Origin of the sequence: Micromonospora lupini str. Lupac 08 (genome assembly GCF_000297395.2) — a bacterium.
Lineage (GTDB): Bacteria > Actinomycetota > Actinomycetes > Mycobacteriales > Micromonosporaceae > Micromonospora > Micromonospora lupini.
Genome location: NZ_HF570108.1, coordinates 2938791 through 3052116 on the forward strand (window position 1 = coordinate 2938791; position 113326 = coordinate 3052116).

The following is a 113326-nucleotide window of genomic DNA, read 5'->3' on the forward strand; positions in this document are numbered from 1 at the left end:
CGGTGTGACGGCGGCCGACTGCGCGTGGGTGAGGTAGCCGAACTGGCCATCCGCCACGTCGGCCAAACGAGCCAGTACATCGATTTCCACAGGTGGATGGTATCTGCGCCGGTCACGTTCAGTGGCCCGCTGCTCGGGCCCTCGGATCCAGTCTTCGGACAACTCTCTCGCGTTGCGCGGGGTCGCCCGATCGGCAGCGAACGGGCATGATCCTCTACGCGCCGAATCCCGCGGATCCTCTACCCGCCGCAACGGAATGGCGATACCTCACGCCCCATTGGCCCAGCGAAGTCTCGGCCGCGCCGCTCAGGAGAACACTGTGCACTGCACGACATGCGGAGCCGGACTCGACCACCCCGGCCAAGGCCACACGTGCCGGTCCTCGACGCCTCCGTCCGGGCCCAGGACGGCAGGTTGGGACGCCGCGACCTGGTGCATGATCGGGTTCGCCGTCCTCTACGTCCTGGCCGCGATCGCCGCGGCCGTCCTCGGCAGCATCCCGAGCGCGCGGCCCCTGCCCACGTCCGGCACTGCCCCAGCGATCGGCTTTGTCCTGGCCAACCTGATCCTGTTCGCCGCCATCATCGGCCTGGCCGTCAGCGGGCTGGTCTGGGGCCGAGGAACCCGCCGGCTCGCCGAGGCGCACGGCTCCCCGGGCCGGTCGTACAGCCGCCACTGGGGCATCCGCGTCTTCTCCACCTGCCTGGTCCTCAGCGTCGTCGTCGCCTGGATGTCCACCGACCGAACCGCCCCGGCCGTCCTGTTCGGTCAGGCGGCACTGCGCACCCTCGGAGCCGCTGCGCTGATCGGGGGCATGTTGCACAGCCGGGCGCGGGTCCTGCGGCTGATCGCCGACGTCGACCGACTCGTCGCCGGACACTCCTCGCCGGTCGCTGGGCAGAATCCGGCGTGGCCCCTGTCGCCCACTCCGACCAGCGAAGACTGGAACGCCGGCCAATGGGACCCGGACGTGTTGCGCGACATCGAAGCACGCCGTCACCGCGACAGAACCTGATCTCACGATGCGGCCCGTCTCCAGCGCGACGACGGTCGAGTATGCGGGCATCCGGATCCGTCGCACTTCGCGTGCCTGACGACGCGAATTGCCTGCGCTTTCGCTGGTGATTTCGGGGCCGCCCCGCGCGACCGTCTGCATTCCTGGCGTCGTGGTCCGCGCGGCGAGGGGCAGTGACCTGGAACTGTGGATGCGGCAGGTGGGGATCCGACGGTCGTCAGCCCCCACCTTCACTGCCGCGTTCGGACGGCTGGGCGATGCTGTCGGCGTCAGCGCCCGGTGGGGACGATGTTTGAGGATTTCCCGTTCTGCTCGTCGCGCTTCAGGCGCTTCGCAGTCTGCTTCTCCTTGATCGTCTTACCTTTTTTCTTGACGTTCGCCTTGCTCGTCGAGTCCTTGGACATGATCGAACCTCCTGGAGCAGGTTGGTGAACGTGCGGCGTGTTACTCGCCTGATCGCGTCATGCAGGTGACGGAAGACCCGCGCGGTGGGCGCGAAGTCCTCCACTGCACGCCGACCCTACGCTGTTTGCGCCCGTGTCGTCGGTGGGAAATGGCGGGGGAGTGGCACCGATACGAATCCCCTCCCGCAAGCCCGATCCTGCTTGCGGTGCTGTAGCGCACGAATGGATGAGGCCCGGGCCGCAGAAAACCTGGTCATGACTGCGGCGACTGCTGCGTGAGTATCAACTGTCCGAGTTCCTGGGTGCATCGGGTGAGCGCGACGTAGAGACCGTTCCAGCCGCGCGGTTCGGCGGCGATCCCCTGGGGGTCGATGAGGAGCGTCGCGTCCCACTCCAAACCCTTGGACTGGGTGGCGGTGAGCACCGGCACATCAGTCAGCACGGCGTGGAGTTCGGCGGTGCGGTCGGCGGGGGCGATGACGCCGACGGTGCCGCCGTGCCACCGTTGCTGCAGCTGTCGCACCGCTTCGGCGGCAGCGCCGGCCAGCTCGGCGGGTGCGACAGTGCGTTCCCAGGGAGCGATGCCTGCGGAGCGTACCGCCCGTGGCGGCGTGTTGTGGCTGCCAGCCTTCGTCAGGACCGGTCCCGTGAGGTCCATGACCTCACGTGGGGTCCGGTAGCAGATGGTGAGTTCCGCGGCGGTCCAGCGGTCTCCGAAAGCGGCCTGCACCGCCTGTGCCCAGCTGGTGTGCCGGTGTGCCGCCTCCGCCTGGTCGATGTCGCCGACGGCGGTGATGGAGCGACTGGGGCAGCGCCGGAGAACCATCTGCCACTGCATCTCGGACAGTTCCTGCGCCTCGTCGATGACAATGTGCCCGTACACCCAGCCACGCTGTCGGCGCGCGCGGTCGGCGACGAACTCGCCCTGTGGTGGCGGGGCGTCGACCTCGCCGAGCAGCTCGGCGAGGGCGTCGAGCAGAGGGATGTCGCTCGATGCCCATCCGGCGGGCTCGGCCGCGACGGCGGTGATCTCCTCGGGGGCCAGCTGCGGGGCGAACCGGGCCAGCAGGGCGCGGTCGGTCAGGAGAGCACCCAGCAGGGTTCCGGGGTCGAGGGTGGGCCAGCACGTCTCGATGAACCGGGCGATGGTGGCGTTCTCGGCGATACGACACCGCAACTGTTCGATCTCCTCCTCGGAGAGCAACCCGTCGACGTCGCTGCCGGTGGACCTCCGAGCGGCCTTTTGGTCGTACCCCATGCCCTTGTCGACGCGGGCGAGGATGTCCTCGAAGCCCTCCTCCATCTCGTCCATCAGCGCCTCGCGCTGCTCGGCGACGACGTCGGCGAGGAGGTGGTGCACCTGCTCGGCGAACGCCGCGCGGGCGCGGTGGTACGGGCGTCCCTGCACCGCCGACGCGAGCGCCTGCGCCACGGTCGTGGCGGGGATGACGTAGAACTCGCCCTCCCAACGCAGCTTCAGCGCGCGCGGCCGGGGGAGCAGCGACGCGACGTAGCTTTCGAGCGCGGGCTGCCAGAGGGCGCGGCCCTTGACCTCGGCGAGGAGCCGGCTCTCGTCGCGGCTGACGCGGACGTCGGCCAGCAGGGTGTCGCAGGTCGCCGAGACGACGGCCGTCTCACCGAGCGCGGGCAGCACCTGGGCGATGTACCGGAGGAACCGCGGCGACGGGCCCAGAACCAGGACCGCCTGCTCGGCCATCTTCCGGTACGTGAACAGCAGGTACGCCACGCGGTGCAGCGCGACCACGGTCTTGCCGGTGCCGGGGCCGCCCTGAACGATCAGCGGGCCGGTGGCCTCGGCCCGGATGATGTCGTCCTGTTCGCGTTGCAGCGTGGAGATCGCCGTCGCCATGTGGCCGGTGCGGCGCTGGTCGAGGGCGGCCAGGAGAGCGCCTTCGCCCACGAGTTCCGCAGTCGCGGTGCCGTCCAGCGGCTCGTCGTCCACGCCGACGACTGCCGATCCCGTGGTGCGGATGTGCCGGCGCCGTGCCTGACCCTGGGGGTCGACGGCCGTCGCGGTGTAGAACGGCCGAGCTGCGGGAGCGCGCCAGTCCACAAGCAGTGGCTCACCGTCCTCGCCGTCGTCGCGGAGACCGACACGGCCTACGTGTCGTACGGTGCCGTCAAGGCCGTCGAGGCGGCCGAAGACCAGCCCTTCCCCTGCGTGGCGGAGCTCGTCGTACTGCTGGCGGAGCATGCGTCGGCGTGCCTGCTCCAGCGCGTCCAGGGCCTCTGACGAAAGCTCGACCTGGAGGTGCTCGACCAGCCTGTCGCGCCGAGCCGTGGCCAGGTCGAGAAACGCCTGTTCCTCGGCGACCGCGGACCGGCGTGCGACGCCCTCCGCGGTAGAGGTCGCGGGCTCGCCTTCTGGTGTTACGTCGCTGTCGCTAGGAGTGCCATTGTGCGGAGCAGACTTCCGGCGCATTCGCAAGTTCCCCGTATTGGTATCCCTCGGCCCGGATGAGCCGCAGGTGCGGTCGGCGGCAAGCATAGAGACGGGTTCCCTCGTCGACCAGGAATTCCGCCGGCAGAGATCGGAATCTCAATGCCTTGCAGTTCCCGGGTCACTTGTGGCCCCACGCAATCTCGATTGCACATTGACGGCCCGGTCCCTATCTGATCTGCGGGTGCGTTCCGGCGTCATTGCGGCGCGATGGTGGCTGGCGCAACTCCTCTGTCGGCTGGCTCGTTGGGACCACGGGCGGACGGAGGCGGACGATGGCGGCGGGGCGGGGTGCCGAGCTGCTGCGTCCTCTGACCAGTTCGGGCCGGGCGACATTCCTGGAGCTGTTCTTCGACCTGGCGTTCGTGGTGGCCCTGACCCGGGTCTCGCAACGGTTCGCCGGGCTGGGTGATGACGCCGGCTGGGCGCTCGTCACCGGGTTCGGACGTACCCTGCTGCTCTTCCTGGCGCTCTGGCTGATCTGGTCGCACACCGCTTGGATCACGAGTCGCTACGAACCAGAGCAGCCCCTCATCCAGGCGGTCGTGGTCGGCACCATGTTCGCCGGCCTGATCATGGCGGTGACACTGCCACGCGCCATGGAGGAACGAGCGCTGCCGTTCACGGCCGCGTACCTCATGGTGATGCTGGTGCGGCCGCTTGTGGTCGCCGCCGCGCTGCGCGGCCACCCGCGACGGCTGGTGCCGTTCCGGCTTGCCGTGTGGGCGTCGGCGAGCGCGCCGCTGTGGCTGGCCGGCGCGCTGGGTCCGGACCGATTGCGCCTGCCGCTGTGGGCCGCCGCGCTCGCTCTCGACTACCTCGCCTGGACCCTGGGCTGGCCGCTGCCATGGCTCGGCGCGTCGAAGGTGGGCCGCTGGCGGATCGCGGGGACGCACCTCGCCGACCGCTACCAGCAGGTGTTTCTCATCGCGCTCGGTGAGTCGATTCTGGTCATCGGCGTGGTCTTCAGCGGTACGGACTATTCCGCCGAGCGGGCAGCCGCCTTCACTGTCGCGTTCACCACCAGCGCGCTGCTCTGGCGGATCTACTTTCACCGGGCCGGTCTGCTGCTGACCGACGCGTTGGATCGGGCGGCCATGCCGGGCCGGCTGGGCGCGGTGTCGGAACGGACGCATCTGTTGATCGTGCTCAGCGTGCTCGTCACTGCGGTCGGCTACGAGCTGGTGATCGATCATCCGTTCGGGCAGCCGCGGCCCGGTTGGCTCCTGTTCGTGGTGGGCGGTCCGATGCTCTTCCTCGTCGCCCGCCTGCGGCTGGAGCACGAGGTCTTCGGCCGGCTCTCCCGCTCCCGCATCATCGGACTGGTGGCTCTGCTGCTGTGCACGCCGGCGTTGGCCCGGTGGACGCCGATGGCCGGGTTGAGCGTCGTGGCCGGAGTGCTGACCCTGGTCGCGCTCCTCGACGCGCTACGGAGCCGGGGACGGCCGCCCGAGCTTCCGGCCTCGCCGATCGGGCGAGGGGCAACGGACGTAAGCGACTCCGAGGCGTGACCGCGCGGCGGTGGCGGGACGCCACCACGACCGCAGCAGGTACGGACCAGTCGCCGTGACTGCTAGCTGGCGGACTCTGCCGACTGGCGCTCGGCAGTGGTCAGAAGACCGTCGACGCCGCGGAGGAAGGTCTCGGACACCTTCGCGGGGTCGAAGAGGCATCCGGCGGCCATGGCGCCGTCGCGGAGCATGACGAAATGGCGCGCGGCGGGATCGGCCGTCTCCTGGTCGATCTGCGCCATCAGCGTGCTGAGCGTGTCGAGGAACCATTGCCGGTGGGCGATGATCTCCTGGCGTACGGGATGTTGCGTCGCGGGATACTCTGCCGCGGCGTTCAGGAAGGCGCATCCACGGAACCCGGGGGACTGGATGTTCTGCGCGATGGAGCCGGCAATGGCCAGCAGCGGGTCGACGGGCGACGAGTTGTCGGCGATGGCCGCGTCGAACGCGTCGCGTTCCATTTTATGGACTTCGCGCAGGTAGGCGAGGATGAGATCGTCCTTGCTGGGGAAGTGCCGGTAGAAGGTCGCGCGGGTCACCTTCGCCTCGGCGATGATCCGGTCGATGCCGACGGAATGGATGCCTTCCGAGTAGAAGATCCTGGTCGCCGTGGCGAGAAGCCGGGCTCGCGCCTCGGAGGGCCGAGTGTCGGGTTTGCCGCTCGTCATACCCCCCATCTTAGCGGACAGAACGTTCGGTCTGGCGGAAGCGCCGCAGCGACGGGGGTCGCGCCGGGGGCAGGTCAGGTGGGTAGAACGGTCGGTCTTGACGGAGGGGTCTGGGGCTGTCATGCTCGGTGGACAGAACGTTCGGTCTCCCACCCCTCCGTGGAAAGGGTCACCCGTGACCACCATTGCTGCTTCGCCCGGCATCTCCCGGACCGCGTCCGCACTGCGGCGGCTGTACTTCGTCCGCTTCGCCTTCGCCATCGTGTGGGCACTCGTGACGATCGCCACCGCCAAGGAGATCGGCCCGCTCGCGGTGACGCTGTTCGTGCTCTACCCGCTGTTCGACGTGGGCGCCGCCATCTACGACCTTCGTTCGTCGCGGGCCGCGGGCTCGCCGACCCTGCTGTACGTGAACATCGCGGTGAGCCTGATCACGGCCGTCGGAGTGGGTGTCGCGGCCACGTCCGGTGTTCCCGCTGTCCTCCGGGTCTGGGGCGCCTGGGCGATCGTCGCCGGTCTGGTCCAGTTGATCGTCGGTGTCACCCGTCGGAGGATGGGCGGCCAGTGGCCGATGATCATCAGCGGTGGCATCTCGGTTCTGGCTGGTGGATCCTTCATCGCCGGAGCCTCCGCGGACAACCCGTCGCTCACCAACGCGGCCGGCTACGCCATTCCGGGTGCCATCTTCTTCCTCATCGCGGCTGTCCGGCTCGGCCGTGCCGCAAAGGGCAACTGACATGACCACCATGGAGTACGACGTCATCGTGATCGGGGCCGGTCCGGTCGGGGAGAACGTCGCCGACCGGGTCGTGCGGGGTGGGCTGACCGCCGCCGTCGTCGAGCGGGAGCTGGTCGGTGGCGAGTGCTCGTACTGGGCCTGCATGCCGACCAAGGCGTTGCTGCGCAGCGCGTCCGCGTTGCGGGCGGCTCGCCAACTGCCCGGTGCGCGTGAGGCGGTGACAGGAAATCTGGACGCGGCTGCGGTGCTGGCCCGGCGGGACTCCTTCGCGTCGCACTGGGAGGACGACGGGCAGGTGTCCTGGCTGGAGTCGGCCGGCATCGCGTTGCACCGTGGTCAGGGGCGGATCAGTTCCGCCCGGGTCGTCGAGGTGACCGGCGCCGACGGCGTCACGACGAGGCTGACCGCGCGGCACGCGGTGGTCGTCGCGACCGGCAGCAGCGCCCTGCTGCCGGACATCCCGGGCCTGCGCGAGGCGGCGGCGTGGTCCAGCCGTGAGGCCGCTTCGGCCCGGTCGGTTCCCCGTCGGCTCGCGATCATCGGTGGCGGTGTGGTGGCGGCCGAGATGGCGACCGCGTTCGCCGCACTGGGATCGTCGGTGACGGTGCTGGCGCGCGACGGCGTGTTGCCGTCGGCGGAGCCGTTCGCCGGTGAACTGGTCACGGATTCGTTGCGCGAGGCCGGCGTCTCGGTCCGCCTCGGCGCGGAGGCCGTGGCCGTCCGGCGCGACGACAGCGGAACCGTCCGCATCGAGACCGCCGCCGGCGACGGGATCGAGGCCGACGAGGTGCTGGTCGCGGTTGGTCGTACACCGAACACCCAGGACATCGGCCTCGACCGGATCGGGCTGGCGCCCGGTGCCTGGCTGGCGGTCGACGACACCTTGCGCGTCGCCGGCGGGGGAGAGTGGCTGTACGCGGCGGGCGACGTGAACCGGCGGGTCCTGTTGACCCATCAGGGCAAGTATCAGGCGCGCGCGGTGGGCGACGTGATCGTGGCCCGGGCGACGGGTGCCACGGTCGAGGACGGCCGCTGGGGCCGGCACGTGGCGACGGCGGACGAGCGGGCGGTGCCGCAGGTGGTCTTCACCGATCCGGAGGTCGCGTCGGTGGGCCTGACGGCGGCTGCGGCCGAGGCGGCTGGGCTGCGCACCCGGGTCGTGGATTACGACCTGGGTGCCGTTGCCGGGTCCACGCTGCACGCGGATGGCTACCGGGGGCACGCCCGGATGGTCGTCGACGAGGACCGGAAGGTGATCGTCGGTCTTACCCTCGCCGGTCCGGACGTGGCCGAACTGATTCACGCCGCGACGATCGCCATCGTCGGTGAGGTCCCGCTGGACCGGTTGTGGCATGCGGTTCCGGCGTACCCGACCGTCAGTGAGGTGTGGTTGCGGCTGTTGGAGGCGTACGGCCGCTGAGGGTGGGGGCGAGTCGGGCGGCCAGAGCCGCATCGGCGAGCGCCAGCTCCGCGATCAGCGCCGCCGTGGCGGCGGCGAGGGCGCGGGTGAGTTCGGCTTCGTCGAGCGCGCGGACGAGGGTGGCGTCCAGCGGCGCGGTCACCTCCGGGGGAAGCAGGTGTACGCCCTTCGCGTAGCTGGTGGGATGGCCGAGGCGCAGGCAGGCCAGGGCGAGAACCTGGCCGCGTAGGGCGCTGATCCACTGCTCGGCCTGCCACCAGCGGTGTCGCTGGATGGATGTCCACGCGTGCAGGGCGTGGTGCCATCCCAGCCCGGCAAGAGTCCGCAGAGAGGGGATGGGCTCTTCCTTCGCCGCTGCGGGTTGCCCGAAGACGGTACGCCAGGTCGGGCCGTGCGGCCCGAACTCCGCAGCCGGAGTGAACCCGAGGTCCACTTCGAGCATGTCGGGTAGCAGGAACACCCGATACACCGTCGAGCCGGACGGCAGGTCCCAGTGGTGCACGGCGGCGAAGTCACGGTAGAGCAGGTCCGTCCAGCGGTGCATCGCCGAATCCAGCGGACCGTCGATACCGAACGCCAGGTCGATGTCCGACCATTGGTCGCCGCCGTCGACGGCCTGGGATCCGGTGATGGCGGCCCCGACGACTGCGGGGTCACCTGCGGCTGAGCTGAGCAACTGCTCGCGGATCGAGTCGCGCGTGCCGACGGAGAACACCGCGCCACCCTATCGCCGTGCCACGCCAGGCTCACCCGCCCGCCGCCCGCCGCCCGCCGCCCGCCGCCCGCCGCGCACCCGGCACTTCGCGTTCGAATGCGCGGGCCGGACGGGTGGCTTGCGGTCTGGCATTCTGTGCGGATGCGACGGGTCACCGTGCTGGGCAGTTCTGGTGCCTTTCCCGAGCCGGGCCGTGCCTGTAGCGGTTTCGCCGTGGACTGGGACGACTACCGCCTGGTGCTCGACCTGGGCTACGCCACGCTCCCACGGCTGCTCGGGCACTGGCCCGACGGCGCGGTCGACGCCGTCGTCATCACCCATGAGCACCCCGATCACTGCGTCGACCTGCACGGGCTGTTCCGGATGCGGTTCTACGGCGCGGCCGATCGGCCACGGCTGCCGCTGTACTGCCCGCCAGGCGTGCTCGACCGGCTCGGCGGCCTGGAACCGGACGTCGACCTGCACGCCGTCTTCGACCTGCATCCGCTGCCCGGCGCCTACCGGGTGGGGCCCTTCGACCTGGCCGGGCTGTCCCTCCCGCACTACGTGCCCAACGCGGGCGTTCGCGTGGAGGCCGACGGGATGGCCGTGGCCTACTCCGGGGACACCGGCCCGACCCCCGTGCTGGCCGACCTCGGCCGCGACGCCGATCTGTTCATCGTCGAGGCCACCGACCATGCCGGCGAGACCGACCGACCCACCCGCAACCTGATGACGTCCACCGAGGCCGGTCACTGGGCTCGCCGGGCGGGTGCCCGACGGCTGCTGCTCACCCACTTCTGGCCGGGCAACGACCGGGCGGCCGCAGTGGCCGCCGCGCAGTCGGAGTTCGACGGTCCGGTGCTGGCGGCCGAAGAGGGCCTCACCCTCGTACTCGGGCCACCAGATCGCTGACAGCCCCTCGATGCGGCGGTAGGTCAGGGCTGGTACTGGTTGCGGGTGCGGGGCAGCCACTGCGGATGACTGTCGCGCAGGTAGCGAACCAGTCCCTCGCGCAGGTCGCAGCGCAGGTCCCAGGCGCTGGCGCCGTCGGCCGCCGAGGCCTGCACCTGGACGACCACCGTCTGCGGGGTGGAGTCGACCATCTGGAGCACCCACTGGCCGCGATCCCACAGCGGTGAGGACTCGACCAGCCGGCGCGCCTCCCGGCGCAGGTCATCCAGGTCGGTGGTGTGGTCGACATGGATCTGGACCTTGCCGACGACTCGGGACTCGTTCCGGGTCCAGTTCTGAAACGGCCGCTCGGTGAAGTAGGTGGTCGGCAGGATGAGCATCCGCTCGTCCCAGAGTCGGATCACCACGTTGGTCAGCTTCACCTCCTCGACCCGGCCCCACTCGCCGTCCACCACCAGCACGTCACCGACGTGCAGACCGTCGGCGAAGGCGACCTGGACGCCGGCGAACGCGTTGCCGAGCGCCGTTCGGGCGGAAAGGCCGATCAAAGCGCCGACCACGCCCGCCGACGTGAGCACCGAGATGCCGAAGAGGCGTACCGGCCGGAAGGTGATCAGGATCAGGCCGATCGCGACGATCGTGACCACGGCGACGGTGAGCCGCCGCACGGGGCGGATCTGGGTGCGGGCCCGTCGGATGCGCCGGCTGGTGACCAGATCGCTCGGCAGCTTGCTGAACGACACCGTCTCGATGACGCTCAACGTTCTGATCAGCAGCCACGCGCTGGCGGCGATCAGCACCAGCAGGCTGGCGTGCCGCAGATGACGCTGCCAATCGGCCGGTCCGGGCGGCAGCGCGTAGTGCAGCGCGCCGAACAGCAGGACCGCGGCCGCCGGGCGGCGACACGCGTCCCGCAACGGTTCCAGCAGCCACCGGTAGCGGCCGCGGGCCACTCGGCGCATCAGCACGCCGGCGACCAGGTCCACGAGCACGGCCGCCGCCAGCGCAGCCAACACGATCAACGCGGTACGCATCAGTGGCCGTTCACCGTCACAGGGTGTCATCGGATCCGGTCCACAAAGGCGGATATCGGCAACGCCGGCCGCTCATTTACGCCAGCTGGCTGGGCCGGTCCGGGTGGTCTAAACCGGTCCTAAGGGTCAGAACGGTCTGCGAGGATGTGAACGCCACCAAGGCAAGGCCTACAACCGGCAGCTGATGAATCTCATCGCCTCAGGCAAGGCCGAGCCCTCGTTCCTGGTGTCCCACGAGCTCACGTTGGACGAGGCGCCAATGGGGTACCAGAACTTCGATGCCCGCAACGACGGTTGGACCAAGGTTCTGCTGCACCCCGACGCTCGCCGTTGGGGCGCTGTTCGGGTTCACGGCCTCTGCACGGCCAGCGTCGGTGACCGCGGACGACGAGCCCGGCTAGCGGTGAGGAGCACCGGTGACCCACAGCGAACAGCAACGCCCCGAGATCGTCGTCGGGCTGGTGGCGACCCCACCCGACCACCCGGCCCGGGTGGCCGCGCCGCTCACCGCCGAGCTGGCCGCCCGACTCGCCGACCGGGTGGACGCCGACGTGCGGTGGACTGTCCGGGAAGGCTGGGGCGAGGTGGCGCCACGCCGCGACGGCGGCGCTGAGGCGCTGCTCGACGATCTTGCCCAACGGCGTGCCGACGACCAGTGGGACATCGCGATCTGCCTGACCGACCTGCCGCTGCACGCCGCGCGGATGCCGCTTGTCGCGCAGACCTCGGCTCGGCGTCGAGTCGCGGTGGTGTCCCTGCCCGCGCTGGGACTGCAGCAGCTGCGAGCGGCCCGCGCGGCCGTCCCGGACCTGGTGAGCCGGGTGCTGACCGACGCTTCCGACGAGCGGGTGCAGTCGGCGGGCTGGGCGCCGGCCGAGATGGCACGCCGAATTCCCGCCGTCCACAAGGTGGTCGGCGAGGCCGACGGCGGGGAACTGAGCTACGTCGCCTCGGGGCTGATCGGCCGGGTGCGGCTGTTGACCGGCATGGTCCGCGCCAACCGCCCCGGGCGCGCCCTGCTGGGCCTGTCCAAGTTACTGGTCGGCGCGTTCGGCACGGCGGCGTTCGCGCTCACGACGGACACCATCTGGCAGATGGGTGACGCGCTCGGCGGACTCCGGCTCACCGTGATCATGCTGCTCGGGCTGATCGCGTTGGTGGCCTGGCTGATCGTCGCGCATGACCTGTGGGAGAAGCCAGACCGTGGGACGTCGGTCGAGCTGGCTCGGCTGTTCAACCTGGGTACGGTCCTCACTCTCACGCTGGCCACGGCGGTGTCCTACGTGGTGTTGTTCGTGGGAACGGCGCTCGTCGGGGCGCTGCTTATCGACACATCCGTGCTGGAACAGACCTTGCAGCGGCCGGTCGACTTCACCGACTACCTGACGCTCGCCTGGATCACCAGCTCGCTGGCCACCGTCGGCGGCGCGATCGGCTCCGGGCTGGAGAACGAGGAGACCGTCCGCGCCGCCGCCTACGGCTACCATCCGGAACCCGACGGCTGGCGGGACGAGAAGGACGGGCAGCCCCACAGCGGAAGCTGAGTGGGCATCGGTCCTGAGCCGAGACGGTCAGCTGGTGGGCTGGAAGACGGCGCGTACGCAGCCGTCGAGCTTCTTCTTGAACATCTCGTAGCCGCGCGGCGCCTCGTCCAGCGGCATGGTGTGCGTCGCGAGATGCTCCGTGACGAGTTCGCCGCGGGCCATCCGTTCCAGCAGCATGGGAATGTAGCGCTGTCCGTGCTGCTGTGCGCCGCGCAGCGTCAGCCCCTTGTTCATGATCGCTCCGAGCGGGAACTTGTCCACCAGGCCGGCGAACACGCCCAGCACGAACACGCTGCCGCCCTTGCGACAGTTGTAGATCGCCTCCCGGGCGGCGATCGGACGGTCGGACTCGATCCGCAACTGCTGCTTGACCTGGTCGTACAGGAATTGTGGCCCGCTGCTGTGCGACTCCATACCGACTGCCTCGATGCACACGTCCGGGCCGCGACCACCACTGCGCTCCAGCAACTCGCCGCTGACGTCCTGCTGCTCGTAGTTCAGCGTCTCGACGCCGAGATGCGTCCGGGCCATCTCGAGCCGATTGTCGAGTCGATCGATGACGATCACCCGGTCGGCACCGAGCAGCACGGCGGCGCGGGCCGCCATCTGCCCCACCCCACCGGCGCCCCACACCGCCACGACATCACCCGGTTTGACCCCGCCAAGGTCGGCGCCCATCCAGCCGGTCGGCGCGGCGTCGGAGGCGAACAGCGCACGCTCGTCGCTCACCTCGTCCGGGACGGTGAAGGCGCCCTGGTCGGCGTACGGCACGCGAATGTATTCGGCGTGGCTGCCGGCGAAGCCGCCGAGCGCGTGCGAATAGCCGTAGCAGCCGCCGGGCGCGGCACCCCAGACGTTCTCGGTGATCATCGGGTTCGTGTTGCCGTTGTCGCACAGCGAGAACTGTTGGTGCTGGCAGTACCAGCACTTGCCGCAGGAGACGAACGAGCAGACGACGACCCGGTCGCCCACCTTGTGCTTGCGTACCTGCGGACCGACCTCGACGACGTCGCCGAGGAACTCGTGCCCGAGGACATCGCCGCGTTCCATGAACGGGATGTACCCCCCGAGCAGGTGCAGGTCCGAACCACAGGTCACCGTCCGACGGACCCGGACAATGATGTCCTGCTCGTTGCGCATCTGCGGGTCCGGAACCTGGCGCACCGCGAGCTCGTTGGCTCCCTGCCAGACCAGCGCCTTCACAGTCGTCCCTCCCGCCGACCCTGTTGGGTGGCCATCCGCAGTGGCTTGTTCATCGGAGTCGGCTCGGTGGTGGGTGGATAGTCCGGGTGCAGGACCTCACTGGTCTCGATCAGCTGCTTCGACTCTCGTAGCGCGGCCCGGATCGCCTGCTCGGGATCTCGGCCGGTGACCCGTCGGGCCGCGGTGGCAACCGGGAGTCGGGCACCGTCGCGCAGCCGTACGGCGACCTCTGTCCCTCGGTCGCCGGCGGCGGGCCGGAGCTGGACCTCGACGGCGTCGCCAAGCCCGGCCAGCGGCTCGGGGAGGCGCCCGCCCGGGGCGACGTCACTGGCTGGTCGGTTCACCGTCGCCACGTGCCATCGCGGCTCGCGACGCCGTGCCGGACCCTGTTGCCAGTGATCCTTGCTCTGGCCAGCCCCGCCCAGCAGGCGCCGGGCGACCATCACGCCGCCAACCACGACCGCTCCGCCGATCAGCCACCTCATGTCCGCCCCTGTCGCTTGACCTGCTCCGGTGAGTGCCGCCGATGATTGGCGCCGTCAGGTACAAACCCTTTCATAAAGGGTGGCCCGCGCAGGCCTGATTCTGGCGCTCAGCTCGGCTCCCGGGGGCCCGCTCCTTCCGGCCGTGAGCCCAGCAGGTCAGGCTGTCGCCATCTGGCGCACGTGTTCCCCCTGGGCGAACTCCTCGACCGCCCGAGCGCAGAAGGCGGGAAGGTCGCTGGGGCTGCGGCTGGTGACCAGGCCGTTGTCGACCTGCAGCGGCTGCGAGGGTGTTCTGCCTGTCCCAGCGGGTAACGCAGGCGCCCTGACGGCATTCGAGCCTCCGGAAAGGTCGACATGACTCTCGCTACCGGCGCGATCGAGCTGCCCTCCGGACAGACCATGCCCGTGCTGGGCCAGGGAACCTGGTACCTCGGCGAGCGTCCCGAGAGGCGACGGGACGAGATGGCCGCCCTGCGCGCCGGGCTCGACCTGGGAATGACCGTGATCGATACCGCGGAGATGTACGGTGACGGGGCTTCCGAGGAACTCGTCGGCGAGACGATCGCCGGACGACGCGCCGACGTCTTTCTGGTCGACAAGGTGCTGCCGTCCAACGCCAGTCGACGGGGAACGGTGCAGGCCTGCCGTCGCAGCCTGCAACGACTCGGCGTCGACCACATCGATCTCTACCTGCTGCACTGGCGCGGCACGCATCCACTCGCGGAGACGATCGAGGCGTTCGCCGAACTCGTCGACGCCGGCGACATCGGGCAGTGGGGTGTGAGCAACTTCGATCTCTCGGACATGGCCGATCTCCTCGACGCGGGCGGAAGCGCCTGCGCGACGAATCAGATCCTGTACAACCTCACCCGCCGCGGACCCGAGTACGACCTGCTGCCGTGGCTCCGCGAGCACCGCATCCCGGTGATGGCGTACTCGCCGATCGAGCAGGGTCGACTCCTCGGCCACCCCCAGATCGCGGAGGTCGCCGCCCGGCACGAGGCCACGGCCGCCCAGGTCGCGCTGGCCTGGCTGCTGCGGCAGGAGATGGTCGCGGCGATCCCCCGATCGTCCAAGGCCGAACACACCCGGGAGAACGCCGAAGCGCGCGATGTGCAGCTGACCGAGGAGGACCTGGCGGCACTCGACACGGCGTTTCCGCCACCGACCGGCCCGCAACCACTCGAGATGCTGTAGCCCCGGCCCCCGCGACCAGGGCGGGCAGAGGCGCCCACGGGGGACGTACCGTGACCGGTGCGGCGGCGCGTCAGACGACGACGGGTAGCGGGAAGCAGGTAGCCGGGATGAGTGCTCGCACGGTGGGATTCGTCGGGCTCGGCATCATGGGCGTGCCCATGGCGACGAACCTCGTCAACGCGGGTGTCGACGTGGTCGTCTGGGCACGTACACCCGGGCCCGTCGCGGAACTCGTCGCCGCCGGAGCCCGCGCGGCCGACGACCTCCCGGGGCTGTTCGACGCGGCGGAGACAGTCATCCTGATGCTTCGCGACGAGGCGGCCGTCGACGCCGTGCTCGGGCGGGGGACCGACGAGTTCGTCCGGCGGGTACGCGCACACACCATCGTCGGGATGGGCACCTTCACGACCGCGTACTCCCGAGGGCTCGCCGTGGAGATCGGCGACTGCGGCGGACGGTACGTCGAGGCGCCGGTGTCGGGGTCGCGCGGACCCGCCACGCAGGGAACGCTCGTGGCCATGCTCGCCGGCGACGACGAAGCGATCGAGCAGGTCGAGCCGCTCATCGACGCGATGTGCGCGCAGCGGTTCCGCTGTGGCCCGGTGCCGGCGGCACTGTCGATGAAGCTCGCCGTCAACACGTTCCTGATCACCATGGTGACGGGTCTGGCCGAGACGTTCCACTTCGCGGCGCAGACCGGCGCGGACACGGAGGTGCTGCGGGCCGTGCTCGAATCCGGGCCGATGGCATCCGTCGTGTCCCGGGGCAAGGCGCTGAAGCTCACCGACGGTGACCTCGCTCCCCAGGCGGCGATCGCCGACGTCCTCAGGAACGCTCGCCTCATCGAGGACGCCGCGGTCGCCACGGGGACGGCGCACCCCCTCATTCGGGTGAGCCGGGAGCTGTATCAGGAGGCGGTCGAGGGCGGCCACGGCGCGATCGACATGATCGGCGTGATCACCGTCCTCGAGGCACGAACGAGATCGACGCGCGACAGCGCCCGGTTCACGCGCGGCGGGTTCGCCGAATAGGCTTCGGCCATGAGTGGCGTACGGAACCGTCCGCGGGACGCGGTGAATCCCCTTCGCCAGCTCACGATCGACCAGCTTCGGCAACGGACGAGCCTCAAGTGGCGGGAGTACCCCGCCGACGTGCTGCCGCTCTGGGTGGCCGAGATGGACGTGCCGCTTGCCGAGCCGGTGGCGAGGGCGATCACCGACGCCGTCGCGCGCGGCGACACCGGTTACACCGCCGGCACGGCGTACCCGCAGGCGCTGGCGGAGTTCGCCCGGCGGCGGTGGGGTTGGGACGGGCTGGCCGTGGAGCGCACCGCGCTGGTGCCGGACGTGATGCACGGCGTCGTCGAGGCGTTGGGGATGGTCACCGAGCCGGGGGACGCGGTCGTCGTCAACTGCCCGGTCTACCCGCCGTTCTACGAGTTCGTGGCGCACGCCGGCCGCCGGATCGTGGAGGCGCCACTCGGCGGGGACCTGCGGATCGATCTCGGCGCGCTTGCGGACGCGTTCCAGCAGGCCCGGGCCGGTGGGCGGCCGGCGGCGTACCTGCTGTGCAGTCCGCACAACCCGACAGGCGTCGTGCACACCGCGGACGAGTTGGCGGCGGTCGCCCACCTGGCGGCGCGACACGGAGTGCGGGTGGTCGCCGACGAGATCCACGCTCCGGTGGTGCTCGGGGGAGCGCGCTTCGTGCCGTACCTCTCGGTGCCGGGTGCCGAGAACGGCCTGTCGCTGATGTCCGCCTCCAAGGGGTGGAACCTGGCCGGCCTGCGCGGTGCGCTGCTGATCGCCGGCCCGGCTGCGGCGGCAGACGTCGCCCGCGTTCCGTTCGGAACCAGCGTCAGCACCAGCCACCTCGGCGTGATCGCCCACACCGCCGCCTTCCGCGACGGCGGCGAGTGGCTCGACGCCCTGTTGGCCGGCCTGGACGACAACCGGCGACTCCTCGCCGCGCTGCTCGCCGAGCATCTGCCGGCCATCCGCTACGACCCCGGTCAGGCCACCTATCTCGCCTGGCTGGACTGCCGCGCCCTGGGCCTCGGTGACGACCCCGCGGCCGTGTTCCTCGACCGTGGCCGGGTGGCGCTCAACTCCGGTACGACCTTCGGCACCGGCGGTGACGGTCACGTCCGGCTGAACCTCGCCACCGCGCCGGAGCTGATCACCGAGGCGGTCCGCCGAATGGCCCTCGCCGTCGCCTGAGAGGTCACGTCGGCCGCGGTGCTCGTGCTACCGGCGTCTGCGGGCGTCGGCCTCGGTGTCGAGCAGGTCGTTGAGCGTCAGCGCCGAGTTGATCAGCGATAGGTGGCTGAACGCCTGGGGGTAGTTGCCGATCTGCTCCCCGGTCGCGGCGATCTCCTCGGCGTAGAGGCCGAGGTGGTTGCTGAAGGTGAACATCTTCTCGAACGTGAGTCGGGCGTCGTCGAGGCGACCGGAGCGGGCCAGCGCCTCGACGTACCAGAAGGTGCACATGTTGAAGGTGCCCTCGTGGCCGGGGAGGCCGTCGGGGGAGTGGACCGGGTCGTACCGGTGGACCAGGCTGTCCGAGACCAGCTCGCGCTCGATCGCGTGCAGGGTGGACTGCCACAGTGGGTCACTCGGCGTGACGAAGCCGACCGACGGCATGGCGAGCAACGCCGCGTCCAGCACGGTCTCGCCGTACGCCTGCACGAAGGTGCCGCGACCCCGGTCGTAGCCGCGGGCCATGACCTGGTCGTAGATGCGGTTGCGTTGCGCCGTCCAGCCGGCGATGTCGCCGGGTCGGCCGGTCCGCATGGCGAGGCGGACGGCCCGGTCCAGCGCGACCCAGGACATCACCCGCCCGAAGGTGTAGTTGCGGGGGTGGTGACGGCTCTCCCAGATGCCGGCGTCGGCCTGATCCCAGTGGGTGCAGAGCCAGTCCACAAGCCGGACGGTGCTCTTCCACACCTGGTGCGAGACGCGGATGCCCTGCTCGTCGGCGAGATGCATGGCGTAGAGCGCCTCGCCGTGGATGTCGAGCTGAAGTTGGTCGGCCGCGCCGTTGCCGATCCGGACCGGCCGCGAGCCGCGGTAACCCTCCAGGTGATCGAGGACCTCCTCGTGCAGGTCGGAGGAGCCGTCCACCCGGTACATGATCTTCAGTGGATCCTGGAGGTCGCCGGCCTCGCGGATCCGCTCGTCCAACCAGTCCATGTACCGGCTGACCTCCTCGGTGAAGCCGAGGCCGAGCAACGCGTGCACCGAGAACGACGTGTCCCGCACCCAGGTGTAGCGGTAGTCCCAGTTGCGGGTCCCGCCGACCAGTTCGGGCAGCGCGGCGGTGGGCGCGGCGATCATCGCGCCGGTCGGGGCGTACGTCATGAGTTTCAACGTGATGGCGGAGCGCTCGACCATCTCCCGCCAGCGGCCGGTGTAGCGCGAGCGTTCCAGCCAGCGCCGCCAGTAGTCCCGGGTCCACTCGAACATGCCCTGGATCTCTTCCGCCGGGATGACCCGCGGCTCGGTGGCGCCCGTCTCCAGGACCACCCCGCCCGTGTCGCCCTCGTTCAGGGTGCCGTACGCGACGAGGTCGCCGCCCTCCAGGCGGACGTCGCCGTGCTCGGAGATCAACCGCCGCGTGGGGTCGACCGGGTTGAAGGTCAGCGATGCCGTACGGCCGCGAAAGATGTAGCCGTTGCGGTGGCGCTCCACCTGATGCTCTTCGCGGGCGTAGTCGAACCGTGGCCGGCACTCCACCCGGAAACGCATGCTGCCCCGGACCATGGTGACGATGCGGACGAGGCGGTGCGCGTCGGTGGCCCGCTCGCCGGTGACCGGCATGAAGTCCATCACCTCGGCCACGCCGTCGGCGCTGATGAACCGGGTGATCAGGATGGGCGTGCCGGGGAGGTAGAGCTGTTTGGTGACGTACCGCACGTCGTGCGGGGCGATGCGGAAGTAGCCGCCCTTGTCCTTGTCGAGCAGGGCCGCGAAGATGCTCGGCGAGTCGAAGCGCGGCGCGCAGAACCAGTCGACAGTGCCGTCACACGTCACCAGCGCGGCGGTCTGCAGGTCGCCGATGAGTCCGTGATCCTCGATCGCCGGATAGCTGTCCACGTCTCTCCCCGGTTCGACGGCGTCCTGCGCATCGAACCTAGGTGGAGAACTGTCGGCTCAGGCGAGATTCACGTTCAGCCACCCTGTCGCGTCACCACCGTGCCGCGACCGCCCAGCCCGTGGGGCTCCTCCCGCGCGGCGCGTCGCGTGCGCTCCGACCTGCGGATACAGAAAAATCAGCGAAGCCGTGCAGACGGCCGGGGAATGCTTCGGGCCATACCGACTGCAAGGAGCGCACCCGGATGCCCGCCACGCTGAGCACCACTCCTACGGCGTTCGTCACCGATCTGGTGAGCCGCTTCGCCCTGTCCGAGGAAGACTTCGATCGCGCGTACGCCGAACACGACGCCTACGCCGAGCTGCTCGACAACGTCACCCGGCTGGGTGTCGCGGCGTCCGCCGGGGACGCCGACGCCCAGTTCGCACAGCAGTACCTGCTGGCGAAGATCTACGGCCTGCACACCCAGTTGGGGGCGGAACCGACAGCCGAGGCGTCCACAGTCCTGCACGCGGTGACGCGGCAGTTGGAGCGGGACACCGCGCGGGACGAGGACGCCTGGATCGACGAGAGCATCTACGCCTCGATCCCGGACGACCCGGAGCGGTTCGTGCCGTGGCTCAAGAACATGACCCGGGAGCACCGGGTGTTCAAGCACCCCTATTACCACTCCTTCCTGCGCGAGCGGGCCACGCCGGAGGACTTCCGGAGCTTCGTGCTCCAGGAGTCCTCGGTGGACGCCCGGTTCGACGACCTGCTGGCCATGATGCAGGTCGGTTCGGACGGCGAGACCAAGATGGAGATCGCCAAGAACTTCTGGGACGAGATGGGCAACGGCGACCCGGCGATGGTGCACACCACGCTGTTCGGCCGGATCATCGCGCACTTCGGCATCACCGACGACGAGCTGAAGGAGAGCCTGTCGACGGAGGCGCTGCTCGGCGGGAACCTGCCGGTGCTGATCTGCCGGTACCGGAACCTGTTCGGCGAGGCCGTCGGCCACCTCGCCGTCGCGGAGTGGCTGGCGCCGGACCGGTTCTCCCAGGTGCTGCACGGCTGGGAGCGCCTCGGGCTGCCCGCCGACGGCATCACGTACCACCGGCTGCACATCGGCATCGACGCCCATCACGCGAGCGCGTGGTTCGCCCACGTCGTCAAGCCGATGGCCGCCGAGCCGCAGACCCGCCGGGCGATGGTGCGCGGCGCGCTGTGGAGGCTCAACTCCTCCTGCCGGTACCTGGACCGCATCCTCGCCCAGAACCCGGCCTAGCGCGTGCGTCGACGCCCCCGGCCGGACCGCCGCCCGGACTCCACCTCGGCTCGACCGAGGACGTCGACACCCGCCCTGACAGTGGACCGGCCGGCCGCCGACCGGGGGCGCATCGCCGCGGCGCTGCTCGCGGTGTGGCTGCTCTGGGGTTCGACCTTCCTCGGGATCCGAGTGGTCGTCCAGGAGGTGCCGCCCCTGTTCGCCGCCGGGGTCCGCTTCACCGCGGCGGGGGCGCTGCTGCTCGGCGGGCTGTGCTGGCACTGGCGCCGGCGCGGCCAGCCGGGACTGGCGGCACGGCTGCGCGGGCACACCGGGCGGCTGACCCTGCTCGGGCTCATGCACTTCCTCGGCGCGAACGGGCTGGTAAGCGTCGCCTCCGAGGATCTGCCGTCGGCGGCGGCCGGCACCTACTTCGCCACCGTACCCATCTGGGTGCTGGTGATGGGGGGCCGGCCGAGGGGGCGGGACCTGGGCGCGGCAACGGTGGGGCTGGCCGGCGTGGCGCTCCTGCTCGGTTTCCAGCCGGGCCCGCTGCTGCCCTCGCTGCTCGTGCTGGCCGCGGCGCTGACGTGGGCCGTCGCCGGGCGGATCGCCGCCGCTTCGGCCGGGCGCGGCGCCGCCGCCGGGACCGTGCCGGGCGCCGCCCTGTCCAGCGCGGTGCAGATGCTCGGCGGCGGTCTGGCCCTGCTTGTCGTCTCCGGGTTCGCCGGAGAGTGGGGCCGGCTGGACGTCGGCCACCTGCACCCCACCGTGTGGTTGGCGCAACTGCATCTCGTGCTGCTCGGATCGCTGGTGGGCTTCCTGGCGTACACGTGGCTCGTCACCCGGGTGGACCAGCGACTGGCCAGCACCTACTCGTACGTCAACCCGCTCGTGGCGGTGGCGCTGGGAGCGCTGGTCCTCGGTGAGGACCTGACCACGGCGACCCTGGTGGGCACCGCCTGCCTGGTGGCGGCGGTGGCCTGGACGGTGCGGTCCGCCGCCCGGCCGGTCCCCCCACACACCTCAGATGTCCCGACCGTGCCGGCCGTCCCGGCCAGCCGCTGACCGCACCCGCCGCACCTGCCACGGCCGCGCTCGGCCGTACCCGTGTCACCCGAGACCGTTCAGGAGTCAGCCGATGACCCGTCCCACCGCCGAGAGCGTCCGCGACCGTCTCGCCGACACCCTCGCCACCATCAAGAAGCGCGACGTCTCGGCCGAGCTGGCCGCCGACGACAACTTCATGCGCGCGCTCAACCTGGACTCCCTCGACGCCGTGGAGCTCACCGTCCGGCTCGGCAGCGAGTACGGCATCGAGTTCGGGGAGGAAGCCGAGGACCTCGACGCGCTGGAGAGCCTGGCGGCGTTGGTCGCCCTCGTCGAGAGGCGTGCGACCCGATGACCATGCTCGTCGAGTCCTCGACGCCGGAGGCCGGCGGCCCGGCGCCGGTGGGCTGGTCCCTCCTGGCGGCGCTCGCCGGGCACGCCGCCGCCGGGCCGGACCTGCCGGCGCTCACCGGACCGGACGGGACGCTGACCCGCGCCGAGCTGTGGCAGCGGGTGCTGCGGGTCGCCGCGGGGCTGCGCAGCCGCGGGGTGCGCCGCGGCGACCTGGTCGCCGTGCACGGCGAGAAGACCGCCGCCACGGTGACGGCGCTGCTGGGTGCGGTCGCCGCCGGTGCCGCCTACCTGCCGATCGACCCGTCGGCCCCGGCGGACCGGCGGCGCGCGCTGCTGCTTGACTGCGGAAGCCCACGTCTTCTCGCCGGCCGCGCGGCGGTCGCCCGGCTGGTCGACCAGGCGCTGCCCGTGCCGGTGGTGGCCGTGGAGGAGCTCGGCGCCGAGGCGGACGCCCACCTCGGCGGCCTGCCGGTGGCCACCGCGCCGGACGACCCGGTCTACGTGCTGTACACCTCCGGCAGCACCGGCCGACCGAAGGGCGTCCGGATCCCGCACGGCGCGCTGGAGGCGTTCTTCGCCGCGGTCGACCCGGTGCTCGGCATCACCGATCGGGCACGCTGCCTGAACACGACCGCCCTGCACTTCGACGGCTCGGTGGCGGATCTGCTGTTGCCGCTGCTGAAAGGGGCGCACGTGCGGCTCGGCCCGGCGTTCGTCCTGCCGGCCCGGGTGCTGGACCTCATCGAACGGGACCGGATCACCCACTTCACGGCGGTGGTCTCCACGTTGACGCTGCTGGCCCGGACGGCGCCCGGATTGGGCGGGCGTGACCTGACCGCGCTGCGCCGGATCCTCACCGGCGCGGAGGTGCTGAACCCGGCCACCGTCCAGGACTGGCTGCACGCCGCCCCGAATCTCGTGGTGGTCAACGGCTACGGTCCGACCGAGGCGACGTGCGGGGTGACCTTCCAGCCGATCGGCGAGCGCGAACCGGGCCGCACCGAGCCGTACCCCATCGGGCCGCCGCTGCCGGGGGTGACGATCCGTTTCCGGGACGCCGACGGCCGGATCACCACGGACGGCCCGGGTGAGATCGCCATCGCCGGTGCGCAGCTGATGAGCGGGTACCTGGACCGCCCGACGGAGGAGGCGGCGGTCTTCCTCGACCACGAGGGGACGCGCTTCTACCTCACCGGTGACATCGGGGAACGCGGCGCGGACGGGGCGCTGCGCTTCGCGGGCAGGCGCGACGACGAGGTGAAGATCAAGGGCTACCGGATCAACCTCAACGAGGTACGTCGCGCCGTGGAGGCGCACCCGGCCGTCGGCAGCGCGTTCGTGGTGGCCGTCCCCGATCCGCGCGACGGGCTGTCGCTGGCGTGCGCCGTGGTGCTGCGCCCCCACGCGACCGACGACCAGCCGGATCCCGGCCCGGACGCCGCCCTGCTGCCGTTGCCCGCAGACACGGTGGAGGCCCTGGTCAGGCACGTGGGCAACCTGCTGCCCCGCTACATGGTGCCGCGCGAGCTGCACCGACTGCCGTCCGTGCCGGTGCTGTCCACCGGCAAGCCGGACCGCGCCCGTATCGCCGCGCTGCTGCTCGGCGAGGCGCCGTGAGAACCGCGGCCCTCACCGTCGCGGCCCGCACCGGCTGGTTCACGCCCGCCGAGGACGAGCTGCGGGCCCGCCTCACCGAGCACCTCGAGGCCACCGTGGCACCGGCTGTCGACGCCTGGGAGCGGCGCGGCACGATCCCCCTGCGCGAGATCCTGACCGGCCTCGCCGCGCGAGGCTGGCTCGGCATGCGGTTCGGCGTCGACCAGGGCGGCGGTGGCGGCACCGCCTGGGAGCACGTGGTCCTCGCCGAATGCCTCGGCGCGCTGCTGTTCGACAGCGTGGGCATGGGAGTGACGGTCCACAACGACATGGTCGCGCCCATGCTGGCCGAGGCCGGCGGGCCGGAGGCCGTCGAGCGCTTCCTGCGCCCGGCCCTGGCGGGGCGCTGCCTGCTCGGGCACGCGGTCTCCGAGCCGGGCGCCGGCGCCGACGTGGCAGCCGTCGCCACCACGGCCACCCCCGAGCCGGGCGGGTACCGGCTGACCGGCGCCAAACGGTGGATCGTGGCCGGGCTCACCGCGGACGCGTTCGCGGTGCTGGCCCGGCTACCCGAGGCACGCGGGGCCTTCGGTCACGTCCTGCTGATGGTGCCGGCCGACGCCCCGGGCGTGCGCGTGGAGCCGGCGGACGCCACGCTCGGGCTGCGGACCGCAGGCGTCGCCGGTCAGCTTCGCCTCGACGGCGTGTTCGTGCCCGACGGGCACCGCCTCGGCGGGCACGGCCTCGGACTGGTCACCCAGCTGCGCCAGTTCGAACCGGAGCGCATCCTGTCCGCCTGTCGCGCGATCGCCATGGCGGACACCCTGCTGCTGCGCACCGCCGAACGGCTGCGGGAGCGGCGGACCTTCGGCGTACCGATCGCCGACCGTCAGCAGCCCGCCGCGCAGCTGGCCCGCCTGCGCGCCGAGGTGGAGGCGGTACGCCAGCTCGCGTACACCGGCATCGACAGGTGGGTGACCGGCGGTGCGGTGAACACCGTGTCCGCAGCGGTCAAGCTGCGCTCCAGCCGTCTCACCCGTGCGGTCGCCCGCACCTGCCTGCACCTGCACGGAGCCGAGGGGCAGCTCAGCACCCACCCGGTCAACCGTGCCTTCCGCGACACCCGGCTGTTGTCCATCTCCACCGGATCGGACGAGATGATGCTCACCGCCCTCGCCCGCCTGCGCGGGTGACCCCAGTGACCCCCGCGTCGGTGCTCGCCACGACCGTCGGGTCGCGTTGCCCGGAGGGCGCCGCCGACGTCGAGTTCGCGACGCGGGTCGACGCCTTCACCGACCGGCACCGCGACGGCCTGCTCGCTGCGGACGCCTGGGAGTCGGCAGGCCCGCCCGTACGGGAGCTGCTGCGCGCCGTCGGCGAGGCCGGCCTGCTGCGCGACGCGTGGGCCGACCGCGGCGGCGACCGCGCCACCGCCCTGTGGCGTGCCGCCGCGTTGCACCGCGCGTTCGCCCGGGTCGGTAACGGCGCGCCGGGCGCGGCGTTGCTCACCCACCTGGAGGTGGCGACACGCCTGCTCGGCGTCCTGCCGACGACACCGGCGGGGCTCGTGCCGGGCGCCCTCGCCGGCTCGTCGACGAGCGCGCTGGCCGCCACCGAGCCGGACGGCGGCAGCGACCTGACCGCCCTGCGGACCACTGTGGGCGCCGGGTCGGCCGGTGGGCTGACCGTGACCGGGACGAAGTGGTTCATCAGCAACGCCCCGTACGCCGACCACCTGCTCGTGCTGGCCGACGACCGCGACGGGCGGACCGGCCGGCGCGGACCGGCGCTCCTGCTGGTGCCCGCCGGGCCGGGCGTCGAGGTGACCACCCTGGACGGCCTGGGACACACCGGCCTGACCGGTGCGGTGGCGCTCGACGCGGCCCCGGTCGCGGCCGTGCTCGCCGTCGGCGGGCACGGGCTGCTGGTGCTGATGCGCCACTGGATCCACGAGCGCGTGATGCTCGCCGTCCGGATGGCCGAACTGGCCGCGTCGGTCCTGGACCACGCGGTCGCCGACGCCGGCCGGCGGACCACCTTCGGGGTCCCGCTGATCACCAACCAGCACGTCCGGTTCACGCTCGCCCGGCTCGACGCCGACGTCCAGGAGGTGCGGGCGATGGCCGGGCAGAGCCTCCGGCTGCTCGCCGCGGGCGCCTGCCCGGGCGGCTGGGCGGCCGCCGGCAAACACCGGGCCGCCGCCGTGCTGGCCGAGGTCGCCGACGAGGCGCTGCAACTCTCCGGTGGTGACGGCTACCGGCGCGGCCATCCGGCGGAACGGGCCCTGCGGGACGCGACCGGCCTGGCGCTCGCCGGCGGCACGACCGAACTCATGCTCCAGCAGATCGATCGAGGGTGACACGATGACACAGCACTCCGTCCACGAGTCCCAGCCCGCGCCCGGGTGGGACGCCGACCGCTACGACCGTCAGTTCGGCTACGTGTCCGCGCTGGCGGGCGGCGTCGTCGAGCTGCTCGCCCCGGTGCCCGGCGAGACCGTCCTCGACCTGGGGTGCGGCACCGGTGAGCTGGCCGCCACGATCGCGGCGCGCGGCGCGCGGGTGATCGCGGTCGACGGTGACCCCGCCATGGTCGCCTCGGCCAGCGCCCGGCTGGGATCGGACGTGCTGCTCGCGGACGGTCACGACTTCCGGATCGACGAGCAGGTCGACGCGGTGTTCTCCAACGCGGCGCTGCACTGGATGACCCGTCCGGCGGAGGTCGTCGCGGCGGTCCGTCGCGCGCTGCGCCCGGGTGGGCGTTTCGTCGCCGAGCTCGGCGGCGCGCACAACGTGGCCGGGATCCTCGCCGCCGTCCGCACCGCGCTGGCCGAGCTGGGCCTGACCGAGGGCGCGCGGATGCCCTGGTACTTCCCGAGCCCCGGGCAGTACGCCACCCTGCTGGAGGCGCACGGCTTCCAGGTGCTGCGGATGGACTACTTCGCCCGGCCCACCGAGCTGACCGACTGTCCGGGAGGCGTCGCCGACTGGGTCGCCATGTTCGGCGCGGCCCTGATCGGCCACGTGCCGCCGGACCGGCGCGACGCCGTCCTGGCGCGGATCAACGAGCTGGCCGCGCCGACGCTGCTGCGCGACGGCCGCTGGTACGCCGACTACCACCGGCTGCGCTTCGCCGCCGTGTGGGAGCCGGACGGCGCGTCGGACGCGGCGGTGGTGCGGTGACCGCGCCCGCGCGGGCCGGAGCCGACCGTGACTTCGGGACGCCCGCGTTCCAGCTCGACCCCTACCCGGTGTACGCGGCGCTGCGGGCGCAGGGCCACCTCGTCCACTCGACCGTGCACCGCACCTGGTTCGCCACGGACCACGCCGCGGCCGGCGCGGTGCTGCGGGACCGACGCTCCAGTGTGGAGAGTCCGTTCCGGGCGACCCGGGTGCTGTTCGGTCGCACCGTGACCGACGTGGAGGGGGAGGAGCACGTCCGGCTGCGGGCGTTGACGAACCGGAGCTTCTCCGCGTCGATGATCCCCGGGTACCTCGACGATCTCGTCCCGGCGGCGGTGCGCGGCGTGCTCGACGACCTGGACGCAGCGGCCGGTGACGGCCCGGCCGACTACGTGACGGGCTTCGCGAACGCCGTACCGATCCGGGTGATGTCGCGGATCATCGGCCTGCGACCGGCGGACGTGCCGCAGTTCCAGAGCTGCAGCGACGCCGTGATCGCCTTCATCGACTCGGCCGATCCGGTGCGCCGACGGGCCGCCGTCGCCGCGTGGGCACGCATGCGCGCCCTGCTGCACAGCCGGGTCGCCGAGCTGCGACCCGCACCGGACGACAGCGTCATCGGGCAACTGCTGTCCTCCGCCGCGGAGGGCGCCGACGTCGACGACGACGAGATCGTCCGCCAGGTCGGACTGCTCATCCCTGCCGCCATCGACACGAGCAACCGGCTGATCGCGAACGTGCTGCACACCCTGTGTGCGCGGCCGGAACTGATGGCGCAGGTCGCCGAGGACGGCAACCTCGTCGAGGCGGTGGTCGACGAGACCCTGCGGTACGAGGCGCCGATCCACAGCACCATCCGGATCTGGGGTGGCGGGGAGCTCCTCGGCCAGGACATTCCGAAGGGTTCGCTGCTGACCGTCCTGCTCGGCTCGGCGAACCGGGACCCCGCGGTGTTCCCCGACCCGGACACGTTCGACCCGGGCCGGCCGGGCAACCAGCGCCTGCTGTCCTTCGGCGCGGGACGCCACCAGTGCATGGGCCGCCGGATGGCGCTGGCAGAGGTGACCACCGCGCTGCGCCTGCTGCTCGAACGTCGGCCCGGCCTGCGCTTCGCCGACGCCACGCCGAGCCCCGTGCAGGGGCTCAGCTTCCGCTCACCCGCCACCCTCCGCCTCGCCTTCGGGAGACGCCCGTGACCACCACCGTCGACGGTCCCGCGACCGCCAGCCCGACGAGCGACGCCGTGACCCTGGCCTTCGTGCCCGAGCCCGAGCCCGTCGCCGTCCAGCACCCCACCCGCGACGTCCCCGGGGTGACCACCCACCAGTCGGAGGTCACCGGCCGGCACTGGACCGCCGTGGAGAGCGTGTACTACGACTGTCACGTCGTCAGCCTGACCCAGCTTCTGCCGCCCCGCCTGCTCGCGGCGTTCCTCCTGGTCGCCGGCGCCCCCACGCTGCGCGCCGAGTGGGGTGGCCTGTCCTGCCGGAACCTGCTCGACGGAGAGGCCGCCCGCGACGCCCTGTTGCTGGGGGAGTGGGGCGTCCAGAAGCACCACCTGCCCGTCGACGGCGACATCGAGGCGACGTTGCGCGCCGCCGTGCGGGACCACGGGCACTGCGTCGCCCGCGTCGACAGCTACTACCACGAGCACTTCGACGAGTACTACCTGCGCGAGCACCGCACCAACGGGCACAAGGTGACGGTCGTCGACTTCGACGAGAACTCGTACCTCGGCATCGACAACGTCGGCGTCCGTACCCTGGTGCTGCGCTTCGACCGGGCCCTGTTCGTCGAGGCGATCCGCTCCAACCTGTTCCACGTCTACGACAAGCACGACTCGCTCTACCGGCTGCACCTGGGCGAGCGGACCCAGACCGCACTGGCCGACGGGACGGTTCGTCGCCGTGAACGCGCCGCCGTCGACGCCCTGCTCACCGACCGGCGGACGCTGCCCCAGCAGCTGTCCCGGTACCGCGACGCGTTCGTGCTGGCGCTCACCGCGCCCGGCCAGCGCCGGCACGCGCAACTGACCAACACGTACCACTCGGCCTTGATGATCGAGCGGGCGTACCTGGCGGTGGCGGAGGCGTATCGGCGTACCGGCGAACCGTGGACGGGGCTGGCCGGTGACGGCGAGCCGTTCATCGAAGGGCTCGCCACCGCCACGAAGAGCTGGCGGGCGCTGAAGATGCTGTGCCGCACGGCGCTCAGCGGGGGGACCGTGGCGGACCGCATCCTGGTCGCCGCCTTCGACCGGATGTACGCCGCCGAGCTCGCCGTCCCGGCGACCGCGACACCATGACCGTCGCAGCGACCCGGCTGTTCCTGCTGCCCCCCGCGGGTGGCTCGGCCGGCGTCTTCCGGGGCTGGGAGGACCGGCTCGAGACGTTGCTGGGCGATGCCCTGTCGGTCGTCGCACCGGAGCTGCCGGGCCGCGGCGCGCGGATCGCCGAGCGGCCGCCGCCCGAGGTCGACGGATACGTGCGGGACCTGGACCAGCGCTACGCGCCCGCCCCCGGCGAACGGTGGGCCGTCGTCGGCCACAGCTTCGGCGCCCTGCTCGCCGCGTCCTGGGCGGCGCTCGCCCACCGGGCGGGGAGGGGTCCCGCCCTGGTGGTGGTCAGCGGCGCCGCCGCGCCGTGGCGGCACTCCACGGCAGCCCTCCTCGACGGCACCGACGACGAGATCTGGGACCGGGTGGGCGCCCTCGGCGGCCTGCCGGCGCAGATCCGGGCGACGCCACTGGGCCGGCGGCTGGTCGAGCGGGCCCTCGTCGGCGACGTGCGGGCCTCGGCCCGCTACCGGCCGGTCGGGCCGGCGCCGGTCGGCTGCCCCGTCCTGGCGGTTCGCGGGGCCGACGACCCGCTTGTCGACGACGAGCTGACGACCGCCTGGTCGGCCCTCACGACCGCCGCATTCACCTTCCGGGTCCTGCCCGGAGGCCACTTCTACCGCTCCGGCATGGAGGACCTGGTGCCGTTGCTCGCGGACGTCCTGTCCGCACCGACCCTGCCGGCTACTGCCGAACGAAGGTGACAGCTGTGACGATCGAGACCACCCACACCCGACCCGACCAACTCGCCGACCTCGCCGACTTCTACCGCTCGCGGTCCGGCGACGACGTCAGCCTCTTCGACATCTGGGAGACCGGGGGCGCGCGCGGCGACTCCGTCACCCCCTCCACCCACTCGCCGGCCTACCGGACCTGGATGCTGGAGCTGCTCAACGGCGAGCTGACGCGGGCCGGCAGCCGCCGGTTGGTCAGCCTGGGCAGCGGCAACGCGGCGGTGGAGAGTCACCTGGTCGCGGCCGGGGTCGAGGTGCTGGCGGTGGACGCGATGGCCGAGGCCGTCGCCATGTCGACGGCCAAGGGCGTCCGGTCGGTGGAAGCCGACGTGACGACGTGGACCCCCACGGACCCGTGGCCGGTGGCCTATCTCGACGGGCTGCTCGGCCACCTCTACGACGCCCGTACCGCGACCTTGCCGATCTTGGCGCACGTCCGGAGCTGGCTCGGCGTGGACGGCCGCGGCATCCTGGTGGCCTCCAACGACGCCACCCGCGACGGCAGCCGGGTCCAGGCGGCGCCGGGGGTGACCGGCTTCCACTGGCTCGCCGTCGACTACCTGCGGGAGCAGGCGCAGCTGGCCGGCTTCGACGACGTCAGCGTGAACAGCTACGTCTACCGACGCCCCCTCTCTGGCGACCGTGTCCGCTCGGTGATCGTCGCGCGGTTCGGCTACTGACCCCGGACCACCCGCCCCCGGCAGAAAGCGAACCCCACAGATGCCCGTGAGTCCCGCGTTCCAGGCACGTCTGGACGACGCCCTACCGCGCGCCGTCGAGCGTTTCGGCACTCCGTTCCACCTCTACGACGAGCAGGGCATCGACGACACCTGCGCGGCCTTCGACCGGGCGTTCCGGTCGGTGGGCTACACCGAGTACTTCGCGGTCAAGGCGCTGCCCAATCCGGCGATCCTGCGCATCCTGGCCCGGCACGGCTTCGGCTTCGACGTCAGCTCGGGTCCCGAGCTGACGCTGGCACTGCGGGCCGGTGCGCGGGGCCGGCAGATCTGCTTCAACTCGAACAACACCAGCCGGGCGGAGCTGACCGCGGCACTGCGCGCGGACGCACTGATCACCGTGGACGACGCCACGGTCCTGGAGAAGATCGCGGAACTGGGCGCCGTGCCGGACACCCTGGCGTTCCGGGTCAATCCGGGCGACGACGCCCACCGGGATTCCCGCCGGCACGCGGACACCTTCCTCGGCGACCCGGCCGACGCCAAGTTCGGCGTCCCCGCCGACCGGCTCACCGACGTCGTGGCGCGCGCCGTGACGCTCGGCGTCCGCACCGTGGGCCTGCACATGATGCTGGCCTCCAACTCGCTCACCGCCGCGCCGGTGCTGCTCACCCTCGAACTGCTGCTGGAGCAGGTGGTCGCCCTGCATCGCGGCACGGGTGTCGCGGTGCGGACGCTGAACCTGGGCGGCGGCATCGGTATCCCGTACCGGCCGGGCGAGCCGGCCGCCGACATCGACGGGCTCGGCCGGGCGCTCGCCGAGCGCCTCGACCGGTGGCAGCGGGAGTACGGGCTGCCCGCGCCGCGTCTGTGTTTCGAGAGCGGCCGTTTCATCACCGGACCGCACGGGGTGCTCGCCACCCGGGTGGTGAACCGGATGTCCAAGTGGCGCGAGTACGCCGGGGTGGACGCCAGCATGACGGCGCTGATGCGTCCGGCGCTCTACCGCGACGCGTACCACCACATCACGGCGCCCTTCGTGCCGGCGGTCGGGCCCACCGAGTCGGTGGACGTGACCGGGCCACTGTGCGAGAACAACGACCGGTTCGGCAGGGACCGCCCGTTGCCGGCGCTCCGGGAGGGTGACCTGTTGCTGATCCACGACACCGGAGCGCACGGCCATTCGATGGGCTTCACCTACAACGGTCGCCTGCGTCCGCAGGAGCTGCTGCTGCGCCGCGACGGCAGCATCGAGATGATCCGCCGGGCCGAGGACGAACACGACCACTTCGCCACCCTCGAGTTCCCGCCCGCCGTGGCGCCCGCCCCCACGCTGGTGGCCGTGTCCGGCGTTGCGTCGCCGTGCTGAGCGGCCCGCCGTCGCGCGAGGAGCTGCTCGACCTGGCGCGTGGGTCGGGGTCGGCGCTGCTCGACCTGTCGCTGGGAGTGCCCGCCGATCCGCCGCCGCCGACGGCCGGCGGGTCGTCCGGGCAGGAGCCGGCCGGCTATCCACCCAGTGCCGGGACCGAGGAGTTGCGGCTGGCGGCCGCCGGCTACCTGCGCCGCCGGTTCGGGGTCGCGCTCGCGCCGGACGCCGTCGCGGCCTGCGCCGGCGCGAAGGAGTTCATCTCCACCCTGCCGCTGTTCCTGCGCGACGCCGGACTCGTCCCGCCGGGGCGTGACACGGTGCTCATCCCACGGCTCTGTTACCCGGCGTACGAGAACGGCGCGCGTCTGGCCGGCTTCGCCACCTACCGGGTACCGGCCGACGACGACCACCGCATGCGGCCCGACCTGCTGCCCGCCTCGGTACGCGACCGTGCGCTGTGCCTGTGGGTGAACAGCCCGAGCAACCCCACCGGCGCGCTCGAACCGTTGGACACCCTGGTCGACTGGGGCCGGCGGTACGGCGTGCTCGTGGTCTCCGACGAGGCGTACACCGAGTCGACCTGGTGCGGGTCGCCGCGGACCGCGTTCGCGCACGGCGTCGACGGGGTCCTCGCGGTGCACAGCCTGTCGAAGCGGTCGAACAGCCCGGGGCTCCGTGTCGGCTTCTACGCCGGCGATCCCGCGGTGGTCGGACGGTTGGTGCCGTGCCGCCGCGCGGCCGGGCTGATGGCGGGCGCGGTCGCCCAGCGGTCGGCCGCGTACCTGCTCGGCGACGACGAGCACGCCCGGGTCCAGTACGAGCGAGGCGCCACCCGGGTGGCCGACCTGGTGCGACTGCTCACCGCCAACGGGGCGGCGGCACGGAGCCCCGACGGTGGCTTCTTCGTCTGGACCGCCGCGCCGGGCGGCGACGGCGACGCCTGGGCGAGGAGCCTGGCCGGTCGCGCCGGCATCGTGGTGATGCCCGGCGGCGCCTACGGACCGACGGGTCGGGGACATGTCCGCTTCGCCGCCGTCCGCGACATCGCCGAGATCACCTCCCGGGCGTGGGCCCTGGGACCGCTGGATTCCGACCGGAGAAGGGGTGCGCATGTCTGACGTCACCGTGGTGCCGAACGCCCCGACCGGGGCGCCCCTGCCGGCCGCGATCGACGAATTGTGGGACCGCCGGGACACGTTGACCACCGACGATCGGGCCGGCCACGCCGTCGTCACCGCCGCGGTGGACCAACTGGACAGCGGGGTGAGCCGGGTCGCCGCCGTCGACCCGGTCACCGACGAGGTGGTCGTGGACCAGCGGGCGAAACGCGCCATCCTGCTGGCGTTCCGGGTCCTCGGGCTGGAGCCGTCCGAGGCCGGGCCGTTCCGGTACCACGACCGGCTGCCACTCAAGCGCACCTTCGACGGGGTGCGGGTGGTACCCGGCGCGATCGCCCGGTGGGGCAGCCACCACGCGCCCGGGGTGGTGCTGATGCCGTCGTACACCAACATCGGCGCCTGGGTGGGCGCCGGCACCATGGTGGACACCTGGGCCACGGTGGGCTCGTGCGCGCAGATCGGCCGCAACGTCCACCTCGCCGGCGGGGTGGGCATCGGTGGGGTGTTGGAGCCGGCCTCCGCGGTGCCGGTCGTGGTGGAGGACGAGGCATTCGTCGGTTCCCGGTCGATCGTGGTGGAGGGTGCCCGGGTGCGGCGCGGCGCCAAGCTCGGCGCCGGCGTCATCCTGACGGCCAGCACCCGGGTCTTCGACGCGGAGACCGGGGCGGAGCTGCCGCGCGGGCAGGCACCGGCGTGGTCGGTGTGCGTCGGCGCGACCCGGTCCAGGTCGTTTCCCGGTGGTGAGTTCGGCATGCCGTGCCTGCTGGTGCTGCGCCGACTCGCCGAGGGACAGACCTTCGACAGGCTCGCCATCGACGAGCTCTTTCGAACCCACGGCGTCGCCACCTGAGCGGCGTCCCTATCGGACGCCGGCCAGCACCGCGCCGCCGGTCGCCACCGTTCCGCCGGCGAGCACCGCGCCGTGGGCCGCCTGCAGCAGGGGGCCCGGGTCGACGCCGAGCTCCTCGGTGAGGATCCGCCGCCCCGCCCGGTAGACGTCGAGCGAGTCGGCCTGGCGACCGGAGCGACACAGCGCGATCATCAGCTGGGCCCGTAGCCGCTCCCGTAGCGGATACCGGGCTACCAGGCCGGTCAGCTCGCAGACCAGCCGGCCATGCTCCCCGAGCAGGAGATCGGCCTCCGTGCGGCCCTCCAGGGCCTCGAGTTGCAGCTCCTCCAGCCGTGGCCGTTCGGCCGCCGCCAACTGGGGGGTGACGTCGGTGAGGGCGTCCCCGCGCCAGAGGCGCAGGGCGCCGCGCAGCTGCGACGCGGCCCGTTCGGGATGTCCCTGGGCCAGCGCCTGCCGGCCGGCGGTGGTGAGGCGCAGGAATTCGGCGTAGTCGATCCGCAGGTGCCGGCTGATCAGCCGGTAGCCCCGCCCGACCCGCAGCAGCGGCACCTCGCGGCCCAACTCCCGGCGCAGCCGGGAGGCGTAGGTGTGCAGTTGCCCGATGGCGGTGGTGGGCGGCCGGCTGCCCCACAGCAGCTCACTGAGCCGGTCGTCGCAGACCGCGCCGTCCCTGGCGAGCAGGAGGACGGCGAGCACCGTGCGGGGCTTGGTGCCCCCCAGGTCGCTCTCCCGCATGGTCGTGGTCCGGCCCCCGGACCGGTCCTCGACGCGCGCCCGCACTGGTCCTAGGATCTTGAGCTCCATCTGTGTTCCCCCCGATTTGCGTACCACCAACCGTCACGCGCTGGCATCCGTGACCGTTCTGCCGGCCACCGGGCGACATCGTTGTGAGCGGTGGCGTGATCACGGTAGGTCGGTGCTGGCAAGGGCTGTGGCCTCGCCCGTGAGACACACACGTCCGCTGTGGCGCGATTCGCCTCATACGTCGGGGCGGGCGATCGGAACGGCGGGAAGGACGGTTGTGAGCAGGGGAGCGATCGGGTATGCCTCCGTCAGCGGACGGCGCCGCCGCCACCGGGTGCCCTCTTCACGGACCCGTGACACGGCCCCTGGCCGGCCCACGGTGGTCTTCGGCGACGACCGGGCGCGGTGGGGCCTCGTCCGGCGCCAGATTGCCGGTTCCCACGCGGGGTTGGCACCGACGTCCGACATGCGGGAAGTGTTCGACATCCGACAGGAGTCCAGTAGGCGGGCGGCGACGCTGATCCGGCCCTCCCGGGACCGTGTCCGCCGGCCTGGCCGGGCTCAGTCGCGCAGCAGCGGCAGCAGTTGGTCGCCCTGGCGTCTGATCTCCGGAAGGTAGGGGGTGTCGGAGAGCACGAAGTGGGTGACGCCCAACGCCTGGTACCTCCGCAGCGACCTCGCCACGTCCTCGGCGGAGCCGACCAGCCACGTGGTGCCCGCTCCGCCGCCGCCGTACCTGCCGGGAGCGGTGTAGAGGTTGTCGTCGAGCACGTCACCGCGGGCGGCGAGGTCGAGCAGCCGCTGCTGACCGACGGCGGCCCGCCAGGTCCGGCCCCGGGCGGCGGGACCGTTGCCCGCCGCCATCCGCGCCACCTTGGCCTCGGCGTCGGCCCACGCCTGGTCGGTGGTGTCCCGCACCACAGTGGTGATCCGCAGCCCGAACTCCAGCGGGGCGTGCTCGCGTCCCAGCTTCTCACCGAGCAGACGGAGGCGTTCGATCCGCTCGGCCACGCCGTCGAGCGGCTCGCCCCAGAAGAGCTGGACGTCGGCCTCGGTGGCGGCCACCTCCTCGGCGGCGGGGGAGGCGCCGCCGAAGTAGAGCCGGGGGTGCCGACGATCACCGTGGACGACCGGTCGCAGTGCCACGGTGGAACCGGTGACGCCGAAGTGCTCGCCCCGGTAGGTGACGTTCTCCTCGGTCCAGAGCCTGCGGACGAGGTGCAGGAACTCCCGGGTGCGGGCGTAGCGGTGGGCCTGGTCGCCCTCGCCGTCGCCGTACGCGGCCAGGTTGTCCTTGCCGGAGACGATGTTGATCAGGACGCGGCCGTCGCTGAGGTGATCGAGCGTCGCGGCGGCGGAGGCGAAGTTGGCGGGCCGCCAGTAGCCGGGCCGGATCGCGATAAGCGGCTGGAACGTCGTCGTCCGGGCGGCAAGCGCGGTGGCGACCGTGAAGGTGTCGGGGCGTCCCCAGCCGGTGCCGAGGAGCGCGCCGCTCCACCCGTGTTCCTCAAGGGCGCGGGCGTGGCTGGTGAGGGTCGGCAAGCTGTTGTGGTGCTCGACGACGTCGTCGCCACGATGGCCGGGCTCGACCTGATTCGGGATGTACCAGAGGAACTGAGGGCTCATCGACGACGGCCTTCCTGAGAAGAGGGAACCGGGCGGGGCGGCGACGTGCCGCCCCGCCGGTGAGCAGGGTCAGTCGAACAACCGGGCCGCGTTGCGCACGGCGTGCGCGGCGACGTCCCGGCCGAGCCGGACGCCGGCCTCGTCGGCCGTACGGGTGTGGATGCCGGACCACACGCGGGCGTCGACGTTCTCCCGGGTGGGCCGGTGCCAGTCGGTGTAGGTGCGGGTGACGCCGGGCTGGGTGGGGCTGGTGATGGCGTACGCCTCCCGCGCCCGCGCCCCGGCCAGGGCGGTGAGCACCGCTTCGGCGGCACCGGCGTAGGTGTTGTGCCCGCTGGGATAGTCCGGGTGCGCGGGGGTGTCGTGCAGCGGCGTCCAGCCGGGGTCGCCGTCGGCCCGGATCGCGGTGACCGGCCGCCAGCGCAGGTAGGCGTACTTGGTGTCGGAGGTCGCGATCTGGGTGTCGACGAGTGCGACGTGGAAGACGGCCACGAGGCTCGCCCGCCCGGCGGCCGATCGGGTCCACTGGGCGAGAGCCGCACGCAGGATGCCGGTGTAGAGAGTCAGCGAGGAGCCGAGCCAGAACGTCGCCGTGTCGGTCTGCTGGGGGGTGCGTACCGTGCTGCCGGCCGCGCCGTACGCCCGGACCTCGGCGAGGTCGGCACGGTAGCGCGCCGATCCCAACGCCGGCGGCGGCCCGAGCCGGTACCGGTCCGCGCGGTCGAGCAGGAACGGCGTGGCGAACCGGTTTCCGGCCTGCTGGGCGGCAGTGAAGCTCGGTGGGGTGGGCTGCCAGATCCCCGGTGCGGCCGGGGGAGCGGGGTACGGCGTGTTGACGGAGGCGGGGTCGAGCCCGTCGCCGGACCGCTCGGCGACCAGCGAGAGGGCTTCCCGTTGGCCGGCGGCGCGGCCGCGGTCCTTGGCGCGGCCGTCGGGGATCCGGTCGAGCGTGGTGCGCAGCGCCGCGTCGAGCGAAGGCGTGGCGTCCGGGATCAGCGCGCTCAGCGCGGTGTGCACGGCGGACGCCAGCGCGGCGTCCTGGTAGGCCGGCGAGGCGGGCGCGGTCCGGACCGCGCGGGCCGCGGCGAGCCAGCTGATCGCCCACGCGCGGTTGCTGGTCACCTGCGGTCGGGTTCCGGTGGCGACGGCGGTCGCGGTGACGTCGTACCACTCGAGGGTGGTGTCGATCGTGATCGCGGCGGTGGCGGCGGTGGCCGGCGCGGCGAGGGAGATGCCGACGGTAAGCGCGGCGGCGGCGATTCCGGCCGCGCCGCGGCGCCAGCCGCGACGGGTGAGCAGGGCCATGGTGAGGGTTTTCCTTTCGGAGGTTGGGTGCGGGGTCGGCATGGTTTGTGCCGGTCCGCGGCTCACGGGGTCACCCGGGCGGGCGGCGTCGACGGTCCGCCGCGACGGCGGTACGCCGGGTCGGTGAGCGCGGGCGGCTGGTAGCCGGCGTCGGCGGGGTTGAGCGTGGTGCCGGGCGCGACGATGGCGTCGATGCGGTCCAGCACGTCCGCGGACAGCGTCACCTTCGTGGCGCCGAGCTGGGATTCCAGGTGTGCCAGGGTGCGGGGCCCGATGATCGCCGAGGTGACCGCCGGGTGCTCCAGGACGAACGCGATGGCCAGGTGGATCAGGGACAGCCCGGCCTCGTCGGCGAGGGCGGACAGCTTCTCGACGGCGACCAGCTTGGCCGCGTTGGCCGGCAGTCGCGGATCGAACCGGGCCGGGAGCCGGTCGGCGCGGCGGGAGATCGGGGCGTCGAGCCCCGCGTGGTAGCGACCGGACAGCCAGCCGCCGGCCAGTGGGCTCCACGGGATCACCGCCAGGCCGTGGCGCTGGGCCACGGGCAGGACCTCACGTTCCACGCCGCGGGCCAGGATGGAGTACGGGGGTTGTTCGCTCACCACCCGCTCCCGACCGCGCCGCTGCGCGATCCACTGGCCCTCCACGATTGCCGACGGCTCGAACGTGGAGGTGCCGATGTAGCGGATCTTGCCTTGGCGTACGAGGTCGGTGAGGGCGCCAAGTGTCTCGTCGAAGTCGGTGCCCGGCTCCGGGCGGTGCGCCTGGTACAGGTCGATCCAGTCGGTACGCAGCCGGCGCAGGCTGTTGTCCACCGCGCGGACGACCCAGCGGCGGGAGTTGCCCCGGTGCTGCGGGTTGTCGCCGACCTGGCCGTGGAACTTGGTGGCGAGGAAGACGTCGTCGCGCCGCCCGCCGGCGAGCGCCTCGCCCACGATCTCCTCCGACTCGCCGTCGGAGTAGACGTCTGCGGTGTCGATCGAGGTGATGCCCTCGTCGAGTGCCCGGTGGATGATCCGGATGCTGTCCTCGTGGTCCGGGTTGCCCCGTTGACCGAAGTTCATCGCGCCGAGCGTGAGCGCGCTGATCCGTACGCCGGTGTGCCCGAAGGGCCGGTGGTCCACCATCGATCGTCCTCTCCAGGGAATTCAGCGGGCGGTCGCGGCGAGCTGCCGCGCGTACTGGTTCGCCGGGCGGGGCAGGCCGTAGTGGTCCCGCAGGGTCGTGCCGGTGTACTCGGTCCGGAACAGTCCCCGGCGTTGCAGGATGGGCACGACGTGGTCGACGAAGGCCTCCAGCCCGGCCGGGAGCACCGGCGGCATGATGTTGAAGCCGTCCGCCGCGCCAGCTCGGTACCACTCCTCGATGGCGTCGGCGACCTGCTCGGGGGTGCCGGCGAAGGTGCGGTGTCCGCGTCCGCCGCCGAGTCGGCCGATCAACTGGCGTACGGTCAGCCGTTCCCGCCGGGCCAGGCTGACGATCAGCGTGTACCGGCTCTTCGCGCCCTCGATCTCGTCCTCGCTGGGCAGGTCGGCGGGGAGTTCTTTGTCCAGGTCGAGGTCCTCCGGCGCGACCCGCAGGGTGGTGGCGAGCTGCTGCCGGGCGTACTCGGGTTTGATCAGCCGGTCCAGCTCGTCCTCCAGGGCGCGGGCCTCGGCCTCGGTGGCGCCGATCGCCGGCACGATGCCCGGCAGGATCTTGATGGTCTGCGGATCGCGGCCCGCCTGGGCGGCGCGCTGCTTGAGGTCGCGGTAGAAGGTCTGCGCCTCGGCGAGGGTCTGCTGGGCGGTGAAGACCGCCTCGGCGTACCGGGCGGCCAACTCCTTGCCGTCCTCGGACGACCCGGCCTGCACCAGCAGCGGGTAGCCCTGCGGTGAGCGGGGGACGTTGAGCGCGCCGGCCACCCGGAAGTGCCGCCCCACGTGCTCCGGCGGATAGAGCAGGTCGTCGTCGCCCCACCGCCCGGCCTCCTTGTCGCCGAGCGGGGCGCGGTCGTCCCAGCTGTCCCAGAGCTTGCGGGACACCTCGATGAACTCGGCGGCCCGCTCGTACCGGTCGCGGTGGGCGGGCAGCCGGTCCAGGTTGAAGTTGCGGGCCGCCTGCTCGCCGGCCGTGGTGACGATGTTCCAGCCGGCCCGGCCGCCGCTGACGTGGTCCAGCGACGCGAACCGGCGGGCCAGGTTGAACGGCTCGTTGTACGTCGTCGAGGCGGTCGCGATCAGCCCGATGTGGCTGGTCGCGCCGGCCAGGGCGGTGAGCAGCACTGTCGGTTCGAGGGTGCCGCCCGGCCGCCGGCCGATGCTGTTCCACAGCACCGGGCTGTCGGCGAGGAAGAGCGAGTCGAGTTTGCCGCGCTCGGCGATGCGGGCCAGGCGCGTGAAGTGCGCGACGTCGGTCTGCGCGAACGGGTCGCTCTGCGGCAGCCGCCAGGCCGCCTCGTGGTGGCCGACACCCATCAGGAACGCGTTGAGGTGCAGCATGGTCATCCTTCCGTCGGGTCGACGCCGAGCGCCCGCAACAGGGACTCCCGGTAGGCGAGGAACTGCGGCTGTCGGTGCGAGCGCGGCGTCGGCAGGTCGATGGCGAGGTCGATCGCGATGCGGCCGGCGTCGAGCAGCAGCACCCGGTCGGCGAGCGTGACGGCCTCGTCCACGTCGTGCGTGACGAGCAGCACCGCCGGCCGGTGCCGGGTGCACAGCTCCCGCAGCAGGCCGTGCATGCGCAGCCGGGTCAGCGCGTCAAGCGCGCCGAACGGTTCGTCGGCCAGCAGCAGCTGCGGCTCGGACACCAGGGCCCGGGCCAGCGCCACCCGCTGCTGCTCGCCGCCGGAGAGCTCGTTGGGCCAGGCCCGTTCCCGGCCGGCGAGCCCGACCTCGGCGAGGGCCGCGCGGCCGCGTCCGGGTGCGTCCGGCCCGCGCAGGCCGAGGACGACGTTGTCCAGGACCCGCTGCCACGGCAGCAGCCGGGCGTCCTGGAAGACGACCGAGGAGTTCTCCGGCACGTCGACGACGCCCGCTCCCCTCTGGTCGCCGTCGAGGCCGGCGAGCGCCCGCAGCAGGGTGCTCTTGCCCGAGCCGCTGCGCCCCAGCAGCGCCACGAACTCCCCGGCGTCGATCTGGACGTCGAGGTCGTCCAGCACGGTCCGGTCGCCGAAGCCGCGCGAGAGTCCCTGGACCCGTACCGGTCGAGCCTCGGTCAGTCCGCCAGCGTGCGTCGCCATGACAGCGTCCTCCTCTGCACGAGTCGGACGAGGCCGTCGGACAGCAGCCCGAGCAGCCCGTACAGGACGAGCCCGACGATGATCACGTCGGTCTGGCCGTACTGACGGGCCAGGTCCATCATGTAGCCGATGCCGCTCGTCGAGTTGATCTGCTCGACGACCACGAGGGCCAGCCAGGCGCCCACGACCGCGAACCGCATGCCGAGCAGGAAGCCGGGGAGCGCGCCGGGCAGCACGATGCGGCGCAGGAAGACGGCCCGCGACAGCCGCAGCGAGTCACCCAGTTCGACGTACCGGCTGTCGATGCTGCGCAGCCCGTTGTGCGTGTGGATGTAGACGGGCACCAGCACGCCAAGCGTGATGGTGGTGACCTTCATCTGCTCACCGATGCCGAGCCAGAGGATGAGCAGCGGGATCAGCGCGAGGGCCGGGATGGCCCGCTTGATCTGGATCGGGCCGTCGAGGATCGCCTCACCCCACCGGCTCAGCCCCGCGACCAGGGCCAGCAGCGTGCCGATCACGGTGCCGAACGCCAGGCCCAGGCCGGCCCGCTGGGCCGAGACGGCGAGGTTGTCCTGCAGTCGGCCGTCCGCGATGAGGTCGCCGGCCGTCGTCAGCACGGTCCAGGGGGCCGAGACGGTACGCGGATCGAGCCAACCGGTCGCCGAGCCGGCCGCCCACGCCGCCAGCAGCAGCAGCGGGCCGAGCGCCGCCCCGAAGGGAATGGGGCGACCCGGCGTGAGCCGACGCCTCGGCCTGCTCGCCCGCACGGGCGCGGTGGCGTGGGGGCGGGTGAGGAGGGAGGCGGTCATCGGGCGCCTCCCGCAGCGAGCGCGTCCGCGGCGACGGACTCGTAGCGCCTGTCGTACAGGTCCTCGGCCCGCAGTGGCTTGTTGCCAGTCTCCTTCGCCAGCAGGTCGATGGTCTCCTGGTGCCGGGCGACGGCATCGGTCCAGGTCGCCGGGATGTCGGCCACGCCCGCGTTCTCCACCAGCCACCTGCCGTCCTCGGCGGTGAGACCCTGGTCCTTGACGTAGTACCGCTCGATCCACTCGTCCGGGTTGGCCTCCCGCCACCGCCAGGCCCGCGCCCACGCCGCCACGTACTCCCGGATCGCGGCCGCCTTGGCCGGGTCGCCGAGCACGGTGACCGGCGCGTACAGGTGGCCGGGGTCGTCGCGCAGGCCGTGCGGGATCGTGGTGGCGCCGTCGCGGGCGTACTTCGCCGCGTAGCGCGGGATCTGCACACCACCGAGCGGTGCGACCTCGACCTGGCGGCTGGCGAGCGCCGTCGCGTACACGTCGCCGGTGCTCGGCAGCTCGACGAGCTTGACGTCCCGCTTGCTCAGCCCGGCCTGGTGCAGGACCCGCAGTACCAGCGCGCCCTGCGCCTGCCCCGGGCTGTACGCGATCTTCCTGCCGCGGACGTCGGCGAGCGTGGTGACGGGGACCCCGGGGGCGATGCCCAGCCGGTAGATGGCGTGGTTCAACGGATCCTGGCGGAACCGGGACGCGACGATCTTCGTGGGTATGCCGGTCCAGTGGGAGTGGATCGGGGGGATGTCCGCGACCGCTCCGACGTCCAGGGCCTTCGCCCGGAACGCCTCCAGGGTCTGCGGACCGCCGCTGATGTTGGCGAACTCCACCTGGAACGTGAACTTCTCCACCTCGCCGGAGAATTCAAGTGCCTTCTGGTGCTCCTTGTCGCCCACGACGAGCTTCGTGCCCTTCGGCACGGCCTCCGGCAGCGGCGCGCCGGCGGCCAGCGCGGCCGTCGGCGTCTCGTTGCCGGCGCAGGCGGTCAGGCCCAGCGCGACCGCGCCGAGGGTGGCCGACAGGAACACGCGGCGATCGACATGACGTGACGACTTCACTTACGACTCCTTCGTGGACGGTTGCAGGGCGGCGTACCGCCCCATGTGGTAGAGCAGCGGGGCGCCGTCGCCGTGGCCACTGGTCACCGGCTCGGCAAGCACGATCGCGTGGTCACCGGCGAGCACCCGCTCGGTCACCCGACACAGCAGCCAGGCGACCGGCTCGTCCAGCAGTGGCACTCCGTACGGGCCGGGCCGCCAGCCGGGGTGCGCGGCGAAGCGGTCGATGCCGCTGGTGGCGAACGTCCGCGCGACCTCCCGCTGGTCGGCGCCGAGCAGGTGCACCGCGACGTGCTCCGCCCCCGCGACGGTCGGCCAACTCGACGACGACCGGGCCAGACAGAACGACACCAGTGGCGGGCGCAGGGACACCGACGTGAACGAGGTGGCGGTGAACCCGACCGGCGGGTCCCCGGCGGCGGTGATCACCGTGACGGATGCGGCCTGCCGGCGCAGCAGGGCACGGAAGGTGTCCGGGTCGATGGGGGCGACCGGTTCGGCGATGACGGTCATGACGGTCCTCCTGGGCGGGAACGACCAGGGCGCGCGCCGTCCCCGGGGCAGGCGGGGACACGGCGCGGCGTCGAGCGGCCGTTGATGGGGTCGCGGACACGCTGCCGCTCGTCGTCGAGACGACGGCGTGGCGACAGGGAGAAGTCAGGAACGCGTGGTCAGCGGCAGCAGCCGCGCGCGGTGGTCCAGCCACGGCAACATCCCCGGGACACCGCGACCGCGGTGCCGTCGAGGGGATTCAGCTGGCTGATCATGGCTCCTACGCTAACCAACTATTCCTACTGGGTAAATAGGATTTCAGACCCTGGGACGAACTGCGGGGGATCCGAGGCTGTCGATGACGCGTGGCCCGGGCGACGCCAGCGGTCAGCCGGCCGTCCAGGTGACGGTGCGCAGCCGGTCGCCGAGCAGTCGCCGCGCCCGGGCGACCTGCCGCGCGTTCGCGTTGACAAGCACGGCCCGCTCCGCGCCGCCGAGGAGGGGCAGATCCGACAGCGAGTCGCTGTAGGCGACCCGCCACGGCGGCGTGACCCCCCCGGCAGTGAGCTGCGTCATCTTGGTCGCCCCGTGGTTGTGCACGATCAGCCTCGGGCCGTGGATGTGTGAGGCCACGAGCTCGACCTCGGCGAGGCCGATCCCGTCGAGCAGCGCGCGCGCCAGGGTGTGCTCGCAGGCGGTGACCACGATGACCCGGTCACCCGCCGCGACGTGGGCACGGATCATGTCGACACCGGGCCCGATGATGCGCCCGGGCTCCGCGCCGAGGTCCGCGCCGAAACGCTCCAGCGCCGTCCGCAGTTGGCTCGCGCTTCGGCCCACCAGGCCGATCCGGCTCATCCACCGCGCCGCCCATGGGCGGGACGCGGGAACAGCGACGGCCGGCGCGAGGAGGAGGAGCAGGACGACGGCGAGCGGCAGTCGAGCGCCGGCGAAGCCGACGCGTCGCATGAAGAGCCCGAACGCGTCCCCGCGCAGGAGTACGCCGTCGAGATCGAAGACGACGGTGTCGCCGGAGGGCGCCCTCATCGGTCCACAGTCGCCCGCTACTCGGGGGCGCGGTCGTGGTGCGGACCGAGTTGGCTGATCTCGTACCCGTCGGGGTAGCTCCTGGCTCTGATGCCCTCGGCGAACAGCGGGATCGTCCGTGGCGATCCGCACCACCGTTGCAGCCGCGCGCGCGTCTTCAGAGCGGCGTGCAGGCCGGCCCGGATCGGCCACGGCGGCGTGTCGACCCGCGTCGCGCGTCGCAGTGGCTCGTCGTACATGGCGCTGACCAGCGCGTTTCCCAGCGGTGCGAGCAGCCGGGGGAGCCGGGTGAGCAGCAACATGCGGGTGGCCCGCTCGATGGCGGCCGCGTCGTCGTTGGGCTGCAGGTGCGCCGCGTCGTGCGCGTCGAACCAGGTCTCGAACTCGGCGTACGACCCGGGGATGTCCGTGATGCCCATCCGCCGGCCCAGCTCCCGGTAGAACAGGTACGTCGCCTGCCGCTCGTGGCAGCAGGGCGGGCGCCAGCCGTACTCCTGCAACCACCGGGTCGGGATCACCACCAGGCAGCCGAGGACGTAGCGGAAGTCGTCGTTGCCGATGTCGTACGGGCGGTGGATCTGGTTGACGCGCCGCAGCGCGTCGCGGCCGCGAGGTTGGTCGAAGCCGTTGAGCACCATCTCGTACATCAGCAGGCCGGTGTCGTCGATCCGCTTCTGGGTGCGGTCGGTCAGCTCGCCGGTGGCGGTGTGCACGGCGGCGATGGCGGGGACGGAGAAGGACCGGTTGAAGGCGAGGTTGAGGCCGAGCTTCATGTCCCACGGGAACTCGCGACGCAGCATGGTCTGGTAGATGTCCAGGTAGTCGCGCCGCGGGTCCAGCGTTCGGGTCTGCTTCAGGTTGTCGTAACGGCCTCTCATCGGCGGGCGTCTCCAGACCTCGGCACGGAACGTGAGTGTAAACTCACTCCGGTTCGGAGCGCGGATGAGCGAGGTGGGCATGGCGCACGGCACCCGGGGCGAAATGCTCGGCCGCCTGGCCGCTGCGGTCGGGTCCGTCGCCGTCGCGCACCCGACGCGGGTCGCCGTCGACGGCCCGCCCGCCGCCGGCAAGACCACCCTCGCCGACGAGCTGGCCGACATCCTGCGCGACCAGGGCCGCTACGTCATCCGCGCGACTATCGACGATTTCCTCTTCCCCCGGGCGCGGCGCTATCCGCGCGGCGAGTATTCGGCCGAAGGCTGCTACTACGACACCCACGACCACGCGGCGCTGAACCGGGTTCTGCTGGATCCGCTCGGGCCGGGCGGAGACCGAGGTTTCCAACCCGCGGTCTACGACCACGCCGCGGACACCGTGCTGTCCCCGCCGGTCACGACCGCCCCGGCCGGCGCGGTGCTGCTCCTCGACGGCGTCTTCCTGATGCGCCCGGAACTGATCGATCGGTGGGACCTGCGCGTCTACGTGTCGACCGCGTTCGAGGCGACAGTGGATCGTGCCGTGCTCCGGGAGCGTCAGGTGTCGTCCCGGGCCGACGTCGAACGGCGCTGGCGCGAGCGTTACATTCCCGCGCAGCAGCTCTACAACGCGACGGTCCGCCCGACGGAGCACGCCGACATCGTCGTGCACAACGACGACCCTCGGCGGCCGCTCTGGGAGACAGGTCCGGCCCGGTGACGTGAGACGTCGGTGACGTGAGCCGTCCGCCGCGTGGAATTGCTGGGGGAGCCGTCCGCTGTGGCTACCCGCCGTGTCGATGTGCCGGTGAGCGGTATACCGCAGAGGTATGACTATGACTCTGCGGTATACCGCTCACGACCACATCCGCCCCCCACGGAGGTGACCGCCGGCCGCGCTCACCGCCGATCAGTACGGGTAGCCCGGGACGTTGAGCCGCACGCTGTAGAGGCCGGAGTCGCCCCAGGGACCCGAGGTGACGTAGAGGGTCTGCCGGTCGGGCCCGCCGAAGGCCACGTTCGTGGTCCCGGAGAAGCCGGGCCGGATCGTGCCGAGCTGGGCGCCCGTGGGGGAGTAGACGTGGACCAACGAGTCCCCGCCCGCGGCCCAGTACACGTTGCCGGCGCAGTCGATCGTGACGCCGTCCGGACCGCCGATGTAGTTGACGAACACGCTGCGCGCGCCGATGCTGCCGTCGGGCCGGACGACGTACTTGTAGATCTTGTTCTCGGAGTAGGCGCCCACGTAGAGCGTGGCGCCGTCCGGCGCGAGGGCGATGCCGTTGGGCTGGCGCAACTGGTCGTCCACGAGCGACACCTGGCCGTTGGAGACGCGGAAGACGCTGGTGCGACCGTTCATCTGGTCCGGGCGGTTGCCGCGCTGGAAGTTGGGGTCGGTGAAGTAGGTGACGCCGTCCGACCGGACCGCGACGTCGTTGGGCGAGTTGAACGCCCGGCCCTGGTAGTTCGCCGCGACGGTGCTGCGGCTGCGGTCGCTCAACCGGTACGCGGACACGTTCCGCTGGTCGTGGGTGGCCGCGATGATCTGCTGGCCGTCGGCGCTGAGCGCCAGACCGTTGCTGCCGGCGTTGGAGATGAACGTGTCGAAGGTCGACGGCGGGGTGAACCGGCGGATCGTGGACGGCTGGACGTTGTACGGTCCGGTGCCGGGGGCCATGTCGGAGAAGAGCAGGTAGCCGCCGTTGGCGACCCAGACCGGCCCTTCGAGGAAGTTGAAGCCACTCCGGATCTTCGTCGCCGTCAGGGAGCTGGACGGCAGCGGCGAGCCGTAGACGGCGCCCGTCGGGCACGCTCCGGGAGGCGCGCCGGGTGGGCCGGCGAGCGCGGCGGCGGCCGTGGTGTGAGCGCTCACAGGACCGGCGGCGGCACCGGCGGGCAGCGGGGCGGCGGCGGTCGCGAGACACAGACCGGCCAGTACGGCAATCGTGGGTCGCCAGGTCATCGGGTGCTCCAATCGGCGTCGGCGGGTCGCGATGACCGGCGGCCGACGGTGTCGGGGTAGGGGGCGGACCGGCAGCGTGGCCGGTCCGCCGATGGGCGGCTATTCCAGGTGGAAGGTGGCGGAGGCGCGCTCGGCGCTCGTGGAGACCGCCTCCAGGTAGAGCAGGCCGTCGCGGTGGCGCACGTAGCGGCCCGGATAGTTCTGGGACTCCAGGGAGAGCCCGGCGCTGTCGGCCAGGCCCGCTCGGCGCTGGAAGCTCGCGTCGCTGGAGAAGACGGATGAGCCGTCGTTGCGCGCGATGGACAGGGCGAAGCCGTAGTGCCGCAGGTAGTAGCCAGGGAAATTCGTCGACTCCAGCGACACCGTTCCTCCGCCGGCGAGGCCGCCGACGATGCGGAACTGGGAGTCGGCGAGGTTGGCGACGTTCGGCTCGACCCGGGCCCGGTAGTCGTAGTGCCGGATGTAGCTGGTGGTCAGGTCGTGCGACCGCAGCCGGACCGGGGTGGTGCCGTCGGGCACCGGGATGCCGAAGTTGGGGCTGCCGTCGGCGTTCCAGTACAGCTTCTGCAGCCGGGTGCGCCGGTTGGGATCGTTGAGCGGATCACCGCTGATGTCGCGGTAGTTGCGGTCGTGGTAGACCAGGATGTCGCTCTGCCCGTCCTCGGAGACGGTGAACGAGTTGTGGCCGGGGCCGTACTGGCCGGTGGCCGCGTTGGTGGTGAACACCGGGTTCGGGCTCTTGCTCCAGGCGGCGGCGTCGAGCAGGTTCGCGCTGGCCGAGGCGCTCAGCATCCCGAGGCAGTAGTTGGCGTCCGTGGCGCTTGCGGAGTAGGTCAGGAAGAGGCGGCCGTTGCGCTGGATCACGGCGGGCCCCTCGGCGACCCGGTAGCCGCGGGTCTCCCAGTCGTACGTCGGCACGACGAGCCGGGTCACGGTGCCGGTGATCTGCCACGGGTTGGCGCCCATCCGGGCGAGGTAGACGTTCGAGTTGGTGGAGATGCCCGGCTCCTGCTGCGCCCAGGTCAGGTAGCGCACGCCGTTGGCCACGAAGGTCGAGGCGTCCAGGCTGAAGGTGTCCCAGGGTGTCGTGATCCGGCCGCGCTCGGTCCACGAACCGCTCAGCGGGTTCGCGTTGGCGTTCTCCAGCACGTACATCCGGATGCGCCACACGTCGTCGGTCCGGCCGGCGGCGAAGTAGACGTACCACCTGTTGTTTATGAAGTGGATCTCCGGCGCCCAGATGTGGGCGCCCATCTCTCCGCTGGTGTGCCGGGTCCAGATCGTCGTCTCCGCCGCCGTCGCCAACCCCTGCAGGGTCGTCGCGCGCCGCAGCACGATCCGGTCGTACTGCGGCACGGTCGCGGTCAGGTAGTAGTAGCCGTCGGTGTGCCGGAAGATGTGCGGGTCGGCCCGCTGGTTGACAAGCGGATTGGTGTAGTTCACGGCGGGCGCGGCGTGCGCCGGCCCGGCCATCGGCAGGCCGACCGACACAGCGAGCACCACCAGCACGGCGGTCAGAATCGCTCGTGGGCGTCGGGCGCGACCGCGACCGGTACGCCCCGGGCCGGTGACTCGGCGGGCGGCGGCATCGGTGCGGTGCAGTGGCAGCAGCATCCGTCCTCCGTGACGTCTGTGCGCGAGAGCCGACCGGCCGCGAAGGCGGCGATCGACCCGCGGCACCCGCTGGGAAGGAGCGCCCGCGGGTCGGGAACATGACGAGGGCGTTGCGCCCACGTAACGGCCCTAAGTGTTGGCGCTAACATTGACGAGTGTCAAGATGTTCCGGAACGCACCGGGTGCCCGGTCCGGCGGATGCGTCGACAGCCGAGGAGGAGGCCCGGGGCTACCGCGCCCGAGCCGGTCGCGCCGGCGTGTCGAGGAGGACCTCGTACCGGTGGAGGTCGCCGTCGACGCCGACGCGGCGGAACCCGGCGCGTTCGAGCGTCCGTTGGGAGGCGACGTTGTCCGCGGTGGTGTCGGCGGCGACGCGGGACAGCCCGTGACCGGCCGCGACGTCCAGCAGGGCCGTCAGTGCCTCCGCCGCGTAGCCGTGACCACGCGCGGATGGGGAGAGGCCGTAGCCGACCTCGACGCGTCCGTCGTCCGGCTGGCCCTTGAAGCCGATGCCGCCGACGGCCAACCCGTCGGCGGCCCGGGTGATCCGGTAGTGCCCGAAGGGGCGCTGGTCGCCGTGCGCGGCCGTGGCGCCGAGGAAGGCCCGGACCCCGTGGACGTCGCCGTCGAACGGAAAGTCCTCGGCCCAGGTGTCGCCGGCTTCGGGGCGCCGGCCGACGATGCGTTCGCCCTCCGCCGCGTCGATGGGGTGCAGGCGCAGTCGCGGCGTTCGCAGTTCGGTCACGGGCAACAGGGAAGCAGCCCTCCGCGCCGGGCACAAGCCGATTACGGCCGCGGAGCAGCCGGTCGGCGCCGCGGGGGAACCTGCGGCTGAACCTGACGTTTCGCGGTCGAGGAACGGGTAATCAGGCGTGCCGGCGCGGCCGGCGGATGAACACTGTCACGGAACAAGGGAGTGCGTGCCATGCCCGATCCGGAGCCCACCATCGTCCTCGTGCACGGCGCGTTCGCCGACTCGTCGAGTTGGAACGGCGTGATCGAGCGGCTGGGCGCCGCGTACAACGTGGTGGCCGCCGCCAACCCGCTGCGCAGCGTCGCCGGCGACGCCGCGTACGTGCGGGACGTGGCGCGCGGGACCGGCGGCCCGGTCGTTCTCGTCGGGCACTCCTACGGCGGCATGGTCATCACGCAGGCCGCGGCGGGCGAGACCTCGGTGCGGGCCCTCGTGTACGTCAACGCCTTCGCACCGGACACCGGCGAGTCGGGGTTGTCGCTGTCCGGGAAGTTCCCCGGCAGCACGCTGGCCGACACCCTGGTGCAGTATCCGCTGTCCACCGGTGGCAACGAGATGGCGATCGGCCAGGACGCCTATCACGCGCAGTTCGCCGCGGACTCGTCGGACGACGTCGCCGCCCTGATGGCCCGGACCCAGCGGCCGATCACCGAGCAGGCCCTGAGCGACGGGCTGACCGGCGACCCCGCCTGGCGGTCCCTGCCGAGCTGGTTCGTCTTCGGCGACGCCGACAAGAACATCCCGGCCGCCGCGCACCGGTTCATGGCCGAGCGGGCCGCCCCGCGCGGCCAGCGCGAGGTCGTCGGCGGTTCGCACGCGATGGCGGTGGCCCGGCCGGGCGAGGTCGCCGAGTCGATCATCGAGGCGGTCCGCGCCACCAGTTGACGCGACGCCAGGGTTAAGGCAGGCCCGGCGTAGCCTGGCGATCATGGGGGACTGGGCGGTTCGGCAGGCGTCGGTCGCGGACGTCGAGGCCGTGGCCGAGTTGCGGGCCGTGGTGCTGCGGGCGGATCTGGAACGGCTCGGGCGCTACGACGAGCAGCGGGTGCGCCAACGGCTGCGGGACGGCTTCGCGCCCGCGCACACCTGGATGATCGAGGTGGGCGGCGCATTCGCCGGCTGCGTGTCGCTGCGGCCGGCCGACGACGCGCACTGGCTGGAGCACTTCTACCTGGCTCCCCACCTCCAGGGTGGCGGCATCGGTGCGGCAGTGCTGCGCGAGTTGCTCGATCGGTGCGACCGCGACGGCATCCGGGTCCGGTTGAACGTGCTGCGGGGCAGCCCGGCGCGGCGGCTGTACGAGCGGCACGGATTCACCGTCGAGTCCGAGGATCCGGTGGACGTGTACATGGTGCGCGAGCCGACCCGGGCCGGGCGCGACGACTGATCAACCGCCGCGGCCGGTCGTCTCCCGGTACGCCGCCGCGATTCCGGCCAGGCCGCGCCCCAGCTCGGGGCCGCGTACCCCGGCGTAGCCGAGGACCAGCGCCGGCGGCCGGTCGTCCGCGCGCAGGGCGTAGAAACGGCCACCGCGGATCAGCACCGACCGACGGCGGGCCGCCTGCACCATCGCCTCCTCGGCGCACCGCGCCGGCAGCACCAGGTACGCCTGGAGCCCGCCGTTTCGACCGAGGACCGTGACGTCGGGCAGGTGGCGGGTGACGAACTGCTGGACCGCCTGGCGGCGTTTCTGGACGTCGGCGCCGAGTCGGCGCAGATGCCTGTCGAAGGCGCCGGTGTCGATCAGGCGGGCGAAGGCGAGTTGCTCCAGGCCGGAGCAGCCGATGTCCCAGCCGGCGCGGACCCGCTCGACGCGTGCGGTCAGGCCGGGCGGGATGGCCAGCCAGCCGAGGCGGAGCGCCGGGGCGAGGACCTTGCTGGCGCTGCCGGCGTAGATCACCCGGTCCGGTGCGAGGCTCTGCAGTGCCGGCATCCGCTGCGCCGGGGCGACCAGGGCGGCGTCGAAGTCGTCCTCGATGACGTAGCCGTCCACCTCCTCGGCCCAGGCGACCAGGTGCGCCCGGCGTTGCGCGCTGAGCGTGGCACCGGTCGGGAACTGGCTGGCCGGGGTGACGAGCGCGGCACGGACCCCGCTCGCGGCCAACGCGTCGACCCGGATGCCCTCGCCGTCCACCGGGATGCCCACCGGACGCAGGCCGGCCTCGGCGATGAACTCCCACTCGCCCGGGTGCCCCGGGTCCTCCACCCCCAGGGTGTCGTGGCCCCGGTCGCGCAGCTCGCGGCAGAGCAGCGCGAGGCCCTGCGCGAACCCTGACGTGATCATGAGGTGTTCGGGTCGGGTGCGTACGCCCCGCACCCGGCCGAGGTAGCCGGCGAGGGTGTGCCGCACGACCGGCAGGCCGGACGGTGGGGCGTACCCCAGCTCGCGGCGGCCGGCCGAGGTGACCACCGCGCTGACCGCCCGGATCCAGTCCTGGCGGGGGAAGGTGGAGTCGTGCAGGCCGCCGGTGCGCAGGTCGCACAGCGCCGCGGCGGGGGCGCGGTCGTCCGGCGTGAGCGCCGAGCCGAGGTCGGTGCGTGCCGCCGTCGCCACGGAGGTGCCGGAGCCGTGCTGGGAGACCAGGTACCCCTCGGCGCAGAGCTGTTCGTACGCCTCGACGACCACACTGCGGGACACCCCGAGGTCGGCGGCGAGCTGTCGGCTCGACGGCACGCGGGTGCCGGGACGCAGCGCGCCCTCCTCGATCTGCGTACGGAATGCGTTACGGAGCTGCACCGCGAGCGTTTCCCGTGATTGGGCGTCTATTGACAGGCTTAGATTCAGGGACAAGTGGTCCGCTCCGAGATCGTCGAAGTGGTATGGACAGTGTGATCCGTGCCTGTGGAAAGTGTTGGCCGGGCGCGCAACCACTCACTGACCGGCGAATCAGGGCGTACGTTCCGAGATTGTCCAATGCGGACGTCCCCACTGCCGGCGTCCGAGTGGTCGTGCGAGTCCTTTCGTCTGGGGGGAAGGGTCCGACCTGCCGCGTCGTCGGCGGGGTCAGCGCCAACGGTGGCGCGGAAATCGGGCTGTTCAGAGGGGGTTCCGCAAGTGTCCCTATTGTCAACCGAGCCCGTCACGTGGCCCATCCGGTCGCATTCGGCGGCTGCGGCACATACACCATTGGTCGACTCAATTCCGATAGAGGTGACATCTGTCACACTGCCGTCGGTCGATCCATTGTCGCTCTATACGGCACTCGCGGAAAGTTGCGCCGACAACGATCTGTATCTCTTCGAAAGTCTCGACGGTCCTGCGCAGGACCGCCATGCCGCGGCGGTCGGCTGGGGTCTCCTCGCCGAGGTGCGGTTCATCGCCGACCGGCTGGAGCTGACCGCCGACGGTCCGCTCGCCGACGCCCTGGCAGCCGTGCTCACCGCCGTCCTGGGCGAGCCGGTCCGGCGCCGCGGCACCCAGCGGGTCTGGCCGGTCGCCGGGCCGCCCGAGGTGTGGGCCGCCGTCCGCGCCGTGCAGCGGGCGTTCGCGGTGCGCACGACAGTCCCCGCCGACAGCTTCGCCTTCGGTTTCCTCACCACCCTGGCGTACGAGGCCGCGCGGGACATGGACGAGCTCTCCGTCGACCGGGTGGTCGACGACATCCCCCGCTGCACCCTCGCACTGTTCCGGCACACCGTCTGGTGGGACCTGCGCTCCGGCACGGTCCGGCAGCTCTCCGCCAGCGGCCCGCACCTGCCCGGGGAGGGCGGTGTGCCCAGGTTGCCGGAGTTGCCCGTCGATCATCCGGAGGTCCCGGCCGCCCCGCCGCCCCGCCTCGTCCGGGACACCGTCGACGAGGAGACGTTCGCCGCCCGGGTGAAGCAGTGCCTGCGGCACATCGAGGTCGGCGACAGCTACCAGATCCAGATCGGCCACCGGATCGACGTGGAGACCACGCTCACGCCGTTGGAGGTCTACCGACGGCTGCGCCACCGCAACCCGTCGCCGTACATGTACCTGACCCCGTGGGCCGGCCGGACCGTCATCGGGGCGAGCCCGGAGCTGTTCCTGCGCATCGAACAGGGCCGGCTGTCGATGCGGCCGATCGCCGGCACCGCGCCCCGGGCCGCCGATCCGGAGACCGACCGCCGGCGGGTGGCCGAGCTGGCGGCCAGCGAGAAGGAACGCGCCGAGCACGTCATGCTCGTCGACCTGTGCCGCAACGACATCGGCCGGGTCTGCGTGCCCGGCACGCTCAGCGTCGACGCCATGTTCGACGTCGAGCCGTTCGCGTACGTGCACCACCTCGTCTCCACCGTCTCCGGTCAGCTCGCCGACGACGCCGACGTGTGGGCGGCGATCTGCGCCACCTTCCCGGCCGGCACCATGACCGGCGCGCCGAAGCTGCGGGCCATGGAGATCATCGACGGCTTGGAGGACGAGCCCCGGGGCGTCTACGCGGGCGCGGTCGGGCTGGTGGACGTCCGCGGATACGCGGTGTTGGCGCTCTGCATCCGCACCGCCGTGCACGACGGCGAGCGCTACCGCACCCAGGCGTCCGCCGGAGTGGTGGCCGACTCCACACCCGGCGACGAGTGGCGGGAGACGCTGGCCAAGATGAGCGCCACCTACTGGGCCCTGACCGGTGCGGAGCTGCTGTCGTGAAGGTCCTGCTCGTCGACGCGTACGACAGTTTCACCCACATCATCGACCAGTACCTGCGCACGCTCGGCGCGCGGACCGTGGTGGTCCGCTCCCGGACGCGGACCAGCGACCAGCTCGCGGCCCTGCGACCGGACGCGGTGGTGCTCGGCCCCGGGCCGGGTCATCCCGCCGAGTCCGGGCACGTGGAGCTGGTGCGCGCCTTCGCCGGCGAGGTCCCGCTGCTCGGCGTCTGCCTCGGTCATCAGGCCATCGGCCTCGCCTACGGCGGGACGGTAGCGGTCGCCAAGCACCTGATGCACGGCAAGACAAGCGTCGTCACGCACGACGGCCGGGGGGTCTTCGACGGCGCGCCCGCCCCGCTCACCGTCACCCGCTACCACTCGCTCATCGTCGCGGATCCGGCGCCGCTGGCCCTGCACGTCACCGCGCGGTCGTCCGACGACGGCTACGTGATGGGCGTACGACACCGGGCCCTCGCGGTCGAGGGGGTGCAGTTCCACCCGGAGAGCGTGCTCACCGAGGACGGGCTGCGCCTCTTCGACAACTTCCTGCGCAGCGCGTCGACGGCGCTGACGGCGGGATCGTCATGACCGACGGATCGGCACCCCTGGCCGTGGTCACCGGCGCGGCGGGCGGCATCGGTCGGGCCGTGACGGCGGCCCTGACCGCATCCGGGCACCGGGTGCTCGGCGTGGACGTCGACCCGGCCGGCGACCCGGAGGCGTACGCCTCGCTGGTCGCCGACGTGGCCGTGCCCGAGCAGGTGGAGCAGCTCTTCGCGGGGATCCGCGAGCGGTACGGCCTGCCCACGGTTCTGGTGAACAACGCCGGCATCTACCACGCCCGGGCCTTCCTCGACTACGACCCGAAGACGTACGCGCAGGTGTTCGACGTCAACGTGGGGGCGGCGTTCTTCTGCACGCAGGCGTTCGCCCGCGCCCTGATCAGCGCCGGCCGGCCGGGCACGGTGGTGAACGTCGCCTCGATCAGCGGGCAGTCCGGCAGCCCGGACGCGGCGTACGGGGCGTCGAAGGGTGCGTGCATCGCGCTCACCCACAGCCTCGGCCGGGCGCTCGCCGAGCACCGCATCCGGGTCAACGCGGTCGCTCCCGGCCTCGTCGACACCCCGATGGCCGCCCGGATTCCGGCGCGGCGTCGAGACGACTACCGGGCCCGGATCCCCGTCGGCCGGTTCGGCACGCCGGCCGAGGTCGCCGCTGCCGTCGCCTGGCTCGCCGACCCGGCCAGCAGCTACGTCACCGCCACCGTGGTGGACGTCAACGGCGGCCTGCACTGACGTCGCGTCACCGCCCGCGTGCCGATCGCACCGCAGCGGCTCACCCCTGGAGAGGATCCCGACCATGTGGCTTCCGACCACCGGACCGGCGGCCGACTTCGCCGTCGACTACCTGGCCCTGCACAAGTCCTTCTACGACCGCACGCTCGCTCCCGCCGACCTGGACGCCTGGCGGGAACGCCAACTGCGGACGGTGCTCGACCAGGTGACCACCGGCTCGCCGTTCTACGCCCGGCACCTGGCCGACGTCGACCTCGCCACGATCACTCCGGCGACCCTCGACCGGCTGCCCTTCACGACGAAGACGCACCTGCGCGAGGAGATGCTCGACGTGCTCAGCCGGCCGCTGGCCGACGGGGTCTTCTTCTACGAGACGACAGGCACGACGGGCCGCGCGACCCCGTGCCCCCGCGACGGCCGGGAGGTGGTGGCCAGCAACGCCCACGTCACCGAGTCCTGGGCGTCGATCTTTCGCCACCACTTCGGCGACCACCCGCCGCGAATCGGGCTGATGGGCCCGACCGAGGTGCACTCGTTCGGCGACACCCTCGGTGACATCGCCCGCAACGTCGGCTCGCTCAACGCGAAGATCTGGCCGTACTCGCCGGTCATCGGCTTCGCCAAGGCGTTGCAGCTCATGAAGGACCTGGAGTTGGAGGTCGTCTGCTGCACGCCGGGCGTGGCGATGATGCTCGCCAAGGCGGCCGAGCACTACGGCTACCGGCTGCGCGAGGACTTCGCCGTCAAGCTGCTCTTCGTCACCGGCGAGATGTGCACCCCGGCGCTGGCCCGCAACCTGGAGTCCGTCTGGGGCGCGGACGTCTACAACATCCTGTACGGCTCGCAGGAGGCGTTCGTCATCGCCACCGCCTGCCGCAACAAGCGGATGCACCTCTCCCAGACCAACTACCTGATCGAGGTGGTGGACCCGGAGACCGGCGAGTCGCACGGCCCGCGCGGCAGCGGGGAACTCACCGTCACCATGCTCATCGACGGGGTGAAGCCGCTCGTTCGCTACCGCACCGGCGACGCGGTGATCGTCGAGGCGTCCGACTGCGACTGCGAGATGGCCGGCGACCTCGTGCAGATCGTCGGCCGCACCCTGGACCGCATCGAGCTGGGCGGGCGACGCTTCACCGCCGGCCAGATCGAGACGGCGGTCCTGTCCGGGGTCACCGGCTCGGGCGGCTACCAGGTGGTGATCGACCACGACCCGGCCGCCGGCGGTGACCGGCTGACCGTCCGACTGGAACTGCTCAAGGAACTGGTCGACGACCCCGCCGGGGTGACCGACGGCGTCCGGGAGCGGGCCGCCGCCGCGCTCGGCGTGCCCGTCGACGTGGAGGTGACCGACGGACTCGACCCGATCGTCAGCACCGGCGCCTTCGTGAGCTGGAAGGCCGCCCGGATCGTCGACCGGCGGGTCGAGGCCGACCACGAGACCCAGGTGGCGCAGCGGATGGCGGGCAACCGTGGCTACACCACCTGAGACCGTCGCCGACGAGCGGGTGCCGGCGCTGCCCGGGCCGCTCGCCGAGGCGTACGGGCGGCGCTGGCGCAGCGTCGTGGACGGCTGGGCGAGCCGGCCCGGCACCACCCTTGCCACGCTCGGCCCACCTGGAACATCCAGCCACCTGACCGCGGTGTTCCTCGCCGAGCGGCACGGGCTGCGCGTCGAGCTGTCCGACACCTTCGACGCGGTCCTCGCGGCGCTTGTGGACCGGCGGGTCGACCAGGCCCTCGTGCCGAGCGCCTACCAGGGGCTCACCCGCTTCCACTGGCACCGGGACCTGCGGCTGGAGGCCTACTTCGCCCAGGCCACCCCGGAGTACGGCATCGCCGCGCACCCGCACCGCGAGCCGGACCTGTCCGGCGGACAGCTCGCCGTGGCCGCCCTCTGGGAGGTCCGGCGGATCTTCACCGACCTCGCGCCACCGGCCCTGCGGGACCGGGAGGTGCGGTGGGTAGACGCCGACTCCACCCAGCACGCCGCCGAGATCGTCGCCGCCGGCGGCGCCGACCTCGCCGTGACAAACGCGCCCGGGGTCGACGGCCACGGCCTGCGGTGGGTGGCCCACCGCCCGGGCGCCGAGATCGTGTGGACCCTGTTCGGCCGCCGCTGAGACCAGACACCGAGAGAACCGGAGAGACACCTCGTGTCCCGACGAACGCTGCTGCACCGCGCCACGGTCCAGGAAGGACTGGGAGTGGCCTCCCGACCGCACCACAGTGTGCTGCTCGACGGCGAGCGCATCGTGGCCGTCCTGCCCGAGGCGCAGGCGCCCCTGCACGACCCCGGCACCGACGTCCTGGACCTCGACGGCCGGACCGTCATGCCGGGGATGACGCTCGGCCACACCCACATCGCGTACCTGAACGTGCTCGACGGCCGGGAGATGCTCTTCAAGTACACGATCCCGGAGGTCACCCTCGGCGCCGCCGCCAACGCGGCGGCGATGCTGCGGCTGGGCTACACCGCCTTCGTCGGCGCCGGCTCCGTGTCCGGCATCGACATGGCGCTGCGCCGGGCGATCGACGCCGGAGCGCTGCCCGGCCCGCGCATCACCCCGTGCAGCCGGGACCTGATGGTGTCCGGCCCGCCGGAGCGCCGCAACCCGGCGGTCAAGCAACGCATCCCGAGCGACCTGATGCGGCTGGCCGACACCCCGGAAGAACTGATCGAGTACGTCGACACCGAGGTCAAACAGGGCGCGGAGATCATCAAGGTCTTCTCCACCGGCGACGACACGTTCCCCAACGGGCGCTCCCACGAGCTGCTGTTCACCGCCGAGGAGTTGGTGATCGCGGCGCGGGCGGCACACGAGCGGGGGGTCCGCATCCGGGCCCACTCGCGCGGGCTGGGCGGCATCCGCAACGCCATCGCCGCCGGGGTCGACGTGATCGACCACGCCACGTACGCCGACGACGCGGCCCTGGAGGCGATCGCCGAGCGGGGCATCTTCGTGGTGCCGAGCCTGCACCAGCCGTACCGGCTGCTCACCACCGGCACGCGGCACGGCAAGACCCCGGAGTACCTGGAGACGCTCGAGTTCCAGGCCGAGGTGGAGAACACCCTGCGCATCCTGCCGCTGATGGTCGACATGGGCATCCCCATCGTGGCCGGCGACGACTTCGGCTTCGCGTGGACCCCACACGGCCGGTACGCCGAGGAGCTGGAGACGTACGTGACCATGGCCGGTATTCCCGCCCCGGTGGTGCTGACCTGGGCCACGGCCAACGGCGCGCGACTGGCCGGGCGCGGCGACGACGCGGGCACGGTCCAGCCGGGCCGGCTGGCCGACCTGGTGGTCACCGACGGCGACCCCGCCGAGGACATCACGGTGCTGGGCCGGCCGGAGGCGATCGAGCTGGTGCTGCTGGGCGGCCGGGTGGTCGCCGGGGACGCCGCCCGCTACCGCGCCGGGCAGCCGGCGGGGGTGGCGTGATGCGGCGCTCCGTGCCCGTCGTCCCGCTGCTCGCCGTCGGGGCGTTCGCCATCGGTACCGACACCTTCGTCGTCGCGGGGGTGCTCCCCGAGGTGGCCCGCACGCTACGGGTGAGCGTCGCCTCGGCCGGCTGGGTGAGCACCGTCTTCGCCCTCGCGTACGCCCTCGCCGCCCCGGTGCTCGGCGCGCTGACCGGCCGGGTTCCGCGACGTACCGTGCTGGTGATCTCGCTTGTCGGGTTCACAGTGGGCAACGTCGCCTCCGCGCTCGCGCCCGACCTGCCGCTGCTGCTGCTGGCCCGGGTCCTCACGGCGGTCAGCGCCGCGCTCTACGTCCCCGCCGCCACCGCGTCGGCGGCCGCCTCGGCGCCACCCGAGCGGCGTGGCCGGGCCATGGCGGTGGTGCTCGGCGGCCTCTCCGCGGCCACCGTGGTCGGGGTGCCGTTCGGCACCTGGCTCGCCGCCGACCTCCAGTGGCGGGCCACCTTCTGGCTGCTCGCCGCCCTCGGCGCCGCCTGCGCGCTGGCGGTGCTTGTCGGCCTGCCGAGGCTGGCGCTGCCGCCCGGGCCGTCGCTTGCCGCCCGGCTCGCCCCGGCGCGCCAGAGCCGCGTCGGGTTGGCGGTGCTCACCACCGCCCTGTTCATGACCGGCGGCTACCTCGCTCTGACGTACGTCGGGGCGCTGCTCGCGCCGGCCACCGACGGCGACGGAACCCTGCTCGCGGTGCTGCTGCTGGTCTTCGGTGTGCCGGCGGTCGCCGGGACGGTGCTCGGCGGGCGGGCCACCGACCGCTGGGGTGGCCTGCCGGTGCTGGTGGTCGCGATCACCGGGCTCGCCCTGGTGCTCGTCACGCTGCCGCTGACCCGCCAGGCGCTGCTGCCGGCCGCGCTGGCCATGGCCGCCTGGGGCGTCACCGCGATGGCCACGCAGCCGGCCCAGCAGCACCGGCTCTTCAGTGTCGCGCCGACCTCCGGGCCGCTGCTGCTGTCCCTCAACTCCTCGGCCACGTTCGTGGGCATCGCCCTCGGCGGCTTCCTCGGCAACCGGCTGCTGCGCCACGGCGGCGCGGACGCCCTCGACCTGCTCGGGCCGGTCGGCGCCGCACTCTGCGTGCTGGCGGTGGGCACCACGCTGCTCGGCGCGCGGGCCCGCGCCGACAGTCGCGACGACCCGCCGGCGACCGCCGGATTGGCCTCACCGGATCACCCCGGATTGGCCACACCCGGTGGTCGTGGCGCTGCGTACGGTCGGACCGACAATCGGACCCGAACCTCACGAGGATCACGATGACCCAGCTCAGCGACGGTGCGGACACCCTCACCGTCCGCATCGACGACCGGGTGCTGACCGCAGTGCCGGACTACGTCCTCGGCGTGCTCGCCGTGTCGGCGGTCGAGGTCGCCCCGGCGCCGCCCACCGTGTCGGCGCTGCTGACCGCCGCCGAGGACGCGCTGCACGCGGCCGGCCTGGACAAGGCGGGGGTGGCCGGGTTGCCGGGCATCGCCGCGTGGCGGGAGGCGTACCGGACGGTCGGGGTGAACCCGAACCGGTTCCCCTGCGCCGCCGAGTCGATCGCCCGGCGGGTCGCCAAGGGCGACCGGCTGCCCCGGATCAACGCCCTGGTCGACCTCTGCAACGCCGTCTCGCTCGACGCGGCGCTGCCGGTGGCCTCGTGCGCGGTCGACGGCATCACCGACCTCGTCGTCCGACCGGCCGACGGCACCGAGACGTTCCTGCCACTGGGCGTGCCGGAGGCGCCGGAGCGACCCGAACCGGGCGAGGTCGTCTACGCCGACGCCGACGGGCGGGCCCACTCCCGACGCTGGAACTGGCGGCAGGGGCACCTGGTCCGCACCGAGGCCGGCCGGCACCGGCTGCTGCTCACCGTCGAGTCGGCCCACCCCGGCGGCCGGGCGGAGGTCGCGGCCGCGCTGGCCCGGCTCGCCGCCGCCCTCGACGACCTGTCCGACGGCACGCGGCAGGAGGCCGTGCTCGACGGCGCGGCGACGAGCGCCGTCCTGCACATCGCAGGCCCGGTCGGCAGCGACAGTGGGAGCCGTTCGTGAACCGCGCGATCCTGGTCATCTACCGGCCGGCGGCCGGCCGGTACGCGGCCCAGTTCCGCAGCGTGGTCGCCGCCGCCGCCGAGCGGGGCGTGGCCACCGTGGCGCTGCTGCCGACCGGGCAGCCGGCCGCCGAGGCCGCCGGCCTGCCCTGCTACCACGCCGACCTCGACGACCGCGAGGCCGTCCGCTCGGTCGTCGCGACGATCCTCGCCGCGCATCCGGTGCAGCGCATCTTCCCGCTTTTCGAGGGTGACGTGCTGACCGCCGCGCACTGCCGCCGCGACCACGGCATCCAGGGGCTCGACCCGGAGGAGGCCCTGACCTTCCGGGACAAGAACGTGATGCACCGCCGGGCCGTCGAGCTGGGCGTGCCGGTGGCCCGCTCGTGCCGCCCCGAGACGGTCGGGGCGGTCGCCGAGTTCGCCGCCGAGGTGGGCTGGCCGGTGGTGATCAAGCCGTACGCCGGCTGGGCCTGCGGCGACACCCACCGGGTGGACTCCGCCGAGGATCTGGCCCGGGTGTGGCCGTTGATCGCCGACGACCGGCACGACTACCGGGTGGAGGAGTACGTCCGGGGCGCCGAGTACCACGTCGACTCCCTGCTGCGCGACGGCGAGGTCGTCTTCGAGCAGCTCTCCCGCTACACGTACTCCGTCCTGGAGTTCCGCGACGAGCCCGGCGGCACGGTCTCCCGCAAGCACGACCTGACCACGGCGGAGCGGCGCATCCTGGCCGCCAGCGCCACCGTGCTGCGCGGCTTCGGGATGCGTACCGGCGTGGCGCACGTGGAGTTCTTCCTCCGCGACGACGGCGAGGTGGTCTTCGGCGAGGCGGCCGCACGGGCCGGCGGCGGCTCGATCGTCCCCGCCATCCAGGCCGGCCGGGGGATCAACCTGGCGGGGGAGTGGTGCCGCCTGGAACTGGACCCGGAGCACGTGCCGGCGGCCACCCTCGGCCCGGAGATCGGCACCGAATACCTGTGCTCCGACCGGTACGGCCGGATCACCGCGATCACCACTGCCGACGAGCTGCGGGCGCTGGACGCGGTGCGCGACGCGGACGTGTGGAAGGCCGTCGGGGACGTGCTCGCCGTGCCGACCGCCTCCAACGACGTGCTCGGCTGGTACGTCTGCGAGGGCCGGGACTTCGACGACGTCCGCGCCCGGTTCAAGGTCATCCGGGACTCCTTCGAGGTGCGTACCGAGCCGGTGGGGCAGCAGTGATGTGGCTGACCCGGTTCCGTGCCCTGCCGCGCCCGCTGCGGATGCTTGTCTACGCCTCCTTCATCAACCGGGCCGGCATGTTCGTCTTCCCGCTGCTCGCGGTCTACCTCGTGCAGAGCCGGCACCTCAGCACCGGCGAGGCGGGCGTGCTGATCTCCGTCGGCAGCACCGGCCTGCTCGCCGGCAGCCTGCTCAGCGGCCCGGTCTGCGCCCGCGCCGGCCGACGCGCGGCGCTGGTGTCGAGCCTGCTGCTCAACGCGGCCGGTTACCTGGGTCTCGCCCTGGTCGACGGTCCCACCTGGACGTACGCGGTGCTGCTCTTCGTCGCGCTGGTCGGGATGGGGATGTTCTCCCCGGCGGCGAACACGCTCATCGCCGACCTGACCGAGCCCGGTGAGCGGCCCTTCGCGTACACGGTCAGCTATCTCGCCAACAACCTCGGCATGGGGGTCGGCCCGCTGCTCGGCGGGTTCGCGGCGGCCTTCTCCTACCAGCTGATGTTCGCCGGGAACATCCTGCTCGGCCTGCTCGCGGCGGTCACCATCCGGCTCTTCGTGCCGGCGGACACCAGGCGTGCCCCGACGGCGTCGACGACCGCGAGCACCGGGCGGGCCGGGCTACTGCGCGACATCGACGTGGCGGTGCTGGTGCTCGTCTCGTTCTGCTACGTCGCGCCGCTCATCGGCCTGGAGTACACGCTGCCCCTCGCGGTCACCACGGTGCTGCACTCGTCGGTGGCGCTGGTCGGCGCGGTCTACACCATCAACAGCGTCGTCGTGGTCAGCGCGAGCCTGCTGATCGAGAAGCGGATCAAGGCGTACTCGACGCGGGTCCTGCTGATCGTGGCGGGCCTGCTCTGGTCGACCGGGATGGCCGTCCTGGTGTTCGCGTTCTCGCTGCCCGCCGTGCTGCTCTCCACAGTGGTCTGGACCCTCGGCGAGATCATCGCGTCGGTGGTGGTGCCCACCTACATCGCCGATCACGTGGCGGAGCACCGGGTCAGCGGCTTCATGGCCCTGAACGCCTTCGTGCTCAGCTCCGCCCGGCTCGTCGTGCCGATGGGTCTCGGCTTCGTCTGGCAGACCCAGGGACACCACCCCGTCCTCCTGCTGCTCCTGCTGACCCCGGTGGTCGGCATGGTCGCGTTCGCAGTGCTGCGGATCCGACCGGCCGTCCGGCCCGCGCCGGCACTCGCCGAACCGGCCACCGCCAGTCCCTGACACCCCACCCCGCATCGGAAGAGGCCATGACCGCGACGAAGTTCGTGCTGCCCGAGAGTGACATCCCGACGACCTGGTACAACGTGGTTCCCGACCTGCCCAAGGGACTGCCCCCGATGCTGCACCCCGGCACCCGGGAGCCCATCACCGCGGCGGACCTCGAACCGCTCTTCGCCACCGGCATGATCGAGCAGGAGTTCACCACCGAGCGGGACGTGGACATTCCCGGGCCGGTGCTCGACATCTACCGGCAGTGGCGGCCCAGCCCGCTCGTGCGCGCCCGTCGCCTGGAGCAGGCCCTGGACACGCCGGCCCGGATCTACTTCAAGTACGAGGGGGTCAGCCCGGCCGGCAGCCACAAGCCGAACACCGCCGTGCCGCAGGCGTACTACAGCAAGCTCGACGGCGTGCAGCGGCTGACCACCGAGACCGGCGCCGGCCAGTGGGGCAGTTCGCTCTCGATGGCCTGCGCGTACTTCGGCCTCGACTGCGAGGTCTTCATGGTGCGGATCAGCTACGACCAGAAGCCGTACCGGCGAGGGCTGATGGAGACGTTCGGCGCGTCGGTCACCGCGAGCCCGAGCGACCGTACCGAGGCGGGCCGCGCGGCCCTCGCCGCCGACCCGGACTCCACCGGAAGTCTCGGCCTGGCCATCTCCGAGGCGGTGGAGGCGGCGATGTCCAGCGGCGGCGCCGCCAAGTACGCCCTCGGCTCGGTGCTCAACCTGGTGCTGATGCACCAGACGATCATCGGGCAGGAGGCGCTGCTCCAGCTCGCGATGGCCGACGACTACCCCGACATCGTGGTCGGCGCGGCCGGCGGTGGCTCCAACTTCGCCGGGCTGGCCCTGCCCTTCGTGCGACGCCAGTTGGGCGGCGGGCCGACGGTGCGGTTCATCGCGGCGGAACCGGCCTCCTGCCCGTCGCTGACCCAGGGCACCTACGACTACGACTTCGGCGACACCGCCGGGCTCACGCCGCTGGCCAAGATGCACACCCTGGGCCACGACTTCCACCCGCCGGCGATCCACGCCGGTGGGCTGCGCTACCACGGCATGGCGCCGATCGTCAGCGCGCTGCGGGACATCGACCTCATCGAGGCGCGGGCGGTGCCGCAGACCGCCTGCTTCGAGGCGGGCGTGCTGTTCGCCCGCAGCGAGGGGATCGTGCCGGCGCCGGAGTCCACCCACGCCGTCCGGGTGGCGGTGGACGAGGCGCTGCGCTGCCGGGAGACGGGCGAGTCGAAGGCGATCGTCTTCTCCCTGTCCGGGCACGGCCACTTCGACATGCAGGCCTACATCGACTACTTCGCCGGAAAACTGACGGACTGACCTCGCCGGGGGTGGGCGCCGCCGCGGCGTCCACCCCTCGCGACGAGCACCGGGGGTGCCATTGCACAGCGAAGCAGCGACCATCCTCGCCATCAACGGATCGGAACGGGCCGGTGGCAACACCGACCACGCCATCGCGTACGCGGGCAAGCTGATCGCCGAACGAGGCGCGATCCTGCGCACCATCGCGCTACGCGAGCACCGGATCTCGCCGTGCAGCCCGTGCGGCGACTGCAACAGCCGTACCCTGCCCTGCCAGGTGGACGACGACGTCCCCGCCCTGGTGGAGCAGATGGCCAGCGCCGACGGGCTGATCTACGCGGCTCCGGTGCACGGCTTCGGCCTCGCCCACCTCATGCAGGTCTTCATCGAGCGGGCGGGCGTCGGCTACCTGCGTTTCACCCGGCCGCTGGCCGACAAGGTCGGCGGCATCATCGTCACCGGGCGCCGCTACAGCGACTCCTCGGTGCACAACCAGATCGTCAACAACCTGCTGCTCAACCGGATGATTCTGGTGGGCAGCGGCTTCCCCGTCCTGCTGCGCAACACCACCGGCGCTCCCGGCCTGACCGACGTCGAGGGCGTCGACGCGCTGGAGCGGATGGTGCACCGGATGCTCGACATGGTGCAGCTGCTCAAGCAGCACCAGCGGGTCGACGGTGGTCCGGTCCTCCCGCGCCGCGACCGCAACGAACGCGTTCCGCGGCCCCGCCGCGCCGAAACCGCCCACACCAGAGGAGATATCGAGAATGTCCACTGAGCAGGTCGCCGCCCCGGTCGGCATCGACTTCCCGGCCACCGAGTGGGAGAGGTGGGACAAGCCGGGCGCCGAGGGACGCGTCAAGATCTCGTACGTCGGGGGTCAGCGTCTCCGCCTGCTGGAGCTGCCGCCGGGCTTCGACGAGCACCACTGGTGCCTGCGCGGCCACACCGGCTACGTCCTGCAGGGCGAGTTCACCATCCACTTCCGGGACCGGTCGGTGCCGTGCCGCCCCGGCATGGGCTTCGTCATCCCCGACGACGAGGAGCACCGGTCCCAGGGCAGCGACGCCGAGCCCACTGTCGTGTTCGTGGTCGACGAGGTCCCGCAGCCGTGAGCGACGAGCACCGGATCGCGCCGCCGGCCGGCTCCACGCCGGCCGGCGGTGTCGACGGCCCGGCCCGGATCGCCGAGCTGCGGGTCGCCATCGACGCGCTCGACCAGCAGATCGTCGCTCTGCTGGCCGAGCGCACCCGGGTGGTGCAGGAGCTGACCGCGCACAAGACCGACGAGGCGACGGTCCGGTCGCCCGAGCGGGCACGGCAGGTGCTCGGCCGGGTGCACGACCTGGCGTCCCGGCAGGGCATGCCGCCCGAGGTGGCGGTCGGCACCTACCGTGCGCTCATCGACGAGCTGACCCGGATGCAGCTCGAGATGCTGGCGGCCCGCCGCGCCGCCGCGTCACTGGCGGAGAAGTGATGAGCCACCGCCCGCCCGTCGACCTGCGGCACGCCCTGGCCAGCCTCGACCCGCTACCGGGCGAGCTGGTCCGCGTCGCGACGGAGCTGCCCGCCCGCTACGGCGTCTCCGCCCACTACGCCCGCTGGGCCGGTGCGCCCGCCGCTCCGCCCACCGGCGCCGGCCCGGCGGTGCTCTTCGACCGGGTACGCCCCGACCACGGCCCGACCCGGGCGGTGCTGATGGGCCTCTACGGCACGCGCCGACGTGCCGCCGGCCTGCTCGGCTGCACGCCTGCCGAGCTGCCGCACCGGCTGCTCGACGCGGTTGCCGCCCCCCGTCCGCCGGTGCCCGCCCCCGACGCGTCCCGCTGGCCGCGCGAGACGTTGCCGGTGGATCTGACCGCGCTGCCGGTGCCGGTGCTCACCGACGAGGACGCCGGCCCCTACCTGACGCTCGGCGCGGTGCTCGCCACCGACCCGGACACCGGCGTCCGTAACCTGTCCGTGCACCGGATGTGCGTGCAGGGGCCCGACTCGTTGACCATCTGGATGGTGCCCGGCCGGGACCTGGAGCTCGCGTACCAGGCCGCCCTGCGCCGCGGGCGTCCGTTGCCTGTCGCGATCCACCTCGGCCTGAGCCCGGCGGTGCTGCTGTCCTCCTGCTGCCCGACCTCGTTGGTCCCGCCCGAGCTCGACGAGCTGGCGGTGGCCGGCGCGCTCGCCGGTCAGCCGGTCGAGCTGCTGCCCTGCGCCACGGTGGACGCCGAGTTCATCGCGCACGCCGAGTACGTCATCGAGGGCGAGTTGCGGGCCGACCGGGCGCCGGAGAGCGCACACGGCACGGTCGCCACGCCGGAGTTCCTCGGCTACCAGGGTCGGGCGCATCCCTCGTTGCCGCTGATCCGCATCACCGCGATCACCGCCCGGGAACGCCCGATCCTGCAGGCCGTCTCCGGGCCCGGACACGAGCAGTCGGTGCTGCTCGGCTTCGGGATGGAGGCCGCGGTGCTGGACCTGCTGCGCCGCCGGGGGACACCGGCCCTGGCGGCGCACTGCCACACCGCCGGCGGCGGCCAACTCATGGTGGTGCTCCAGTGGCCGGCCAAGCGCGGCCCGGAGGACGACCTCGCGGTACGCGCCGCCGCCGAGGCGGTGCTGGAGCAGTTCCGGATGGCCAAGCTGGTGCTGTGCGTGGGCGAGGACGTCGACATCGAGTCCGACCAGGACCTGTGGTGGGCGATGGTCACCCGCTTCCAGGCCGACCAGGACCTGCTGGTGCTGCCGGACCGGGAGGGCTTCCCGCTCGACCCCAGCCAGCACACCGGCTACTCACCGTCGCTGTCGGCCGACGGGCGCACGGCGAAGGCGGTCTTCGACTGCACCGTCCCGTACGCCCAGCGCGCCCGGTTCCACCGGCCCCGCTTCACCGAGCCGTCACGTCCCGCACCGCGGCGGCCAGCAGCGCCACTCCCTCGGTGATCCGGGCGGCGGGCAGGGCCGCGTACCCGATCAGGAACGTCGGCTCGCTCGGCGGGCGGGTGACGAAGTAGCCCGACGCCGGGTAGACCCGGACGCCCCGCGCGGCGGCGGCGCGCACGATCTCGGCCTCGCCGACGTCGGGCGCGCCGCTCAGGGTCACCAGCACGTGCAGCCCGGCGGCCGTGCCGGAGATCCGCACCCCCGCGCCGAAGTGCTCGTACAGCGCCTCCAGCAGTCGGGCGCGCCGCTGCCGGTAGAGGCGGTCCATCCGGCCGATGTGCCGGGCGTACGCGCCGGAGGAGATGAACTCGGCAAGCGCCTCCTGGGTCAGCGTCGGGGTCAGCCGGTCGGTGATCCACTTGACGCCCAGGAACGACCGGACGAGGTGTGGCGGCAACACCGCGTACCCGATGCGCAGCGAGGGGAAGAGGGTCTTGCTGAAGCTGCCGACGTAGACGACGTCCGCGTCCTGCGGGTCGGCGGCCAGCGACGGCAACCGTTCCTGCGCGAACGTGAACTCGTTGTGGTAGTCGTCCTCCAGCACCGTGGCCCCGTGCTCGCGGGCCCAGCGCAGCAGCGCTCGCCGCCGCCTCTCGGACATGATGAACCCGGTCGGGAACTGGTGCGACGGGGTGACGTAGACCAGACGTACGCGGGCCGGGTCGAGGCCGTGCGCGCGGACCCGGCACTCGATCTCGTCGACCCGCAGACCCTCCTCGTCGACACCGACCGGCACCACGGCGGCCCGCGAGTAGCCGAAGATCTGCCGCAGTACGGTGTGGCTCGGGTCCTCGATGATCACCACGTCGTCGGGGCCGACGAGCAGCCGGACCAGGATGTCCATGGCCTGGGTGGCGCCGCTGGTCACCACCGTGTTCTCGCGGGTGGCGTCCAGCGCACGACTGCGCCGCAGCAGGGCGGTGATCTGGGCACGCAACGACACCGCGCCCTCGGCCGGCCCGTAGCCCAGGGCCACCGCGTCGGCCCGGCTCACCGCGTCGGCGAGCGACTGCCGCCACCGGGCCACCGGGAAGCTGGCCAGCGCCGGGGTGCCGTGCCGGAAGTCGTACGTCCCGTCCGGCCGGTGCATCGGCGCCGGCTCCCACGGCTTCCACAGCGGACTGCCGGCGTCGGTGGGCAGCGGGGGTTCGGGCCGCAGGTGCGCGCGGGCGGCGCGCGGGGTCGGTGCCGGCGCCTCGGTGAGGGCGGCGCTGACCCGCGTGCCGGAACCCCGCCGCGAGGTGAGCACCCCGTTGGCCCGCAGCAGCTCGTACGCCCGGGTCACCACCGTCCGGGAGACCCCGAGCTGGTGCGCCAGCTCGCGGCTGGGCGGCACCGCGTCGCCGGGGCGCAGTCGGCCGGCCCGCACGGACCCGCTGATCTGGTCGCAGAGCTGCTGCTGCAGGGGAACCGAACTGTCGCGGTCCAGCGTGACGAGGAGCTGGTCCGAACTCACCTGGACATGCTCCCCCGCTCGACGCCGCCTGCGAGTCTAGTCGCGCCATCGCCGGCCGAGAGCCGATCCACGACCGACCACCGCCGGTTTCCGGCCGGCCGGTGCAGCGGTGCTCAGGCTGCCCGGGAGGACCGTCGGCGGACGGGACGGTCGGTCTGCACGAACGTCGACAGCCGGCCGTCGACGAGTCGACCGAGCACGTCCAGGAAGATCCGCCGGTCGCGCGACGGAACCGTGTCGAGGATGTCGCCCTGCAGCCGCGCGACGATCCGCCGCGCATCGGCGACCAGCCGCTCGCCGTCGGGCGTGACGGTGACGATGCGGGCACGTCGGTCGGTTGTCGACGTGCGGCGTTCGACCAGGCCGGCACGTTCGAGCTCGTCGAGTGTGACGACCATCGTCGTCTTGTCGATGCCGCACATGTCGCCGAGCTGGCTCTGGGTGAACTCGCCGGTGCAGCCGCGATCGAGCACGCAGTAGGCCCGCGTCGAGATACCCAGGCCGGAGAGGGCGGCGGCGTGTTCCTGAGCCAGCGCGTGAGTGGCCCAGGACATCAGGAACATCAGGTCGGGCGCCGCGCCATCGGGCCCGGAGGTGCCGGTCGTCATGGCGGCAGCCTAGCAACTAGTTCGTGACCCGAACTATCTCAGAGCGGAGCATCTCTCCGCGCCTGACGGGAAGTTAAGAACGAGATAGTAAATATCGGAACCTTCTGCTACGGTTCGATCTCGACAACCCCGCCCCTCCACAGAGGAGTCACCTCATGTCCACGGAAGCCTCCGCCCCCCGCGCCGTCGACAACACCCCGCGCCTGCGCAACCGGTCCATCGCCCTCGCGGTCGCCGTGCTCGCCGCCGTGGTCGTGTGGCTGATCGCCACCGTCGCCGGCGCGTCGCTCACCGTCGATCAGGGCGCCGGCCCGCAGGACGTCACGGTGCTCGCCGTGATCGTGACGTCCGCGCTCGCCGCCCTCCTCGGCTGGGGCCTGCTCGCGGTGCTCGAGCGCCTCTCGGCGCACGCCACGACGATCTGGACCGCGATCGCCGTCGCCGTGCTCGTGCTGTCGCTCGTGCCGGCATCCCTCGTCGACGCCTCGGCCGGCACCAGGGTCGCCCTCGTGCTGATGCACCTGGCGGTCGGTGCGGTCGTGATCCTGGGCTTCCGCCGGGCTGGTGCACGGCGCGCCTGACGACGAGCGGTCTGCCGCAGGTCGAGGTTCATGCCTCTGACCTGCGGCTTTGTCGGATTTCAGCAGGTGATTCTCCGGCCCGCGAGTGGTAGGACTGGTGCACCGAGGCGACGGCGGAGACCTGCCCGGGAGTCCGCCGAGTGGAAGCCGCGGCATCGTCGACAGTGGGGGCAGGCGAGCCGGTCGACGCTGCCGTGGCCAGTAGGAGGTACCGACCGTGCATCGCAGAGGCACCACAACCCCGACCCGGTCAGCCCGGATGGCTGGCGCTCACGAATGCACGGCCGGCGTCCCACCAGCGCCAGCGACGCGACGACAATGACGGAGAACAGCGAGAGCGCGGCCGCCGCCTATGAACGCGGTATGGGCGCCGGGCGCATCGAACAGCGCCTGCAGGGGCACGACGAGCATCTGCGCCACATCAACGGCTCGATCGACTCGATGACGCAGGCGTTGCAGGCTCTCACCGAGGAGCTTCGTGCCAACGCCGCCCTTCTGACCGCCAACGTGGCCTCGGGGCGTCGGGACGCCCTGGAACGGGACAGGATCGCGGCCGTCCGCATAGAGGAGGCGGGCCTCTTCGATTCCCGTAGTACGGTCCGGTGGACGAGGTGGCAGCGCTGGGTCGCCGTCGTCGGGGCCATCATCCTGGTCGGGAACTTCGCCCTGGGGCTCTACCTCGCGTTCGGCAGCTGACCCGCCCTCAGCTACGGGTGCGGCGCAGCGCCAGCCCGCCGAGGCCCAGGGCGGCCAACCCCACCACCAGGGCCACGTACGCCCCGCCGAGTCCGTTGCCGGTGCCGACGCCGCCGTCGGACGTCGCCACCACCAGCGCGCCGAGGGCCACGCCGACCAGCCCCGCCGCCAGCGCCACTGTCGCGCCGAGCAGCCCGCTGCCGGTGCCGACGCGACTGGTCGGGCGGGCCAGGGCCAGCGCGCCGACGATCACACCCGCCAGGCCCAGCAGGGAGGCCACGCTCGCCCCGAGTCGTCCGGCGCTCATGGTGGTCACGGTTGCCGCCAACGGCGCGGACGAGGTGTACGCGGCGGCCGGCGCGGCGAGCCCGAATCCTCCGAGCAGGGCGGACGTGGCAGCGGTGCACAGCAGACGGGCCGGCCTCAGGTTTCTCGACGCGAACATGTGTTTCTCCTTCGTCGTACGTCTCGGTGGTTGTCGCTCGATCCTGTCGCCGATTCGACCGCGGGTCGTCCGGCAGCCGGATGCCTTTTCCGCTGCCGCCACCGGCGCAGGCGACTGCCGCGCACGGCGCAGTTGCCGGCCGACTACCGCGGGCGCGGTAGTTCCAGGTCATCCGCGCGCAGGAGTCGCCCGCGCTGCGCCTCGGGCTAGGGTGCGCGCATGAGCACAGGGCGTGCCGGTGTCCGGGACCTGGCGATCGCCGTCGGTGTGGCGGCGGTGCTGCTGGTCGCCGGGCTGTCCGCGGACCACACCACGATCGACAGCGACCTGCTGGGTTATCCGCTGCTGGCGGCCAGCGGTCTGGCGCTGGCGGCGCGTCGCCGGGCGCCCGTCGCCGTCCTGGCCGTCACCGGGCTGTGCGCGGTGGGCTACCAGGCGGTCGGGTTCGACGTGCCGGCCGTCGCCTTCCTGTTCGCTGTCTACACCGGTGTGCGAGCGGGCCACCGCGTCGTCACGGTCGTCGCCGCGGTGCTGATGCTCGTCGCTCTTCCCCTCACCGCTCTCGCCCCGCCACAGGACCTGCCGCCGGGGGAGGCGTTCGCCCGGGCCCGGGGCGCGCTGGAGGTGGCCTGGCTGATCGCCGCCGGCGCCGCGGGTGAGGCGTTGCGGCAGGCCGAGCGGCGGGCGGACGAGGCCGAGCGCACCCGGGAGGAGACCGCGCGACGCCGCGCCGACGAGGAGCGGCTGCACATCGCGCGGGAGCTGCACGACTCCCTCACCCACCAGATCTCGATCATCAAGGTGCAGGCCGAGGTGGCCGTGCACCTGGCCCGCCGGCGGGGCGAGGCGGTGCCGGAGGCGCTGCTGGCGATCCGGGAGGCCGGCCGGGAGGCGAGCCGGGAGTTGCGCGCGACCCTGGAGGCCCTGCGCGACGACGGCAGGAACCCGCCGCGCGGCCTCGAACATTTGCCGGAGCTGGTGGAGCGGGCCCGGCTGGCCGGGCTGGACACGACGTTGACCGTCGAGGGCGAACGGCAGGCCGTGCCTGCCGCGGTGGACCGGACCGCCTACCGGATCGTGCAGGAGTCGCTCACCAACGTCGCCCGGCACGCCGCCGCGGCCACCGCGTCGGTCCGCGTCGACTACCGTCCGGACGCCCTCGCGATCCGCGTCGACGACGACGGTACGGCCACGCTGGCCACCGCGCCGACGCCCGGGGTCGGGCTGCTCGGGATGCGCGAACGGGTCAGCGCCCTGGGCGGTCGCCTGCACGCGGCGCCACGCGACGAGGGCGGCTTCACCGTCCACGCGGAACTTCCGGTCGGCCCGCCCGCGTGATCCGCGTCCTGCTCGTCGACGACCAGGCGCTCCTGCGCAGTGGCTTCCGCGCGCTCCTCGACGTCGAGGAGGACATCGAGGTGGTGGCCGAGGCTGCCGACGGCCGCGAGGGGGTGGCCCTCGCCCGGCGTCACCTGCCCGACATCGCGCTCATCGACATCCAGATGCCGGTGCTGGACGGCATCGCTGCGACCCGGCTCATCGCCGCGGACCCGGCCCTGGCCAGGGTGCACGTCGTCATCCTGACCAACTACGGCCTCGACGAACACGTCTTCCACGCGTTGCGCGCCGGCGCCGCCGGCTTCCTGGTCAAGGACATCGAGCCGGAGGACTTCCTGCACGCCGTACGCGTCGCCGCGCGGGGTGACGTGCTGCTCGCCCCGTCGATCACCCGCCGGCTCATCGACAGGTACGTCGCCGAGCCGCGCCACCTGCGGGCCCCGAACGGCCTGCGGGAGTTGACCACCCGGGAACGCGAAGCCGTCGTCCTGGTCGCCCAGGGCCTGTCGAACGACGAGATCGCCGCGCGCATGGTGATCAGCCCGCTGACCGCCAAGACCCACATCAACCGGGCCATGGCCAAGCTGCACGCCCGCGACCGCGCCCAACTCGTGGTCGTCGCGTACGAGTCGGGTCTGGTGGCCCCGCGCCACGACTGACCCTCGGCGACTCGCGGCGGACCAGCGGCCGCGCCCGGGCTTGCCGCGCGGGGTCCGGTTCGCCACGTGCCATGATTGCGCCCATGGGCAAGCAGCAGCACGTCGGCGGGGCCGACCGGGACAGCGGGTCGGGGACCACGGCCGACCGTCCGACCGGTGGTGGGGCGGACGCGCGGCTCGCCGTCGCACACGACCCCACAACGCCACAGATGACCCTCATCGACCTTGCGTCCGATGCGTCGGTCGCGGTCCGCAAGGCGGTCGCGGGCCGGCCGGACGCGCCCGCGCAGGCGCTGCGGTCGTTGACCCGCGACCATGATCGTCAGGTCCGGGAGGCCGTGGCGCGCAATCCCGCGACGTCGGTCGGTAACCTCCTGCGCCTGGTCAAGGACGCGGACCGGTGGGTCCGTTGGGCCGTCGGCGGCAACCCGGCCTGCGACGAGTCGGTCCGCCGGGTGATGGCTGCCGCGCCCGACAAGGAGCTTCGGGGCCTGCTCGCCGAGAGCCGCGACCTGGAGCCCGAGCTGGCAGCCCGGCTGGTCGACGACGTCTCGCCCGAGGTCCGCGAACGGCTCGCCACCCACACCCACGATCCCGACGTCATCGTCGCCCTGCTGGCCGACCGTACCGTCCGCGTCCGCAAGGGGCTCGCCCGCAACCCGCGCACCACCGCCGCGCAGCGCAGCGCCCTGGCCGCGGACCCGTCGGTCGACGTGCGGGCCGCGCTGGTCCGCGCGCTTGAGTTGAGCGAGGAGGACCTGGCGGGCCTGGTCGACGATCGTTCGGTGCAGGTGCGGCTGGCGATGGCCACGTCCGAGATCATTCCGTCGCACGTCCGGCAGACGCTCGAACGCGATCCCGACGAGATGGTGTCCGCCGCCGCGCGGGACTTCCGCCCGGGCGTCGGCAGTTCCCCGGTGGTACGGGCTCCCCGCATCGGTACCCGGCGCTCCGGCACCGGACCGGGCCGGCCCGGCCGCACCGCGCGCTGACGCCGGCCGCGCGTTGACGTCGGCCGCGCGTTGAGGCTGATGTGCCGCGCGCTCAGGTCGGCCGGGCCGTGCGCCGCGGCCCGGCGGAGTCGCGCCGCGCGTTGAGGTCGCCGAGGTCGTGCAACGTCTGACGTCGGCGGGGTCTGCGGCGGCCGGCCCGGTCGGGCTACCGGCGCGACGCGCCCGCCTGCGACGGGGAGGGCGGGCTGACGCCGGAGCCGGTCGTGGACGGCGACGGCGCCTCGACCGGGAGGTCGCGGCCGGCGAGACGGCGGAGAAGCTCCCGGATCTGGCGCTTGTCCGCGGCGGGGACCGCGTCGTCGAGCAGCCGCCGCCGGATGGTGCCGATGTCCGCCTCGACCTCCGCCAGCGCCCGGGGCGTCACGGCGGCGTTCGGCATCGCGAGCGGTCGGATGGCGGCGGCGATGGAGAGACCGAGGGTGGCGCAGAGGCTGCGGACCTTCGCCAGCTCGGGGTAGCGCTGCCAGTCACCGGCGAGCCAGCGGAACAGCGTCGAGCGGCTCACGCCGGTGTGGTGCGCGATGTCGCCGACGGTCCAACCGTGTTGCTCGCGGGCATCGTCGACGGCCTGGCGGACGAACTGCGCGAACGCCATCTGAGGTGTCGTGGGGTAGGTGTCCATCCTCAGTCGTGCCCTCCCACCCGGGATCGCCTCGGTGTACCCGGCTCGATGGTCAGTTCTGATCACCCATTCCGAAGTCGGCGGTACCACTGATCGTCTACCAGCTTCTGTGGTGGCGCAGCGACGGCCGGCACGGCGGCCTACTCGTTCGAGGTGGCTCGGATACTCAAATGCCGTTCGCCCCCGTTCGTGGCCGGCTGTCGGGTTCACGGACTGTGATGGTCGCCGCAGCACGGCGGCTACGCCGCGTGATCTGGGTACCGTTCGTCGAATCAGGTACCGTCCCCTGTCACACCGTCTTCGCACCAACCTGGCTGCCCGTCACAGCGGGAGCCGAACCGGAGGGACACACTCGTGAGAGTCCGTAGCGCAGTCCGTCAGGCCGGCCTCGTCGCGGCGGTCGCCGCTCTGGCGTTGAGCGCGGGATGCGCCAAGAAGGACGACAGCGAGGTCCAGGCGAGCGGGGTCAAGCTGGTCGAGGCCGGCAAGCTGACCGTCTGCACCCACCTGCCGTACCCGCCGTTCCAGTCGAAGGACGCCAGCGGCAAGGTCACCGGATTCGACGTCGACGTGATGGACCTCGTGGCGAAGGAGCTGGGCGTCGAGCAGACGATCATCGACACGCCGTTCGAGGGGATCAAGTCCGGTCAGGACCTGAACACCGGCAAGTGCGACGCTGCCGCCGCCGGCATGACCATCACCGCCGAACGGCAGAAGGTGATGAACTTCTCCGACCCGTACTTCGACGCCACCCAGGCGATGCTGGTGAAGACCGGCAAGACGTACAAGACGCTCGACGACCTGCGGGGCAAGAAGGTGGGCGTGCAGGCGGCCACCACCGGCCGTGACTACGCGAAGAAGTTCGAGAAGGAGAAGGGCCTCCAGCTCGTCGAGTTCGAGGACCTCGCCGCCGAGCAGCAGGCGCTCGCCAACGGCCAGGTGGAGGCCGCCGTCAACGACCTGCCGGTCTGGAGCGAGTACCTGAAGAAGAACCCGGGCGGGTTCCAGGTGACCGCCGAGTTCGACACCGGCGAGCAGTACGGGTTCTCGGTGAAGAAGGACGGCAACCCGGAGCTGCTCAAGAAGATCAACGAGACGCTGGCGAAGGCCAAGCAGGACGGCTCGTACGACGCGATCTACGAGAAGTGGATCGGCAAGCGGCCGAGCGCCTGATCGAAGCTCAGTGGGGGAGGGCGCACGTGCTGTGCGCCCTCCCCGTCGACACACTCCGGAAGGGCAACGAGCCGACGTGAAGCTGCGACGCCGCCAGCGGGAACGACTGTCCCTCGGCATCCAGTACCTGGTCTTCGTCGCGATCATCGCCGCGGTGCTCGTCGCCGCGGACTGGGGCCGGTTGGCCGACGCGTTCTTCCGCGTCGACATCATCGAGTCGATGTTCCCGACCATCATCACCGTGGCGCTGCGCAACACGATCCTCTACACGGTGGGCGCGTTCGCCTTCGGCCTCGTGTTCGGCACCGTCCTCGCGCTGATGCGGCTGTCCCGGGTGGCGCCGTACCGCTGGGTGGCGACCGCGTACATCGAGCTGTTCCGGGGTCTGCCGGCGCTGCTGGTGCTCTTCCTCGTCGGGTACGGCATCCCCATCGCCTTCCCGGAGCGGGAGATTCCCGGTGGCGTGTTCGGCTCGATCGCCATCGGTCTCGGCCTGACCGCCGCCGCGTACATGGCCGAGACCATCCGGGCGGGCATCCAGGCCGTGCCGAAGGGGCAGATGGAGGCGGCCCGCACCCTCGGCATGTCGCACGTCACCGCCATGCGCACCATCGTGATCCCGCAGGCGTTCCGGATCGTCATCCCGCCGCTGACGAACGAGCTCATCCTGCTCACCAAGGACTCGTCGCTGGCCTACGTGCTGGGCGTGACGGCATCGACCATCGAGGTCACCAAGTTCGGCCGGGACATGCTCAACGACCGGGTGAACGCGACGCCGCTGCTGGTGGCCGGCCTCGCGTACCTGGTCATCACCCTGCCCCTGTCCCAGGTGGTGCGCCGCCTCGAACTCCGCTACGCCAAGGCCCGGTGACCCGCATGACGACCACCCCGTCCCGTCCCGCCGTCGAGATCCGCGACCTGCACAAGTCCTTCGGGGCGCTCGAGGTGCTCAAGGGCATCGACTTCGAGGTCGGTCAGGGCGAGGTCGTCTGCGTGATCGGGCCGTCCGGCTCCGGCAAGTCGACGCTGCTGCGCTGCGTCGACCTCCTCGAAGAGCCGACCGCCGGCAGGATCTGGGTGAACGGCGTCGAGATGACCGACCCGGACGTCGAGATCGACGCCGTACGCCGGGGCATCGGCATGGTGTTCCAGTCGTTCAACCTGTTTCCACACCTGACCGTGCTGAACAACCTCACCGTCGCCCAGCGTCGGGTGCTGCGGCGCGGTCGCGCCGAGGCCGAGCGGATCGCGCGGGCCAACCTGGAGCGTGTCGGCCTGAGCGACAAGGCCGACGCGTTCCCGGCGCAGCTCTCCGGCGGGCAGCAGCAGCGGGCCGCGATCGCCCGGTCGTTGTCGATGGAGCCGAAGCTGATGCTCTTCGACGAGCCGACCTCGGCGCTCGACCCGGAGTTGGTCGGCGACGTGCTCACCGTCATGCGCAAGCTGGCCGAGGACGGCATGACGATGATGGTGGTCACCCACGAGATGGCGTTCGCCCGGGACGTGGCCGACCGGGTCGTGTTCATGGACGGCGGTGTCGTGGTCGAGCAGGGACCGCCGCAGGAGGTGCTGGGCGCGCCGAAGCACGAGCGGACCCGCGCGTTCCTCGCCCGGGTCCTCGACCCGACTCGCGTGGCGCGGCTCGGTCAGCCCGACGAGTCACCGGCGCCGCCCGAGGGCCCCGGCCTGCCGACCGACGGCCGCCACATCGTCTGATCACGCCACAACGCCTGGTCAATCGACGTACGTTGTGATGTCGCGGTAATCTTCCTGCAATCAGACCTGTACTTTCGTCGATGGATTACATAAGTTGGGTTCATCCATCGAAAGTTCTGAGTCTTCCGAGCGAAGTCCGCGACGATCCTCACCTCAGTCGTGCTGCCGCCTTGTGCTCGGCGGTCGATGCACCCTGCCCTCGTCGTGTCTTCGCCCGGTCGGGAACGGAGACCCATGGACGATCACGCCGTTGGCTCCCAGCGCCATCTGTCCCGCCGATCACTGATCGCGACCGGGGCGCTCGCCGCCGGAGCGTTGGGGGCGTCCGCCCCCACGCTCGGCGACGCGTTCGGAGGCAGCCCGGCCCGGGCCGCCGCCGGAGTGACCAAGAAGGTCACCATCTATGCCGAGCAGATGCCCGGCGGGCTGTTCGGGTACGGCCTCGCGCCCGGGCAGGCCACCGTGCCCGGGCCCGTGCTGGAGATCTACGAGGGTGACACCCTGGAGATCACCCTGGTCAACACCACCGACCAGCGGCTGTCCATCCACCCGCACGGGGTGGACTACAGCACCGACTCGGACGGCAGCCCGCTCAACGCCTCGTTCAACAACCCCGGCGAGACCCGGACGTACGTCTGGCGCTCCCACGAGATGGTGGCCGCGGCGGGCCGCCGGTACATGCCGGGCAGCGCCGGCTACTGGCACTACCACGATCACGCCATGGGCACCGACCACGGCACCGCCGGAGTCGCGAAGGGCCTGTACGGGGCCCTGATCGTCCGCCGCCGTGGCGACATCCTGCCGGACAAGCAGTTCACAGTCGTGTTCCACGACATGACGATCAACAACCGGATGGCCCCGGACACGCCGATGTTCGAGGCGAACCTGGGCCAGCGGGTGGAGTGGCTCGCCATCGGGCACGGCAACCTGTTCCACACCTTCCACCTGCACGCGCACCGCTGGGCGGACAACCGCACCGGAATGCTGGAGGGACCGGCCGACCCGAGCCTGGTCATCGACAACAAGGACCTCAACCCGGGCAGCTCGTTCGGGTTCCAGGTGCTGGCCGGTGAGGGCGTCGGACCCGGCGCGTGGATGTACCACTGCCACGTGCAGAACCACTCCGACGGCGGCATGGCCGGGATCTTCCTGGTCCGCAACGCCGACGGCAGCATGCCCCCCGGCGCCGAAGAGGCGATCCACCGGTTCCAGGGCCACACCCACACGCACGGAAGCTGACCGAAAGTGGGGACGGGGATGACCAGAGACGTACGACGAGCCCTCGCCGCGGTAGCGGCCTTCGCCACACTGATTCCGGGCGCGGCCACGGCCACGGCGGCGACCGCCGCGCCGCGACCCGCGGCAGCCGCCCCGGCGGCACAGGCACCCAGGACCGCCGTGCTCGTGTTCCACGGGCCGGTGGCCGAGCAGCAGGACCCGGTGTCGCGCGCCGTCGACACCATCCGACAGCTTGCGGTCAGTCATGACATCGATGTCACGGCCACCACGGACCCGGGCGTTTTTACGCAGACCGGGCTTTCCGCGTACCGCAGCGTGGTGTTTCTCTCCGCGACGGGCGCCGCGCTCAACCGCGACCAGGAGTCGGCGCTGCAGGGCTACCTGAAGGCCGGCGGCGGCTTCGTCGGCATCGCCGACGCCGCCCGCGCGCAGGTCGACTCCACCTGGTTCGCCGGCCTGATCGGCGCCCGCCCGGCGGGTGCCATCCCGGTCGCCGAGCCGGTGGCCGCGGTGACCGCCAGCGGCGAGAACCCGCCGACCGAGAGCAAGGAGAAGCTGACCGACGGCGACGCCAACACCAAGTGGCTGGTCCGCACCCCGACGGCGTGGGTGGCGTACCAGCTGGCCGCGCCGAAGCGGATCACCGGGTACGCGCTGACGTCGGCAAACGACTTCGTCGGACGGGACCCGAAGGACTGGACCCTGCAGGGCTCCAACGACGGGCAGAGCTGGTCCGATCTGGACCGGCGCACCAACCAGACCTTCGCGGAGCGGTTCCAGACCCGCCGGTTCGACATCGCCACGCCGCAGGAGTTCACCCGCTACCGGCTGAACATCACCGCCAACAGCGGTGAGCCGCTGATCCAGCTGGCCGACCTGCGCCTGTTCACCGGCACGGCCACCGCGCCGCCGCCGACCCCCGTGAACCGGGCGGTGGTCGACATCCTGGACCGCAAACACCCGGCCACGGCGTCGCTGCCCCTGACGATCACCCGCTCCGACCGCTGGGACAACTGGGACCCGAACCCGATCGGCGCGGTGCACACGCTCGCCCAGGTCGAGGAGCGGCACTACGACCCGGGACCGGGCGCCAACGGCCCGTTCCACCCGGTGTCCTGGTGCCGGGACTACGAGGGTGGCCGGTCGTTCTACACCGGCATGGGTCACACCGAGGGCAGCTACGGCGAGGAGGCGTTCCGCACGCACCTGGCCGGGGCGCTCGAGTGGACCACCGGCCGCGTACGCGGGGACTGCCAGGCGACGATCGCCGCGAACTACAAGGTGGAGCGGCTCACCGCGGCCAACCAGACCGGGCAGTTGGACCAGATCGGCGAGCCGCACGGGCTGACCATCGCGCCGGACGGCACCGTCTTCTACGTCGGCAAGGCGGCCTGCCCGAGCGGCCCGATCGCGGACTGGAACGACCCGAAGGTCGGCCTGGGCTGCGGCACCATCCACTCCTGGGATCCGCGGACCAGGCAGGTCAAGCTGCTCACCACCCTGGAGGTGATGGGCAACCGGGGCAGCGGCTCCGAGTTGGTGAAGAACGAGGAGGGCCTGCTCGGCATCGTGCCCGACCCGAAGTTCGCCGACAACGGCTGGCTCTACGTCTACTGGATGCCGCACGAGTCGATCGACCGCGTGCAGCGGGTCGGGCAGCGCACCGTCTCCCGGTTCACCTACGACCGCGAGGCGCAGACCATCGACCAGGCCACCCGCAAGGACCTGCTGACGTTCCCGGTGCAGATCCACAGTTGCTGCCACGCCGGCGGCGGCATGGCGTTCGACGCGAAGGGCAACCTCTACGTCGGCTCCGGCGACAACAACTCCTCCGAGGGGTCGCAGGGCTACTCCGGCAACAACTGGACGCAGGAGTACCAGGGCATCTCGTTCCAGGACGCCCGTCGCACGGCGGGCAACACCAACGACCTCGCCGGCAAGATCATCCGGATCCATCCGGAGGCCGACGGCACGTACACCATCCCGGAGGGCAACCTCTTCCCGCCGGGCACCGAGAAGACCCGGCCGGAGATCTACGTGATGGGCGTGCGCAACATCGCCCGCCTCCAGGTCGACCCGGAGCACCAGTGGCTGACCGCCGGCTGGGTCGGCCCGGACGCCGCGTCGCCAAGCCCGACCCTGGGCCCGGCCAAGTACGAGACGGCCACCATCATCACCTCGGCCGGCAACCAGGGCTGGCCGTACTGCATGGGCAACCGGCAGCCGTACCGGGACCGCAGCAGCACCGACGCGACGGTGCTGACCGGCTGGTACGACTGCGGCAACCTGAAGAACGAGTCCCCGCGCAACACCGGACTGGCGGACATCCCGGCGGCCCGGGACAACATGATCTGGTACTCGCCGGACGGCGGCGGCCCGGTCTTCCCGAAGCGCACCGACGGCAGCGGCCTCCCGACGTACGTCGCGGCCGACGCCACCTACACCCAGCCGTACCTGCGCGGCGGTGGGCAGGCCATCATGTCCGGCCCCACCTACCACCGTGACCGGGTCGACCCGAACAGCACAGTCGCGTGGCCGGCGTACTGGGACGAGAAGTGGTTCATCGGCGACCAGTCGAACGCCGCCAACCGGGTCGCGGTCACCGTCGACCCCGCCGGCGTGCCGACGGCCACCCCGCCGGTGTACGCCGAGTCGCTGCGCGCCATCATCCCCAGCGGCAACGGCGACACCCGGCTGCAGAGCTGGATGGACGCCAAGTTCGGCCCGGACGGCGCGCTCTACCTGCTCGACTACGGCGGCGGGTTCTTCAGCCTGCACCCCAACCAGAAGCTCATCCGGATCACCTACACCGGCGGGGCGCCCACGCCGGCGCCGGCGGCGACCTCGGTCGCCGTGCAGAACAAGCCGTTGACGGTCGCCTTCACCGGCTCCCGGTCCGGCGGCGTGAGCCACCGGTGGGAGTTCGGCGACGGCGGCACGTCCACCGAGGCGGACCCCCGCCACACGTACGCCACGGTCGGCACCTACACCGCGAAGCTCACCGTCACGTACGCCGACGGCGAGACGGCGACGGTGCAGACCACTGTCACGGTCGGCTGCGCGGTGCCGGACTCCCGGGCCACGGTGTGGCTCGGCGACACGGACACCGCGGTGCCCAGCCGTACGGTCGGGCAGGGCTGCACGATCAACGACCTGATCGACGACGAGAGCACCTGGCCCGACCACAACGCCTTCGTCAGGCACGTGAGCGCGGTGACAGGCGCGTTGCAGGACGACGGTCTGCTCAACGCCCGCGAGGCGGGCACGCTCACCCGCCTGGCCGCCGCGTCCGACATCGGCCGGGACGGGCGCACCGGATACGAGCCGCTCTACGACGGCACCGCCGAGTCGCTGCGCGGTTGGCAGCAGGCGCCGACGGGGTCGTTCAGCATCCAGCCGGACGGCGCACTGCGTTCCAGCGGCGGCCTCGGCATGCTCTGGCACACCAGGGAGCTGGCGGACTTCTCGCTGAAGGTGCAGTTCCGCGACATCGCGCCGGGCACCGGCCGCGCCAACACCGGCGTCTTCATCCGGTTCCCCGACCTGCGTACGCCCCTGGAGCAGCGACCGCCGGGGAGCTGCGGCACCGTCGGGTCGGCCCGGACCTCGCCGGCCTGGATGGCGATCTACTGCGGACACGAGATCCAGATCTACGACGGGGAGACCGGCGAGCCGCAGAAGACCGGCTCGGTCTACAACTTCGATCCGGTGCCGCTCGCCCAGGCCGGCGTCACGCCGAAGAACGTGTGGAACGACTACGAGATCCGGGTGGTCGGGCAGCACTACACGATGATCCGTAATGGCGTGGTGATCAACGAGTTCGACAACACGCCGGGCAAGGAGTCCTCCCGGGCCGGTGACCCGCCCACCGACCTGCGGCAGTTCCTGAGCGGCTTCATCGGCCTGCAGAACCACGGTGACAACGACCTGACCGAGTTCCGCAACATCCGCGTGCGGGAACTCTAGGAGAGACAATGATCCGACGACTCACGGCCGCCGTGGCGGCGCTCCTGCTCACGGTCACGACGTTTGCCACGCCGCAGGCGTCCGCCGCCCCGCGCGCCGCCGCGGACCAGGTGCTGACCTGGACCGCCGACGACAACACCACCCGCTACAAGTCCGTGCCCACCACAGCGGTGGCCGGCGCGGCGACGATCATCTGGGAGAACAGCGCGGCCACCGGCAACACCACCGGGATGCCGCACACGCTTACCTTCGACACCAGCACCGAGGGCTACAACCACGACGTCACGGTCAACATCCTGGCCAGCCCGTTCGACGCCAACGACGGCCGACACCAGGCGACAGTCACGCTGACCCCGGGCCGGTACCGCTACTTCTGCGCGATCCCGGGCCACAGTCAGATGGTCGGCGAACTGGTCGTCACCGACGGCGGGGGAGGCGACGACACCACGCCGCCGACGGTCACCGCCGCCGTGTCGGGCGACCAGGACCAGGACGGCAACTACGTCGGCACGGCAACGGTGACCGTCACGGCCACCGACGCCGGCTCGGGCGTGGAAACCGTCGAGTACCAGGTCGACGACACCAGCTTCCAGCCGTACACCCAGCCGGTGCAGGTGAGCGCGGTCGGCGACCACTCGGTGCAGTTCCGCGCCACCGACCAGGCCGGCAACACCAGCACGGTCGGCTCGGTGTCGTTCCGGATCGTCGAACCGACCGAGGAGGACACCACCGCGCCGGTGGTCGCGGCCGCGCTGGCCGGCGACCGCGACGGCGACGGCAACTACGTCGGTACGGCCGCCGCCACGCTTACCGCCACCGACGCCGGCTCCGGGGTCGCCACCATCGAGTACGCGCTCGACGACGGCGCCTTCACCGCGTACACGAGCCCGGTCATGGTGAGCGCGGTCGGGATGCACATGCTGCACTATCGGGCGACCGACGTCGCCGGCAACACCTCGGCCGAGCAGATGTCCCACTTCACAGTCGTCGCCCCGCCGGAGGAGGACGACACCCCGCCCACGGTGACCGCGACGGTCACCGGCGAGCGGGACGCCGGCGGCGCGTACGTCGGCGCCGCGACAGTCACCGTCACCGCGACCGACACCGGCTCGGGCGTGGCGTCGGTCGAGTACGCGCTCGACACCGGCGGCTGGACCGCGTACGCCGGCCCGGTGAGCGTCCGCACCGTCGGCGCGCACACCCTGCGGTACCGGGCGACCGACACCGCGGGGAACGCCGCCGCCGAGCAGTCGGCGACGTTCACCGTGGTGGCCGACGGCACCGACGCCTGCCCCGCGTCCGACACGCGAGGCACGGTGGTCATCGACGGTGACGACACCGGCGTGGCCAACGTCGACACCGGCGACGGTTGCACGATCAACGATCTGATCGACGAACACGCCGACTACCCCGGCCACGCCGACTTCGTCCGGCACGTCGAGGCGGTCACCGCCGCGCTGGTGAGCGGCGGAACGCTCAACAAGCGGCAACAGGGCGCCATCGTCCGGGCCGCGGCCCGATCGGACGTCGGCGCATGAGCACCCGAATCTCATCGACAGGGAGTACCACGATGCCCGGACGTACCGTCGCCAAGTTGGCAACCGTGACCGCCGTCATCGCCGCCTCGGTGCTGGCCGTGGCGCCCACCGCCCACGCCGACCTGGTCACCCACTGCATCGGCACCGGCGGTGCGGTGACCGTTCCCAACGACCTGCTCGTCCCGGCCGGCGAGTCCTGCGCGCTGACCGGCACCACGATCACCGGCAACGTCACGGTCGCCGCCGGCGCCAACCTGGTGGTCACCGGTGGCCGGGTCAGCGGTGAGGTACGCGTCGCCGCCGACGGCTACCTCGACGCCACCGAGACGAGCGTCGACGGCCAGGTGGTGCTGGCGGCCGGCGGGTACGGGGTTTTCCTCAAGGATGCCCGCACCGGCGCGGTGACCGTCCGGCCGAAGGGCTCGGCGACAATCGACAGCTTCCTGTTCGCCGAGGCGGCGACGATCGCCGGGAACGTCACAGTCGGCGCCGGCGAGGTCCGGCTCGACCGGGGCACCCAGGTGGAACGCAACGTCAGCAGCACCGGCACCTACTACACCGACGTGCACGACTCGTTCGTCGACGGCACCCTGTCGGTGCTCAACAGCGCCACCGGCAGTGTCGTGTGCGGCAGCGCGGTCCGGGGTCGGGCCACGTTCGCCGGCAACCTCGGCGGCGTCCAGCTCGGCCCGAACGGCGCCCTCGACAGCTGCGCGTCCGGCGGCTACTGGGGCGCGGACGTCAGCGTCACCAGCACCACCGGCGGCGTCACCGTCGACGACAACATCATCAACGGCCAGTTGACGGTGACGGGCAACAACCCGGCCGCCCAGGTGGCCGCGAACAACCGGATCCGCGGCGGCGTGACTGGCGACCAGGCCGCGGCGACCACCAACCGGGCGGCCCGAATGGCCGGCGCCGACCGGGACGACGCCGGCGACCAGCGGGCCGAGACCCGTCGTACCTCGGCGGTGCAGGAGGCCGCCGCGGCCGGCGCCGCGAAGCTCTAGAGGAGCAGGTCCCGACCCTGGCTGCGGCGGTGGGCACAGCCGGTGACCGTCGGTCACCTCGGTCGGGGCGGATGCGGTAGTGAGCGGTATACCTCAGAGGCATAAATATGCCTCTGAGGTATACCGCTCAGGAGCACATCGATGTGCCGGACGCGAGGTCACGAACGACACCGAGGGGACCGGCAGCGGCTGCGCTGCGAGGGCCCGGTCGTCAACAACTGCTGCGGGCCCTGCGCAGGAAGGTCTTCCGCGAAACGATCTTCGTCGAATCCTGCCCGCGCGGCGCCAGCACCTGGTCCGAGCCGATCCGTGGGAGATCCGCGAGGGTGAAGTCTACCGAGATGGCGTCATGCCTGCCGGATCCCTTGATGCTGTAGGTGACCCCTGGCCTGAGTTCGGTGAGCGGCTCGACGTCCACCACTCTGCCGAGCCCCGCGGCGAAGAAGTCGGTGGCGTCGTCGATCTTCCAGCCGTCCGGCGGCTGACCGAGCAGGGCAACCTCCACGGTCTCGCTTGTGGGTCGGCCGCTGACGGCCCACATGACCAGCGGTCGCTCGGTGACGTCGCCCGGGTGGATCTCGTAGACATCGAGCCGGGCCGAACTCTCGCCGCATGTCACCAGGACACCGATCGGCTGACCATCATGGACGGCCAGCGCGACGAGAGGTTCGTCGGGTGGAGTGCACCCGGTCAGAAGGCTGAGCAGCGACAGTGACAACAGAATCCGTGGAACTCGTCTTCTGCGCATGTCGTCAGCATTCCGAGGCGGCATCACGCCCCAATTCCCCGATGGTCACGAAAGGTGAACAGGCGCCGAGGGCTACGACTGTCCGGTGCTGCTGTAGAAGGCGCTCGGGTCGTTGGCCAGGGATGCCTTGATGTAGGTGCTCCACTCGTCGGCGAGGACCTCGATCCGGCCGGCCTCGATGCCGTCGAGGGCGGCGCGGACGACGTCGGCGGGGTCCATCTTGTCGCCGTCGTAGTCGGCCATCATGTCGGTGTCGGCGGCGCCCAGGTGCAGCCCGGTCACCAGCGTGCCCTGCTTGGCCAGTTCGAGCCGGACGCCGTTGGTCAGGCTCCACTCGGCAGCCTTGGCGGCGGCGTAGGCGTTCGCCCCGTCATAGGAGAACCACGACAACGCCGACAGAACGTTGAGGATGGCGCCGCCGCCGTTGGCGCCGAGGATCGGGGCGAACGCGCGCACCATGTCGAGGGTGCCGTAGAAGTGGGTGTCCATCTCTGCGCGGATACCGTTCAGGTCGCCGGTGACGAGGTTGGTCCCGGTGGTGATCCCGGCGTTGTTGACGAGCAGTGTCACGTCGGAGGCGATCGAGGCGGCGTCCCGCACCGCCTGCGGGTCGGTGATGTCCAGGCGGAGCCTCTCGACGCCGGGAATGTCGATCTTTTCGGGGTCGCGGGCCGTGGCGTACACCTTCGCCGCGCCGCGCTCGAGCAGTTGTCGGGTGAAGTGCCGGCCGATGCCACGGTTGGCGCCGGTGACCAGCGCGATCGAGCCTGAGATCTGCATGATGCCCTCCGTTGGGGTTCGACGATGACTCGTACGCGACCTACGCTAGAACCTGACGTGGACGTGAGGGACAAGGTCGTGTGGCTGGGGTCACCGGTCACGGGGGAGGGGTCGTGCGGATCGGGGAACTCGCCACCAGTACGGGTGTGTCGGTGCGCGCCCTGCGCTACTACGAGGAGCAGGCGCTGCTCATCCCCGAACGGAGCGGCGGCGGCCAGCGCCACTACGACGAGGCGGCGGTCGACCGGGTCCAGCTGATCCAGACGTTGTACGCGGCAGGCCTGTCCAGCAGGACCATCCTGGCCCTGCTGCCCTGCGTCGACGCGAAGGTCAACACCCCGCAGTCCCGCGCCCTGCTGAACGCCGAACGCGGCCGTATCGACCAGCAGATCAACCAGCTCATCGAGGCCAGGGCCCGGCTCGACGACGTCATCGCGCTCAGCGAGAGCCCGGCCAGCGGCTGCAACCGGACTGGTGCCGCCCTGGTCTAGCAACCGGCGGCGACGACGGCGCACGGCGGCCGTTCCCACCTTTATATTTCAATTCGTCGATGTTAACGTTAACTTAACGTCGTCGTCTGCCGGTCGACATGATCTTCGGCCGAGGCCCGGTGGGATCGGAGAACCCTTATGTCCACATCCGGTGCGATTCTGCGCGTGCGCTCGGTGGCGGTGGTGACGGTGGGCGCTCTCGCCGCCGCAGTCTCGCTGACCTCCGCCGCGTCCGCGTCCGCGACCATCACCGTGGCCGCCGACGGCAGCGGCACCTACACGACCGTGCAGGCGGCGATCGACAGCGTCGCGGCGAACAACGGCGTTCCGGTCACCATCACCATCAAACCCGGCACCTACCGGGGCGTGGTCACCGTTCCCGCCAACAAGCCCCACCTCACGTTGGCGGGCGCCGGCGGCTCCCCCGGCCAGGTGGTGATCGTCGAAGGGCACGCGTCCGGCCAGACCAAGCCCGGTGGCGGCACGTACGGCACGTCCGGCAGCGCCTCGGTCTTCGTCAACGCCAACGACACCACGATCAGCAATCTGACCATGTCGAACGACTTCAACGAGGCCGCCAACACCCTCGACGCCGAGCAGGCCGTCGCCGTCAACACCTCCGGCGACCGGGTGCAGTTCGACAACGTCCGCATCCTCGGCAACCAGGACACCCTGCTGGTCAACGCACCCAGCGTCAGCTCGGTCCGGCGTCTCTACGTCCGCAACTCCTACGTGGAGGGCGACGTCGACTTCATCTTCGGGCGGGGCACCATGGTCTTCCAGAACGGCACCGTGCACTCGCTCACCCGGGGCTCGTCATCGAACAACGGCTACATCACCGCGGCGGCCACCGACATCAACAACAAGTTCGGCTTCCTGTTCTGGGGAACCACACTGACCAGCAACGCTCCCGCCAGAACCGTCTATCTGGGCCGGCCCTGGCACCCCAGCGGCGACGTCAACGCCCGCGGTCAGGTCCTCTACCGGGGCGTCGCGATGGGCGCGCATGTCCGCACCGACCCCTGGACCGACATGTCCGGCTTCTCGTGGAGGACCGCCCGGTTCGCCGAGTACGGCAGCACCGGGCCCGGCGCCGTCGTCAACGCCAACCGGCCCCAGATGAGCGCGTCCACCGCCACCCAGTACACCCCCACCGCCTACCTGGCGGGCAACGACGGCTGGAACCCGATCCGATGACGAAGATTCGTTCCCACGATGATGATCGCCGTCCCGTGCGCCTGCGCACCCACCTGGGGGCACTCAGGAACGCGCTGACGAAGACGCGTACCGCCGCCCTCATCGCCGTCGCCGCCGGAGTGCTCGCCGCAGGTCTGCCGGTCCTCAGCGCCGAGGCCGCGGCCGGCAACGGCACACCTGCCGACTCGAACATCAGCTTCGTCGGCCGGTGGAACAAGTCGAACGCCTCGGCGTACGTGCCCTACTGGGCCGGCGCGTACCTGCGGGTCGGGTTCACCGGCAAGACGGTGAAGCTCCGGCAGCGCAACACCATCCAGCTGTGGGCCAGCATCGACGGCAGGGCGTTCACGTCCTTCACCGGCTCCGGCACGATCAACCTGACGCCGACCGCCCTGGCGGCCGGCAACCACACGTTGATCGTCAGTTACCGGCAGGTGGCCGGCTCCTACACCGGTGACGCGGTCTTCCAGGGGTTGATCCTGGATTCGGGCGCGGGCACGTTCACGCCGCCGGCCCGTCCCAAGCTGGTCGAGTTCGTCGGTGACTCGATCACCGCGGGCGCCACGAGCAGTCAGCTCGCCGTGACGGACTACGGCTTCAAGGTCGGTGAGAGGCTCGGCTACGACCACACCCAGATCGCTATCGGCGGCATGTGTCTGGCCGAGACGACCGATGGATGCTGGGCGCAGGCGACACGCTACTGGATGTCGTCAGGTGGCCAGGCCGGCACCGACCAGTGGGACTTCTCCCGCTACACGGCCGACGGCGTGGTGATCAACCTGGGGACCAACGACAAGAGCCACGGCGTGAGCGCCGCGACCTTCCAGGCGACGTACACCACCTTCCTCACCAGGATCCGGGCCAAATTTCCGAACGCCAAGCTCTTCGCCATGCGAACGTTCATCGGTCGTTACGCGGCGGAGACGGAGGCGGCGGTACGGGCGCGCAACGCTGCTGGTGACGCCAACGTGTTCTACGTGGACACCACCGGCTGGCTGCCGTCCGGCGGCCTGAGCGACTCGGTGCACCCGAACGACGCGGGCCACCAGGCCATCACCGACAGGCTGGCCCCGCTCGTCAGCGCAGCACTGACCACGACCCCGTCCCCCACGGCCGCGCCGACGACTCCCGCGCCGACGACTCCCGCGCCGACCACCCCCGCGCCGACGACTGCCGCGCCGACCACCCCCGCGGGCGGGGCCTGCGCCGTCACCTACCGCAAGACCGGTGACTGGGGTACGGGTGCCCAGTTCGACGTGACGCTGAGCAACACCTCAGCCGTCCCGGTCAACGGTTGGACACTGACCTGGTCCCTGCCGGGCAGTCAGCGGATCACGCAGTCCTGGAATTCCACAGTCACCCAGTCCGGTGCGGCGGCCACGGCGGTGAACGTCTCCTGGAACGCGGTGATCCCGGCCGCCGGTTCGACGAGCTTCGGGTTCGTCACCGACAGCCCGCTCGACGGCGCGACAGGTTTCGCCCTCAACGGCTCCCCGTGCGCCGCCGCCACGTGACGGCGAGCGTCTCCGATCAAGGCAGGAGTAACCCGATGAAGCTTCGCCGATCGCGTCTCGTGGTCCTGGCGACAACGGTCCTGACCGTCGTGGCCGGCGGGCTCGGCATCGCCACCGCCCAGGCCGGCACCCCGGCGTGCGGTGTCGCCTACCGGATCACCAGCGAGTGGGCCGGCGGGTTCGGCGCCGATGTCGTCGTCACCAACTTCGGTGACGCGGTGAGCAGCTGGGCCGTGGGTTGGAGCCTCGCCCCCGGGCAGGGCGTGACGCAGGCGTGGAACGCCGCCGTCACGGTCACCGGCACGGCGGTGACCGCCACCAACATGAGCTACAACGGTGCCGTCGGCTCTGGCGCATCCGTCAACTTCGGCTTCACCGGCTCCTGGAGCGGCAGCAACCCGGTGCCGTCGTCGTTCACGTTCAACGGCGTCACCTGTGCCGGCCCGCCGGCGGCGACCCCCACCGCACCGACGCCGATCCCGACGCCAACACCGACGTCAACACCGACACCGACGTCAACACCGACGCCGACGGCGACGCCCTGCCCCGGCCCGAGCACACCGTCGGCGACCCCTTCCACGTCGCCGGCGCCCGCGGCGATCAAGGTGTGGATGGCCGGCGATTCCACGATGATGAACGCCAGCTCCTGCCCGATCGGCTGGGGCAGCCAGTTCGCGTCCTACCTCACGTCGAACGTCACCGTGCAGAACAGCGCCGTCGGCGGTCGCAGCATCCAGACGTGGCTGTACGAGGGCAATGTGACATCCACCAAGAACTCGGCCGGCGAGTGCACGCTCAGCTCGACCGCCTACAGCGCGCGGTGGTCGGCGATGCTGGACGCCGGCACCGGCTTCAAGGCCGGTGACTATCTGATCATCCAGTTCGGCATCAACGACGGTGACTCGGCCTGCCCGCGTCACGTCGGCACCAACCGCTTCAAGGAACTGCTCGGCGTCATGGCGACGGCTGCCAAGGCCCGAGGCGTGAAGCCCATCTTCGTCACCCCGGTCGCGGCGATCACCTGCAGCGGCAGCACCGCCGTCGGCAACCGCGGTTTCGTCACCGAGACGACGGCTGCGGCCGCCGCCAACGGCGTACCGGTCATCGACCTGCACGCGAAGAGCGTGGCGCTCTACAACACGCTCAGGCTGTGCCCGAACAACGGTGACTACTCGACGGGCGCGGTAGGTGCGTTCTTCTGCAACGACCACACCCACTTCGAGGCCGCCGGTGCCAGACAGATCGCCGGCCTGATCGCCACCGCCCTGCGGGCGCAGAACATCCCGCTGGCCGCCTACCTGAGGTGACAGCGTGACGATCTGTGCGCGGAGCCGCTCTGCGGTCCGGCCCGCGGTGGTCTGACGGGCGGTGATCCTGTGCCGCGGTAGCCGGCTCACGCGAGGCGGATACGACGTTCGTGGTATGTCGACGGGTCCGGCGGTCCGTACAGTCTGGCGGTATGCGGCGTTGGGTCGTGGAGACGATGATCGTGGTGGCCGTGGGCGTGCTGACCGCGTACCGGCTCGCGACGACGCCGGTGGCGCTTGGTGATCGAGCGCCGGACCTGTGGGCGTACGCTGCCGCCGCCGTGATGGTGTTCGTGCTGCCCGTTCGACGGCGGTGGCCGGTCGGCGTGCTGATCCTCGTGGGCGGGCTCTACCTGGCCTACCACATCTACCACTACCCGGGTGGCGCGCCGGCGGTGCCCGCGTGGGTGGCGCTGTACTCCGTCGGTGCGGCGTCGCGGCAGCGCGTGGGTCTCGTCGTCGCGGCCCTGTTCGTGCTCCTGGATGCCCAGGGGCGGGTGGCGGTCGCCGGCGCGAGGCCGTTCGACGCGTCACTGGACAGTTCGACTGTCGTGTTCGTGGCGGCGTTGCTGCTCGGCGAGGTGGTGCGCGGGCGCCGGACCCAGCTGGCGTTGCTGGCGGCCGACCAGAGCCGGGCCGCCGAGCAGCGGGTCGTCGAGGAGCGTATCCGCATCGCCCGGGAGCTTCACGACGTCACGGCGCACACCCTGGCCGTGGTGTCCGTGCAGGCGGGCGTCGCGGCCGACGTGCTGGACGAGGATCCCGCCCAGGCCCGCGCCGCGCTGCGCGAGGTGCGCCGGGCCAGCCGCGAGGCGATGGTGGAGTTGCGCGCGGCGGTGGGCGTGCTGCGCGACGGCACACCGGCGGCCGGCCCGGAGCCGCCGACGCCCACCCTCGATCGGCTGCCCGCGCTGGCCGAGTCGACGGGTGCGGTCGTGACCTGCGACGGCGAGCCGCGCGCGTTGCCGCGGGCCGTGGAAACGACCGCCTACCGCATCGTCCAGGAGGCAGTGACGAACGCGCTGCGGCACGCCGGTGCGGCCCAGATCGAGGTGCGTGTCGGATACCGCCCCGACGGACTGTCGGTGACGGTGCGCGACAACGGGCGGGGTGGCGTCCCGGTGGCCGGCAACGGGCTGCGGGGCATGGCCGAGCGCGCCGGCGGGCTGGGCGGGTGGCTTCGAGCCGGGCCGGCCGACGGCGGAGGCTTCGAGGTGCGGGGGTGGCTGCCGGTATGACGGTTCGTGTCCTGCTGGCCGACGACCAGACCCTCGTCCGCGCGGGCTTCCGGGTCCTGTTGGAGCGGGCGCCGGACATCGAGGTCGTCGCGGAGGCGACCGATGGGGAGGAGGCGATCGCTCTCACCCGAGCGCACCGGCCGGATGTCGTGTTGATGGACATCCGGATGCCGGGCACGGACGGTTTGACGGCCGCCCGCCGCATCCTCGCCGATCCCCGGTTGCCCGGCGTACGCGTGGTGGTGCTGACGACATTCGAGTTGGACGAGTACGTCTTCGCGGCGCTGCAGGCCGGCGCGAGCGGGTTCCTGCTCAAGGACCTGGAGCCGGACGAACTGCGCCGGGCGGTACGCGTGGTCGCCGCCGGTGACGCGCTGCTGGCGCCCGCCGTGACCAGACGGCTCATCGCCGCCTTCGCCAGCGGTCCAGGGGTACCGGGCGTCGACAGCCTGACCTCGCGGGAGCGGGAGGTGGTCGGCCTCGTCGCCGACGGCCTGTCGACGGTGGAGGTGGCGGACCGGCTGGGGATGAGCCCGGCCACGGCGAAGACCCACACCAACCGGGCGATGACGAAGCTCGGGGCTCGCGATCGGGCACAGCTGGTCGTGTTCGCGTACCGCAGCGGGCTCGCCGGCCTACCGCGACCGCGGTAGGTCGACGCCCACCGATGGCAGATCCGGCACGCGTACGCCGCTCGTAGCGTTCCGGTCATGTTTCTCATCCTGGGTCCGGCGTTGAATCTGCTCGCCGGCTTCTTCTGGCAGAACGACACTCAAGGCATCACCGCCGGCACGATCATCGTGTTGTCGACCGCGTGCTGGCTCATCGGGCTGATCGGGTTGTTCGAGCGGCTGCGGCCCAGCACGCCGAGGTACGTCGCGGTCGGACTGCCGGTAACGGTGTTCGGCGCGATCGGCGGGGTGGCCTACGGCGTACAGAGTATTCATGAGGGACTGTTCGCCGTCTCCCACGCCGACGCGGTCGAACGACTCGGCGAGCACCCGTTCGCCGCGTACGCGGTGTACTGGACGTGCGGACCGCTGTTTCCCCTCAGCCTGTTCGTCCTGGGCCTCGTGCTGGCCAAGGTGCGTGTGGCGCCACTTCCGGTAGGCGTCATGGTCAGCCTGGGCGCGGTCGTGTTCCCGCTGAGCCGCGTCACCCGGGAGGCGTCCGTCGCGCACCTGGCGGACCTGTTCCTGCTGTTGCCGTTCCTCTATCTGGGGCTGCGGTCGATGTGGCGGTCCCCGGGCGTGCCAGGCCCGCAGCGCCACCGTGACGCAGTGGATTCCTAGGCAGTCGTCAAAGGATCCTGGTGTCAACGGGATCGTGTGCCGGCCTGGAGCGCGGCGAGTTCCGGAATGCCGTAGTGCTTGTCGAGGACCTGCATGGCGGCGCCCGCCGCGATGACGTCCGCGCCCAGGCGGGACAGGGTCACCGTCGGGGCCAGCCAGTCCGCGCGCGGCACGTCGGTGCGGACGGCCCGCTCGACCGCGGGGAGGTAGACGTCCGCGTGGCGCAGCAGGTCCGCGCCGGCCAGCACCACGTGGGCGAGGTCGAGGGTCTGGAGCAGGTTGACGACGCCGACGGCCAGGACGCGGGCCGCGCGGGCGACGTCTCCGGCCTCGGTGGCGCGCAGGTGCACGACCTCCAGGCAGCCGTGGCGTCCGCAGACGCAGCGGGGCCCGTCCAGGTCGACCACCGTGTGCCCGAACTCCCCGGCGTTGGTGTGCGCGCCCCGGTGGGCGGCGCCGCCCAGCCAGAAGCCACCGCCGATGCCGGACTCGACCATGATGAGCGCCGCGTCGCCGAACGTGGCGCCGTGCCGCCACGCCTCGGCGGTGATCCCGGCCGTCACGTCCTTGTCGAGGTGCACCGGCAGGCCCAGGTGCGCCTCGGCCAGCTCCCGCAGCGGTACGTCGTGCCAGTGCCGCAGGCCGTGCGCGTCCCGGACCAGCCCGTGCGCGTGGTCCAGCGGGCCGATCATGCCGATGCCCACGCCGGTCAGCCGGCTCCGCAGCTCGGCGCCGGTGGTGATCGCCTCGATGCCGACGGACAGGGCGTCGAGGAGCTGACCGGGGGTGAAGTCGGCGGGCAGGGGGATGACCGTGGAGTGGTGCACGGCGCCGGCGAGGTCGACCAGGACCAGGCGCAGTGTGCGTCGGGCGACGTGCGCGCCGATCGCGTAGCGGCTGTCGGGGACCAGCTCGTAGACGACCGCCGGCTTGCCGATCCCCGGGCGGCGGACGCCTGCGGGGCGGATCAGCCCGTCGGCGGTCAGGCGGGCGATGACCTTGGAGACCGCCTGCGGTGTCAGGCCGGTGGCGTCGACGACCGTGGACCGCTCGAACGTCCGTACGGTGCGCCCCACGGCCATGACCAGCGCCTGGTTGTAGCCGCGCAGGAACGTCACGTCGGCTGTGGTGCGCGTCATCTCACCAGCCTATTACGCAACGCTGTTGCTAAATTCGCTCGGTGAACGGACTGAGCAGAGGCCAGCGCCTGGCGGCGTTGGCGGCCCTGGCCCTGGGCGGAGTGGCGGTCGGCCTGACGGAGTTCGTGGCGATGGGTCTGCTGCCCGAGATGGCACGCGGCCTGCTCCCGCAGGAGTACGCCCGATCGTCGTCGGACGCGGTCGCCCAGGCCGGATGGATGATCACCGCGTACGCGCTGGGCGTGGTCGTGGGCGCCCCGCTGATCGCCGCCCTCAGCGCGCGCCTGCCCCGCCGCAGGCTGGTCCTCGGGCTGCTCGTCCTCTTCGCCGTCGGCACTGTCGCGTCCGCCACGGCCCCGACGTTCGAACTGGTGCTGGTGGCGCGGTTCGTCGCGGCGCTGCCGCACGGCGCGTACTTCGGCGCGGCCGGCCTGCTCGCGGCCACCCTGATGGGTCCCGGCAACGAGGCACGCGGCTTCGCCACAGTGCTCGGTGGGCTGACCGTGAGCAACGTGGTGGGCGTACCGCTGATCACCCGGCTCGGGCAGGCGGTCGGCTGGCGTGCGGCGTACCTGGTGATCGCCGGGGTTTTCCTGCTCACGCTGCTGGCGGTGCTGGCGGTGGTCCCGGAGGTCGCCGCGGCGGCGGACGGCTCGCCGGCCGCCGAACTGCGCGCGCTGCGGACCTCGCAGGTGTGGCTGGTCGCGGCCACCGGGGCGATCGGCTTCGCGGGGTTCTTCGCTGTCGACTCCTACATCGCGCCGGTCACCACCGACGTCGCCGGCCTCTCCGCCGCGACCGTGCCGTGGGTGCTTGTCGCGGTGGGTCTCGGCATGACCGTCGGCAACGCCCTTGGTGGCTGGCTCGCCGACCGGGACCTGCGCCGCAGCATGATGATCGGCTTCGTCGCCATGATCGTCAGCATCGGTGTGTTCAGCCTCGTCGCGTCGAACCGCGTGGGCCTGTTCGTGGGCGCGTTCCTGGTCGGCGCCACGAGCCTCTACCTCGGCCCGGTCCTGCAGGCACGCCTGATCACGGTCGCCCCCGGGGCCCAACTGATGGGCGCGGCGCTCAACCAGTCCGCCATGAACATCGCCAACAGCCTGGGCGCGGCCCTGGGCAGCGTCGGCATCGCCGCCGGACTCGGCTACCTCGCGCCGGCCCGGGTGGGTCTGGTCCTGGCGGTCGTCGGGCTGGGCCTGGGGATCGTCAGCTTCGCCGCTGGACGTCGCCGCGACCGGGAACCGGCCGCCGTCGCGGGCTGAGGCTGCGCGGGTGGCCCGGCGGCCGGCGTCCTGGCCGGTATCTGACACCGGCGTGGAGGCGTCGGGCGACGGTCGACGCTGTGCAACGATCGGTGCCACACCTCGTACCCCCTTTGGAGCACGATGTCCCTCTCCCCGGTGCGGGTCTTCGCCGCGCTGAACGCCGTGCGACCTCCCGACCAGCCGACCCCACGCCTGGGTAGGGCGGTGGTGGTCGGCGGCAGTGTCGCCGGCCTCCTGGCCGCCCGGGTCCTGTCCGACCACGCGCAGAGCGTGGTCCTCCTCGACCGGGACGACCCGCAGGTGAGCGGTGCCCGGCCCGGCGTGCCGCAGGGGACCCAACTGCACGCGCTGCTGCCCGGCGGCCTGCTCCAGCTCGAGCAACTGTTCCCCGGGTTCCGGCAGCAGGCGCTGGCGCACGGGGCGATCGAGGCGCCGCCCGCCGCTCGGCGCAGCTACCTCGACGGCCGGCGGAAGGTGGTCGTCCCCGACGACGACGACAGCCTGGCGGGCAGCCGGCCCCTCCTGGAGGGGCTGATCCGCCAGCAGGTGCTCCGACTGCCCAACGTCAAGACGGTCACCGGCCGTGCCACGGGTCTCGTGTTCGACGGCGACGCGGTCACCGGCGTCGAGTGCGAGGTCGGCCAGGTGCCCGGCGTCGAGGCCGCCGACCTGGTGGTGGACGCCATGGGTCGGTCCAGCCGACTCTCCGACTGGCTGGAGCAGGCCGGCTGGGAGCGGCCCACCACCCGCCGGATGGCCGTGCACCTCAACTACGCGACAGCCCTCTTCCGCCGCCCCGAGCAGACTCCGGAGGCGACAGTCGTCCTGGCCCTGCACACTCCGCGGACCATGACGGACATCGCCGGCGCGGCCTTCTTCGCCATCGAGGACGGCCGGTGGATGGCCATGATGGCCGGCTACGGCAAGGACCGGCCGGGGCGTACCGCCGAGGACTTCGTCCGACGGCTGCGGGAGCAGTTCCCGCCGGAGTTCGGCGAGGTCGCCGGGCAGGAGATGCTCGGCGACGTCCAGACCTACCACCACGCCGACAGCCGTCGGAGGGACTTCCACGCGCTGCGGCGGTTCCCGGCGCGGCTCGTCAGCGTCGGTGACGCCGTCGCGTCGTTCAACCCGGTGTACGGGCAGGGGATGACGGCGGCGGCCCTGCACGCGGCCTGCCTGTCGGCGTACCTGCTCTCCGACCCGGACCTGAGCGTTCCCGCCCGCCACTTCCTCGATCTGCAGAAGGTCGTGGTAGACGCCGCCTGGTCGACCTCGACCTCCGCCGACCTGGCGCTGCCGCACGTCGACGGGCCCTACCCGCGCGGCTACCGGGTCTCCAGCTGGGTCAGCCGGCAGATCCTCTCGGCGACCGTCACGGACGTGGCGATAGCCCGCCGGTTCAACGAGGTGGTCTCCCTGCGGGAGCACCCGCTGTCGCTGGCCACACCCGGCGTGATCCTGGGCGCCCTGCGCGCGAACCGGCGGGCGGGCTGACGGTCGTGCGGGCGCGCCGAGCGTCCGACGACACCGCCCGCCGACCCCGTCGGTCGGCGGGCGGGCGGCGTCCGGCGGTTGCGGGGCCTAGCGCGCCGTCCCGCGCAGGATGTCGACGACGAAGCGGTGGTCGTCCAGCTGCGGGAGCCCGGAGACGCCCATCCAGCCCACGACGCCGGTGCCACGAACGCGCAGTGGCACGGCGCCTCCGGCGGCGGCGTAGCGTGCGGCCGGTAGGCCGAACTTCTCGGTGAGCGTCGTCTGCTTGTCCTGGCAGAGCCGGGCCATGTAGAGCGACGAGTGCTCGAACCGCGTCACCACGCGTCCCTTGCGGCGCAGCCACCCGTCGTTGTCCGCCGTCGAGCCCGGCAGGCCACAGTGGAACAACTGCCGTCCGGTCCGCCAGACGCCGATGGAGATCGGAAGCCTCAGCTCCAAGGCGGCGGTGACGGCCCGCACGCCCAACTCGTACGCGTCGGTCTCGGTCAGGCCCGCGAGCTCCAACTCGTTCTCCTCGCGCTGGAGCTCGTCAAGCGTCGGCCACTGGTCAGATGACATGCGTTTCTCCTCGTCGAGCGTCGTTCACCAGGCGCAGGGCGCGTAGTCCTTCAGGAAACAGCCGTACAGGTCCTCGCCCAGCTCGCCGCGGACGATCGGGTCGTACACCCGGGCCGCGCCGTCGACGAGGTCCAGCGGGGCGTGGAACCCCTCGTCGGCCAGCCGCATCTTCGTCGGGTGGGGCCGCTCGTCGGTGATCCAACCGGTGTCGACGCTCGTCATCAGGATGCCGTCGGTGAGCATCTCCTGCGCGCTGGTGCGGGTGAGCATGTTCAGCGCGGCCTTGGCCATGTTGGTGTGCGGGTGCCCGGGGCCCTTGTAGCCACGGCCGAACTGGCCCTCCATCGCCGAGACGTTCACCACGTACTTGCGCCGGGCCGGCGCGGCGGCCATCGCCGGTCGTAGCCGGCTGACAAGCACGAACGGCGCGGTGACGTTGCACAGTTGCACCTCGAGCAGCTCGACCGGGTCGACCTCCTGCACCCGCTGCACCCAGCTGTTGACCGAGTCGAGGTCCGGCACCAGGCCGCCGGCGTCGATGGCGGTGGACGCCGCGATCCGCTCCGGGGAGGCGGAGCCGCTCGTCAACGCCAACGCGGTGAGCGCGTGCGGGGTGAGCGCCGTCGACTCGGTGCCGGCGGTCAGGCTTCCCGCCGGGCCACCCGGACCGGTCGGCTTGGCGAACGTGATCAGCTCCGGCAGGGGGCCGTCCGGCAGCGCCGCGGCCTCCGCGGCGACGAGCTGGGCGTACGCCCCGGGCGAGCGGCGGACGGTCTGCGCCGCGTTGTTGATCAGGATGTCGAGGGGGCCCTCGCTGCTGACCGAGTCGGCGAGGGCGATCACCTGGGCGGGGTCGCGCAGGTCGATCCCGACGATCCGCAGGCGGTGCAGCCACTCCCCGCTGTCGGGCATCGCGGCGAAGCGGCGGACCGCGTCGTGCGGGAACCGCGTGGTCACCGTCGTGTGCGCGCCGTCGCGCAGCAGCCGCAGCGCGATGTACATGCCGATCTTGGCCCGGCCGCCGGTGAGCAACGCGCGCCGGCCGGTCAGGTCGGTACGCGCGTCGCGGCGCTCCCGGTTCAGCGCGGCGCAGGACGGGCAGAGCTGGTGGTAGAAGGCGTCCACCTCGCGGTAGCGCTGCTTGCAGACGTAGCAGCCGCGCGGGTTGTGCAGGAATCCCGCAGTCGTGCCGGTGGTCGGGGAGGCGAGGGGGATGCCCTGGGTCTCGTCGTCGATCCGGCCGGGCGCGCCGGTGGCCGTGGCCTCCGTCACCGCCCGGTCGGCAGCCAGGACGGCGTCGCGCCGCTCCTCGCGTCGCCGCTGCTTGATCACCTTGTAGAGCTTCGCGGTGGCCCGCTGCACCCGCACCACGTCCGGGTGGTCGGACGGAAGGGCCTCCAACGCCTCGAAGACGCTGAGACAGGTCTCCAGCCGGTTCCGGTCGATACCGTCCTGACCGTTTTGGGCAATCTTGTCCACTGTCATGCGTCGTTGTCTCGTCCCGTTTCCTGTGCCGGATTCCGCCGGCCCACCCCAAGTCCGACCCGAAACTGTACGCACCGCGCCGTCCTGGACGCATCCCGCGCCGCGCCGCACAGCACAGACGACCCTCGCGCCGTCGGACACCCTGCTCGGTGCCGTGGTCGGCGTGGGGGATGCTGGGGGCGTGCAGATCACGATCCTCGGTCCCCTCGCCGTCGACGGCCGGCCGGTCCGGGGCGAGCGGTTGGCGGCGGTGCTCCGCGCGCTCGTCGACGCGCGTGGTCGGGCGGTCTCCACCAGCCTGCTCGTGGACGCGGTGTGGGACGGGGCGCCGCCCGACGACGCCACCGGGGCCGTGCAGGCGCTCGTGTCCCGCGTACGCCGTCTCGGGCTGCCCGTGGTGGCGGTGCCGGGAGGTTACCGCCTGCCCGCCGACGAGGTCACTGTCGACGCCGTCGAGGCGCGGGCGCTCCTCGACCGGGGCCGTGCCGCCCTGCGGGCCGGCGACGCGCGGGCTGCCCGCGACTCGGCCGACCGGGCCCGTGCCCTGTTCCCCGAGGTCCCGGAGATCCTCACCACCGACGACACCCGACTGTTCACCGAGGTCGCCGCGCTGCGCGCCGAGGCGGCGCTCGCCGGCGCGGGGCCGTACGACGAGGCCGACCTGCGCCGGCTCGCCGCCCGGACGCCCCCGGACGAGCCGTCCGCCGCCCTGCTCGTGCGGGTGCTCGCCGCGCAGGGGCGGGAGGCCGAGGCGTTGGAGGTGGTCGAGCGCCTCCGCGACGACCTGGCCGAGCGCTACGGCACCGACCCGTCACCCGTGATCACCCAGGTCCATCTGGCGCTGCTGCGCGGCGAACTCACCGCGCCGGCCGTCGTCGCGCCACCCCGCCCGCCGGGGCGGATCGCCCTGCCCGCCGCGTGGCGCCGGCCGATGACCGCCCTGGTCGGCCGCGAGCGCGACGTCGAGGCCCTGGACGCGGCGCTCGACGAGTCGGCCCTCGTGACGATCGTGGCGTCCGGCGGCGCCGGCAAGACCCGCCTCGCGGCCGAGGTCACCCGGCGTACGGCGGCGGCCGGCCAGGCGGTACGCGTGGTCGAGCTGGCCGGTCTGCGCTCGCCCGACGAGGTGCTGCCCACGGTGCTCGCGGCGCTCGGTGGCGCGGACACCTCGACGACCGGCGGCAACCTGGGCCTGGAACGGCGGGTCCTCAGCCCCGAGGAGCGGTTGCGGGCCCTGGCGCCGGACCTCGACGGGCTGGTCGTGCTGGACAACTGCGAACACGTCCTCGACGCGGTGGCCGCCGTCGTCGCCGACCTGCTCGCGGTGATCTCCCCGGAGGTCGCGGTGCTCGCGACCAGTCGTGCGCCGCTGGGCCTGGCCGGCGAGTGGGTGCACCGACTGACCGCCCTGCCGGACTCCGACGCGCTCGGTCTGATCGAGTCCCGCGCGCGGGCCGGTGGCGCGGTGCCGACCTGGGACACCGCGCGGGCTCTCGCGCTGTGCAACCGGCTCGACAACCTGCCGCTGGCCCTCGAACTGGCCGCGGCGCGACTGCGGCACATGCCGATCGACGACGTGCTCGCCGGACTGACCGACCGGTTCGCGCTGCTCGACGACGCGCTGCGGGGCCTGCCGGAACGCCACGCGAGCCTGTGGGCGATGGTCGACTGGAGCCGGGAACTGCTCGCCCCCGACGACCGCACGCTGCTCGCGCGGGTCGCGGTCATCCCCGCGCCGTTCACCGCGGACCTCGCCGCCGCGGTCGCACAGAGGGCTGACGTACGGCGGGGTCTGGCGCGGCTCGTCGAGCAGTCCCTGCTGACCCTGGTCGAGGGGGACGGGCCGCCGCGCTACCGGATGCTGGAGACCGTCCGCGAGTACGGCGAGGCCCGCCTGGACGCGTCCGGTGAACGGGCCGCGGCGATGGCCGGTCTCCTCGGCTGGGCCCGGGACGAGGCGGTCGGGCTCGCCGGTCGCCTCGTGGGCCCCGGCCAGGTCGAGGCGCTCGACCGCTGCGCCGCCGAGCAGGACAACCTGGTCGCCGGCCTGCGGTGGGCGCTGGAGCAGGACGACGAGCCGGCCGTCATCGACGTCGCCACCGCGCTGCTGCACCTCTGGACGGTGCGCGGCCTGCACCTGGAGGTCCTCGTGTGGGCGCGCGGGCTGCTGCACCTCGACGAGCCGCAGCGGCGTCGACGCTCGGCGATCCTGCGGGGTCGGGCCAGCGGCCGGCCGCTGCCACACGGCGACCGGCTCGCCTGGACGTGCCTGTTGATCAGCGTGAACAGTGGCATCAGCGCCGACCTGCGGCCCGCCGTGCTCGGTCGACGTGCCCTGCGGACGCTGCTCGCGGAACGGCCCGCCGAGGTGTCGCCGCGGCTGACCGCGTTCGCGGCGGCGTTGCCCGGCTTCGACAAGTCCGACCTGGACCAGAGCCTGAAGAGCGCGACCGAGATGATCGCCCACCCGGATCCGTACGTGCAGGCGCTCGGCCTGATCGCGCGCGCGGCGGTACGGGAGAACAGCGGCCTGCCGGAGTCGTCGATCGACGACGCCGAGCAGGCGTACCACCGCTTCGAGATCGCGGGCGACCACTGGGGCATGGCGATGGCCGCAGGCGCCGTCGGGCAGTTCCTGCTGCCCGGCCGGGAGGGGCGGTCGGCCGAGTGGTTGGCGCGAAGCGTCCGGCACATGGAGATGATCGGCGCCCAGCAGGACGCGCGGTCGATCCGGGTGCGGCTGGACGTGCAGCTCGCCCTGACCGGCGACGCGGACGCGGAGCGGCGACTCCGTGAGACGGCGACACCGGGCCAGGCCGAGCAGATGGACGTCGCGCAGGCGCTGCTCGGCCTGGCGCACCTCGCCTGGCAGCGCGAACGCTACGACGACGTGCTCGCCCAGGCCGAGGCGGTGAACCGTGCCCTCGCCGGCTGGACCGGACCGCAACCGCAGCCGCGGGTGATGCTCCGGGCCTCGGTGGCGGTCCTGTACCTGCGGGTGGCCGACGCGCGGCCGGCGTCGGGCATCGACGCCGCCGCCCAGGCGGCCGCGTTGCTGGCGCTCGCCCGCGACGACGCGCTCAACTCGAAGGACCTGCCGGTCATCGGGGCGTGGGCGTCGGCCGGCGCGGAACTCGCCGCGTACCGGGACGACATCGAGACCACCCGCGAGCTGACCGCGCTCGCGAAGCGGCTCGGCGCGCACATGGAGCTCTTCTTCCCGACCCGGCGCAGCGAACGACTCGACGCCGCCCTCGGTGACGAGGAGCAGCGTGAGTCGTTGCTGGCGCCCTGGCGGGCCCGACCGGTGGCCGCGGCCGTCACCCGGATCCGCGAGCTGATGGAGGACCTGCTCGGCTAGATCTTCTTGCGGTACGCGCGCAGCGCCAGCGGCATGAACACCGCCACGAAGCCGGCGCACCAGGCGAGGGTCCACCACACGTGCGAGTCGAGCGGGGTGCCGAGGAACAGTCCGCGTACCGACGCCACCAGGTGGGTCATCGGGTTGACGTCCACGAAGGCCTGCATCCAGCCGGGCAGGGTGTCCGCGCCGACGAACACGTTCGACGCGAAGCTCAGCGGCATGATCAGCGCGAACATCAGGCCCTGTACGGCGCCCGGGGTGCGCACCTTCATCGACACGTAGACCGGCAGCCAGCTCAGGCAGAGCGCGAACAGCACCGCGAGCAGGCATCCGGCGATCGCCCGGAACGGGTCGGTGTCGATCCGGAAACCCATCAGGTAACCGATGGCGAGGGTCGAGACCGTGACGATCACGTACCGGACGACGTCGCCCAGGACCGCGCCGACCAGCGGCGCGGAGCGGGGGATCGGCAGCGACCGGAACCTGTCGAAGATGCCCTTGGCGATGTCGGTGTTGAGGTTGACGCCGATCGCGATGGCCCCGGTGGCGATGGTCTGCGCCAGGATTCCGGGCAGCAGGAACTGGAGATAGTCGTGGGTGGATCCGGCTACCGCGCCGCCGAAGATGTAGACGAAGATGATGAGGAACAGCACCGGTTGCAGCGTGACGTCGATAAGTGCCTCGGGCGTCCGCCAGGTCTTGATGAGACTGCGCTTGGCGAGCGCCAACGAATGCCGTACGAGCCGGAACGGTCGCGGGTTCACCGCTGCCGTCGACAGGGCGGGGTTCGTGGTGGGTGGTGTGCCGACCAGGGTGCTCATGCCGCTACCTCCACGCGCGAAGTGGTGTCGTCCTCGGATGCCGTACGCCCGGTGAGGGTGAAGAACACCTCGTCGAGGCTCGGCAGGTGCAGGGAGAGTTCGGTGACGGAGATGCCGGCGGCGGCGAACCGCGCGACGCTCTCGGTCAGGGCCGTGTCGTCGGTGACCGGCACCGCGAGCACGCCCTTGCGGATCTCGTCGGCCTGCGCTCCGGAGCCGACCTCGGACAGGATCGTCGCGATCCTCGGCAGGTCCGCGAGGTCTGACGGCCGGACCTCAAGCGTCTGCCCGCCGACCACCCGCTTCAGTCCTTCGGGCGTGTCGTGCGCGATGACCCGACCGTGGTCGATCACCGTGATCGCGTCGGCGAGCGCGTCGGCCTCCTCCAGGTACTGGGTGGTGAGCAGCACTGTCGAGCCGTTGGTGACAAGCGTCCGGACCACGTCCCACATGTCCTCGCGCTTGGCCGGGTCCAGCCCGGTCGTCGGCTCGTCCAGGAAGATCACGTCGGGGGAGCCGACGAGGCTGGCGGCCAGGTCCAGCCGCCGCCGCATGCCCCCGGAGTAGGTCTTGGCCTGCCGGTTGGCGGCATCGGTCAGGTCGAACCAGTCCAGCAGTTCGGCGGCCCGTCGCCGGGCGCCGGCGCGACCCAGCTCCAGCAGCGTGCCGAACAGCTCCAGGTTCTGCCGCCCGGTCAGGTCCTCGTCGACCGAGGCGTACTGGCCGGTGAGGCCGATGCTCTGCCGGACCCGCTCGGCGTCGCGGACGACGTCGAAGCCGCCGATGCGGGCACTCCCGGCGTCCGGCGTGAGCAGCGTGGAGAGGATGCGGACGGCGGTGGTCTTGCCCGCGCCGTTGGGGCCGAGCACGCCGAGCACGGTCCCCCGGGGTACGGCGAGGTCCACGCCCTGTAGCGCCCTCGTCTTCCCGAATGTCTTGACGAGGCCCTCGGCCTCGATCACCAGATCGGTTGTCATGTCCCAGAGCGTGCGCCGGTCGCCTGACACCACGCCGACACGCCGCCGACACCGCCACCGACACCGGCCGACACCGGTGGCCGAGGGCTGCCGGGAGGGCGACCGACGGCCCCGGGTCGCGATATGCTGGCCACGGCAGAGCGCCTGCCCGCGCCCGATGTGGTGGCCCACGCCCGACCACATGCTGGGGCCAAGAGTCACCGACTCCGCGCCGTCGTGCCGACCCTCGGTGTGCCCGTCACGCCGCCCGTTCGGTGCGGTGCGTGGGGCTGCACCGGAGGCGCCATGTCTGATCACCACAGCCGCCGCACCCCGACCCCGGGACGTGCCCGTCAGCGCGCCATCCGGGAGCAGGCGGCCCGCGCCGGCGTCGCCTACTCGGTGGCCGCCCGGCACCTCGAGTCGCTCGATCTGCGACCTGGCGAGACCCTCGCCACGTACGGCCGGACGATCTATCCGATCGGTGTCGACAGCCACCGCCAACTGCTCGTCGAACGCCGTGAGCGGCGCTCGTTCGAGGAGCGGGTGACGGACACGCGGCGGGCCGCGGCCCTGCCGAGCGGCCGTGCCCGCCACCTCGTCGACCGTTTTCCGCCCAGTCGGGGGCGCACGGGCGCCGGGGTGGGCCCGCTCTACCACGGCGAAGGCCGCGAGGAGCTGCTCGCGATGCTCTACATCGTGGTCGCGGCCGAGTCGCCGGGGCTGCTGCCCAACGTCGGGGATCTCGTCTGGATCGCGGAGCTGGGCGAGGACACCGCCCTCGACACGGCCTGCGCCGAGGTCGACCGCGAGGCCCGCCGGCTGCTCGACCGGGAGCCGGTGTCGCTCTGGTCGATGATCGAGAAGGCGCTGGTCCGCGCCGAGCGCGGCCCGGACTGGCCGGTCCGCGAGGAGGCGATCCGGCACGCGGCGCTCCTGCGGGCGATGATGACCCCACGGGTGGGACCCTCGGGCGAGCCGTACGTGGCGGAGCTGCCCGTCACCGGTGTCCGCCAGATCCTCGACGCGCTGCTCATCGTGGCCGACGACGGCCATGCTCCGGGCACCCGGGTACGCCTGCTCGACGGGTCGACCGCAACGGCGACGGCCACGATCGTCGGCGTCCGCTGGGATTCGTCAGGTCCGCCGGTGGGCTATCTCGTCTGGCCCGACGGGGCGTCGGCGCCGCTGGCGGCCCGCGCCGACGAGCTGGTCGTACTGGCTGCCCAGGAGTCCGTTCCGCGGTGAGGTGGGACGTCGAGCGGCGGGACGTACGCGCCCAGGACTTGAAATCCTACCTGTCTGATAGGAAAATCGGTTCATGCTGCTTGTTCGGCTGTTCACCTCCCGCCGAGTCGTCGACCTGATGAGGGTCGCCGCGCAGCTCTGTCCGGCGGCGCCCCGCCCGGCCTGAGCGGGCCGCCCCTGCCGCCTGGACCCACCTCTCGGGAGGAACGCCATGACCTCGTCGGAGGACGACGTGACCGACGCCGACGCCGACGCGCTGCGGACGTTGCTGCGCCACCAGGCCAGCACCGTCACGGTGGTCACCGCCCCCGGCTCACCGCCGGTCGGCTTCACCGCGACCTCGTTCACCTCGGTGTCGCTGTCGCCACCGATCGTCTCGTTCTGCCTGAACCTCGGTTCGTCGAGTTGGCCGACGCTGGCGCGGGCCCGGCACGTGGCGGTGCATCTGCTCGCCCACGATCAGCACGAGGTGGCCCAGACCTTCGCCACCAGCGGCATCGACAGGTTCGCCGCGCCCACCCGGTGGCGGCCCGGCCCGCAGGGCGCGCCCATTCTCGACGGCACCCTGGCCTGGCTCCTGTGTCGGGTCGTCGACCGGGTGACCGTCGGCGACCACGCCGTGGTGCTGGCCGAGCCGGAACTGCTCCGGCACGCCGACGTGGGTTCGCCGTTGCTCTATCACCGAGGCCGCTACGCCGGTCTCGCGGACGCTCCGGACGGGCCGGTCCGTCGCGTCGCCGCCTGACCGGCGCGGGGGCCGCGAATGCCCCGACCGTCCGCGAGCTGACCGGAGCGCGGCCCGCCACGACTCGGGAGGATGCCATGCGTGCCATCGTCGCCGCACCGGACGCTGTCGACGGGTTCCGGGTGACCGAGGTTCCCGACCCCGCGCCCGGGCGCGGGCAGGTGCTCGTCGAGGTGCGGCACGCCGCCGTCAACGCCGGCGAGGTCCGCCACCTCGACGCCTGGCCGGCCGGCAGCGTACTCGGCCACGACGCCGCCGGTCACGTGCTGCGCGGCGCCGAGGACGGCTCCGGCCCTCGGGCGGGTGACCGGGTGCTCGCCTTCGGCCCGGGCGCCTGGGCGCAGCGTGCGGTGTTCGAGGTGGACAGTGTCGCGGTGGTTCCTCCGGCCGTCGACCTGGCCGAGGTGGCCGCGCTGCCGATGGTCGGCCTCACCGCACTGCGCACGCTGCGGGCGTCCGGCCCGCTGCGCGGTCGCCGGGTGCTGATCACCGGCGCGTCCGGGGGAGTGGGTCGGGTGGCGGTCCAACTCGCCCGGCACTTCGGCGCGTACGTGCTCGCGGTGGTGGGCTCGGCGGCGCGGGGCGAGGGGCTGGCCGCGCTCGGCGCCGACGAGGTGATCGTCGGCCTCGATGGCGGCGTCGCGCCTGTCGACGTGGTGCTGGAGACCGTGGGCGGCGCCCAGTTGGTGACCGCGTGGGGTCTGCTGGCACCGGGTGGGGTGCTGCACAGCATCGGCTGGGCATCCGGTGCGCCGGCCGTCTTCCCGGTCAACTCGACCTTCGCCCCGGGCGTCGCGCGAACGCTGCGCTCCTTCGGCGACACGTCGGCGCCGGCGGCGGATCTGGCGCTGCTGCTGGACCTGGTGGCCCGGGGAGAGTTGCGGGCGCCGATCGGCTGGCGCGGCTCGTGGCACCGCCTCGGGGAGGCGGTCGGCGCGCTGCGGGAGCGTCGGGTGCCGGGGAAGATCCTGCTCGATCTGGACTGAACCGGCGTCGGACGGCTGCCCGGCGGGCCGGTCCCGGCTCGCGTGCGGGTCCGGGCCGGCCCACCGGACACATACCCTTTAAATCCTATAGCTTTAGTAGGTATTACGTCAACGAATCGGCCCCGCCGCGTGCGATAGCCGACATCCGCCGATCGATTCGTTGACACCACCCGGGCGGTGACTGTGGACTCGGCTCATGTCCAGCGAGCTGCGGCTGACGATCCGCGGCCACATCGACTTCGGTCGGGTGTGGTCGAGTTCCTGTCTGGCCTGACCCGGCACCCTCACCCGCACCCGGCCCGCCACACCGGCCGCCGAGGTGGGGCTCACCGCCGAGCCGACCGCCGCGCCATCCGCGCCGACACCCCCTGACCGGCCCGCCCAACCGCGCGAGGGCCGGGTGTCGGCGTACCCGAATCCGCCTGTCTGGACAGGAGACCCGCCATGCCCGCCCGCCGTCTGCGTACCCTCGCCGTCGCCACACTCGCCCCGCTGCTCGCCGTCGTCACCGGCTGCTCCACCGCCGCCGCCCCCGCCGCCGAGGCGGCCGGCGAGCCCCGCTCCGGCGGCGCCCTCACCTGGGCCGTGGAGACCGAGCCGATCACCCTCAACCCACACCAGTACGCCCAGGCCAAGGCCCGCCTCCTGGTCTGGAACACCTTCGAGTCCCTGCTCACGTACGACAAGCAGGGAAAGCTGGTGCCCTGGCTCGCCACCGGCTGGCAGGCCGCCCCGGACGGCCTGTCCTACACCCTGACGCTGCGCGACGGGGTGACCTTCACCGACGGGACGCCGCTGGACGCGACGGCCGTCAAGACCAACATCGACAAACTCCGCGAGCCCGGGTACGCGCCGGGCGTCGCCGCCGTGCAACTGCGCAACCTCAAGGCCGTCGAGGTGGTCGACCCGCGCACCGTACGGCTCAGCCTCACCACGCCCGACGTGCTCATCCTCGACTTCCTCGCCTCCCCGCAGGGCGCCCAGGTGTCGCCGAAGTCGCTGCGCGAGGCGAAGAACCTCAAGGCCGGCGGCGTCGACGTCGTCGGCACCGGGCCGTTCGTGCTGGACCGCTACGTCCCCGGGCAGGAGCTGCACTACCGGCGCAATCCCGGCTACGACTGGGCGCCGCCCACCGCGGCCCACAACGGCCCCGCCCACCTCGACGAGATCACCTACCGGTTCCTCAAGGAGTCGGCGGTGCGCGTCGGCGCCCTCACCTCCCGCCAGGTGCAGCTCGTCGAGGGCGTACCCGCCACCGACCAGCCCCTGGTCACCGCCAACCGGACGCTGCGCCTCACCCGGGAGCTGAACTCCGGCTCCGCCTACTCCTACTACTTCAACACCTCGCACGCGCCCTTCGACGACCTGCGGGTCCGGCAGGCGTTCCGGGAGGCCGTCGACGTCGACACCGTGCTGAGGTCGGTCTACCGCGACACCGCGACCCGCGCCTGGAGTGTGATCAGCCCGTCCAGCCCGCTCTACGACAAGAGCCTCGAAGGTGGGTACGGCGGCGACGCCGCCAAGGCCAACGCCCTGCTCGACCAGGCCGGCTGGGCAGCGCGTGACGCCGACGGCTTCCGGGTGCGCGACGGCCGGCGGCTCACCGTACGGCTGGTGCAGGCCGCCCCGTACGTCCGCGACCGCCGCGACGTCCTCGCGCAGGCCGTCCAGGCCGCCGTGAAGCAGAGCGCCGGCATCGACCTGAAGATCGCACTTGTCGACCAGGGCACCGCCACCCAGGCGTTCGAGCGCAACGCGTACGAGGTCTTCGACAACTCGCGGGCCGACACCGACGCGGGAGCGGCGCTGAACCTGCTGCTGCACTCGAAGGGCGGCATCAACCGCACCCGGGCCAACGATCCCCGCATCGACCAGCTCCTGGAATCCGGTCAGGGCACCGCCGAGGAGACGAAGCGAGCCGGCATCTACGCGCAGCTCCAACAGCGGGTCGTCGCCGAGCAGGCTCTGGTGCTCCCGCTCTACGCGCCGGCCGACCAGATCGCGGCGAGCACCAGCGTCGGCGGGGTCCGCTTCGAGCCCACCGCCGGGGTTCCCGCCAGCGCGTACGACCTGTGGATCGGCAGGTGACATGTTCAGCTCACCCCTGCGCGCGGCGGCTCGCCGGCTCGCCGCCGGCCTGGTCGTCCTCTGGGCCGCCGCCACCGCCGCGTACCTGGCCCTGCTGGTCGCGCCCGGAGACACCGTGGACACCATCGTCGGCGACGGGGCGGACACCCCGCAGATCCGCGCCGAGATCATCGCCGAGTGGAGCCTGGACCGGCCCGCCGTCGTCCAGTACCTCGACTACCTACGGCGGCTCGCCGGCGGCGACCTGGGCCGCTCCTACCTGCTGCAACGGCCCGTCGTCGAGGTGATCGGCGAACAGCTCGCACCCACCCTCACCCTCGCCCTCGCCGCCGCGGGCCTCGGAGTGCTGCTCGCAGTCGTCCTCGCCGTCGCCACCGCCGGGAACCGCCGTCCCTGGCTCCGGCGGGCCAGCTCCGGCGCCGAACTGCTGCTGGTCTCCACCCCGCCCTTCCTGATCGGCATCGTGCTGCTCAGCGTGCTGTCGTTCCGGTTCGGACTGTTTCCGGTCTCCGGCGACCGGGGCGTCGGCGCGCTGGTGCTGCCCGCCGTCACCCTGGCGCTGCCCATCGCCGGGCTGCTCGCCCAGGTGCTCCGCGACGGGCTCGACCGGGCACTCGACGAGCCGTTCGTGCTGACCGCCCGGTCCCGGGGCGTACGGGAACGAACCGTGCTCCTGCGGCATGCGCTGCGGCACGCGCTGCTGCCGGCCGTCACCCTGGCCGGCTGGCTCTTCGGCATCCTGCTCGGCGGCGCCGTCATCGTCGAACAGGTCTTCGGCCGACCCGGCCTCGGCCAGGTCACCCTCACGGCGGTGACAGGCAAGGACATGCCGGTGGTGCTGGCGGTGGTCACCCTGTCCGCCGCCGTCTACGTCGCGGTCAACACCATCGCGGACCTGACGTACCTGCTTGTCGACCCGCGCCTGAGAAGGAGCTGACCCGATGACAGTCACCCTGGCCCCGGCAACCACCGAGGCGCACACACCCCACCCGTCCACCCCGCCCGCCTCGACCGCCCGTCGGCGCCGGTGGCGACCCGGGCTGCTCGCCGCCGGGGCGTACCTGATCCTGCTCGTGGTCGCCGCGGTCTGGCCGGCGGTCCTGGCGCCCGGTGACCCGCTGGCGGCGGACCCGCTCGGAGTGCTCGAAGCGCCGAGCGCCGCGCACTGGCTCGGCACCGACCACCTCGGCCGTGACGTGTGGACCCGGGTCGTGCACGGCGCCGGGCATTCGCTCACCATCGGAGTGGCGGCCACGGCCATCGCGGTCACCGGCGGCGTGCTGCTCGGTCTGCTCGCCGGCCTCACCCACCGGCTCGCCGACGAGACCCTCAGCCGCGCCTTCGACGCCATCTCGGCCTTTCCGATCCTGCTCCTGGCGCTGCTGTTCATCGCCGTCGCCGGGCCGGGCACCGTCAGCCTGATCATCGCCATCGGCGTCGCCACCCTGCCGCACCACGCCCGGGTGGTACGTGGTCAGACACTGCTCGTCCGCCGCGCCGCGTACGTCGAGGAGGCCGTCACCTTCGGTCTGTCCCGACCCCGGCTGGTGGCGCGGCACGTCCTGCCCAACGTGATCGGCCCGGTGCCGGTTCTCGCGGTGATCGGGCTCGGCGAGGCGATCATGATCGCCGCGGGGCTCAGCTTCCTCGGCATGGGTCCACAGCCGCCGTCGCCCGAGTGGGGCGCGATGCTCTCCGAGGGTCGCAACTACCTCCAGGTGGCCTGGTGGATCACCGTCCTGCCCGGCGTCGCGGTCACCGCGACGGTGGTGGCGTTGACAGTCGTCGGCCGGCACTGGCAGACCCGCTTCGACGGGCGGCAGCGCTGATGGCCCCCCTGCTCGCGGTCGAGGACCTGCACGTCGACTTCGACACCCCCACCGGACGGGTCGCGGCGGTCCGGGGGATCAGCCTCACCGTCGAGCGCGGTGAGTGCGTGGCAATCGTCGGCGAGTCCGGGTCCGGCAAGAGCGTCACCGCCCGTACCCTGGTCGGCCTCGCCGGCCCGGGCGCGAGCGTCCGCGCCGCCCGGCTCGACCTCGCCGGCCAGGATGTCCGGGGCCACCGCCCACGGGACTGGCGACGGGTACGCGGACGGCTCGCCGGGCTCGTCCTGCAGGACGCGTTGGTCTCCCTCGACCCGCTGCGCACCGTGGGCGCCGAGATCGGTGAGGTGCTCGCCACCCACGGCATCGTCGGCCGCCGCGAACGGGCCGGCCGGGTCACGCACCTGCTCGACGAGGTCCACCTCCCGGAGCCGGAGCGGCGCGCCCGGCAGTATCCGCACCAGCTCTCCGGAGGGCTGCGACAGCGGGCGCTGATCGCCTCGGCGATCGCCGGGGAACCGGCCCTGCTCATCGCCGACGAGCCGACCACCGCGCTGGACGTCACCGTGCAGGCGCAGATCCTGCGGCTGCTCGCCGAGCGGCGGGCAGCCGGGGTGAGCCTGCTGCTGATCAGTCACGACCTGGCGGTGGTCGCCCAGGTCGCCGACCGGGTGCTCGTCATGCGCGACGGTCGGATCGTCGAGCACGGCCCCACCGCACGGCTGCTGCGGTCGCCGGCGCATCCGTACACCAGGCAGTTGCTGGCGGCGGTGCCCTCGGCGTCGTCGCGGGGGCACCGGCTCGCCGCCTCCGCCGTCGCGGTCGGGCGCGACGGCGGCGTCGCGCGACGGGAGGCGCTGCCCGCCCGTCCCGAGGTCCGCCCGAACGACACGCTGCTCGACGCGGCCGGGCTGACCAGGAGGTACGGCGACCACACGGTCGTGCGGGACGTCTCCTTCTCCATCGCGCGGGGCGAGACGTTGGGGCTGGTGGGGGAGTCCGGGTCCGGTAAGAGCACCCTGGCCCGGATCGTCGCCGGTCTCCTGGCCGCCGACACCGGCGCCGTCACCTTCGAGAACGCGCAGTGGTCCGGGGTGCCCGAGCGGGTCCGTCGCCCGCTGCGCCGCCGGCTGCAACTGATCTCCCAGGATCCCCTGAGCTCC

Annotated in this window: 104 protein-coding genes and 1 pseudogene (2 of these 105 only partly in view); 70 read left to right on the plus strand and 35 right to left on the minus strand. The window is 72.1% G+C overall.

Going from position 1 to position 113326, the window contains the following annotated elements; genetic code table 11:
• Window positions 1-90, minus strand: the 5' portion of a protein-coding gene (locus tag MILUP08_RS33815) for a hypothetical protein (RefSeq protein WP_051065721.1). 540 nt of this gene lie to the left of the window's left edge; 90 of the gene's 630 nt are visible here — the first part of the coding sequence; the start codon lies at window positions 88-90; its stop codon lies off the left edge, out of view.
• Window positions 91-436: 346 nt separating this feature from the next.
• On the opposite strand from MILUP08_RS33815, the gene MILUP08_RS14550 reads away from it, so the two are divergent.
• Window positions 437-1015: a hypothetical protein gene (locus tag MILUP08_RS14550; protein ID WP_007458892.1), complete on the plus strand. Its 579-nt coding sequence runs from the start codon at window positions 437-439 to the stop codon at window positions 1013-1015.
• 269 nt (window positions 1016-1284) lie between these two features.
• Here the strand turns inward: MILUP08_RS14550 and MILUP08_RS37115 are convergent, their stop codons facing one another.
• A complete protein-coding gene (locus tag MILUP08_RS37115) occupies window positions 1285-1419 on the minus strand; it encodes a hypothetical protein (protein ID WP_007458894.1) in 135 nt (44 codons plus the stop codon).
• A 253-nt stretch (window positions 1420-1672) separates the two neighbouring features.
• Window positions 1673-3862 (minus strand): HelD family protein, encoded by a 2190-nt coding sequence (locus MILUP08_RS14555; RefSeq protein WP_007458895.1) that lies wholly within the window; start codon window positions 3860-3862, stop codon window positions 1673-1675.
• Between the two features lie 293 nt (window positions 3863-4155).
• On the opposite strand from MILUP08_RS14555, the gene MILUP08_RS14560 reads away from it, so the two are divergent.
• Window positions 4156-5391 (plus strand): low temperature requirement protein A, encoded by a 1236-nt coding sequence (locus MILUP08_RS14560; protein ID WP_007458897.1) that lies wholly within the window; start codon window positions 4156-4158, stop codon window positions 5389-5391.
• Between the two features lie 62 nt (window positions 5392-5453).
• Here the strand turns inward: MILUP08_RS14560 and MILUP08_RS14565 are convergent, their stop codons facing one another.
• Window positions 5454-6059, minus strand: a complete 606-nt coding sequence (locus MILUP08_RS14565) for a TetR/AcrR family transcriptional regulator (protein WP_039908028.1) — start codon at window positions 6057-6059, stop codon at window positions 5454-5456.
• Between the two features lie 175 nt (window positions 6060-6234).
• On the opposite strand from MILUP08_RS14565, the gene MILUP08_RS14570 reads away from it, so the two are divergent.
• Together MILUP08_RS14570 and MILUP08_RS37120 are read left to right on the plus strand one after the other, a co-directional pair.
• Window positions 6235-6795: a hypothetical protein gene (locus tag MILUP08_RS14570; RefSeq protein ID WP_007458901.1), complete on the plus strand. Its 561-nt coding sequence runs from the start codon at window positions 6235-6237 to the stop codon at window positions 6793-6795.
• A gap of 1 nt (window position 6796) precedes the next feature.
• Window positions 6797-8218 (plus strand): dihydrolipoyl dehydrogenase family protein, encoded by a 1422-nt coding sequence (locus MILUP08_RS37120; RefSeq protein WP_007458904.1) that lies wholly within the window; start codon window positions 6797-6799, stop codon window positions 8216-8218.
• Here MILUP08_RS37120 and MILUP08_RS14580 read toward each other — a convergent pair.
• Complete coding sequence (locus MILUP08_RS14580) at window positions 8175-8933, minus strand: hypothetical protein (protein ID WP_007458906.1); 759 nt, start codon at window positions 8931-8933, stop codon at window positions 8175-8177. The two genes, MILUP08_RS37120 and MILUP08_RS14580, sit on opposite strands and share 44 nt — an antisense overlap.
• A gap of 141 nt (window positions 8934-9074) precedes the next feature.
• Here MILUP08_RS14580 and MILUP08_RS14585 point away from each other — a divergent pair, with 141 nt between their 5' ends.
• Window positions 9075-9827 carry an MBL fold metallo-hydrolase gene (locus MILUP08_RS14585; protein WP_039906022.1) on the plus strand — a complete coding sequence of 251 codons (753 nt, stop codon included), beginning with the start codon at window positions 9075-9077 and terminating at the stop codon, window positions 9825-9827.
• Between the two features lie 23 nt (window positions 9828-9850).
• Here MILUP08_RS14585 and MILUP08_RS14590 read toward each other — a convergent pair whose 3' ends face one another.
• Window positions 9851-10861 carry a mechanosensitive ion channel family protein gene (locus tag MILUP08_RS14590; RefSeq protein ID WP_039906025.1) on the minus strand — a complete coding sequence of 337 codons (1011 nt, stop codon included), beginning with the start codon at window positions 10859-10861 and terminating at the stop codon, window positions 9851-9853.
• Window positions 10862-11277: 416 nt separating this feature from the next.
• Here MILUP08_RS14590 and MILUP08_RS14595 point away from each other — a divergent pair, with 416 nt between their 5' ends.
• Complete coding sequence (locus tag MILUP08_RS14595) at window positions 11278-12405, plus strand: ABC-2 family transporter permease (protein WP_007458913.1); 1128 nt, start codon at window positions 11278-11280, stop codon at window positions 12403-12405.
• Window positions 12406-12432: 27 nt separating this feature from the next.
• Here MILUP08_RS14595 and MILUP08_RS14600 read toward each other — a convergent pair whose 3' ends face one another.
• Window positions 12433-13608 (minus strand): zinc-dependent alcohol dehydrogenase, encoded by a 1176-nt coding sequence (locus tag MILUP08_RS14600; protein ID WP_007458915.1) that lies wholly within the window; start codon window positions 13606-13608, stop codon window positions 12433-12435.
• On the minus strand, window positions 13605-13952 hold the full coding sequence (locus tag MILUP08_RS14605; protein WP_193376574.1) for an SRPBCC family protein: 348 nt from the start codon (window positions 13950-13952) through the stop codon (window positions 13605-13607). The genes MILUP08_RS14600 and MILUP08_RS14605 overlap by 4 nt, the downstream gene beginning before the upstream one ends.
• A 495-nt stretch (window positions 13953-14447) precedes the next feature.
• Between MILUP08_RS14605 and MILUP08_RS14610 the strand changes: the two genes are divergently transcribed.
• From MILUP08_RS14610 to MILUP08_RS14620, 3 genes are all read left to right on the plus strand, one after another.
• Window positions 14448-15290, plus strand: coding sequence for an aldo/keto reductase (locus MILUP08_RS14610; RefSeq protein WP_007458919.1), 843 nt, complete (start codon window positions 14448-14450; stop codon window positions 15288-15290).
• 107 nt (window positions 15291-15397) lie between these two features.
• The gene (locus MILUP08_RS14615) at window positions 15398-16321 is read left to right on the plus strand and encodes an NAD(P)-dependent oxidoreductase (RefSeq protein ID WP_007458921.1); all 924 of its coding nucleotides are present in this window, start codon (window positions 15398-15400) and stop codon (window positions 16319-16321) included.
• A 9-nt stretch (window positions 16322-16330) separates the two neighbouring features.
• On the plus strand, window positions 16331-17509 hold the full coding sequence (locus MILUP08_RS14620) for a MalY/PatB family protein (RefSeq protein WP_007458922.1): 1179 nt from the start codon (window positions 16331-16333) through the stop codon (window positions 17507-17509).
• Between the two features lie 27 nt (window positions 17510-17536).
• Here MILUP08_RS14620 and MILUP08_RS14625 read toward each other — a convergent pair whose 3' ends face one another.
• Window positions 17537-19384: a glycoside hydrolase family 15 protein gene (locus MILUP08_RS14625; protein WP_007458924.1), complete on the minus strand. Its 1848-nt coding sequence runs from the start codon at window positions 19382-19384 to the stop codon at window positions 17537-17539.
• Between the two features lie 242 nt (window positions 19385-19626).
• Here MILUP08_RS14625 and MILUP08_RS14630 point away from each other — a divergent pair, with 242 nt between their 5' ends.
• The 14 genes from MILUP08_RS14630 (at window position 19627) to MILUP08_RS14695 (ending at window position 33896) form a co-directional block, all read left to right on the plus strand.
• The gene (locus MILUP08_RS14630) at window positions 19627-20652 is read left to right on the plus strand and encodes an iron-containing redox enzyme family protein (RefSeq protein WP_007458927.1); all 1026 of its coding nucleotides are present in this window, start codon (window positions 19627-19629) and stop codon (window positions 20650-20652) included.
• A gap of 81 nt (window positions 20653-20733) precedes the next feature.
• On the plus strand, window positions 20734-21699 hold the full coding sequence (locus MILUP08_RS14635) for an EamA family transporter (protein ID WP_051065722.1): 966 nt from the start codon (window positions 20734-20736) through the stop codon (window positions 21697-21699).
• Window positions 21700-21772: 73 nt separating this feature from the next.
• Window positions 21773-22036 (plus strand): acyl carrier protein, encoded by a 264-nt coding sequence (locus MILUP08_RS14640; protein WP_007458931.1) that lies wholly within the window; start codon window positions 21773-21775, stop codon window positions 22034-22036.
• Window positions 22033-23652: an amino acid adenylation domain-containing protein gene (locus MILUP08_RS14645; protein WP_007458933.1), complete on the plus strand. Its 1620-nt coding sequence runs from the start codon at window positions 22033-22035 to the stop codon at window positions 23650-23652. Before MILUP08_RS14640 ends, MILUP08_RS14645 begins: the two co-directional genes overlap by 4 nt.
• On the plus strand, window positions 23649-24824 hold the full coding sequence (locus MILUP08_RS14650) for an acyl-CoA dehydrogenase family protein (protein ID WP_007458934.1): 1176 nt from the start codon (window positions 23649-23651) through the stop codon (window positions 24822-24824). The genes MILUP08_RS14645 and MILUP08_RS14650 overlap by 4 nt, the downstream gene beginning before the upstream one ends.
• Window positions 24821-25990 (plus strand): acyl-CoA dehydrogenase family protein, encoded by a 1170-nt coding sequence (locus tag MILUP08_RS14655; protein WP_007458937.1) that lies wholly within the window; start codon window positions 24821-24823, stop codon window positions 25988-25990. The genes MILUP08_RS14650 and MILUP08_RS14655 overlap by 4 nt, the downstream gene beginning before the upstream one ends.
• A 4-nt stretch (window positions 25991-25994) precedes the next feature.
• Window positions 25995-26813 (plus strand): class I SAM-dependent methyltransferase, encoded by an 819-nt coding sequence (locus MILUP08_RS14660; protein ID WP_007458939.1) that lies wholly within the window; start codon window positions 25995-25997, stop codon window positions 26811-26813.
• A complete protein-coding gene (locus MILUP08_RS14665; protein ID WP_007458941.1) occupies window positions 26810-28009 on the plus strand; it encodes a cytochrome P450 in 1200 nt (399 codons plus the stop codon). Before MILUP08_RS14660 ends, MILUP08_RS14665 begins: the two co-directional genes overlap by 4 nt.
• Complete coding sequence (locus MILUP08_RS14670) at window positions 28006-29118, plus strand: hypothetical protein (RefSeq protein WP_007458943.1); 1113 nt, start codon at window positions 28006-28008, stop codon at window positions 29116-29118. The genes MILUP08_RS14665 and MILUP08_RS14670 overlap by 4 nt, the downstream gene beginning before the upstream one ends.
• The gene (locus MILUP08_RS14675; protein ID WP_007458944.1) at window positions 29115-29852 is read left to right on the plus strand and encodes a thioesterase II family protein; all 738 of its coding nucleotides are present in this window, start codon (window positions 29115-29117) and stop codon (window positions 29850-29852) included. The genes MILUP08_RS14670 and MILUP08_RS14675 overlap by 4 nt, the downstream gene beginning before the upstream one ends.
• 5 nt (window positions 29853-29857) lie before the next feature.
• On the plus strand, window positions 29858-30562 hold the full coding sequence (locus tag MILUP08_RS14680) for a class I SAM-dependent methyltransferase (RefSeq protein WP_202805218.1): 705 nt from the start codon (window positions 29858-29860) through the stop codon (window positions 30560-30562).
• A 40-nt stretch (window positions 30563-30602) separates the two neighbouring features.
• Entirely contained in the window at window positions 30603-31928 is a 1326-nt protein-coding gene (locus MILUP08_RS14685; protein WP_007458947.1) for a diaminopimelate decarboxylase, read from the plus strand.
• Window positions 31922-33046 carry a pyridoxal phosphate-dependent aminotransferase gene (locus MILUP08_RS14690; RefSeq protein ID WP_007458949.1) on the plus strand — a complete coding sequence of 375 codons (1125 nt, stop codon included), beginning with the start codon at window positions 31922-31924 and terminating at the stop codon, window positions 33044-33046. Before MILUP08_RS14685 ends, MILUP08_RS14690 begins: the two co-directional genes overlap by 7 nt.
• Entirely contained in the window at window positions 33039-33896 is an 858-nt protein-coding gene (locus tag MILUP08_RS14695) for a 2,3,4,5-tetrahydropyridine-2,6-dicarboxylate N-succinyltransferase (protein ID WP_051065724.1), read from the plus strand. Before MILUP08_RS14690 ends, MILUP08_RS14695 begins: the two co-directional genes overlap by 8 nt.
• Before the next feature lie 9 nt (window positions 33897-33905).
• On the opposite strand, the gene MILUP08_RS14700 is transcribed toward MILUP08_RS14695, so the two are convergent.
• The 11 genes from MILUP08_RS14700 to MILUP08_RS14755 form a co-directional block, all read right to left on the minus strand.
• Window positions 33906-34700 (minus strand): AfsR/SARP family transcriptional regulator, encoded by a 795-nt coding sequence (locus MILUP08_RS14700; protein WP_007458953.1) that lies wholly within the window; start codon window positions 34698-34700, stop codon window positions 33906-33908.
• Window positions 34701-35201: 501 nt separating this feature from the next.
• Window positions 35202-36266, minus strand: coding sequence for an LLM class flavin-dependent oxidoreductase (locus tag MILUP08_RS14705; protein ID WP_007458957.1), 1065 nt, complete (start codon window positions 36264-36266; stop codon window positions 35202-35204).
• A 69-nt stretch (window positions 36267-36335) separates the two neighbouring features.
• Entirely contained in the window at window positions 36336-37571 is a 1236-nt protein-coding gene (locus MILUP08_RS14710) for a vanadium-dependent haloperoxidase (protein WP_007458960.1), read from the minus strand.
• A 62-nt stretch (window positions 37572-37633) separates the two neighbouring features.
• Window positions 37634-38698, minus strand: a complete 1065-nt coding sequence (locus MILUP08_RS14715) for an aldo/keto reductase (protein ID WP_007458962.1) — start codon at window positions 38696-38698, stop codon at window positions 37634-37636.
• A 21-nt stretch (window positions 38699-38719) separates the two neighbouring features.
• Window positions 38720-40051, minus strand: coding sequence for an LLM class flavin-dependent oxidoreductase (locus MILUP08_RS14720; protein WP_237747073.1), 1332 nt, complete (start codon window positions 40049-40051; stop codon window positions 38720-38722).
• Between the two features lie 2 nt (window positions 40052-40053).
• Entirely contained in the window at window positions 40054-40791 is a 738-nt protein-coding gene (locus MILUP08_RS14725) for an ABC transporter ATP-binding protein (RefSeq protein ID WP_007458967.1), read from the minus strand.
• The gene (locus tag MILUP08_RS14730) at window positions 40767-41603 is read right to left on the minus strand and encodes an ABC transporter permease (protein ID WP_007458969.1); all 837 of its coding nucleotides are present in this window, start codon (window positions 41601-41603) and stop codon (window positions 40767-40769) included. The genes MILUP08_RS14725 and MILUP08_RS14730 overlap by 25 nt, the downstream gene beginning before the upstream one ends.
• The gene (locus MILUP08_RS14735) at window positions 41600-42664 is read right to left on the minus strand and encodes an ABC transporter substrate-binding protein (protein ID WP_007458971.1); all 1065 of its coding nucleotides are present in this window, start codon (window positions 42662-42664) and stop codon (window positions 41600-41602) included. The genes MILUP08_RS14730 and MILUP08_RS14735 overlap by 4 nt, the downstream gene beginning before the upstream one ends.
• Window positions 42665-43177 carry a flavin reductase family protein gene (locus MILUP08_RS14740; protein WP_007458973.1) on the minus strand — a complete coding sequence of 171 codons (513 nt, stop codon included), beginning with the start codon at window positions 43175-43177 and terminating at the stop codon, window positions 42665-42667. It abuts the gene before it with no gap.
• A gap of 366 nt (window positions 43178-43543) precedes the next feature.
• Window positions 43544-44203 carry a haloacid dehalogenase-like hydrolase gene (locus tag MILUP08_RS14750; RefSeq protein WP_007458975.1) on the minus strand — a complete coding sequence of 220 codons (660 nt, stop codon included), beginning with the start codon at window positions 44201-44203 and terminating at the stop codon, window positions 43544-43546.
• Window positions 44204-44220: 17 nt separating this feature from the next.
• The gene (locus MILUP08_RS14755; protein ID WP_007458977.1) at window positions 44221-45081 is read right to left on the minus strand and encodes an oxygenase MpaB family protein; all 861 of its coding nucleotides are present in this window, start codon (window positions 45079-45081) and stop codon (window positions 44221-44223) included.
• A 79-nt stretch (window positions 45082-45160) separates the two neighbouring features.
• Here MILUP08_RS14755 and MILUP08_RS14760 point away from each other — a divergent pair, with 79 nt between their 5' ends.
• Window positions 45161-45838: a nucleoside/nucleotide kinase family protein gene (locus MILUP08_RS14760; RefSeq protein WP_039908042.1), complete on the plus strand. Its 678-nt coding sequence runs from the start codon at window positions 45161-45163 to the stop codon at window positions 45836-45838.
• A gap of 189 nt (window positions 45839-46027) precedes the next feature.
• Here MILUP08_RS14760 and MILUP08_RS14765 read toward each other — a convergent pair whose 3' ends face one another.
• The 3 genes from MILUP08_RS14765 to MILUP08_RS14775 form a co-directional block, all read right to left on the minus strand.
• Window positions 46028-47080 (minus strand): SMP-30/gluconolactonase/LRE family protein, encoded by a 1053-nt coding sequence (locus tag MILUP08_RS14765; RefSeq protein ID WP_007458981.1) that lies wholly within the window; start codon window positions 47078-47080, stop codon window positions 46028-46030.
• 99 nt (window positions 47081-47179) lie between these two features.
• Window positions 47180-48694, minus strand: coding sequence for a family 43 glycosylhydrolase (locus MILUP08_RS14770; RefSeq protein WP_007458983.1), 1515 nt, complete (start codon window positions 48692-48694; stop codon window positions 47180-47182).
• 229 nt (window positions 48695-48923) lie between these two features.
• Window positions 48924-49439 (minus strand): GNAT family N-acetyltransferase, encoded by a 516-nt coding sequence (locus MILUP08_RS14775; protein WP_051065725.1) that lies wholly within the window; start codon window positions 49437-49439, stop codon window positions 48924-48926.
• Window positions 49440-49619: 180 nt separating this feature from the next.
• Here MILUP08_RS14775 and MILUP08_RS14780 point away from each other — a divergent pair, with 180 nt between their 5' ends.
• A complete protein-coding gene (locus tag MILUP08_RS14780; RefSeq protein ID WP_007458988.1) occupies window positions 49620-50333 on the plus strand; it encodes an alpha/beta fold hydrolase in 714 nt (237 codons plus the stop codon).
• A gap of 43 nt (window positions 50334-50376) precedes the next feature.
• Window positions 50377-50835, plus strand: coding sequence for a GNAT family N-acetyltransferase (locus MILUP08_RS14785; RefSeq protein ID WP_007458991.1), 459 nt, complete (start codon window positions 50377-50379; stop codon window positions 50833-50835).
• On the opposite strand, the gene pdxR (MILUP08_RS14790) is transcribed toward MILUP08_RS14785, so the two are convergent.
• Window positions 50836-52185, minus strand: a complete 1350-nt coding sequence (gene pdxR, locus MILUP08_RS14790; protein ID WP_237747074.1) for a MocR-like pyridoxine biosynthesis transcription factor PdxR — start codon at window positions 52183-52185, stop codon at window positions 50836-50838. It abuts the gene before it with no gap.
• 570 nt (window positions 52186-52755) lie between these two features.
• Here pdxR (MILUP08_RS14790) and MILUP08_RS14795 point away from each other — a divergent pair.
• The 15 genes from MILUP08_RS14795 (at window position 52756) to MILUP08_RS14865 (ending at window position 67555) form a co-directional block, all read left to right on the plus strand.
• Window positions 52756-54054 carry an anthranilate synthase component I family protein gene (locus MILUP08_RS14795; RefSeq protein ID WP_237747075.1) on the plus strand — a complete coding sequence of 433 codons (1299 nt, stop codon included), beginning with the start codon at window positions 52756-52758 and terminating at the stop codon, window positions 54052-54054.
• On the plus strand, window positions 54051-54644 hold the full coding sequence (locus MILUP08_RS14800; protein WP_007458999.1) for an anthranilate synthase component II: 594 nt from the start codon (window positions 54051-54053) through the stop codon (window positions 54642-54644). Before MILUP08_RS14795 ends, MILUP08_RS14800 begins: the two co-directional genes overlap by 4 nt.
• The gene (locus MILUP08_RS14805) at window positions 54641-55351 is read left to right on the plus strand and encodes an SDR family NAD(P)-dependent oxidoreductase (RefSeq protein WP_007459000.1); all 711 of its coding nucleotides are present in this window, start codon (window positions 54641-54643) and stop codon (window positions 55349-55351) included. The genes MILUP08_RS14800 and MILUP08_RS14805 overlap by 4 nt, the downstream gene beginning before the upstream one ends.
• Window positions 55352-55415: 64 nt before the next feature.
• The gene (locus tag MILUP08_RS14810) at window positions 55416-56840 is read left to right on the plus strand and encodes a phenylacetate--CoA ligase family protein (RefSeq protein WP_007459001.1); all 1425 of its coding nucleotides are present in this window, start codon (window positions 55416-55418) and stop codon (window positions 56838-56840) included.
• Window positions 56824-57474: a hypothetical protein gene (locus MILUP08_RS14815; protein WP_007459002.1), complete on the plus strand. Its 651-nt coding sequence runs from the start codon at window positions 56824-56826 to the stop codon at window positions 57472-57474. Before MILUP08_RS14810 ends, MILUP08_RS14815 begins: the two co-directional genes overlap by 17 nt.
• 84 nt (window positions 57475-57558) lie before the next feature.
• A complete protein-coding gene (locus MILUP08_RS14820; RefSeq protein WP_237747076.1) occupies window positions 57559-58797 on the plus strand; it encodes an amidohydrolase family protein in 1239 nt (412 codons plus the stop codon).
• Window positions 58797-60086 (plus strand): MFS transporter, encoded by a 1290-nt coding sequence (locus MILUP08_RS14825; protein ID WP_007459004.1) that lies wholly within the window; start codon window positions 58797-58799, stop codon window positions 60084-60086. Before MILUP08_RS14820 ends, MILUP08_RS14825 begins: the two co-directional genes overlap by 1 nt.
• Window positions 60083-60862: a B3/B4 domain-containing protein gene (locus MILUP08_RS14830; protein ID WP_007459005.1), complete on the plus strand. Its 780-nt coding sequence runs from the start codon at window positions 60083-60085 to the stop codon at window positions 60860-60862. Before MILUP08_RS14825 ends, MILUP08_RS14830 begins: the two co-directional genes overlap by 4 nt.
• Window positions 60859-62085 carry an ATP-grasp domain-containing protein gene (locus MILUP08_RS14835; RefSeq protein WP_007459006.1) on the plus strand — a complete coding sequence of 409 codons (1227 nt, stop codon included), beginning with the start codon at window positions 60859-60861 and terminating at the stop codon, window positions 62083-62085. The genes MILUP08_RS14830 and MILUP08_RS14835 overlap by 4 nt, the downstream gene beginning before the upstream one ends.
• Entirely contained in the window at window positions 62085-63305 is a 1221-nt protein-coding gene (locus tag MILUP08_RS14840; RefSeq protein ID WP_007459007.1) for an MFS transporter, read from the plus strand. Before MILUP08_RS14835 ends, MILUP08_RS14840 begins: the two co-directional genes overlap by 1 nt.
• 26 nt (window positions 63306-63331) lie before the next feature.
• Window positions 63332-64636: a TrpB-like pyridoxal phosphate-dependent enzyme gene (locus MILUP08_RS14845; protein WP_007459008.1), complete on the plus strand. Its 1305-nt coding sequence runs from the start codon at window positions 63332-63334 to the stop codon at window positions 64634-64636.
• A 55-nt stretch (window positions 64637-64691) separates the two neighbouring features.
• Window positions 64692-65396, plus strand: a complete 705-nt coding sequence (locus tag MILUP08_RS14850) for a flavodoxin family protein (RefSeq protein WP_007459009.1) — start codon at window positions 64692-64694, stop codon at window positions 65394-65396.
• Window positions 65386-65733, plus strand: a complete 348-nt coding sequence (locus tag MILUP08_RS14855; RefSeq protein ID WP_007459010.1) for a cupin domain-containing protein — start codon at window positions 65386-65388, stop codon at window positions 65731-65733. The genes MILUP08_RS14850 and MILUP08_RS14855 overlap by 11 nt, the downstream gene beginning before the upstream one ends.
• Window positions 65730-66095: a chorismate mutase gene (locus tag MILUP08_RS14860; RefSeq protein WP_007459012.1), complete on the plus strand. Its 366-nt coding sequence runs from the start codon at window positions 65730-65732 to the stop codon at window positions 66093-66095. Before MILUP08_RS14855 ends, MILUP08_RS14860 begins: the two co-directional genes overlap by 4 nt.
• Complete coding sequence (locus tag MILUP08_RS14865; RefSeq protein ID WP_007459014.1) at window positions 66095-67555, plus strand: UbiD family decarboxylase; 1461 nt, start codon at window positions 66095-66097, stop codon at window positions 67553-67555. The genes MILUP08_RS14860 and MILUP08_RS14865 overlap by 1 nt, the downstream gene beginning before the upstream one ends.
• Here the strand turns inward: MILUP08_RS14865 and pdxR (MILUP08_RS14870) are convergent.
• Both pdxR (MILUP08_RS14870) and MILUP08_RS14875 read right to left on the minus strand, forming a co-directional pair.
• Window positions 67500-69011 (minus strand): MocR-like pyridoxine biosynthesis transcription factor PdxR, encoded by a 1512-nt coding sequence (pdxR, locus tag MILUP08_RS14870; protein ID WP_007459015.1) that lies wholly within the window; start codon window positions 69009-69011, stop codon window positions 67500-67502. The genes MILUP08_RS14865 and pdxR (MILUP08_RS14870) overlap by 56 nt on opposite strands.
• A 113-nt stretch (window positions 69012-69124) precedes the next feature.
• Complete coding sequence (locus MILUP08_RS14875) at window positions 69125-69619, minus strand: MarR family winged helix-turn-helix transcriptional regulator (protein ID WP_007459017.1); 495 nt, start codon at window positions 69617-69619, stop codon at window positions 69125-69127.
• Window positions 69620-69774: 155 nt separating this feature from the next.
• Between MILUP08_RS14875 and MILUP08_RS14880 the strand changes: the two genes are divergently transcribed.
• Window positions 69775-70200: a DUF6069 family protein gene (locus MILUP08_RS14880; RefSeq protein WP_007459019.1), complete on the plus strand. Its 426-nt coding sequence runs from the start codon at window positions 69775-69777 to the stop codon at window positions 70198-70200.
• Between the two features lie 318 nt (window positions 70201-70518).
• The gene (locus tag MILUP08_RS14885) at window positions 70519-70896 is read left to right on the plus strand and encodes a hypothetical protein (protein ID WP_039906038.1); all 378 of its coding nucleotides are present in this window, start codon (window positions 70519-70521) and stop codon (window positions 70894-70896) included.
• 7 nt (window positions 70897-70903) lie between these two features.
• Here MILUP08_RS14885 and MILUP08_RS14890 read toward each other — a convergent pair whose 3' ends face one another.
• Window positions 70904-71341 (minus strand): DUF6223 family protein, encoded by a 438-nt coding sequence (locus MILUP08_RS14890; RefSeq protein ID WP_007459022.1) that lies wholly within the window; start codon window positions 71339-71341, stop codon window positions 70904-70906.
• A 219-nt stretch (window positions 71342-71560) separates the two neighbouring features.
• Here MILUP08_RS14890 and MILUP08_RS14895 point away from each other — a divergent pair, with 219 nt between their 5' ends.
• From MILUP08_RS14895 to MILUP08_RS14905, 3 genes are all read left to right on the plus strand, one after another.
• Complete coding sequence (locus tag MILUP08_RS14895) at window positions 71561-72679, plus strand: sensor histidine kinase (protein ID WP_007459025.1); 1119 nt, start codon at window positions 71561-71563, stop codon at window positions 72677-72679.
• Complete coding sequence (locus tag MILUP08_RS14900; protein WP_007459026.1) at window positions 72676-73338, plus strand: response regulator; 663 nt, start codon at window positions 72676-72678, stop codon at window positions 73336-73338. Before MILUP08_RS14895 ends, MILUP08_RS14900 begins: the two co-directional genes overlap by 4 nt.
• 83 nt (window positions 73339-73421) lie before the next feature.
• Window positions 73422-74330 (plus strand): hypothetical protein, encoded by a 909-nt coding sequence (locus tag MILUP08_RS14905; protein WP_039906041.1) that lies wholly within the window; start codon window positions 73422-73424, stop codon window positions 74328-74330.
• 250 nt (window positions 74331-74580) lie between these two features.
• Here MILUP08_RS14905 and MILUP08_RS14910 read toward each other — a convergent pair.
• Window positions 74581-74973: pseudogene (locus tag MILUP08_RS14910) on the minus strand (helix-turn-helix domain-containing protein); the annotation flags it as partial.
• Window positions 74974-75327: 354 nt separating this feature from the next.
• Here MILUP08_RS14910 and MILUP08_RS14915 point away from each other — a divergent pair.
• The 7 genes from MILUP08_RS14915 (at window position 75328) to MILUP08_RS14945 (ending at window position 85615) form a co-directional block, all read left to right on the plus strand.
• Window positions 75328-76146: a basic amino acid ABC transporter substrate-binding protein gene (locus tag MILUP08_RS14915; protein WP_007459030.1), complete on the plus strand. Its 819-nt coding sequence runs from the start codon at window positions 75328-75330 to the stop codon at window positions 76144-76146.
• Between the two features lie 76 nt (window positions 76147-76222).
• The gene (locus MILUP08_RS14920; protein WP_007459032.1) at window positions 76223-77017 is read left to right on the plus strand and encodes an amino acid ABC transporter permease; all 795 of its coding nucleotides are present in this window, start codon (window positions 76223-76225) and stop codon (window positions 77015-77017) included.
• A gap of 5 nt (window positions 77018-77022) precedes the next feature.
• Entirely contained in the window at window positions 77023-77862 is an 840-nt protein-coding gene (locus MILUP08_RS14925; RefSeq protein WP_007459034.1) for an amino acid ABC transporter ATP-binding protein, read from the plus strand.
• Between the two features lie 234 nt (window positions 77863-78096).
• On the plus strand, window positions 78097-79101 hold the full coding sequence (locus MILUP08_RS14930) for a multicopper oxidase domain-containing protein (protein WP_007459035.1): 1005 nt from the start codon (window positions 78097-78099) through the stop codon (window positions 79099-79101).
• 18 nt (window positions 79102-79119) lie between these two features.
• Window positions 79120-83067, plus strand: coding sequence for a ThuA domain-containing protein (locus MILUP08_RS14935; RefSeq protein WP_007459038.1), 3948 nt, complete (start codon window positions 79120-79122; stop codon window positions 83065-83067).
• 8 nt (window positions 83068-83075) lie between these two features.
• On the plus strand, window positions 83076-84605 hold the full coding sequence (locus tag MILUP08_RS14940) for an OmpL47-type beta-barrel domain-containing protein (RefSeq protein ID WP_007459040.1): 1530 nt from the start codon (window positions 83076-83078) through the stop codon (window positions 84603-84605).
• 32 nt (window positions 84606-84637) lie between these two features.
• Window positions 84638-85615: a hypothetical protein gene (locus MILUP08_RS14945; protein WP_007459042.1), complete on the plus strand. Its 978-nt coding sequence runs from the start codon at window positions 84638-84640 to the stop codon at window positions 85613-85615.
• A 211-nt stretch (window positions 85616-85826) separates the two neighbouring features.
• On the opposite strand, the gene MILUP08_RS14950 is transcribed toward MILUP08_RS14945, so the two are convergent.
• Both MILUP08_RS14950 and MILUP08_RS14955 read right to left on the minus strand, forming a co-directional pair.
• The gene (locus MILUP08_RS14950) at window positions 85827-86363 is read right to left on the minus strand and encodes a hypothetical protein (protein ID WP_144056937.1); all 537 of its coding nucleotides are present in this window, start codon (window positions 86361-86363) and stop codon (window positions 85827-85829) included.
• A gap of 72 nt (window positions 86364-86435) precedes the next feature.
• A complete protein-coding gene (locus tag MILUP08_RS14955) occupies window positions 86436-87143 on the minus strand; it encodes an SDR family oxidoreductase (protein ID WP_007459047.1) in 708 nt (235 codons plus the stop codon).
• 113 nt (window positions 87144-87256) lie between these two features.
• Between MILUP08_RS14955 and MILUP08_RS14960 the strand changes: the two genes are divergently transcribed.
• The 7 genes from MILUP08_RS14960 to MILUP08_RS14990 all read left to right on the plus strand — a co-directional run bounded on the left by MILUP08_RS14960 (window position 87257) and on the right by MILUP08_RS14990 (window position 94182).
• On the plus strand, window positions 87257-87634 hold the full coding sequence (locus MILUP08_RS14960; RefSeq protein WP_007459049.1) for a MerR family transcriptional regulator: 378 nt from the start codon (window positions 87257-87259) through the stop codon (window positions 87632-87634).
• Window positions 87635-87772: 138 nt separating this feature from the next.
• Window positions 87773-88831: a pectinesterase family protein gene (locus tag MILUP08_RS14965; protein ID WP_007459051.1), complete on the plus strand. Its 1059-nt coding sequence runs from the start codon at window positions 87773-87775 to the stop codon at window positions 88829-88831.
• Between the two features lie 35 nt (window positions 88832-88866).
• Window positions 88867-90345 (plus strand): cellulose binding domain-containing protein, encoded by a 1479-nt coding sequence (locus MILUP08_RS33820; RefSeq protein ID WP_237747077.1) that lies wholly within the window; start codon window positions 88867-88869, stop codon window positions 90343-90345.
• A gap of 35 nt (window positions 90346-90380) precedes the next feature.
• A complete protein-coding gene (locus MILUP08_RS36675; RefSeq protein ID WP_007459055.1) occupies window positions 90381-91652 on the plus strand; it encodes a cellulose binding domain-containing protein in 1272 nt (423 codons plus the stop codon).
• Between the two features lie 152 nt (window positions 91653-91804).
• Entirely contained in the window at window positions 91805-92890 is a 1086-nt protein-coding gene (locus MILUP08_RS14980) for a sensor histidine kinase (protein WP_007459057.1), read from the plus strand.
• A complete protein-coding gene (locus MILUP08_RS14985) occupies window positions 92887-93543 on the plus strand; it encodes a response regulator transcription factor (protein WP_007459059.1) in 657 nt (218 codons plus the stop codon). Before MILUP08_RS14980 ends, MILUP08_RS14985 begins: the two co-directional genes overlap by 4 nt.
• Before the next feature lie 57 nt (window positions 93544-93600).
• Complete coding sequence (locus MILUP08_RS14990; RefSeq protein ID WP_007459060.1) at window positions 93601-94182, plus strand: hypothetical protein; 582 nt, start codon at window positions 93601-93603, stop codon at window positions 94180-94182.
• 23 nt (window positions 94183-94205) lie between these two features.
• On the opposite strand, the gene MILUP08_RS14995 is transcribed toward MILUP08_RS14990, so the two are convergent.
• Window positions 94206-95321 carry an ROK family protein gene (locus tag MILUP08_RS14995; protein WP_007459063.1) on the minus strand — a complete coding sequence of 372 codons (1116 nt, stop codon included), beginning with the start codon at window positions 95319-95321 and terminating at the stop codon, window positions 94206-94208.
• A 41-nt stretch (window positions 95322-95362) separates the two neighbouring features.
• Here MILUP08_RS14995 and MILUP08_RS15000 point away from each other — a divergent pair, with 41 nt between their 5' ends.
• Window positions 95363-96586: an MFS transporter gene (locus MILUP08_RS15000; protein ID WP_007459065.1), complete on the plus strand. Its 1224-nt coding sequence runs from the start codon at window positions 95363-95365 to the stop codon at window positions 96584-96586.
• Window positions 96587-96709: 123 nt separating this feature from the next.
• Complete coding sequence (locus tag MILUP08_RS15005) at window positions 96710-98086, plus strand: FAD-dependent oxidoreductase (RefSeq protein WP_007459067.1); 1377 nt, start codon at window positions 96710-96712, stop codon at window positions 98084-98086.
• An 87-nt stretch (window positions 98087-98173) separates the two neighbouring features.
• On the opposite strand, the gene MILUP08_RS15010 is transcribed toward MILUP08_RS15005, so the two are convergent.
• Complete coding sequence (locus tag MILUP08_RS15010; RefSeq protein ID WP_007459069.1) at window positions 98174-98644, minus strand: heme-degrading domain-containing protein; 471 nt, start codon at window positions 98642-98644, stop codon at window positions 98174-98176.
• A 24-nt stretch (window positions 98645-98668) separates the two neighbouring features.
• On the minus strand, window positions 98669-100129 hold the full coding sequence (locus MILUP08_RS15015) for an SDR family NAD(P)-dependent oxidoreductase (protein WP_007459071.1): 1461 nt from the start codon (window positions 100127-100129) through the stop codon (window positions 98669-98671).
• Window positions 100130-100310: 181 nt separating this feature from the next.
• Between MILUP08_RS15015 and MILUP08_RS15020 the strand changes: the two genes are divergently transcribed.
• On the plus strand, window positions 100311-103490 hold the full coding sequence (locus tag MILUP08_RS15020; protein ID WP_007459073.1) for an ATP-binding protein: 3180 nt from the start codon (window positions 100311-100313) through the stop codon (window positions 103488-103490).
• Here the strand turns inward: MILUP08_RS15020 and MILUP08_RS15025 are convergent.
• A complete protein-coding gene (locus tag MILUP08_RS15025; RefSeq protein WP_007459075.1) occupies window positions 103487-104314 on the minus strand; it encodes an ABC transporter permease in 828 nt (275 codons plus the stop codon). The two genes, MILUP08_RS15020 and MILUP08_RS15025, sit on opposite strands and share 4 nt — an antisense overlap.
• Window positions 104311-105291, minus strand: coding sequence for a daunorubicin resistance protein DrrA family ABC transporter ATP-binding protein (locus MILUP08_RS15030; RefSeq protein ID WP_039906045.1), 981 nt, complete (start codon window positions 105289-105291; stop codon window positions 104311-104313). Before MILUP08_RS15030 ends, MILUP08_RS15025 begins: the two co-directional genes overlap by 4 nt.
• Window positions 105292-105576: 285 nt before the next feature.
• On the opposite strand from MILUP08_RS15030, the gene MILUP08_RS15035 reads away from it, so the two are divergent.
• The 7 genes from MILUP08_RS15035 to MILUP08_RS15065 all read left to right on the plus strand — a co-directional run.
• Window positions 105577-106518 carry a hypothetical protein gene (locus tag MILUP08_RS15035; protein WP_039906047.1) on the plus strand — a complete coding sequence of 314 codons (942 nt, stop codon included), beginning with the start codon at window positions 105577-105579 and terminating at the stop codon, window positions 106516-106518.
• Between the two features lie 211 nt (window positions 106519-106729).
• On the plus strand, window positions 106730-107263 hold the full coding sequence (locus tag MILUP08_RS15040) for a flavin reductase family protein (protein WP_007459079.1): 534 nt from the start codon (window positions 106730-106732) through the stop codon (window positions 107261-107263).
• Between the two features lie 77 nt (window positions 107264-107340).
• Window positions 107341-108249 (plus strand): zinc-binding dehydrogenase, encoded by a 909-nt coding sequence (locus MILUP08_RS15045; RefSeq protein ID WP_007459080.1) that lies wholly within the window; start codon window positions 107341-107343, stop codon window positions 108247-108249.
• Between the two features lie 444 nt (window positions 108250-108693).
• Complete coding sequence (locus MILUP08_RS15050; RefSeq protein WP_007459081.1) at window positions 108694-110337, plus strand: ABC transporter substrate-binding protein; 1644 nt, start codon at window positions 108694-108696, stop codon at window positions 110335-110337.
• 1 nt (window position 110338) lies between these two features.
• Entirely contained in the window at window positions 110339-111274 is a 936-nt protein-coding gene (locus MILUP08_RS15055; RefSeq protein WP_007459082.1) for an ABC transporter permease, read from the plus strand.
• Window positions 111275-111278: 4 nt separating this feature from the next.
• The gene (locus MILUP08_RS15060; protein ID WP_007459083.1) at window positions 111279-112166 is read left to right on the plus strand and encodes an ABC transporter permease; all 888 of its coding nucleotides are present in this window, start codon (window positions 111279-111281) and stop codon (window positions 112164-112166) included.
• On the plus strand, window positions 112166-113326 hold the 5' portion of the coding sequence (locus MILUP08_RS15065; RefSeq protein ID WP_007459084.1) for a dipeptide ABC transporter ATP-binding protein. It continues 501 nt past the right edge of the window; 1161 of the gene's 1662 nt are visible here — the first part of the coding sequence; it begins with the start codon at window positions 112166-112168; its stop codon lies beyond the right edge, outside the window. The genes MILUP08_RS15060 and MILUP08_RS15065 overlap by 1 nt, the downstream gene beginning before the upstream one ends.

Coding starts and splice junctions, on each gene's coding strand:
- MILUP08_RS15060 (WP_007459083.1), top strand. CDS start 111,279: ATGACAGTCACCCTGGCCCCGGCAACCACCGAGGCGCACACACCCCAC.
- MILUP08_RS14955 (WP_007459047.1), bottom strand. CDS start 87,143: ATGCAGATCTCAGGCTCGATCGCGCTGGTCACCGGCGCCAACCGTGGC.
- MILUP08_RS14640 (WP_007458931.1), top strand. CDS start 21,773: ATGACCCGTCCCACCGCCGAGAGCGTCCGCGACCGTCTCGCCGACACC.
- MILUP08_RS14805 (WP_007459000.1), top strand. CDS start 54,641: ATGACCGACGGATCGGCACCCCTGGCCGTGGTCACCGGCGCGGCGGGC.
- MILUP08_RS14785 (WP_007458991.1), top strand. CDS start 50,377: ATGGGGGACTGGGCGGTTCGGCAGGCGTCGGTCGCGGACGTCGAGGCC.
- MILUP08_RS14710 (WP_007458960.1), bottom strand. CDS start 37,571: ATGGCCCTGCTCACCCGTCGCGGCTGGCGCCGCGGCGCGGCCGGAATC.
- MILUP08_RS14925 (WP_007459034.1), top strand. CDS start 77,023: ATGACGACCACCCCGTCCCGTCCCGCCGTCGAGATCCGCGACCTGCAC.
- MILUP08_RS14765 (WP_007458981.1), bottom strand. CDS start 47,080: ATGACCTGGCGACCCACGATTGCCGTACTGGCCGGTCTGTGTCTCGCG.
- MILUP08_RS14965 (WP_007459051.1), top strand. CDS start 87,773: ATGTCCACATCCGGTGCGATTCTGCGCGTGCGCTCGGTGGCGGTGGTG.
- MILUP08_RS14995 (WP_007459063.1), bottom strand. CDS start 95,321: ATGACGCGCACCACAGCCGACGTGACGTTCCTGCGCGGCTACAACCAG.
- MILUP08_RS14845 (WP_007459008.1), top strand. CDS start 63,332: ATGACCGCGACGAAGTTCGTGCTGCCCGAGAGTGACATCCCGACGACC.
- MILUP08_RS14840 (WP_007459007.1), top strand. CDS start 62,085: ATGTGGCTGACCCGGTTCCGTGCCCTGCCGCGCCCGCTGCGGATGCTT.
- MILUP08_RS14675 (WP_007458944.1), top strand. CDS start 29,115: ATGACCGTCGCAGCGACCCGGCTGTTCCTGCTGCCCCCCGCGGGTGGC.
- MILUP08_RS14895 (WP_007459025.1), top strand. CDS start 71,561: ATGAGCACAGGGCGTGCCGGTGTCCGGGACCTGGCGATCGCCGTCGGT.
- MILUP08_RS37115 (WP_007458894.1), bottom strand. CDS start 1,419: ATGTCCAAGGACTCGACGAGCAAGGCGAACGTCAAGAAAAAAGGTAAG.
- MILUP08_RS14555 (WP_007458895.1), bottom strand. CDS start 3,862: ATGCGCCGGAAGTCTGCTCCGCACAATGGCACTCCTAGCGACAGCGAC.
- MILUP08_RS14760 (WP_039908042.1), top strand. CDS start 45,161: ATGGCGCACGGCACCCGGGGCGAAATGCTCGGCCGCCTGGCCGCTGCG.
- MILUP08_RS14630 (WP_007458927.1), top strand. CDS start 19,627: ATGCCCGCCACGCTGAGCACCACTCCTACGGCGTTCGTCACCGATCTG.
- MILUP08_RS14950 (WP_144056937.1), bottom strand. CDS start 86,363: ATGCGCAGAAGACGAGTTCCACGGATTCTGTTGTCACTGTCGCTGCTC.
- MILUP08_RS14700 (WP_007458953.1), bottom strand. CDS start 34,700: ATGGAGCTCAAGATCCTAGGACCAGTGCGGGCGCGCGTCGAGGACCGG.
- MILUP08_RS14620 (WP_007458922.1), top strand. CDS start 16,331: ATGAGTGGCGTACGGAACCGTCCGCGGGACGCGGTGAATCCCCTTCGC.
- MILUP08_RS14660 (WP_007458939.1), top strand. CDS start 25,995: ATGACACAGCACTCCGTCCACGAGTCCCAGCCCGCGCCCGGGTGGGAC.
- MILUP08_RS15050 (WP_007459081.1), top strand. CDS start 108,694: ATGCCCGCCCGCCGTCTGCGTACCCTCGCCGTCGCCACACTCGCCCCG.
- MILUP08_RS14890 (WP_007459022.1), bottom strand. CDS start 71,341: ATGTTCGCGTCGAGAAACCTGAGGCCGGCCCGTCTGCTGTGCACCGCT.
- MILUP08_RS14590 (WP_039906025.1), bottom strand. CDS start 10,861: ATGCGTACCGCGTTGATCGTGTTGGCTGCGCTGGCGGCGGCCGTGCTC.
- MILUP08_RS14560 (WP_007458897.1), top strand. CDS start 4,156: ATGGCGGCGGGGCGGGGTGCCGAGCTGCTGCGTCCTCTGACCAGTTCG.
- MILUP08_RS14685 (WP_007458947.1), top strand. CDS start 30,603: ATGCCCGTGAGTCCCGCGTTCCAGGCACGTCTGGACGACGCCCTACCG.
- MILUP08_RS14935 (WP_007459038.1), top strand. CDS start 79,120: ATGACCAGAGACGTACGACGAGCCCTCGCCGCGGTAGCGGCCTTCGCC.
- MILUP08_RS14880 (WP_007459019.1), top strand. CDS start 69,775: ATGTCCACGGAAGCCTCCGCCCCCCGCGCCGTCGACAACACCCCGCGC.
- MILUP08_RS15025 (WP_007459075.1), bottom strand. CDS start 104,314: ATGAGCACCCTGGTCGGCACACCACCCACCACGAACCCCGCCCTGTCG.
- MILUP08_RS15005 (WP_007459067.1), top strand. CDS start 96,710: ATGTCCCTCTCCCCGGTGCGGGTCTTCGCCGCGCTGAACGCCGTGCGA.
- MILUP08_RS14875 (WP_007459017.1), bottom strand. CDS start 69,619: ATGACGACCGGCACCTCCGGGCCCGATGGCGCGGCGCCCGACCTGATG.
- MILUP08_RS15055 (WP_007459082.1), top strand. CDS start 110,339: ATGTTCAGCTCACCCCTGCGCGCGGCGGCTCGCCGGCTCGCCGCCGGC.
- MILUP08_RS14720 (WP_237747073.1), bottom strand. CDS start 40,051: ATGCTGCACCTCAACGCGTTCCTGATGGGTGTCGGCCACCACGAGGCG.
- MILUP08_RS14825 (WP_007459004.1), top strand. CDS start 58,797: ATGCGGCGCTCCGTGCCCGTCGTCCCGCTGCTCGCCGTCGGGGCGTTC.
- MILUP08_RS14930 (WP_007459035.1), top strand. CDS start 78,097: ATGGACGATCACGCCGTTGGCTCCCAGCGCCATCTGTCCCGCCGATCA.
- MILUP08_RS36675 (WP_007459055.1), top strand. CDS start 90,381: ATGAAGCTTCGCCGATCGCGTCTCGTGGTCCTGGCGACAACGGTCCTG.
- MILUP08_RS14810 (WP_007459001.1), top strand. CDS start 55,416: ATGTGGCTTCCGACCACCGGACCGGCGGCCGACTTCGCCGTCGACTAC.
- MILUP08_RS14945 (WP_007459042.1), top strand. CDS start 84,638: ATGCCCGGACGTACCGTCGCCAAGTTGGCAACCGTGACCGCCGTCATC.
- MILUP08_RS14715 (WP_007458962.1), bottom strand. CDS start 38,698: ATGGTGGACCACCGGCCCTTCGGGCACACCGGCGTACGGATCAGCGCG.
- MILUP08_RS15035 (WP_039906047.1), top strand. CDS start 105,577: ATGTCTGATCACCACAGCCGCCGCACCCCGACCCCGGGACGTGCCCGT.
- MILUP08_RS37120 (WP_007458904.1), top strand. CDS start 6,797: ATGACCACCATGGAGTACGACGTCATCGTGATCGGGGCCGGTCCGGTC.
- MILUP08_RS14985 (WP_007459059.1), top strand. CDS start 92,887: ATGACGGTTCGTGTCCTGCTGGCCGACGACCAGACCCTCGTCCGCGCG.
- MILUP08_RS14565 (WP_039908028.1), bottom strand. CDS start 6,059: ATGACGAGCGGCAAACCCGACACTCGGCCCTCCGAGGCGCGAGCCCGG.
- MILUP08_RS14550 (WP_007458892.1), top strand. CDS start 437: ATGATCGGGTTCGCCGTCCTCTACGTCCTGGCCGCGATCGCCGCGGCC.
- MILUP08_RS14885 (WP_039906038.1), top strand. CDS start 70,519: ATGACGGAGAACAGCGAGAGCGCGGCCGCCGCCTATGAACGCGGTATG.
- MILUP08_RS14645 (WP_007458933.1), top strand. CDS start 22,033: ATGACCATGCTCGTCGAGTCCTCGACGCCGGAGGCCGGCGGCCCGGCG.
- MILUP08_RS14695 (WP_051065724.1), top strand. CDS start 33,039: ATGTCTGACGTCACCGTGGTGCCGAACGCCCCGACCGGGGCGCCCCTG.
- MILUP08_RS14755 (WP_007458977.1), bottom strand. CDS start 45,081: ATGAGAGGCCGTTACGACAACCTGAAGCAGACCCGAACGCTGGACCCG.
- MILUP08_RS14980 (WP_007459057.1), top strand. CDS start 91,805: ATGCGGCGTTGGGTCGTGGAGACGATGATCGTGGTGGCCGTGGGCGTG.
- MILUP08_RS14990 (WP_007459060.1), top strand. CDS start 93,601: ATGTTTCTCATCCTGGGTCCGGCGTTGAATCTGCTCGCCGGCTTCTTC.
- MILUP08_RS14830 (WP_007459005.1), top strand. CDS start 60,083: ATGACCCAGCTCAGCGACGGTGCGGACACCCTCACCGTCCGCATCGAC.
- MILUP08_RS14855 (WP_007459010.1), top strand. CDS start 65,386: ATGTCCACTGAGCAGGTCGCCGCCCCGGTCGGCATCGACTTCCCGGCC.
- MILUP08_RS14705 (WP_007458957.1), bottom strand. CDS start 36,266: ATGAGCCCTCAGTTCCTCTGGTACATCCCGAATCAGGTCGAGCCCGGC.
- MILUP08_RS15045 (WP_007459080.1), top strand. CDS start 107,341: ATGCGTGCCATCGTCGCCGCACCGGACGCTGTCGACGGGTTCCGGGTG.
- MILUP08_RS15040 (WP_007459079.1), top strand. CDS start 106,730: ATGACCTCGTCGGAGGACGACGTGACCGACGCCGACGCCGACGCGCTG.
- MILUP08_RS14905 (WP_039906041.1), top strand. CDS start 73,422: ATGGGCAAGCAGCAGCACGTCGGCGGGGCCGACCGGGACAGCGGGTCG.
- MILUP08_RS14585 (WP_039906022.1), top strand. CDS start 9,075: ATGCGACGGGTCACCGTGCTGGGCAGTTCTGGTGCCTTTCCCGAGCCG.
- MILUP08_RS14730 (WP_007458969.1), bottom strand. CDS start 41,603: ATGACCGCCTCCCTCCTCACCCGCCCCCACGCCACCGCGCCCGTGCGG.
- MILUP08_RS14865 (WP_007459014.1), top strand. CDS start 66,095: ATGAGCCACCGCCCGCCCGTCGACCTGCGGCACGCCCTGGCCAGCCTC.
- MILUP08_RS15015 (WP_007459071.1), bottom strand. CDS start 100,129: ATGACAGTGGACAAGATTGCCCAAAACGGTCAGGACGGTATCGACCGG.
- MILUP08_RS14615 (WP_007458921.1), top strand. CDS start 15,398: ATGAGTGCTCGCACGGTGGGATTCGTCGGGCTCGGCATCATGGGCGTG.
- MILUP08_RS14750 (WP_007458975.1), bottom strand. CDS start 44,203: ATGAGGGCGCCCTCCGGCGACACCGTCGTCTTCGATCTCGACGGCGTA.
- MILUP08_RS14780 (WP_007458988.1), top strand. CDS start 49,620: ATGCCCGATCCGGAGCCCACCATCGTCCTCGTGCACGGCGCGTTCGCC.
- MILUP08_RS15010 (WP_007459069.1), bottom strand. CDS start 98,644: ATGTCATCTGACCAGTGGCCGACGCTTGACGAGCTCCAGCGCGAGGAG.
- MILUP08_RS14740 (WP_007458973.1), bottom strand. CDS start 43,177: ATGACCGTCATCGCCGAACCGGTCGCCCCCATCGACCCGGACACCTTC.
- MILUP08_RS15030 (WP_039906045.1), bottom strand. CDS start 105,291: ATGACAACCGATCTGGTGATCGAGGCCGAGGGCCTCGTCAAGACATTC.
- MILUP08_RS14725 (WP_007458967.1), bottom strand. CDS start 40,791: ATGGCGACGCACGCTGGCGGACTGACCGAGGCTCGACCGGTACGGGTC.
- MILUP08_RS14940 (WP_007459040.1), top strand. CDS start 83,076: ATGATCCGACGACTCACGGCCGCCGTGGCGGCGCTCCTGCTCACGGTC.
- MILUP08_RS14770 (WP_007458983.1), bottom strand. CDS start 48,694: ATGCTGCTGCCACTGCACCGCACCGATGCCGCCGCCCGCCGAGTCACC.
- MILUP08_RS14610 (WP_007458919.1), top strand. CDS start 14,448: ATGACTCTCGCTACCGGCGCGATCGAGCTGCCCTCCGGACAGACCATG.